Annotated in this window: 95 protein-coding genes and 1 tRNA gene (2 of these 96 cut by a window edge); 38 read left to right on the top strand and 58 right to left on the bottom strand. The window is 43.7% G+C overall.

Annotated features, from left to right (window positions below; translation table 11 throughout):
• Window positions 1-378 carry the start of a M16 family metallopeptidase gene (locus BLQ81_RS05420; RefSeq protein WP_092728933.1) on the bottom strand. 852 nt of this gene lie to the left of the window's left edge, so the window shows 378 of its 1,230 coding nt (coding positions 1-378); it begins with the start codon at window positions 376-378; its stop codon lies beyond the left edge, outside the window.
• Between the two features lie 133 nt (window positions 379-511).
• On the opposite strand from BLQ81_RS05420, the gene BLQ81_RS05415 reads away from it, so the two are divergent.
• On the top strand, window positions 512-1,801 hold the full coding sequence (locus tag BLQ81_RS05415) for an aminopeptidase P family protein (RefSeq protein WP_092728932.1): 1,290 nt from the start codon (window positions 512-514) through the stop codon (window positions 1,799-1,801).
• A gap of 203 nt (window positions 1,802-2,004) precedes the next feature.
• Here the strand turns inward: BLQ81_RS05415 and tsf are convergent, their stop codons facing one another.
• From tsf to BLQ81_RS05390, 5 genes are all read right to left on the bottom strand, one after another.
• A complete protein-coding gene (tsf, locus tag BLQ81_RS05410; RefSeq protein ID WP_092728931.1) occupies window positions 2,005-2,835 on the bottom strand; it encodes a translation elongation factor Ts in 831 nt (276 codons plus the stop codon).
• 117 nt (window positions 2,836-2,952) lie between these two features.
• The gene (gene rpsB, locus BLQ81_RS05405) at window positions 2,953-3,714 is read right to left on the bottom strand and encodes a 30S ribosomal protein S2 (protein WP_092728930.1); all 762 of its coding nucleotides are present in this window, start codon (window positions 3,712-3,714) and stop codon (window positions 2,953-2,955) included.
• A 38-nt stretch (window positions 3,715-3,752) separates the two neighbouring features.
• Window positions 3,753-4,139: a 30S ribosomal protein S9 gene (gene rpsI / locus BLQ81_RS05400; protein ID WP_092728929.1), complete on the bottom strand. Its 387-nt coding sequence runs from the start codon at window positions 4,137-4,139 to the stop codon at window positions 3,753-3,755.
• Between the two features lie 11 nt (window positions 4,140-4,150).
• Entirely contained in the window at window positions 4,151-4,594 is a 444-nt protein-coding gene (gene rplM / locus BLQ81_RS05395; protein ID WP_092728928.1) for a 50S ribosomal protein L13, read from the bottom strand.
• 175 nt (window positions 4,595-4,769) lie between these two features.
• Complete coding sequence (locus tag BLQ81_RS05390; protein ID WP_092728927.1) at window positions 4,770-5,480, bottom strand: RluA family pseudouridine synthase; 711 nt, start codon at window positions 5,478-5,480, stop codon at window positions 4,770-4,772.
• 523 nt (window positions 5,481-6,003) lie between these two features.
• Here BLQ81_RS05390 and BLQ81_RS05385 point away from each other — a divergent pair.
• Together BLQ81_RS05385 and BLQ81_RS05380 are read left to right on the top strand one after the other, a co-directional pair.
• The gene (locus BLQ81_RS05385; RefSeq protein WP_092728926.1) at window positions 6,004-6,807 is read left to right on the top strand and encodes a HipA family kinase; all 804 of its coding nucleotides are present in this window, start codon (window positions 6,004-6,006) and stop codon (window positions 6,805-6,807) included.
• Entirely contained in the window at window positions 6,785-7,168 is a 384-nt protein-coding gene (locus BLQ81_RS05380; protein WP_092728925.1) for a DUF3037 domain-containing protein, read from the top strand. The genes BLQ81_RS05385 and BLQ81_RS05380 overlap by 23 nt, the downstream gene beginning before the upstream one ends.
• On the opposite strand, the gene BLQ81_RS05375 is transcribed toward BLQ81_RS05380, so the two are convergent.
• The 3 genes from BLQ81_RS05375 to BLQ81_RS05365 form a co-directional block, all read right to left on the bottom strand.
• Window positions 7,165-8,256: a sensor histidine kinase gene (locus tag BLQ81_RS05375; protein WP_092728924.1), complete on the bottom strand. Its 1,092-nt coding sequence runs from the start codon at window positions 8,254-8,256 to the stop codon at window positions 7,165-7,167. The two genes, BLQ81_RS05380 and BLQ81_RS05375, sit on opposite strands and share 4 nt — an antisense overlap.
• Window position 8,257: 1 nt before the next feature.
• Complete coding sequence (locus BLQ81_RS05370) at window positions 8,258-8,947, bottom strand: response regulator transcription factor (RefSeq protein ID WP_092728923.1); 690 nt, start codon at window positions 8,945-8,947, stop codon at window positions 8,258-8,260.
• Window positions 8,948-9,099: 152 nt separating this feature from the next.
• Window positions 9,100-9,888, bottom strand: a complete 789-nt coding sequence (locus BLQ81_RS05365; protein WP_092728979.1) for a DUF3108 domain-containing protein — start codon at window positions 9,886-9,888, stop codon at window positions 9,100-9,102.
• 181 nt (window positions 9,889-10,069) lie between these two features.
• Between BLQ81_RS05365 and recA the strand changes: the two genes are divergently transcribed.
• Entirely contained in the window at window positions 10,070-11,098 is a 1,029-nt protein-coding gene (gene recA, locus BLQ81_RS05360) for a recombinase RecA (protein WP_092728922.1), read from the top strand.
• Between the two features lie 67 nt (window positions 11,099-11,165).
• Here the strand turns inward: recA and BLQ81_RS05355 are convergent, their stop codons facing one another.
• Window positions 11,166-12,413, bottom strand: a complete 1,248-nt coding sequence (locus BLQ81_RS05355; protein ID WP_092728921.1) for an ABC transporter permease — start codon at window positions 12,411-12,413, stop codon at window positions 11,166-11,168.
• A gap of 126 nt (window positions 12,414-12,539) precedes the next feature.
• On the opposite strand from BLQ81_RS05355, the gene queA reads away from it, so the two are divergent.
• The 5 genes from queA to BLQ81_RS05330 all read left to right on the top strand — a co-directional run bounded on the left by queA (window position 12,540) and on the right by BLQ81_RS05330 (window position 17,237).
• Window positions 12,540-13,589 carry a tRNA preQ1(34) S-adenosylmethionine ribosyltransferase-isomerase QueA gene (gene queA / locus BLQ81_RS05350; protein WP_092728920.1) on the top strand — a complete coding sequence of 350 codons (1,050 nt, stop codon included), beginning with the start codon at window positions 12,540-12,542 and terminating at the stop codon, window positions 13,587-13,589.
• A 189-nt stretch (window positions 13,590-13,778) separates the two neighbouring features.
• On the top strand, window positions 13,779-14,456 hold the full coding sequence (locus BLQ81_RS05345) for a 2-C-methyl-D-erythritol 4-phosphate cytidylyltransferase (protein ID WP_092728919.1): 678 nt from the start codon (window positions 13,779-13,781) through the stop codon (window positions 14,454-14,456).
• A 136-nt stretch (window positions 14,457-14,592) separates the two neighbouring features.
• Complete coding sequence (locus BLQ81_RS05340; RefSeq protein ID WP_092728918.1) at window positions 14,593-15,435, top strand: LiaF transmembrane domain-containing protein; 843 nt, start codon at window positions 14,593-14,595, stop codon at window positions 15,433-15,435.
• A gap of 33 nt (window positions 15,436-15,468) precedes the next feature.
• On the top strand, window positions 15,469-16,506 hold the full coding sequence (locus BLQ81_RS05335; RefSeq protein ID WP_245693180.1) for a sensor histidine kinase: 1,038 nt from the start codon (window positions 15,469-15,471) through the stop codon (window positions 16,504-16,506).
• Complete coding sequence (locus tag BLQ81_RS05330) at window positions 16,503-17,237, top strand: LytR/AlgR family response regulator transcription factor (protein WP_092728917.1); 735 nt, start codon at window positions 16,503-16,505, stop codon at window positions 17,235-17,237. The genes BLQ81_RS05335 and BLQ81_RS05330 overlap by 4 nt, the downstream gene beginning before the upstream one ends.
• 152 nt (window positions 17,238-17,389) lie before the next feature.
• Here the strand turns inward: BLQ81_RS05330 and BLQ81_RS05325 are convergent, their stop codons facing one another.
• Window positions 17,390-17,611 (bottom strand): DUF2795 domain-containing protein, encoded by a 222-nt coding sequence (locus BLQ81_RS05325; RefSeq protein WP_026952747.1) that lies wholly within the window; start codon window positions 17,609-17,611, stop codon window positions 17,390-17,392.
• 76 nt (window positions 17,612-17,687) lie between these two features.
• Window positions 17,688-18,938, bottom strand: coding sequence for a DUF349 domain-containing protein (locus BLQ81_RS05320; RefSeq protein ID WP_092728916.1), 1,251 nt, complete (start codon window positions 18,936-18,938; stop codon window positions 17,688-17,690).
• Between the two features lie 132 nt (window positions 18,939-19,070).
• Between BLQ81_RS05320 and ettA the strand changes: the two genes are divergently transcribed.
• Window positions 19,071-20,750, top strand: a complete 1,680-nt coding sequence (gene ettA, locus BLQ81_RS05315) for an energy-dependent translational throttle protein EttA (protein WP_092728915.1) — start codon at window positions 19,071-19,073, stop codon at window positions 20,748-20,750.
• 711 nt (window positions 20,751-21,461) lie between these two features.
• Here ettA and BLQ81_RS05310 read toward each other — a convergent pair.
• From BLQ81_RS05310 to mltG, 5 genes are all read right to left on the bottom strand, one after another.
• Window positions 21,462-21,546 (bottom strand) — tRNA-Ser (locus tag BLQ81_RS05310).
• 448 nt (window positions 21,547-21,994) lie between these two features.
• Window positions 21,995-23,818 carry a DUF885 domain-containing protein gene (locus BLQ81_RS05305; RefSeq protein WP_092728914.1) on the bottom strand — a complete coding sequence of 608 codons (1,824 nt, stop codon included), beginning with the start codon at window positions 23,816-23,818 and terminating at the stop codon, window positions 21,995-21,997.
• Window positions 23,819-23,885: 67 nt separating this feature from the next.
• Complete coding sequence (locus BLQ81_RS05300; RefSeq protein ID WP_092728913.1) at window positions 23,886-24,872, bottom strand: YihY/virulence factor BrkB family protein; 987 nt, start codon at window positions 24,870-24,872, stop codon at window positions 23,886-23,888.
• A gap of 11 nt (window positions 24,873-24,883) precedes the next feature.
• Window positions 24,884-25,291: an acyl-CoA thioesterase gene (locus tag BLQ81_RS05295; RefSeq protein ID WP_092728912.1), complete on the bottom strand. Its 408-nt coding sequence runs from the start codon at window positions 25,289-25,291 to the stop codon at window positions 24,884-24,886.
• A gap of 1 nt (window position 25,292) precedes the next feature.
• Window positions 25,293-26,336, bottom strand: coding sequence for an endolytic transglycosylase MltG (gene mltG, locus BLQ81_RS05290; protein WP_092728911.1), 1,044 nt, complete (start codon window positions 26,334-26,336; stop codon window positions 25,293-25,295).
• 247 nt (window positions 26,337-26,583) lie between these two features.
• On the opposite strand from mltG, the gene BLQ81_RS05285 reads away from it, so the two are divergent.
• The 5 genes from BLQ81_RS05285 to BLQ81_RS05265 all read left to right on the top strand — a co-directional run bounded on the left by BLQ81_RS05285 (window position 26,584) and on the right by BLQ81_RS05265 (window position 32,496).
• Window positions 26,584-27,696, top strand: a complete 1,113-nt coding sequence (locus BLQ81_RS05285) for a peroxiredoxin family protein (RefSeq protein ID WP_092728910.1) — start codon at window positions 26,584-26,586, stop codon at window positions 27,694-27,696.
• Window positions 27,697-28,099: 403 nt separating this feature from the next.
• Window positions 28,100-28,522, top strand: coding sequence for a (deoxy)nucleoside triphosphate pyrophosphohydrolase (locus tag BLQ81_RS05280; RefSeq protein WP_092728909.1), 423 nt, complete (start codon window positions 28,100-28,102; stop codon window positions 28,520-28,522).
• Window positions 28,522-29,151: an L-threonylcarbamoyladenylate synthase gene (locus BLQ81_RS05275; protein WP_092728908.1), complete on the top strand. Its 630-nt coding sequence runs from the start codon at window positions 28,522-28,524 to the stop codon at window positions 29,149-29,151. The genes BLQ81_RS05280 and BLQ81_RS05275 overlap by 1 nt, the downstream gene beginning before the upstream one ends.
• Window positions 29,152-29,254: 103 nt before the next feature.
• Window positions 29,255-29,878: a WbqC family protein gene (locus tag BLQ81_RS05270; protein ID WP_092728907.1), complete on the top strand. Its 624-nt coding sequence runs from the start codon at window positions 29,255-29,257 to the stop codon at window positions 29,876-29,878.
• Window positions 29,879-29,958: 80 nt separating this feature from the next.
• Window positions 29,959-32,496 carry an ATP-dependent Clp protease ATP-binding subunit gene (locus BLQ81_RS05265; protein WP_092728906.1) on the top strand — a complete coding sequence of 846 codons (2,538 nt, stop codon included), beginning with the start codon at window positions 29,959-29,961 and terminating at the stop codon, window positions 32,494-32,496.
• 165 nt (window positions 32,497-32,661) lie between these two features.
• Here the strand turns inward: BLQ81_RS05265 and BLQ81_RS05260 are convergent, their stop codons facing one another.
• The 4 genes from BLQ81_RS05260 to BLQ81_RS05245 all read right to left on the bottom strand — a co-directional run bounded on the left by BLQ81_RS05260 (window position 32,662) and on the right by BLQ81_RS05245 (window position 37,089).
• The gene (locus BLQ81_RS05260) at window positions 32,662-33,126 is read right to left on the bottom strand and encodes a hypothetical protein (protein WP_092728905.1); all 465 of its coding nucleotides are present in this window, start codon (window positions 33,124-33,126) and stop codon (window positions 32,662-32,664) included.
• A 172-nt stretch (window positions 33,127-33,298) separates the two neighbouring features.
• Window positions 33,299-34,699 carry an MBL fold metallo-hydrolase RNA specificity domain-containing protein gene (locus BLQ81_RS05255; protein ID WP_092728904.1) on the bottom strand — a complete coding sequence of 467 codons (1,401 nt, stop codon included), beginning with the start codon at window positions 34,697-34,699 and terminating at the stop codon, window positions 33,299-33,301.
• Between the two features lie 74 nt (window positions 34,700-34,773).
• Window positions 34,774-36,729 carry a PspC domain-containing protein gene (locus tag BLQ81_RS05250; protein ID WP_092728903.1) on the bottom strand — a complete coding sequence of 652 codons (1,956 nt, stop codon included), beginning with the start codon at window positions 36,727-36,729 and terminating at the stop codon, window positions 34,774-34,776.
• 30 nt (window positions 36,730-36,759) lie between these two features.
• Window positions 36,760-37,089, bottom strand: a complete 330-nt coding sequence (locus BLQ81_RS05245) for a PadR family transcriptional regulator (RefSeq protein WP_092728902.1) — start codon at window positions 37,087-37,089, stop codon at window positions 36,760-36,762.
• Between the two features lie 370 nt (window positions 37,090-37,459).
• Here BLQ81_RS05245 and BLQ81_RS05240 point away from each other — a divergent pair, with 370 nt between their 5' ends.
• Both BLQ81_RS05240 and porU2 read left to right on the top strand, forming a co-directional pair.
• Entirely contained in the window at window positions 37,460-38,578 is a 1,119-nt protein-coding gene (locus BLQ81_RS05240) for a putative type IX sorting system protein PorV2 (RefSeq protein ID WP_139183567.1), read from the top strand.
• Window positions 38,575-43,599 (top strand): putative type IX secretion system sortase PorU2, encoded by a 5,025-nt coding sequence (gene porU2, locus BLQ81_RS05235; RefSeq protein WP_092728901.1) that lies wholly within the window; start codon window positions 38,575-38,577, stop codon window positions 43,597-43,599. Before BLQ81_RS05240 ends, porU2 begins: the two co-directional genes overlap by 4 nt.
• Here the strand turns inward: porU2 and BLQ81_RS05230 are convergent.
• Window positions 43,596-44,291: a VTT domain-containing protein gene (locus BLQ81_RS05230; RefSeq protein WP_139183566.1), complete on the bottom strand. Its 696-nt coding sequence runs from the start codon at window positions 44,289-44,291 to the stop codon at window positions 43,596-43,598. The genes porU2 and BLQ81_RS05230 overlap by 4 nt on opposite strands.
• A 128-nt stretch (window positions 44,292-44,419) precedes the next feature.
• On the opposite strand from BLQ81_RS05230, the gene BLQ81_RS05225 reads away from it, so the two are divergent.
• A complete protein-coding gene (locus BLQ81_RS05225; protein ID WP_092728899.1) occupies window positions 44,420-45,565 on the top strand; it encodes a cystathionine gamma-synthase in 1,146 nt (381 codons plus the stop codon).
• Between the two features lies 1 nt (window position 45,566).
• On the opposite strand, the gene BLQ81_RS05220 is transcribed toward BLQ81_RS05225, so the two are convergent.
• From BLQ81_RS05220 to BLQ81_RS05205, 4 genes are read right to left on the bottom strand one after another with little or no spacing between them, the layout of a single operon-like run.
• The gene (locus BLQ81_RS05220) at window positions 45,567-46,400 is read right to left on the bottom strand and encodes a hypothetical protein (protein ID WP_092728898.1); all 834 of its coding nucleotides are present in this window, start codon (window positions 46,398-46,400) and stop codon (window positions 45,567-45,569) included.
• A 3-nt stretch (window positions 46,401-46,403) separates the two neighbouring features.
• Window positions 46,404-47,354, bottom strand: coding sequence for a Smr/MutS family protein (locus tag BLQ81_RS05215; protein WP_092728897.1), 951 nt, complete (start codon window positions 47,352-47,354; stop codon window positions 46,404-46,406).
• Entirely contained in the window at window positions 47,351-48,649 is a 1,299-nt protein-coding gene (locus BLQ81_RS05210; RefSeq protein WP_092728896.1) for a cryptochrome/photolyase family protein, read from the bottom strand. The genes BLQ81_RS05215 and BLQ81_RS05210 overlap by 4 nt, the downstream gene beginning before the upstream one ends.
• Before the next feature lie 42 nt (window positions 48,650-48,691).
• On the bottom strand, window positions 48,692-53,266 hold the full coding sequence (locus BLQ81_RS05205) for a translocation/assembly module TamB domain-containing protein (protein WP_245693179.1): 4,575 nt from the start codon (window positions 53,264-53,266) through the stop codon (window positions 48,692-48,694).
• A 29-nt stretch (window positions 53,267-53,295) separates the two neighbouring features.
• Here BLQ81_RS05205 and tsaD point away from each other — a divergent pair, with 29 nt between their 5' ends.
• The 5 genes from tsaD (at window position 53,296) to BLQ81_RS05180 (ending at window position 56,947) form a co-directional block, all read left to right on the top strand.
• Complete coding sequence (gene tsaD, locus BLQ81_RS05200) at window positions 53,296-54,309, top strand: tRNA (adenosine(37)-N6)-threonylcarbamoyltransferase complex transferase subunit TsaD (protein WP_092728895.1); 1,014 nt, start codon at window positions 53,296-53,298, stop codon at window positions 54,307-54,309.
• 1 nt (window position 54,310) lies between these two features.
• Complete coding sequence (gene smpB / locus BLQ81_RS05195) at window positions 54,311-54,778, top strand: SsrA-binding protein (RefSeq protein WP_092728894.1); 468 nt, start codon at window positions 54,311-54,313, stop codon at window positions 54,776-54,778.
• Complete coding sequence (locus BLQ81_RS05190) at window positions 54,741-55,535, top strand: SH3 domain-containing protein (protein ID WP_092728893.1); 795 nt, start codon at window positions 54,741-54,743, stop codon at window positions 55,533-55,535. The genes smpB and BLQ81_RS05190 overlap by 38 nt, the downstream gene beginning before the upstream one ends.
• A gap of 6 nt (window positions 55,536-55,541) precedes the next feature.
• Window positions 55,542-56,054: an HNH endonuclease gene (locus BLQ81_RS05185; RefSeq protein ID WP_092728892.1), complete on the top strand. Its 513-nt coding sequence runs from the start codon at window positions 55,542-55,544 to the stop codon at window positions 56,052-56,054.
• A gap of 497 nt (window positions 56,055-56,551) precedes the next feature.
• The gene (locus BLQ81_RS05180) at window positions 56,552-56,947 is read left to right on the top strand and encodes a hypothetical protein (protein ID WP_092728891.1); all 396 of its coding nucleotides are present in this window, start codon (window positions 56,552-56,554) and stop codon (window positions 56,945-56,947) included.
• 256 nt (window positions 56,948-57,203) lie between these two features.
• Here BLQ81_RS05180 and BLQ81_RS05175 read toward each other — a convergent pair whose 3' ends face one another.
• From BLQ81_RS05175 to BLQ81_RS05125, 11 genes are all read right to left on the bottom strand, one after another.
• On the bottom strand, window positions 57,204-58,682 hold the full coding sequence (locus tag BLQ81_RS05175; RefSeq protein WP_092728890.1) for a sodium:solute symporter: 1,479 nt from the start codon (window positions 58,680-58,682) through the stop codon (window positions 57,204-57,206).
• A 103-nt stretch (window positions 58,683-58,785) separates the two neighbouring features.
• Window positions 58,786-59,718 carry a dihydrodipicolinate synthase family protein gene (locus BLQ81_RS05170; protein WP_092728889.1) on the bottom strand — a complete coding sequence of 311 codons (933 nt, stop codon included), beginning with the start codon at window positions 59,716-59,718 and terminating at the stop codon, window positions 58,786-58,788.
• Window positions 59,719-59,741: 23 nt separating this feature from the next.
• Window positions 59,742-60,743, bottom strand: coding sequence for a sialidase family protein (locus BLQ81_RS05165; protein ID WP_092728888.1), 1,002 nt, complete (start codon window positions 60,741-60,743; stop codon window positions 59,742-59,744).
• An 85-nt stretch (window positions 60,744-60,828) separates the two neighbouring features.
• Window positions 60,829-61,185 (bottom strand): helix-turn-helix domain-containing protein, encoded by a 357-nt coding sequence (locus BLQ81_RS05160; protein ID WP_092728887.1) that lies wholly within the window; start codon window positions 61,183-61,185, stop codon window positions 60,829-60,831.
• A gap of 1 nt (window position 61,186) precedes the next feature.
• Window positions 61,187-61,450, bottom strand: coding sequence for a type II toxin-antitoxin system HigB family toxin (locus BLQ81_RS05155; RefSeq protein ID WP_317042020.1), 264 nt, complete (start codon window positions 61,448-61,450; stop codon window positions 61,187-61,189).
• Window positions 61,451-61,530: 80 nt separating this feature from the next.
• Window positions 61,531-62,721 (bottom strand): glucuronyl esterase domain-containing protein, encoded by a 1,191-nt coding sequence (locus BLQ81_RS05150; protein ID WP_092728885.1) that lies wholly within the window; start codon window positions 62,719-62,721, stop codon window positions 61,531-61,533.
• 67 nt (window positions 62,722-62,788) lie between these two features.
• On the bottom strand, window positions 62,789-64,240 hold the full coding sequence (locus BLQ81_RS05145; protein ID WP_092728884.1) for a PhoPQ-activated pathogenicity-related family protein: 1,452 nt from the start codon (window positions 64,238-64,240) through the stop codon (window positions 62,789-62,791).
• A gap of 93 nt (window positions 64,241-64,333) precedes the next feature.
• Window positions 64,334-67,837 carry a PAS domain S-box protein gene (locus BLQ81_RS05140; RefSeq protein ID WP_092728883.1) on the bottom strand — a complete coding sequence of 1,168 codons (3,504 nt, stop codon included), beginning with the start codon at window positions 67,835-67,837 and terminating at the stop codon, window positions 64,334-64,336.
• A 98-nt stretch (window positions 67,838-67,935) separates the two neighbouring features.
• Window positions 67,936-68,940, bottom strand: coding sequence for a Gfo/Idh/MocA family protein (locus tag BLQ81_RS05135; protein ID WP_092728882.1), 1,005 nt, complete (start codon window positions 68,938-68,940; stop codon window positions 67,936-67,938).
• A 457-nt stretch (window positions 68,941-69,397) separates the two neighbouring features.
• On the bottom strand, window positions 69,398-69,904 hold the full coding sequence (locus BLQ81_RS05130) for a heme-binding domain-containing protein (RefSeq protein ID WP_092728881.1): 507 nt from the start codon (window positions 69,902-69,904) through the stop codon (window positions 69,398-69,400).
• A gap of 99 nt (window positions 69,905-70,003) precedes the next feature.
• Window positions 70,004-71,044, bottom strand: a complete 1,041-nt coding sequence (locus BLQ81_RS05125; RefSeq protein WP_092728880.1) for a zinc-dependent alcohol dehydrogenase family protein — start codon at window positions 71,042-71,044, stop codon at window positions 70,004-70,006.
• 173 nt (window positions 71,045-71,217) lie between these two features.
• Between BLQ81_RS05125 and BLQ81_RS05120 the strand changes: the two genes are divergently transcribed.
• A complete protein-coding gene (locus BLQ81_RS05120; protein ID WP_139183565.1) occupies window positions 71,218-72,015 on the top strand; it encodes a carboxypeptidase-like regulatory domain-containing protein in 798 nt (265 codons plus the stop codon).
• 243 nt (window positions 72,016-72,258) lie between these two features.
• On the opposite strand, the gene BLQ81_RS05115 is transcribed toward BLQ81_RS05120, so the two are convergent.
• Window positions 72,259-73,725: a Gfo/Idh/MocA family protein gene (locus tag BLQ81_RS05115; protein WP_092728878.1), complete on the bottom strand. Its 1,467-nt coding sequence runs from the start codon at window positions 73,723-73,725 to the stop codon at window positions 72,259-72,261.
• Between the two features lie 349 nt (window positions 73,726-74,074).
• Between BLQ81_RS05115 and BLQ81_RS05110 the strand changes: the two genes are divergently transcribed.
• The 7 genes from BLQ81_RS05110 (at window position 74,075) to BLQ81_RS05085 (ending at window position 80,495) form a co-directional block, all read left to right on the top strand.
• Window positions 74,075-75,214 carry a Re/Si-specific NAD(P)(+) transhydrogenase subunit alpha gene (locus BLQ81_RS05110; RefSeq protein WP_092728877.1) on the top strand — a complete coding sequence of 380 codons (1,140 nt, stop codon included), beginning with the start codon at window positions 74,075-74,077 and terminating at the stop codon, window positions 75,212-75,214.
• Between the two features lies 1 nt (window position 75,215).
• Window positions 75,216-75,503: an NAD(P) transhydrogenase subunit alpha gene (locus BLQ81_RS05105; RefSeq protein ID WP_092728876.1), complete on the top strand. Its 288-nt coding sequence runs from the start codon at window positions 75,216-75,218 to the stop codon at window positions 75,501-75,503.
• Window positions 75,500-76,885: an NAD(P)(+) transhydrogenase (Re/Si-specific) subunit beta gene (locus BLQ81_RS05100; protein ID WP_092728875.1), complete on the top strand. Its 1,386-nt coding sequence runs from the start codon at window positions 75,500-75,502 to the stop codon at window positions 76,883-76,885. The genes BLQ81_RS05105 and BLQ81_RS05100 overlap by 4 nt, the downstream gene beginning before the upstream one ends.
• A gap of 493 nt (window positions 76,886-77,378) precedes the next feature.
• On the top strand, window positions 77,379-77,573 hold the full coding sequence (locus BLQ81_RS21930; RefSeq protein ID WP_139183564.1) for a hypothetical protein: 195 nt from the start codon (window positions 77,379-77,381) through the stop codon (window positions 77,571-77,573).
• An 88-nt stretch (window positions 77,574-77,661) separates the two neighbouring features.
• A complete protein-coding gene (locus tag BLQ81_RS05095; protein ID WP_092728874.1) occupies window positions 77,662-78,840 on the top strand; it encodes a DUF4221 family protein in 1,179 nt (392 codons plus the stop codon).
• Window positions 78,837-79,883 carry a hypothetical protein gene (locus BLQ81_RS05090; protein WP_092728873.1) on the top strand — a complete coding sequence of 349 codons (1,047 nt, stop codon included), beginning with the start codon at window positions 78,837-78,839 and terminating at the stop codon, window positions 79,881-79,883. The genes BLQ81_RS05095 and BLQ81_RS05090 overlap by 4 nt, the downstream gene beginning before the upstream one ends.
• Before the next feature lie 171 nt (window positions 79,884-80,054).
• Window positions 80,055-80,495 carry a hypothetical protein gene (locus tag BLQ81_RS05085; RefSeq protein WP_092728872.1) on the top strand — a complete coding sequence of 147 codons (441 nt, stop codon included), beginning with the start codon at window positions 80,055-80,057 and terminating at the stop codon, window positions 80,493-80,495.
• Window positions 80,496-80,629: 134 nt separating this feature from the next.
• Here the strand turns inward: BLQ81_RS05085 and BLQ81_RS05080 are convergent, their stop codons facing one another.
• Both BLQ81_RS05080 and BLQ81_RS05075 read right to left on the bottom strand, forming a co-directional pair.
• The gene (locus tag BLQ81_RS05080) at window positions 80,630-81,235 is read right to left on the bottom strand and encodes a ribonuclease HII (RefSeq protein ID WP_092728975.1); all 606 of its coding nucleotides are present in this window, start codon (window positions 81,233-81,235) and stop codon (window positions 80,630-80,632) included.
• A complete protein-coding gene (locus tag BLQ81_RS05075) occupies window positions 81,207-83,879 on the bottom strand; it encodes an MGH1-like glycoside hydrolase domain-containing protein (protein ID WP_092728871.1) in 2,673 nt (890 codons plus the stop codon). The genes BLQ81_RS05080 and BLQ81_RS05075 overlap by 29 nt, the downstream gene beginning before the upstream one ends.
• A gap of 339 nt (window positions 83,880-84,218) precedes the next feature.
• On the opposite strand from BLQ81_RS05075, the gene BLQ81_RS05070 reads away from it, so the two are divergent.
• On the top strand, window positions 84,219-84,587 hold the full coding sequence (locus BLQ81_RS05070; RefSeq protein ID WP_092728870.1) for a BlaI/MecI/CopY family transcriptional regulator: 369 nt from the start codon (window positions 84,219-84,221) through the stop codon (window positions 84,585-84,587).
• Entirely contained in the window at window positions 84,584-86,236 is a 1,653-nt protein-coding gene (locus tag BLQ81_RS05065; protein ID WP_092728869.1) for a M56 family metallopeptidase, read from the top strand. Before BLQ81_RS05070 ends, BLQ81_RS05065 begins: the two co-directional genes overlap by 4 nt.
• 7 nt (window positions 86,237-86,243) lie before the next feature.
• Here BLQ81_RS05065 and BLQ81_RS05060 read toward each other — a convergent pair whose 3' ends face one another.
• The 3 genes from BLQ81_RS05060 to BLQ81_RS05050 form a co-directional block, all read right to left on the bottom strand.
• Window positions 86,244-87,383: a glycosyltransferase family protein gene (locus BLQ81_RS05060; protein ID WP_092728868.1), complete on the bottom strand. Its 1,140-nt coding sequence runs from the start codon at window positions 87,381-87,383 to the stop codon at window positions 86,244-86,246.
• Between the two features lie 96 nt (window positions 87,384-87,479).
• Window positions 87,480-88,349: a UDP-2,3-diacylglucosamine diphosphatase gene (locus BLQ81_RS05055; protein ID WP_092728867.1), complete on the bottom strand. Its 870-nt coding sequence runs from the start codon at window positions 88,347-88,349 to the stop codon at window positions 87,480-87,482.
• 201 nt (window positions 88,350-88,550) lie between these two features.
• The gene (locus BLQ81_RS05050; RefSeq protein ID WP_092728866.1) at window positions 88,551-88,790 is read right to left on the bottom strand and encodes a hypothetical protein; all 240 of its coding nucleotides are present in this window, start codon (window positions 88,788-88,790) and stop codon (window positions 88,551-88,553) included.
• Window positions 88,791-88,991: 201 nt separating this feature from the next.
• On the opposite strand from BLQ81_RS05050, the gene BLQ81_RS05045 reads away from it, so the two are divergent.
• Both BLQ81_RS05045 and BLQ81_RS05040 read left to right on the top strand, forming a co-directional pair.
• On the top strand, window positions 88,992-91,466 hold the full coding sequence (locus BLQ81_RS05045) for a S9 family peptidase (RefSeq protein WP_092728865.1): 2,475 nt from the start codon (window positions 88,992-88,994) through the stop codon (window positions 91,464-91,466).
• A 537-nt stretch (window positions 91,467-92,003) separates the two neighbouring features.
• Window positions 92,004-93,050, top strand: a complete 1,047-nt coding sequence (locus BLQ81_RS05040) for a zinc-binding metallopeptidase family protein (protein ID WP_092728864.1) — start codon at window positions 92,004-92,006, stop codon at window positions 93,048-93,050.
• Window positions 93,051-93,111: 61 nt separating this feature from the next.
• Here BLQ81_RS05040 and BLQ81_RS05035 read toward each other — a convergent pair whose 3' ends face one another.
• The 7 genes from BLQ81_RS05035 to BLQ81_RS05005 all read right to left on the bottom strand — a co-directional run bounded on the left by BLQ81_RS05035 (window position 93,112) and on the right by BLQ81_RS05005 (window position 104,776).
• Complete coding sequence (locus BLQ81_RS05035; RefSeq protein WP_092728863.1) at window positions 93,112-94,641, bottom strand: glycosyltransferase family 39 protein; 1,530 nt, start codon at window positions 94,639-94,641, stop codon at window positions 93,112-93,114.
• 507 nt (window positions 94,642-95,148) lie between these two features.
• On the bottom strand, window positions 95,149-98,253 hold the full coding sequence (gene ccsA / locus BLQ81_RS05030; RefSeq protein WP_092728862.1) for a cytochrome c biogenesis protein: 3,105 nt from the start codon (window positions 98,251-98,253) through the stop codon (window positions 95,149-95,151).
• A gap of 23 nt (window positions 98,254-98,276) precedes the next feature.
• On the bottom strand, window positions 98,277-99,596 hold the full coding sequence (locus BLQ81_RS05025; RefSeq protein WP_092728861.1) for an alginate export family protein: 1,320 nt from the start codon (window positions 99,594-99,596) through the stop codon (window positions 98,277-98,279).
• A 12-nt stretch (window positions 99,597-99,608) separates the two neighbouring features.
• Window positions 99,609-101,102 (bottom strand): ammonia-forming cytochrome c nitrite reductase, encoded by a 1,494-nt coding sequence (gene nrfA, locus BLQ81_RS05020; protein WP_092728860.1) that lies wholly within the window; start codon window positions 101,100-101,102, stop codon window positions 99,609-99,611.
• Between the two features lies 1 nt (window position 101,103).
• The gene (gene nrfH, locus BLQ81_RS05015) at window positions 101,104-101,745 is read right to left on the bottom strand and encodes a cytochrome c nitrite reductase small subunit (RefSeq protein ID WP_092728974.1); all 642 of its coding nucleotides are present in this window, start codon (window positions 101,743-101,745) and stop codon (window positions 101,104-101,106) included.
• Between the two features lie 315 nt (window positions 101,746-102,060).
• Window positions 102,061-103,404: a sensor histidine kinase gene (locus BLQ81_RS05010; protein ID WP_092728859.1), complete on the bottom strand. Its 1,344-nt coding sequence runs from the start codon at window positions 103,402-103,404 to the stop codon at window positions 102,061-102,063.
• Window positions 103,394-104,776: a sigma-54-dependent transcriptional regulator gene (locus BLQ81_RS05005; protein ID WP_092728858.1), complete on the bottom strand. Its 1,383-nt coding sequence runs from the start codon at window positions 104,774-104,776 to the stop codon at window positions 103,394-103,396. Before BLQ81_RS05005 ends, BLQ81_RS05010 begins: the two co-directional genes overlap by 11 nt.
• Window positions 104,777-104,958: 182 nt before the next feature.
• Between BLQ81_RS05005 and BLQ81_RS05000 the strand changes: the two genes are divergently transcribed.
• Window positions 104,959-105,384: an FKBP-type peptidyl-prolyl cis-trans isomerase gene (locus tag BLQ81_RS05000; protein WP_092728973.1), complete on the top strand. Its 426-nt coding sequence runs from the start codon at window positions 104,959-104,961 to the stop codon at window positions 105,382-105,384.
• 184 nt (window positions 105,385-105,568) lie between these two features.
• On the opposite strand, the gene purB is transcribed toward BLQ81_RS05000, so the two are convergent.
• A complete protein-coding gene (purB, locus tag BLQ81_RS04995) occupies window positions 105,569-106,912 on the bottom strand; it encodes an adenylosuccinate lyase (RefSeq protein ID WP_092728857.1) in 1,344 nt (447 codons plus the stop codon).
• Window positions 106,913-107,135: 223 nt separating this feature from the next.
• Here purB and BLQ81_RS04990 point away from each other — a divergent pair, with 223 nt between their 5' ends.
• Window positions 107,136-108,239, top strand: a complete 1,104-nt coding sequence (locus tag BLQ81_RS04990; protein WP_092728856.1) for a ferredoxin--NADP reductase — start codon at window positions 107,136-107,138, stop codon at window positions 108,237-108,239.
• 13 nt (window positions 108,240-108,252) lie between these two features.
• Complete coding sequence (locus BLQ81_RS04985) at window positions 108,253-108,741, top strand: hypothetical protein (RefSeq protein ID WP_092728855.1); 489 nt, start codon at window positions 108,253-108,255, stop codon at window positions 108,739-108,741.
• 42 nt (window positions 108,742-108,783) lie between these two features.
• On the opposite strand, the gene BLQ81_RS04980 is transcribed toward BLQ81_RS04985, so the two are convergent.
• The 7 genes from BLQ81_RS04980 to BLQ81_RS04950 all read right to left on the bottom strand — a co-directional run.
• Entirely contained in the window at window positions 108,784-109,710 is a 927-nt protein-coding gene (locus BLQ81_RS04980) for a DUF4097 family beta strand repeat-containing protein (protein ID WP_092728854.1), read from the bottom strand.
• A 10-nt stretch (window positions 109,711-109,720) separates the two neighbouring features.
• On the bottom strand, window positions 109,721-110,548 hold the full coding sequence (locus BLQ81_RS04975) for a hypothetical protein (RefSeq protein ID WP_092728853.1): 828 nt from the start codon (window positions 110,546-110,548) through the stop codon (window positions 109,721-109,723).
• Window positions 110,549-110,604: 56 nt separating this feature from the next.
• Window positions 110,605-111,648, bottom strand: a complete 1,044-nt coding sequence (locus BLQ81_RS04970) for a porin family protein (RefSeq protein ID WP_092728972.1) — start codon at window positions 111,646-111,648, stop codon at window positions 110,605-110,607.
• A 125-nt stretch (window positions 111,649-111,773) separates the two neighbouring features.
• Window positions 111,774-112,586 carry a hypothetical protein gene (locus BLQ81_RS04965; protein WP_092728852.1) on the bottom strand — a complete coding sequence of 271 codons (813 nt, stop codon included), beginning with the start codon at window positions 112,584-112,586 and terminating at the stop codon, window positions 111,774-111,776.
• Window positions 112,579-113,148, bottom strand: coding sequence for an RNA polymerase sigma factor (locus tag BLQ81_RS04960; protein ID WP_092728851.1), 570 nt, complete (start codon window positions 113,146-113,148; stop codon window positions 112,579-112,581). Before BLQ81_RS04960 ends, BLQ81_RS04965 begins: the two co-directional genes overlap by 8 nt.
• A 147-nt stretch (window positions 113,149-113,295) precedes the next feature.
• Window positions 113,296-113,583 carry a hypothetical protein gene (locus tag BLQ81_RS04955; RefSeq protein WP_092728850.1) on the bottom strand — a complete coding sequence of 96 codons (288 nt, stop codon included), beginning with the start codon at window positions 113,581-113,583 and terminating at the stop codon, window positions 113,296-113,298.
• Between the two features lie 180 nt (window positions 113,584-113,763).
• A protein-coding gene (locus BLQ81_RS04950; protein ID WP_092728849.1) for a helix-hairpin-helix domain-containing protein crosses the window boundary here: on the bottom strand, window positions 113,764-115,343 show its 3' portion. 124 nt of this gene lie beyond the right edge of the window; the window shows 1,580 of its 1,704 coding nt (coding positions 125-1,704); the start codon falls outside the window, past its right edge; the stop codon is at window positions 113,764-113,766.

The following is a 115,343-nucleotide window of genomic DNA, read 5'->3' as shown; positions in this document are numbered from 1 at the left end:
TTCCAGGATCACCTGACGTTCTTTTTCGATTTGCTTGGCAGGGAAAGTACTGTTGAACGTAATGTCAAAAAGTAATTCAGCCGCCTTGTTGTAATGTTCTTTTAGAATTGAGGCGTAAAAGCAGACTTTTTCCTTAGTGGTATAGGCATTCAATTCTCCACCGAGTGATTCGAGACGGTTGATGATGTGGAATGTTTTACGCTTGTGGGTGCCCTTGAAGGCCATGTGTTCCCAGAAGTGCGCTAATCCCTCCAATTCCTTATCCTCATCTCTGCTTCCTATATTCAAGATAAAGCCACAGTGAACCACTCGTGTGTGTGTAACTTGCTGATGAACAATACGAATCCCGTTGGATAGTTCTTTGATATTTAACTGCATGCTGTTAATCTGTCTCCTCTTCGGAAAATACACATAAATGCTAAAACTGTAATGATGGGAATTTAATTCAGGAAAGGTGTGAATTGTTAACTTTAGGCTGAAAATAATTGATAGAAATATTCTCCACAGACTAATGAAATATTCTCCATTACCAAAAGATCTCTATATCCGTAACCGTGCAAAGTTCGCTGCAAAATTGGCAAAAAACTCAGTAGCAATTTTTAATTCCAACGACATCATGCCGACTAATGCTGACGGCACGATGAAATTTCGCCAAAACAATGACCTGTTTTATTTGTCTGGGATAGCTCAGGAGGAAACCATCTTATTGATTGCGCCTGATTGTCCAAATCCTGCAATGCGGGAAGTGCTTTTTCTGAGAGAAACGAATGAGTTGATTGCTGTCTGGGAAGGACATAAGTACACCAAAGAAGAGGCTGAAGCGGCGTCAGGAATTAAAAATATTCAATGGCTTTCGAATTTTGATCAGGTCTTGAATACAGTCGTTTCTCTTTCTGAGCGGATTTATCTGAATACCAATGAGCACCTTCGAGCGGGAGTCGTTGTAGAAACTCGGGATGCTCGATTTATCAAAGCTTGTAAGGAGAAGTTTCCGCTGCACGTCTTTGACCGGGCGGCACCGATCATGCATGAGCTTCGTGGGAAAAAGGAAAAAGGGGAAATTGATCAGCTCCAAATCGCCTGTGACATTACAGAGAAAGGTTTCAGAAGGATTCTTTCTTTCGTCAAACCGGGTGTGACCGAATATGAAATCGAGGCAGAATTTCTACATGAGTTTGTAAGAAACAGAAGTAAGGGTTTCGCCTACGAACCGATCATCGCTTCCGGTGCCTCTGCCTGTGTACTTCATTACATCGAAAACAGCAAAGCTTGTCTCGATGGAGAAATGCTTCTTATGGACGTAGGAGCGGAATATGGAAACTACAATGCTGACATGACTCGAACCATTCCTGTCAGCGGGCGATTTTCGACAAGGCAGCGAGCTGTTTACGATGCTGTATTACGTGTTCAGCGTGAGGCTTCAAATATTTTAAGACCAAGCACCAATATTCAGGATTATCATAAGGAAGTTGGCTTGATTATGCAGTCGGAATTAATCGGATTAGGCTTGATCGATCAAACTGATATTCAAAATCAGGATCCTGCTTTGCCAGCTTACAAAAAGTACTTTATGCATGGGACTTCCCATCATTTGGGTTTGGATGTGCATGACGTGGGAACAATGTATAATCCAATCACACCGGGAATGGTGTTTACCGTAGAACCTGGGATTTACATACCTGCAGAGGGAATCGGGATTCGATTGGAAAACAATATTGTGATCCAAGAAAACGGATTCTTGGACCTGATGCGCAATATCCCGATTGAGGCGGGAGAGATTGAGGAGTTGATGAATTCGTGAATATAAATACATTTAGACTTATTACCCTTCGACTCCGCTCAGGGTAACAGTCGTGTCAGACTGAGCGGGGTCGAAGTCCACTTCAAAAGTTGAATTAAAAAACCTTTTGTAAGTTTTGAAATGTAATTCTAAAAGACGTATTAAACAGAAAACCCTCTCAGATCGCTCCGAGAGGGTTTTTTATTCGAATGTAATCGGAAAAATTAACCGATTGAGATTCTCTTGAATGCATTTACAGTCATTCCTTTGCTTACACCATCAAGGTATTGAGCAATTGACTTGGAGCTGTCTTTCACAAACTGCTGGCTCAACAACGTGTTTTCTTTGTAGAACTTCTGCAATTTGCCCATCGCGATTTTTTCAAGCATTTCTTCTGGCTTGCCTTCCGCTCTAGCTTGCTCCTTACCGATTTCGATTTCACGCTCGATTGTAGAAGCATCTACACCGTCTTTGTCAACAGCAACAGGATTCATTGCAGCAATCTGCATTGCTACGTCCTTACCTGCTTCTTCTACGTCAGTTCCGGAGGTATTCACAAGTCCTACCAATACACCCAATTTACCATTGGAGTGAACGTAAGAAACTACAGTCTCAGCAGTAATGATTTCGAAATGAGAAATATCGATTTTCTCGCCGATTTTTCCGGTCATTTCGATAATCTTTTCTGCGATAGTGATATTTTCAAAAGGAAGAGCTAATGCAGCTTCTTTGGAAGTCGCGCCATTTGATACTGCGATATCAATCAATGTATTTGCAAAAGCTCCAAATTCTTCATTTTTAGCCACGAAGTCAGTCTCACAAGTCAAAGAAAGAAGCGTTCCTTTTGCACCGTTTTCAGTTACGCGGGTTGCTACAACACCTTCTTTGGTCTCACGGTCAGCTCTGGATGCAGATACTTTTTGACCTTTTTTTCTGAGGATGTCTACTGCTTTTTCGAAGTCGCCTTCAGCTTCAGTCAAAGCTTTTTTGCAGTCCATCATACCGGCACCGGTCATTTGTCTCAGTTTGTTTACGTCTTGTGCAGTGATTGCCATTGTTGTGATCTGTTTATTTTTTTAAACTGGATATTTTCGTTGTTCTGGATAAAACAAAAAATTGAACATCGACCTAGGCCGGATGTTCAATCTTTTACTTATAAAATCAATTGTGGATTATTCTTTTGTTTCAGCGTCCACAGCTCTTTTTGCTTCTTCCTCTTCAGTGACTTTAGCATCGTCTTTGTCTCTTTTGCGCTCAGACAGTCCTTCTTCGATTGCAGCACCAAATGCTTTTACCAATAAAGAGACTGACTTGAATGCATCGTCATTGGCTGGGATAGGGAATTCCACCTCGTTCGGGTTGGAGTTTGTATCAACCAATGCGAAAACAGGGATGCCAAGCTTTTGAGCTTCAGCGATAGCGATGTGTTCTCTTTTGATATCCACAACAAAGAGGGCTGCAGGAAGTCTGCTTAGATCAGCAATACCGCCCAACACGCTTTCCATTTTCTCTTTATCGCGACTTACCATAAGACGCTCTTTTTTTGCCAAGTTCTTGTAAGCATCTTCTTTCATCAATTTATCGAGGGAAGACATCTTTTTCAATGACTTGCGTATGGTAGCGAAGTTGGTCAACATACCACCTAACCATCTTTCGGTCACGTAAGGCATATTCAGACGCTGAGCTTCAGCTGCTACTAAGTCTTTGGCTTGTTTTTTCGTAGCGACAAACATGATTTTTTTGCCGGAACGAACGATTTGCTTCACCGCGTTGGATGCTTCTTCGAGGCAGGCGAGCGTTTTGTTGAGGTCGATAATGTGGATACCGTTCTTCTCCATAAAGATATATGGAGACATTCTTGGATCCCACTTTCTCGTCAAGTGTCCGAAATGGACACCAGCATCCAGTAAGTCTTTGTATTCGATTTTTGACATGAATGAAATAGTTTTCTATTGATTGAAGTAGATTCCGATTAACGCTTGGAGAACTGGAATTTCCTTCTTGCTTTTCTACGTCCTGGCTTCTTACGCTCGACCATTCTTGGATCACGGGTAAGAAACCCTTCTTTTTTCAATGCAGGTCTGTGTTCTGCATCGAATTCGCACAAAGCTCTGGAGATAGCCATACGGGCTGCTTCTGCCTGACCTTTGATTCCACCGCCGTCTACATTGATCTGAATATCGTAGTTACCGTCCACGCCCACTAGGGTCAATGGCTGCTTCACCACGATCTGATGCAGATCAAATGGGAAATAAACTTCCAATGCTTTGTTGTTGACGGTAATTTTGCCATTTCCTGGTCCCATATAAATACGGGCTACAGAGGTCTTTCTTCTACCGATTTTGTTGATCATTTCCATGATTTAGGAGATTAAAGTGTGATGGCTTTAGGCTGCTGTGCTGCATGCGGATGTTCCGCACCTTCATACACGTACAGATTACCGTACAATTTGCTTCCCAATCGGTTTTTAGGCAACATGCCTCTGACAGCTTTCTCAATCAAGATTGTCGAAGACTTCTGCTTCAACATTCTGGGGGTTGAGATTCGCTGCCCACCTGGGTAACCGGTATGACGCACGTAAACTTTTGCGTCCCACTTGTCACCTGTTAGCCTGACTTTGTCAGAGTTAATTACAATGACATTGTCACCGCAATCAACGTTAGGAGTGAAGCTAGGCTTCGTCTTTCCTCGCAAGATTTTTGCTACCTCACTCGCCAATCGTCCTAGAATCGCAGCTTGGGCATCCACTACCACCCACTGCTTTTCTACTGTGGAAGAATTGGCTGAGATGGTTTTATAGCTCAGAGTATCCACTGTGTAACTGTTTAATTTTTAGCTTGTTATTAATTTATCGACCCCAAAAAGGGACACAAAGATAGAAGTATTTTATTTTTGATGCAAACTATTTCCAATCCTAAGTCCTAATTTTCATGGGATTAGGAAAATTGACCCAAATGGAATTTGTTTTCTTGGAATTCAAATTGCTTTTTTAGGCGTTCTTTTCCAACTGATGTACCAAAACCTGAAAATCCTTCGGGTAAGGTGCCTCCACCTTTAATGGTAAATTGTCCAGTCCTTCAAACGTGATCGAATAGGCATGCAAAGAGACCCGCTGCATGATAGGTAACTCTTCGGTTTCTTTCTTCAAATTGAATCGGCGCTTAAGCGAGGAAAGATAGAGTGTATTTCCACCATAAAGCGTGTCGCCACAAATAGGTGATTTGAGATAAGCCAAGTGAACCCGGATCTGATGCAATCTACCCGTGATTGGTTTGCATTCCACAAGCGTGTGCTTGTAATAGGTTTTAAGGGTATTGAAAATCGTCTGTGCAGGTTTGCCTTCCTTACTTACTTTGGCGATTCCTTTGTTGTTGGATAGGAGATTTTTATCCACTAACTCGTTTTTGAAATCCTTGATTCCTTCCACTACCGCATGATAGACCTTTTCCACTTTCCTGTTTTCAAACTGCATAGCCAAGTGCCGATAAGCTACAGGGTTTTTGGCGATCACCAGACAGCCGGAAGTCTCCTTGTCCAGTCTATGGCATAGCTGAGGGTCAGAAGTGTACATCCTTGCTAAGTCGAGGATATTCTGAGCCTCGTGCCTATCGTCTAAGCTTGACAGGTAGGGGGGCTTGTTGATCACCAGGTAATCCTCGCTTTCAAACAGAATAACTTTTTGAAAATCTACTTTCTTCATCGATAAATCGCCTCAATTGAAGCGGCTGCAAAAGTAGGCATTTGACGAGTCGGAAAAAAATGGGGGCAGGAATTGACTTTACAGGTGAGGAAAATTTAGGATTTGCAAATGAGGAATGACTGTTATGGACCGCGTCATTGCTAGGGATCTTTTTGTTTGTTAAATCATTTTTCAGGTCTGTGATCCCGAAGCAATCTATTCAACACCATCATTGGCACTCAGAAAAATCTTCCAACCTCCGCCTAGCTTTAAGCACTTTTTTTAACCGCAAAGATTGCGCAAAGAACATAGAGCAATGGCAGAATCAATTGCTAAAAGAACTTCAGAGATTAAACAGGAAACAAGCCTTTCCAAGAGCGCAAAAAAAAAGCTAAAGCTTTTTTGGAGCACATCGGTCATTTCTGCTGAGTTTAAAAGAGAAATATCATAAGTCTTTCATTGGTAAAAACACAAGTAGATATTTCTAAGCTTTCAAGCCTTTTTGAAGTTTTCGGCTTTTCTTTGTTTCTATAAAAGTTTGAAAATGTCGAATACGAATTCCCTTTACTCCCCACGCCAAGTCAATGTCACACGCTATGTCATGCCGCTGCGAGAAGGCGGCTCATTGCCGGCATTGGCTGAAGCGGATGACGGATTCAATTATGTGCTCAAATTCAAAGGTGCCGGACAGCGGGAGAAAGCCCTGATCGCCGAGGTGATCGGAGGGGAGCTGGCAAGACGGGTTGGGTTCAAAGTGCCGGAGATAGTGTTTGCAAATTTGGATTCGGCATTTGGCAACTCAGAAGGAGACGAAGAAATCCAGGATTTGCTCAAAAGCAGTCAAGGCTTGAATCTAGCACTCCACTTTCTGTCCAAAGCTATGACATTTGATCCCGGAGCATCAAAAGTGGATGAATACCTCGCTTCCCAAATCGTCTGGTTTGATGCTTGGATTACCAACGTAGATCGCACCTTTCGCAATACCAATCTGCTGATCTGGAATCGGGAACTCTGGTTGATCGACCACGGAGCTTCTTTGGTTTTCCATCATTCTTGGGACAATTGGGAGAAGCATGCGCTGAGCCCATTTGCGATGGTCCAAGATCATGTGCTGCTTCCAAGAGCTTCTGAGCTGGATCGAGTAGATGCTGAAATGAAGTCCCTGATTACGCATGAAGTCATTGATCAGGTTTTGGAACTGGTGCCGGATGAGTGGATTCTGGCATCACGTGATACCGAGACGGCCCAAGAAGCCAGGGAAGTGTATGATTCCTTTTTGAAGATGAGACTGGCCCATTCCCACGTGTTTTTAATTCAAGCCAACGATGCAAGGAAAGCACTTATTTGAATATGCCATTGTCCGTATTGTACCTAAGGTGGAGCGGGAAGAATTTGTCAATGTAGGGGTGGTGGTCTGCTGCAAGCGGCAAAATTTCATCCGTTGTCAGATACGCTTGAATGAAGGCAAACTTCTGGCTTTGGATCCTGATGCTGATTTTGATTTATATCGTAGCTATTTGGATTCCTTTGAGAAAATCTGTGCAGGGGAAAAGGGTGGAAATCCGATTTCGCTTCAGGACGCTGCGTCTCGGTTTCGCTGGCTGACTTCCATCCGAAGTTCCATGCTGCAGACTTCCCGTCCGCATTCAGGATTTACCTTGGATTTGGAAGAATCCTTGGCAAGTCTAATGGAGGAGTATGTTTTTTAAGGAGTGAGTGATTTGGATTCGGCCAATTCCCTTTCCAAGGTTTTCTTGTCTTTAATCAAGGGTAGCGAAAAGCTAAACATTGAGCCTTTACCCACGGTCGAACTCACTGATATTTTGCTTTGGTGGCCTTCTAGAATATGCTTGACGATCGCCAATCCAAGACCTGTTCCGCCTTCTTTTTTGTTTCGGCTCTTCTCCACGCGATAGAATCGCTCAAAGATCCGCTTCAGGTCATCCGGAGGTATACCATGTCCATCATCTTTGATGTCCACCTGAATATTTGTTTTGCTGGCTTTGAGGGAGACTTTTACTTCTCCTCCGTCATGATTGTATTTGACGGCATTGTAGATCAGGTTTTGACAGACCCGGTAGATCTTTTGGTGATCGGCTTTGGTGATGTAGTTTTTTTCGTGATCGAAAGTGAAATCAATCTTAATTTTACGTTTGCTGGCTTTGTGCTCCAGTTCCTCGATGACTTCTTCGATGAGTAGTTTCAGATCAAATTCCGTGAAAATAAACTTGATCACCCCACTTTCCATCTGATTCAAGGTCAGCAGATCCTGGACCAGCACGTCAAGCGAATCCAGGCTTTTTGCGGCACGCTTCAAAAATTTCAACCGCACTTGCTTATCCTCAATTGCTCCATCAAGGAGTGTATGAATGTAGCCCTGCGCTGAAAAAATAGGTGTTTTCAGCTCATGGGAGATATCAGCAATAAATTCTTTTCGAAATTCAGCGGTTTTTTGCAGCGTTTCGATCTCTTTTTGCCTTGCCAAAGCGTACGAGTTGATCACGGAATTTATTTTCCGTAAGGGAGAAAGAGAAGATGATTTGATGGATTTATCACTGATCTCGAAGAGATCTTTTTTCTGGATTTTTTCTAACAGAGAGTAAATGTTCCCGATTTCACGAAAGACCAGAAATTCAAGTGTAATCGTAATTAATAAGTACGATACGGAAAAAGAAAGGCCCCAAGCAACCACCAAAATGGTCAGATTGGTGTCAGGCATCAAAGAGAGAAATGCAGCCACAAGGGCAGAAATGGCAAATGCCAAAATCAATGATATTCCCCTAGAATTTGTCAGCATTTTATCCCAAATCGAACTTGTATCCTACGCCTTTCACTGTAGAGATATAGTCTTCACCGATCTTTTCGCGGACTTTTCGGATGTGTACATCGACCGTGCGGGCCAATACAAACACATCGGAACCCCAGATATTGTGAAGCAATTCGTCTCTACTGAAAACCATATTAGGGTTTTTGGCAAGGAAATACAACAGTTCGAATTCCTTCTTGGGTAAAGTGATCGTTTTGCCTGACTTATCGATGGTATAGCTTCCCCGGTCAATAGTCAGGTCTTTGACTTTTATCTGAATTTGTTCTTGCTCTTTTTTTGATTCTCTTCTGAACAGTGCCGAGATTCTGCTCATCAATGCTCTTGGCTTGATAGGTTTGGTGATGTAGTCATCTGCACCAACATCAAATGCTGCCACCTCTGAGTATTCTTCCATTCTGGCAGTCAGGAATATGATGAAGGTATTTTTCAATTCCGGAATTTGGCGGATTTGAAGACAGGTTTCCACACCATCCTGATTGGGCATCATGATATCTAGCAAGATTACATCAGGCTGAAACTTTGTGGCGACCTTGACGCCTTTGATTCCATCTTCTGCCGTGGCTACTTCATACCCTTCTTTTTGAAGGTTATATTTTAAGATCTCTACGATGTCCGGTTCGTCATCTACAATGAGAACTTTAATCTTTTGCTTTTCGCTCATGGAGGAATTGCTTTTAATGTTCGTTTAAAATTAGTGAATAAATGAGGATTGGAACCAAACAAAAATTGGCAAATCACTTAGGATTCCTAAGAATTTCAAGGAATGATCAACTTTATTCCCGCAATGTTACCTGAATATTAATTGAATGTTAATTAATTATTCCTCAATCCTTTAGCTGAGGAGATGTCCATATTCAAGGAGCCTATAAAAAGGTTGGCTTTGATCTTAACAGGTATTTTGTTTTCATCCTTCGTGACCCATACTTTGACGGGATAATCCCCTCGAAAGAGTTTATTTGGGGGCATTTGTGGAGAAAAGATATAGGTTTCCTTCAAGCCGAGGCTGGTTTGAATCTGTTCGGTACCTTCGTATATTAATTTTAGGTTATATATTTCTTTATCAAAAAAACCCGTGATTAAAATCTGATGTCCTTTTTTCAAATTGGTGAGATCCATGGTTCTGAGAAGGTAAAACCCACTCACCAAATCCTGTACTTGTCCGGGTAAATTATACAATTTGGTTTCTTTCAGGGTGCGATTATCCCGATCATAGAGTTCCATTTTAGCCTTTTTATTTTGCTGATCAAAAAAGACCTTTTCATTTTTACGGTATTTTCCTTCCTCTATGAATCGATAGGAAAGTGAGGGAAGAAGTGTGCCAGTGTCTAAATGAGTACCCCAATTGTCATTTACACGACCGAATATGGTCGCAGCTCCTTTCGTTTTTCCGAAGGCATCTATTTTATAATGTGGGCGGGAATTCTCATTTACCACCCTTCTGTGGATCTGTAGTTTGGCTTCGGCTAAATTTAGCCAGCCATAAGTCACATCAAATTGCAATTCTTCTCCAAAAGTGAATGCAGTGTTTTTTTGGCCACTTTGACTAAAAGAGACGGTAATCGTTGCGAATAAAAGAAAGAGGATGTTGAGACAGGTTTTCATTAAATGTTTGACAATACCTGACAATTTTTGGTCGATTTGAAAGGTATTACGAAAAAAAGAATCATTCGACTGAATAAAAGTACGAATTTGGCTATCTGAAACAATAGCGTATTCCATTTTGGTTATGCCTTCGTCTTTCGTTAATTTCAACAACATTTGAATCTTTTACAATTTTGAACTTATGAGTAACAACGCAGAAAAACTGAAAGCTTTACAGCTTACAATCGATAAGCTAGAAAAGACATACGGAAAAGGCACCGTAATGAAGCTAAGTGATAACAAAGTTTTAGATATTCCTGCGATTTCTACAGGTTCCTTGGGTTTGGATATGGCCCTTGGAATTGGAGGAATTCCTCGTGGACGAGTTATCGAAATTTATGGACCGGAGTCTTCAGGTAAAACTACTTTAACTCTTCATTGCATAGCTGAGGCCCAAAAGGCAGGAGGTCTGGCGGCATTTATTGATGCCGAACATGCCTTTGACAAGAGCTATGCAGAGAAACTCGGGATCGATACCGAAAATTTGTTGATCTCTCAGCCGGATAATGGTGAGCAGGCACTTGAAATCGCCGAACACTTGATCCGATCCGGGGCCATCGACATTATTGTGATTGACTCTGTGGCAGCCTTGGTTCCAAAGGGTGAATTGGAAGGTGAGATGGGCGAAAGCAAAATGGGATTACAGGCGAGATTGATGTCTCAAGCCCTCAGGAAGCTTACCGGAGCGATTCACAAGACCGGATGTTCTTGCGTTTTTATCAATCAGCTTCGTGATAAAATCGGAGTGATGTTTGGTAGCCCCGAGACTACTACAGGTGGTAATGCGCTAAAATTCTACGCATCCGTCCGTCTGGATATCCGTCGTGTGGGTCAGATCAAAGATGGTCCTGACAATATTCTTGGAAACAGGACAAGAGTGAAAGTGGTAAAAAACAAAGTTGCGCCACCGTTTAAAGTAGTGGAATTTGACATCATGTATGGTCAGGGGATCTCTAAAGTGGGGGAGATTATTGACCTGGGTGTCGAGTTTGAAATCATTAAAAAGGCTGGTTCTTGGTTTTCTTATAATGGAGAAAAACTTGGACAGGGAAGAGATTCAGTAAAAAATCTGCTTTTGGATAATCCGGAGTTAATGGAAGAGCTGGAAGGAAAGATTAAGTCGGCTTCAGGCCTCCTTCCCACCGAACCAACCATTTCAATCGAAGAATAACTCAATCCAGATATCAATCAAAAAAGGAGGCAAGCGCCTCCTTTTTTGATTACAATTATCATATTTTTTAGGTTGTCCGGATAGCCTCGACGGGATCCATTCTTGCGGCAAGTGTAGCAGGTACAATTCCAGCTACCACACCGATAATGGACGAAACACCCAAACCCAGAATTACATTGTTAACCGACAAGATCAATTCCAGACTTCCAAGTGGGATAAAGCTTAATATGTAAACCAGAAGAATCCCGGCAATGCCTCCTATCAAACTCAAGCAAACCGCTTCAAATAAAAACTGAAAGAGGATGAAATAATTTTTTGCTCCCAGTGATTTTTGGATTCCAATGATATTGGTTCGCTCCCTTACGGAGACAAACATGATGTTGGCGATCCCAAATCCACCTACCAAAATAGAAAATCCACCTATAACCCACCCAGCTACTGATATTACGTCGAAAATAGATCCTATGGCATTTTGGATAAATTCTGTTTTGTTAAGCGAAAAATTATCCTCCTGACTGGGTTTAAGGCCGCGCTTGGCCCGGAGCAAACCTGTGATTTCATTTTCAAGTGCTACCAACCCAATGTCAGTTTCCAGTCCTTTGGCGGCAATGGTTGGCTCAAGTCCATTTCTGCCGGTGTAATACATTTTATTAAAAGCACCATAGGGAATCAGACAAGCCTGGTCTTTGGATGGGAGATCAAGAAAACCTTCCCCTTCCTCTTCAAAAATCCCGATTACAGTAAATTTCATTCCTTTGATTTTAACCTCCTTCCCTAAGGCCGGTTGGTTTGGATAAAGCGAATTGGCAATCTTTTTCCCTAAAATCGCCAGATTTCGGGATGCATTGATTTCGGACTCCGAAAAATACCTCCCTTCTTCCAATGCAACTTCAAAAACGTCTTGGTAAGTGTATTCAACGCCAGTTAATGACATGCCCTCAAAGGCATTACTTCCTGCCTGAATTGTAGCATTGGATGAAGCGGATATGGTTACTCCTTCAGCGTTTTTTAGTCTGGGGGCAATGAATTTATACTCAGCCAAGGTTGCAGGGGGTCTGCGAAAATATTTCCACCAAGGGTAATTTTGAGGTCCATTGGCAAATGGAAAGCGATCTACCCGGATCACATTTGTTCCTAAAAAGGCAAATGATGATTTTATTTTCCCCTCTAGGGAATCCACCAAAGTGAATACTGCAATAATTGCGAAAATACCCACTGTTACGCCCAATAGGGACAGAATAGTACGGGTAAGGTTGGATTTAAGGGCGGAGATGGCGAAGCGAAAACTTTCCCATGTGAGTTGGAAAAACAGCATGCTTTTAATAGTTGGTTAAAACAATTTGTCAAGTTAGCTGAAATTGGGCATTATTGTTATTAACTTTGCATTTTTTAAAGCAATTCACAGAGTCACAATATCGAGTAAGATTCCTAAAGCTCCAATATGAAATTATCAGACTTCAAATTTGACGTCCCCAAGAAACTAATTTCTCTTTATCCAACTGAAAACCGAGACGATTCACGTCTTATGGTGGTTCATCGGAAGACAGGCCAAATCGAACACAGAATTTTCAAGGACATTCTTGAATACTTTGAGGAAGGTGACGTATTCGTAACCAATGATACCAAAGTGTTCCCGGCCAGATTGTATGGGAATAAAGAAAAGACCGGTGCCAAAATTGAAGTATTCCTATTGAGAGAACTCAATCCGGAATTGAGACTTTGGGATGTATTGGTAGATCCTGCCAGAAAAATACGTGTTGGAAATAAGCTTTATTTCGGTGACAGTGACTTGGTGGCTGAAGTTATTGATAATACGACCTCAAGAGGCCGTACGATCCGATTCCTTTTTGACGGCAATCACGATGAATTCGAGAAAACGATCGACACACTGGGTGAGACTCCTCTTTTGAAAGATATCATCGAGCGAAAAATCGAGCCTGAAGACAGAGAAAGATATCAGACTGTCTTTGCAAAAAATGTTGGTGCCGTAGCTGCGCCTACTGCAGGACTTCATTTTACGCCGCAATTGCTGAAGAGACTGGAACTGAAAGGTGTTGAAGTGACACCAATCACGCTTCACGTGGGATTAGGCACTTTCCGTCAGGTGGACGTGGAAGACCTGACCAAGCACAAGATGGACTCCGAGAATTACAACATTCCAGCTAATACGGTAAAGTTGGTGAATGAAGCACTCGATGCTAAAAAGAGAGTAGTTGCAGTTGGAACGACTTCACTGAAAACCATCGAATCTTCTGTTACAGCCGGCGGAAGACTTAAAGAAAGCACCGGATGGACTGATAAGTTTATCATCCCTCCTTATGAATTCAAGATTGCTAATTCATTGATCACGAATTTCCACTTACCGGAATCCACTCTCCTCATGACAGCTTCTGCATTTGGAGGATATGATTTGGTGATGAAGGCTTACAGAGAAGCCATCAAGGAAAAATATCGTTTCTTCTCTTACGGAGACGCGATGTTGATTCTCTAAAAAATAAAAAGCTCCGAAAGGGGCTTTTTTTACGCTTTTATTATTTCCGGGGATCTGTTAAGAAAATGACAAAGATTCCAACAGGATATAAAATCAAAAAAAAATCTCTTTGGGTTTTGACCAGTTTTCAAAACTCAGGTTTGGTCATTACCTTCCAATTTCTTTTTGATTAATTTTAAAAACCCCCTGATGAATAGAGCAGCAGTTGTGGTGGCCGGAGGAAGAGGTAGCCGAATGGGTGGACCTGTTCCCAAGCAATATTTGCCTATAGGTGGGAAACCTGTACTGATGCATACGCTTGAAAAATTCTATGAGGCTGATCCCAGCACTTTTTTGATTTTGGTTTTACCGGAGAGTGATTTTTCCATTTGGAAAAATCTATGTGATAAATTCAAATTTTCACTTGTACATCATGTGATTGCGGGTGGGACTTCCCGATTCCAATCTGTTAAAAACGGGCTAAATGCACTTCCATTTGAGGATGGGTTGGTAGCTATTCACGATGGAGTTAGACCTTTTGTGAAAAATGAAGTGATCATTGAAAGCTTTTCGCGGGCAGAGAAATCCGGAAGTGCAATTGCAGTAGTGGATCTGAAGGATTCACTTCGAAAGGTATCGGGAAATGGAGCCAGTAAATTTCAGGAGCGACAATTGTTTCGTTTGGTTCAGACTCCGCAGACTTTTCAGATCGGTAAGATCAAAAAGGCTTTCGAGGTGGACGAGCTACCCAAATTTACTGATGATGCCACAGTGTATGAACATCAGGGATGGAAAGTAAGCCTGATTCAAGGCAATCCCGAAAACATCAAAATCACTACTCCTGAGGATTTGGAGTACGCGAATTTTTTGCTTTCCAGGGAAAAATAGGATCGGTGAAAACCCGAGCTGCAATTTTACCGACTAATTCTCCTACTTCACCGACTTTTTTTTAAGCTTTGCCTATTGCTTATTCCGGCTGAATACCGCTTGCTGTACTTTTGATCATCATTTTAACACAAAAGCCATGAACGAATTTAAGCCTAAAAACAATGACGGAAATATCGCTTTCGGATTCATTATCCTCGGAATAGGCATCATCCTTTTATTGAGAAAAGCAGGGGTTTTTATCCCGGGTTGGGTTACTACCTGGCCGATGATTTTAATAGCAATCGGCACTTTTGCAATAATCAAACATGAGTTTAAAAGCTTCTTTGGATTTGTATTGCTTTTCCTTGGAGCCTATTTTTTATTGAGGAATGAATTTGACTTTGACTTTGGGCTAAGCCAATACATTTGGCCTTTGGGATTGATAGCCTTGGGTATCTACTTGATTTTCCAAAAGCAACGGGAGAACAAAGTGCTGGAAAACGTCCGACGAGATTGGGAAAGTAAGCGACAGGCTAACACGGGATATTCGAAAACTTATGTTGAAGAAGCTAAGGTTGTTGGAGAAAATGAACCCTCTTCTTCTTTTGCTCAGGGAGCCAAATCAACTTCAGGATTTACCAGGACTACGGGTACGGCATTCTCCGATCGTTTGAATATTGATGCGATTTTCAGCGGAGTGAACAGGAAGTTGATGACCAAAAATTTTGAAGGAGGAAAAATTACCGCCGCATTTGGCGGGATAGATTTGGACTTGACCTCAGCAGATTTCAATGGAGTGATCACCATTCAGGTAGATATTATCTTTGGAGGTGTGAAAATGGTCGTACCGCCACACTGGGATATCCGTACTGAGATTACCAACATTGCCGCAGGTATTGAGGACAAGCGATATTTCAGAGAAGGTGGTGTAGATCCGAATAAAGTCGTGGTTCTGAAAGGCACGATTCTCTTCGGAGGTTTGGAAATCAAATCCTTTTAACGTTATTCAAATCCTCTAAAAACCACTACTACCTTGTTTTTTAACGCTTTTTCAAATCCTAAACTTGGAAAATGGATCATCCCCGGAACCGGAGTCATCTGGTTTTTGGGATGTTTTCTTTTATTGATGAATTATGAAATTGAAGGAGAACTGGCGTTTTATGATTCTTTTGTCTTTGCCCTGATTTTTTTGGGTGGGGTATTCGTACTTGATCGGGTATTCAGTCTTTTTGCACCGAAAGGAAAAAATATCTGGTTGCTTTTCACTGTTCCGATAATCCTAAGCTGGATAGGAGTGATGGTTCATGGGTATGTGCTTAAATGGTGGCTTAATGATACCCCCTATTTGGATTTTCTGACCAACAGTTTTTATCTGAGATGGGCAATTTTAGCTTTGGCGGATCAGTTGATTTCAGTTTTGGCTTTGGTGGTGTCGCAGCTGGAGCGACAGGACGAAATTCAAAAAAGAGAAGCTCAAATGCTTCAGTTGTCGAAAGACGCCGAATTAGCTCAGCTTCGTCAGCAGTTGCAACCCCACTTCTTATTCAATAGCCTCAATTCAATCAATGCCTTGGTTATTTCCCAACCGCAAAAGGCTCGGGAAATGGTCCTGCAGCTATCAGATTTTCTCAGAGGTACGATCCGAAAAGATTCTCAGCAATGGATCCCGCTGGAAGAGGAATTGAATTACCTGAAAATGTACCTTGACATCGAGCGGGTAAGGTTTGGACATAGACTTCAGGTTGATTTTGAGGTAGATAAGGAATTCTATCAAGTCAAACTCCCACAGCTGTTGATTCAGCCACTGGTAGAAAATGCAATCAAACACGGTTTGTATGGGGTGACAGGAGAGGTGAAAATTGAAGTGAAGGGAAAGAAGGAAGGAAGTTATTTTCTCATTGAGGTCATCAATCCTTTTGATATAGAATCTTCAGTGCCGGAAGGAACAGGCTTTGGATTGAGTTCAGTCGAGCGCAGACTGTTTCTTTTATTTGGACGAACCGACCTACTGGTATCAGGAGTAGCCGGGAATCTTTTCAAAGTCAGACTTAAAATCCCACAATACCAATGATACGGACCATAATCATCGATGACGAACCGCTTGCAGCAGGAATTGTGCAGGAGTTTTTGGCCGACTTTCCTCAGTTCGAAGTTCTGGGGGTTTGTCAGGATGGATTCCAGGGACTGAAGGCGATTCAGGAGCATAAGCCAGATCTTATTTTTCTGGATGTCCAAATGCCGAAAATCACCGGATTTGAAATGTTGGAATTACTCGACACGCCTCCGGCAGTGATTTTTACAACAGCATTTGATCAGTTTGCATTGAAAGCCTTTGATGCCAAAGCAATGGATTACTTGTTAAAGCCTTTTTCCCAAACCAGATTTAAGCAGGCAATTGAGCGATTTTTGAATAGCTGGGGAAAAGCTCAGGAAACTGAAAGAGTTGATTCAGGCCTGAGTCAGCTCGCCGAAAAAAGCAACCGATTGGTAGTGAGAGTTAAAAATGACATCAAAATCATTTCGATCCACGAAGTAAATTATTTTGAGGCAGAGGATGATTACGTGATCATCCACACGCCTGGAGGGAAGTATCTCAAAAAAATGACGATGAAAACGCTGGAGGAGAGTCTAGATCCGGCGAAATTCGCTCGCGTGCACCGATCCTACATCATCAATTTGAACGGAATCACCGGGATCGAACCCTATGAGCGGGATTCTTATTTGGTCAAATTGCGTGCTGGAGAACAGATTCCTGTCAGTAAGGCAGGGTATGCCCGGATTAGGAAAGTATTGGGGCTTTAAGTTTGGCAGCCCTCCAAGGGTTTAAATCCCTTGGAGGGTTGGGTATAAAAAAGTTCCCAGCTAGAAGTTCTGGTCTGTGGGGACACAGACCGGGGCGTTTCTTGGAGGGTTGGGTACAAAAAAAAAATCCCGCGACTGCGGGACTTCAGTTTTTAATATTCGTCTTCATTAAAGAAGAAATCATCCTTAGTCGGATAATCAGGCCAAATCTCTTCGATGGTCTCATAGGGCTCTCCGTCGTCTTCGAGCTCTTGGAGATTTTCCACTACTTCCAGTGGAGCGCCGGATCGGATAGCGTAGTCAATAAGCTCATCCTTGGTCGCTGGCCAGGGTGCGTCCTCCAGATAGGATGCTAATTCAAGTGTCCAGTACATAGTGTTTATTTTAAAAGGTATTCTTCAATTTTTTAAAGTTGCAAGATTAGTGAATTTTTGAATAAGTAGTGTCTACTTATATTTTGGGAGAAAGTTGCTTTAAAATGTAATTTTTTACATCTACTTTTCGCCTGAGTCCTGAAAGTTTTTTCCGTATCATCATTTCAAAGTCAGGAGTTTGTACTCGGAAGTTATCCGAATTGTTTTGCATCGTCTCGAGTTCGCTTTGATCCCGGTGAAGTAAGTCTTTGATTATCGATGACTTAATTTGGTTTTGCTCTAGAACAGGCAGCGAATCAAAGTCAGCATATTTGTTATGTGCCAGTTTTTCAAGGAATGATTTTTCGAAAATAATATCCATAAAAAACTGATAGGATCGCGCAGGTAAGTTGGCTTCTTTTGGTTTTCGCATAGGAAGTTTTTTCCAGTTTTCCTGAATTGCCTTTGCTCGGCTGGTAATCGCATAGCTACTCGGTTGGTGCGCCATCTTTTTCAATTCATCGACCATTTCATCGATTTTGCGCAGGACTTCCCTGGGATGCATCTCAGGACCTGGATTTAGACCGCGCTTATAGCGGGAAAATATCCGGTTGTTCAGTTTGGAAAACTCATCCCAAAGTGGTTGACGCTTCTCTGCAGGAACCTTTCCGGCTTCTTTCCATTCTTTTTGGATTCGTTTGCTGATTTCAAAAGCCATTTTGGCGTCAGGGAAATCATGTGCTTCCCTGGCCTGAATGACTAAAGCCTCATATATTTTGATGTTTTCCTCGGCCTGCAGTGCCATTCCTTCAAAGAAATGCCTTCTGTTTTCGAAAAAGGTCTGAATTGAGCCGTTGAACTCCTGCTCGATTTCTTCGTGAATTTCCTTTTCCACCGGCCCGGTTTTGATCCACCGCATTTTCAATTCTTTGAAAAATTCAGCGGTATTTTTCCAGTCCGTATCATTTTTCATCGCCTCAGCTTCGAGGATCAATGCCTTCTTTACCTCTAGATTTTTGGAGCGGTTGGATTTAATGATTTCATTCAAAAAAGCCTCTACCTCATTCAATTCTTCGATCAATGGAATGAAATCTCCCAAAGCGTCAGATTGGAAAAGTGAATCGCGCAAGTGAATCAATTTCATCAGGAAGGAACCCTTGTTTTGGTTTCCCTGAATGTCAGATTTTAGCTTGGCGACTTTTTCTTTGATTTGCTCAAAACGGGCCTCAAAATAGCTGATTGTAGAAGCCTCGTCTTCCTTCACCTCGCCAATTTCCCTATCCTCTTGCCCTAAAAAACCTTTTAAAAAGACTTTGTTGTCTTTGATATATCCAAACGGATGATCCATTTCATTACAATAGGTTATAGGTGGTCGTTTTCAACTTTCCGCAAATTAATTAATTCAAAAGCACTTATCCTAAGAAAGGGCTTTTTTTGCCATCTTTGCCGATCAAGTCAAGTTTTACGGAAAAATTAAAGCATGAGCTCAGAAAAAATCATCTTTTCCATGGCTGGGGTTTCAAAAATCTACCCACCTCAGAAAAAAGTCCTCAAAGATATTTACCTCTCGTTTTTTTATGGTGCCAAAATCGGAGTCCTCGGTTTGAACGGTTCCGGAAAATCGTCCCTGCTTCGGATCATTGCCGGGATGGACAAGGAATTCCTTGGTGAAGTGGTCTGGTCTCCTGGCTTTACCGTCGGCATGTTGGAACAGGAGCCTAAACTCGACCCGAGCAAAACGGTCAAAGAAGTCGTCGAAGAAGCGGTGGCCGATACTGTCAATTTGCTCAAGGAATTCGAAGAGATCAATGAGATATTCATGGACCCGGCACTCATGGATGATCCAGATGCGATGGACAAACTGATCACGCGTCAGGGCGAGGTTCAGGAGAAGCTTGATGCCGCCAATGCATGGGAACTGGACGTGATGCTGGACAAGGCCATGGATGCCTTAAGATTACCTCCAAGTGATGCAAACGTGGCGAATTTATCCGGTGGTGAAAAGCGACGGGTGGCACTCTGCAGACTATTGCTTCAGGAACCGGACGTCCTGCTGCTTGACGAACCGACTAACCACTTGGATGCGGAATCAGTGCATTGGTTGGAACAACATTTGCAGAATTACAAAGGGACCGTCATCGCCGTGACGCACGATAGATACTTCCTGGACAATGTGGCAGGCTGGATTTTGGAACTGGATCGGGGCGAGGGTATTCCCTGGAAAGGAAATTATTCTTCTTGGCTGGATCAAAAACAACAGCGATTGAAGCAGGAAGAAAAGACCGAGTCCAAGCGTCAAAAAACCTTAGAGCGAGAGTTGGAGTGGATCCGGATGTCACCCAAAGCCAGACAATCCAAAGGAAAAGCGCGACTTTCTGCCTATGACAAATTGGTCGGCGAGGAATCCAAAGAGCGGGAAGCCAAGTTGGAGCTTTTTATCCCGCCGGGACCAAGATTGGGAGCCAAAGTCATTGAAGTAAATAATGTGTCCAAAGCTTTTGGGGATAAGTTACTGTTCGAAAATCTGAGTTTCACCCTGCCACAAGGTGGAATTGTGGGAATTATCGGGCCGAACGGTGCGGGTAAGTCCACCCTGTTCAAATTGATCACCGGACAGGAAAAAGCCGATTCCGGAAACTTCGAAGTTGGGGAAACCGTGAAGCTTGCCTACGTCGATCAAGAACATGATTCTTTGGATCCTAACAAAACTGTGTATCAATTGATCTCGAATGGTAATGAGCTGATGAAGTTGGGCAACAAAGAAGTGAATGCAAGGGCTTATGTATCCAAATTCAACTTTGCAGGCTCGGATCAAGAGAAAAAGGTAGGAGTGCTATCCGGTGGTGAGCGAAACCGGGTTCACTTGGCGATCACACTCAAAGAAGGTGGAAACTTGTTGCTACTCGATGAACCGACCAACGACTTGGATGTGAATACACTTCGATCACTGGAGGAAGCCTTGGAGAATTTCGGTGGCTGTGCGGTGATTATTTCCCACGACAGATGGTTCTTGGACAGAATTTGTACACATATTTTGGCTTTTGAGGGAGATTCCCAAGTGGTCTGGTTTGAAGGTAACTTCTCCGATTACGAAGAAAACAAGAAGAAGCGATTGGGCGATGTGATGCCGAAGCGGATAAGGTATAAGAATTTGAAGTAACCTTTGAGGTCTTTTTGACCTTGAAGGTTGGTGCTAACAAAGTAGGTAGTGGCTGTTTGCAGTTTTTAGATTGTTAGCCTCACACTTCGACTTCGCTCAGTGAGACACGAGTCGAAGGTATTAATTCTTGAATTCTGAAAGAAAAAGTGAGAAAGCTGAATTTTCGACATTAAACAAACAGATATCTTGAGTTGTAATTTCTGAAATCGATTTTTCACTTGAGTTATAGTAGGTACTCTTTGGTCATATTAAAAACTCCGAGGTCTGTTTGGTCTCGGATTTTTTTTTAGAATTTCAGAAAATAATATTTTGATCAAGAAAGAATCTTTTAGGGGGAGGGGTAGAAAATTTCGTTGTTTTTAGTTTTGAATGTTTTGACACTCCTGTCAATAACCTGTGTATTCAAACAAATTTTTGGAAATAAAGTATTGATTTTAGTTATTAAAATTTCAAAGATCTTTTTAGACCGTTGACGGTAAAAGTTTTTTTTTGAGACTGAACTGAAAAAGTGTCAACATTTAATCGGAAGCAATTTACTAAGAGGCTTATTAGGAAATAATCATTTTTTATCGCTACTGAGGAAGATAGGTTACATCAAATACCAAAAGTGTCAATTCCAAAAATTACGCGAATTCGCTACTAATTTCGCTGTTAAATTCAAAAAATAAAACCCTAACTCTCAGTAATTTAGATAGTTAGGGCTTTGTCTTGCAGAGGAGGAGGGATTCGAACCCCCGGTACCTCACGGTACAACGGTTTTCAAGACCGCCGCGATCGACCACTCTGCCACTCCTCTGTGCTGTGTTCGCTCTTTTCGAGATCGCAAAAGTAAGGGGATTCTCTTTTTATCCAATCAACTCACCCACTTTTTCTTTTAAGTGTCTGATTTTTATGGGTTAAATTTTTTCGCTCCCCCTTTCAATTCTTTCCATTAAGCTTTTTTAGAATTCTAAACCAAGCATTCAATTTCGGCAGCGACGTATTAACCTTTAACTATTTAACTCTTAACAACTATTCGGTTTCGACTCTCCACCTCGGCAGACAAGCTAAACTTGACAACCTGCCTACTGTGACTGACCACTTTAAACGGCTTCGACTCTCCGCCGCGGCGGACAAGCTGCTCAGCCTGACAAAACTGCCAACTGCGACTGAAAACTACAATCCACTTACCTCTTACTCTTTACCACTTACAAGCCTCCCACTTCCTCACCTCCAAACTTCCAAACCTCTCAACCTCCCACTTCCTAACTTCCCTTCACCTCAGCAATCCACTCCTTCACCACTTTCTCCAAAATATCCAAAGGCAAGGCCCCTCCGCCCAAAACAACATCATGAAAGGCTTTTAAATCAAATTTGTCGCCCAACTCCGTCTCTGCATGTTTGCGCAGCTCCTGGATTTTCAGCATGCCGATCTTATAGCCCGTAGCCTGACCGGGGATTACCATATAGCGTCGCACCTCCGCCTGAATCGCTCCCGGAGCAATGGAGGAGTTTTCTGAGAAGTACTTGATCGCATCGGCCTCTGTCCAGCCTTTGGCGTGGAGACCGGTATCTGTCACAAGTCGAATCGCTCGCCAGATTTCATTGACCAAGCGTCCAAAGTCATAATAAGGGTTTTTGTATTGCCCCATTTCTTTTGCCAAAGCTTCAGAATACAAAGCCCAACCTTCTACATAGGCATTGAAACCCATCTGCGTGCGGAATTTGGGTACAGACTCCAATTCCTGTGCGATCGAAATCTGCATGTGATGCCCCGGGCTTCCTTCGTGATAGGCTACGCCTTCCATGGTAGACTTGGGCATAGCCTTCATGTCCGATAGGTGGACATAATAGGTACCCGGCCTGCTACCATCGGGCGTGCCTTGATTGTAATGTTGCGGTGCGCCATCTTGCTCACGAAAAGCTTCCACCCGTTTCACCACCAGGTCTGCTTTGGGTAAGATGCCAAAATACTGTGGTAATTTTTGTTTGATCTCATCCAGAAAAGCCGTGGACTCGTCCAGATAGGCCTGCCTGCCTTCGTCGGTATTGGGGAAGAAAAACTGTGGGTCACTGTTCACAAACTTGAAAAATTCCTTGAGATCTCCTTTGAACCCAACCTGATCTTTGATAGCAAGCATTTCCTGCTGAATTCGCTTCACTTCGCTCAGTCCGATCTGATGGATTTCCTCAGCAGTCAGATTGGTAGTCGTAGAGGACTTGAGTTTGTGGGCATAGAAGGCATTTCCCATTTCATGCCGACTCAGGCCCGTTGGTTTCTCCTCCAGATTGGGGAGTTCGGTTTTCAGCCAGTCAATCAATGCTTCATAGGCTGGTTTGAAGCTTTCCAGCAGGGCATTTTTGGTGTTTGTCCTGAATTCTTCTGCCTGTTCAGCGGTGATTTTCCCGTCTTTCTCCAGCTTATCGATTTTCCCCAAAGCATCTGTCCAAAGTGGGGCGTTATTTTTTCCAGCTGTAAATGGCTGTCCCTGAATCAATGCCTCTGACTGCTGGATGACATACTCATAGGCGAATTTCGGGGGTCTTATGCCGGATTCGGTCTGTAATTTTGCCCGTTCCAAAAGTTGGTTGAGGGCCCTACCGGATTCCTTGATTCGTGACACCAAAGCTTCCATATCTGAGGCTTCATCGACCTTATGAAAATTGATCAGCATGGTCGGAATCATCGTATGCACACCTCCCATCTGATTGAAAACGTAATTCATCCTCCGAAACTGCAGGTCGCCCTTTTCCATCTCGTACTGATATTTCCATAGATCGTAGGAGACTTTGGACTGAGGGCTGAGGAGGGTGTAGTCAAATTTCGACTCCATTTCCTTCACACTTTCTTCCATCCAAGCCAGCTTTCTGTCTTCTGCTTCTTCGCTCATGTCGTCGATTTCGCCGTAGCGGTCTTTTCTCCCCTGAGTGGTCAGTTGCAAAGGACTCATTTGAATGAGTTCTTCATATTCTGAGTCAAACCATGCGTTGATCTCAGAATCCGGGATGACTTTGGGTTCAGGTTTACTGCATCCCTGTAGAAGAGTCAAGGCAAATAAAATGCTGATGGGAAGGATGTTGCGATTCATAGTTTCTCGTTACCTGTTTTGTGATCAAAAGTATAAGATTCAGCCGGACAATAAATAAGTTTAAGCTTTAAGCCTGAGCATCAGTTGTTTTTTGGGCTTCCAGTTGCATTTTTCGTCGATTTTCTCGCTCGCGCTGTTTTTCCTCAGCCAAATCCAAACTCACATTGACCTCAAAACAAACCAACACAATCAGAGAGGTAATCCAAAGCCAAAGCATCAAGGCGATGAAGGTCCCGATAGATCCATAGAGTTTGTTGTAGCTGGCAAAATTGTTTAGGTAAAAAATAAACGCATAAAAGGCCACGGTAATCAGGAAACCGGAGAGCCGGGCTCCCACTGAGAAAAATTTCCACTTATCATGGACGGCAGGGGCGAGTCGAAAGATGAAGGCTGAAGTGATGTAAAAGACAAAAAGAAGGATTAAGAATTTAAACGTGTTGAAAAGAAAAATCATGAAATTGGTGTTGAAAACCTGCATTTCATCCAGTGCATTGATCAGCAGACTGCCAATGATCATGACCGTACTGGCAGTGAAAATGGTCAACACCAATGCAAACACGATGCTGACAGCGACGATTCTGGCTTTCAAAAAGCCACGGTTTTCCCGCGTTTTATAGACGGAATTGAAGGAAGCCATCATGGACATGACACCCTGCGTGGAAGCGAAAAGGGCGAAAAAGAAACCGAAGGATAGCAGGCTTTGCCTTGGCTTGGACACGATGTCCATGAGTGTGGTTTCGATGTTCTCATAAATTCCATCTGGCATGACTGTCTGCACAAATCCAAAGATATTCTCAGTGGTCACCACAGGGAAAAAATCCTGGAGATAGGGGATCATATTGAGTAAAAACAGCATCAATGGGAACAGTGCAATGGTGTAACTGAAAGCCATCGCCCCGGCCCGTTCGCTGATGTCATCTTTTTTGAGTTGCTGGATGAAGATCCTGACGACGTCGTAGAGATTTTTTTCGGGGCTGCCAAAGTGAATTTTCTTCAAATGCCTTGCCTTCAGTTGAAAGCGTAATCTCCATTTGAATAGTTTTTTGTTGACCACGATAGATTGTTTTACTCAAAAAATGGTTTCAATAAATCTAACAAATTCTTTGGAGGCCGGGTGGGTTGATGGCTGTCTTTTTTGAGAAAAGTCAAGGTTGTCCAACCTTCAGTGATTAATTCTTCCTCTTCATTGAACACTTGGTACTCAAATCTGATCCGAACACCGGGCATTTGTGGAATGGTTGTTTTGATCCTTAGGAGCTCGTCATACTTCCCCGGTTTCAGGTAGCGAAAGTGGCTTTCCAGCACCGGCATCATCACTCCGTTTTCTTCCATTTCCCGGTAGGAAAAGCTGGCCGACCGCATTGCTTCCACCCGGGCTACCTCAAAATACATGGCGTAGTTGCCGTAGTACACATACCCCATTTGGTCTGTTTCAGCGTATCGCACACGGAGTTGGGTTTCGGAATGGAACATACTAGAAGATTTTGGCTGCATTCAGCGCTGCCTGATAGCGGCGCGCATTAGCCATATGGTCGGTGTAATTGCTGGCAAAGGCATGGTATCCCGAGAAGTCTTCCTTGGCGCAGAAATACAGGAAATCATGACTTTCGGCATTCAAAACAGCATTCAGGGAGTTGATGTCCGGTAGATTGATTGGACCCGGAGGTAGTCCGGTATATTTGTAGGTATTATAAGGGCTGTCTATTTCCTTGTGGATGTTCAGAATACGCTTCAAAGTGAAGTCTCCAGTGGCATAGACCAAGGTGGGGTCTGCCTGAAGTGCCATTCCGATTTTCATGCGGTTGAGGTAAACACCGGCGATTTTTGGGCGCTCATCCGATTTTTGACTTTCTGCCTGCACAATAGAAGCCAGCGTACTTACTTCCTTTAAGGAAAGGCCCATTGCCTGTGCTTTTTGCTTTCGCTCTTCAGTCCAAAAGGTTTGATATTCCCTGTACATTCGGTCAAAGAGCGCCTCAGGACTGGTGTTCCACCAAAACTCATAGGTATTGGGGATAAACATGCTCATGATGGTTTCCTCTTCGAAATCGAACTTTCGGATGTACACCGAATCCTGAAGCATACCCAAAAACTGCTCCGGCGTCACCTCCAGATTTGCTGTGATTTTTTCCGCCAAGTCTTCCTTGGTACGTACATTATTAAAGGTCACCTTCACCGGAACCTGTGCGCCTGACCGCAGCATTTTGACCAAGGCCAGATTATTCATTTTTGGTTCGATCTTGTACAATCCGGGTTTGACGTCATCCTGATAGCCCAGCACTTTACTGACGAAAGCAAAGCTGATTGCGTCATTGATTACCCGATCGTCATAGAGTTGATTGGAAACCGTTTTGAAAACGGCGTTGCTGGGAATTTTCAGCATGTAGACACGATCCGAATCTACCATCGTATTTGGGCTGAAAAAAAGTTGGTAGAAATAAAACGTCAGGGAAATAACCAGTACAGAACTCGAGATGAGCAAGACCAGAAAGAGTTTTCTTTTTTTCTCAGTAATCATAGGGGACAAAAATAAGGAAAAATGATAGAGATATGCTCCCTGCGGTCGCGAAATAGGCTGTGCGAAATACGCTTCGCGAGATAAGCTCCCTGCGGTCGCGAAATACGCTTCGCGAAATATACCTCTCCTTCGTCGAGGTGAGATAGTGGGATTCGCAAGAGATTCATTGCGATTGTGAGAAATTAAGCGCGGACGCTCCGTTTTTTATTTATTTTAACTAACTTTAATTTCACTAAATTCTTCGGCTATGAGTAAAATCTCTATTCTGAGTTTGTTGTTGTCTCTTTTATTAGTCTCCTGCGCTTCTGAAAAGTCTCCTCAGGAAGTATTTGAGGGCGCCAAAGAGAAGGTGTTTTCGGCAAATCGACTTTCATTTAATCAATTGATGCTTTGGGAAAGTCCAGAATTGGGAGAGATTGACACTTTTTCGATGGATATCATACTTCGAAAAAATCTTGATGTTGATTTAGGCTTTGATTATTTGGGAAAAAGAGAAGGATCTGGCTATAACTATATTGAAGGGGTGCTCTCTAGCATAAGTCATAAAGACAGTGTAGTGACCTATTATCCTGAAAAAGAAATCCCAATGTTGATTCAAAGCAGTATGTATTTAACAAATAGTCCTATTAGATTATTGGAAAATGGCCCCTGGAGCTATTTGGGGGATACGGCAATCGGTGGCAAAACTTACAAGGAATATCTCTGGATAGAAATGGATACGACCATCACGGACAAAAAAGTGCTGCTCAAAAACCATATTTTCATCAATCCATCAAATGAATTGGTGGATCATTATTCCCGCAGATTATTTCATGATGGGAAGAAAAGTCAGTTTATTGAGGTGAAATATTCGGAGTATGATTTCGCTGATTTGGGAGAGAAATTGGCCTATGACGTGCCTTCTGGATATTTATCCAAACAGTGGGGGCAAAAGGAACCGGATGCCGCTCAAGTTTTAAAAAAAGGTGAAAAAGCACCTGATTTTGAATTGACAGATGAAAAAGGCGAGCGCGTGAAACTATCTGAATTTCGAGGAAAGAAAGTTCTGCTGGATTTCTCCATGATCCATTGCGGCTGGTGCAAAATCGCCATCGATCAATTCAATAAACCCGATTACCAGTTTGCGGAAAATATCATCCCGCTATACGTCAATCCGGTAGATTCAAAAGAAAAAATGGATAAGTACCGAGCCAAAGTCACTATTCCATTTCCTGTTCTAATCAATGCCGGGGAAGTTGGGAAAGCTTATGGCGTTACTGGCTATCCTACCTTTTATCTGATTGATGAAAATGGAAAAGTGGAGGATGTCGTTGTTGGTTTTTCGGACGAAAAGATTTTGGAATGGAAAAAAGGGGATTGAGATATGCTACGCGAAATAAGCTTCGCGAGGTAGGCTCCCTGCGGTTATGAAAAACAACCCTTTCTGTCGTGAGATATAAGTTTTTACACAATCTTGAAAAAGAATATGGCCCTCGCTTGATTTGAGGGTAGTTTTCATCGCTCATCGCTCATCGCTCATCTGACATCTGACACCCGACCCTTACCAAAATAAAATTCGCCTACCGGTGGAAAAGCGGACAATCCTATTTTTTAAATCTTTATTTCGTCCGCGTTAGCGGACTTATATCAACCGTATTTCCCTTTCATTTTGTATTTCTCTATCTCAGCTTCAGCTATATCTTTAACATACCTGCGCAGCTATCTTTATTTTAGCATCATTCTTAATTTTCTGTTTTTATACCTTGTACTTGGTACCTTGTACAATGAAAACCATCCCCGTCACCTGCGCCATTATCTTCCATCAGGGCAAAGTTCTCGTGGCACAGCGCTCCCTAAACATGGATTTGCCTGGCAAGTGGGAATTTCCCGGAGGAAAAATTGAAGAATCAGAAGACCCGAAAGTTTGCCTATCCAGAGAAATCAAAGAGGAATTGTCAATTGAAATTGAAATTTTTGAAACGCTTAAGCCTTCTGAGTTCACCTATCCTACCAAAACCATCCGGCTTATCCCTTTTGTGGCTACCTGGAAAAGTGGAGAAATCGATCTTTTGGAACACGAGCAAATTGTTTGGTTGGGAGAAAAAGAACTTTTTTACGTGGATTGGGCAGAAGCAGATGTGCCGATTGTGCACGATTTACAAGAGAAATGGGTTAAGCTTGTACCACAAATCAAAACTGCAACGTAATGGCAGCTGAATTTATCCGGCTATATGAGCAAAATCCTGATCCCAAGCGGGTGAGACAGGTGGTCGACGTACTTCGAAACGGAGGCATAATAATCTACCCTACCGATACGGTCTATGGAATGGGCTGCGATATTTCTAATCAGCGTGCCGTCGAACGAATCTGCAAAATCAAAGGCATCAACCCGAAGAAGCATAATTTTTCTTTCGTCTGTGCCGATCTCAGTAATATTTCCCAATATACCAGAGTGATCACCAAGCCGGTATTCAAAATGATGAAAAAGAGCCTTCCCGGACCTTTTACCTTTATTTTGGAGGCGAGTTCATTGGTGCCGAAGATCCTTCACAGCAATAAAAAAACAGTTGGTATCCGTGTCCCGGACCATTCGATTTCCCGGGCAATTGTGGAGGAATTGGGTCAGCCTATACTTTCCACCTCTATCCGTGATGAAGATGAAGTGATCGAATACAGTACTGATCCCGAGTTGATTTTTGAAAAATATCAGAATTTGGTGGATATCGTCATCGATGGAGGCTATGGTCAAAATGTGGCTTCCACCATCCTCGATTGTACCGGTGATGAGGTGGAAATCATCCGACAGGGACTTGGCCAATTGGAAGACCTTATGTGATGGGAGCTTGTTGAAATGGGATGGGGCCTAATTTTCAATGGCCAATTCTCAATTTTCAAAAAGGGCTTTTCATTTAACTTTTAACCATTAACTCAATTCTCCTTTGAACCGAATTGCTGCCGATCTTCACTTTCTCCCTTGCTTAGAATTTTTTGCCGCAGTTGCAGATGCAGAGGAAATTTTGCTTTTCCCAAAAGATCGCTACCAGAGGCAATCCTATCTTAATCGGACAAAAATTCGACTTGCAAACAAAGTGGAGACACTGAGTATTCCGATTCAGGGCCGCCGCCCGAGGCTGCCAATGGATCAAATCAAAATTGACCACACTCAAAATTGGCAAGCAGTACACCTGCGTGGACTCCAAAGTGGCTATGGCAAAGCACCTTTTTTTGAATTCTATTTCCCGTATTTCGAGGGGATCTTTGAATCCGCGGAGGAAAATCTATGGAATTTTAATTTGAGTCTGCTGACAATGTGTCTGAAACTCCTCCGATGGCCTGCCAGACTTACTGTGTTTGACGGAGAGCAAATTCCGTCAGATGTGAGGGACATAAGAGCTCAGATAATGCCTGGAAGGCCCTTTTTGGATAGAAGTTATTACTTCCCCAGCCCCTATACCCAGCTTTTTGGCTTAGACTTTGAGCCTAACCTCAGCGTTCTGGATTTGTTGTTTTGTGTAGGACCTGAGTCAGACCAAATCCTGAGGGATTCGATAAAAAAACATTGAACAATCGTTAAAAGGATTGTGTTTTTAAAACAAATTCGGTAACATACGTAAGGTTTATTATACAATCAGAAAGGATTTAAATGGAAGCGAAATTTTCAAATAGAGTCAAAGAGGTGATCTCACTTAGCCGGGAGGAAGCACTGCGGTTGGGACATGATTACATTGGCACAGAGCACCTCTTGCTTGGGATGATTCGAGAAGGAGAAGGTGTTGCTGTTTCCATTCTTAAAAAATCGGGCGTTCCTCTCGATGAGCTTCGCAATGCGATCGAACGGGCTGTCAAAGGTACCGCAAATCACAATGTGAAAAACATGGCCAACATTCCACTGACCCGTCAGTCGGAAAAGGTCCTGAAAATCACTTACCTAGAAGCAAAAATTTTCAAAAGCCAACTGATAGGAACTGAACATTTACTTCTTTCCATACTAAGAGATGAAGACAATATTGCCACTCAAATCCTTAATAAATTTGAAGTGAACTATGATTCTGTCAAAGATATGTTAGAGATGCAATCAGACGCGGGCACCGCTACGAGAGCTAAAGCAGAAGCTGAAGATGGGGATGACGATGGGTCCAAGCTCTTTGGGTCATCCGGTAGTGGATCAGGCAGTCAGGCAAAGCCCGGTGTTGAAAAATCCCGAACTCCTGTTTTGGACAATTTCGGTCGTGACCTGACCAAAATGGCTGAAGATGATAAATTGGATCCTATCATCGGCCGTGAAAAGGAAATTGAGCGAGTAGCTCAGATTCTTTCCAGAAGAAAGAAAAACAATCCGATACTGATCGGCGAGCCGGGTGTTGGAAAGACAGCCATCGCTGAAGGATTAGCGCTCAGAATAGTTCAGAAAAAAGTCTCTCGAGTTCTTTTCAATAAGCGTGTGGTGACTTTGGACTTGGCCTCCTTGGTGGCCGGGACAAAATATAGAGGGCAATTTGAGGAGCGGATGAAAGCCGTCATGAACGAGCTTGAAAAATCTCCAAGCGTGATCCTTTTCATTGACGAGCTACATACTATTGTGGGGGCAGGCGGAGCTTCTGGTTCGCTGGATGCATCCAACATGTTTAAACCTGCTTTGGCACGTGGAGAAATACAATGCATCGGCGCCACCACGTTGGATGAATACCGTCAGTACATTGAGAAAGACGGTGCCTTGGCCCGTCGATTCCAAATGGTGATGGTGGATGCGACTTCTCCCGAAGAGACCATTCAGATTCTTGAAAACATCAAGGATAAATACGAGGATCACCACAATGTAATCTATACTCCGGCAGCAATCGAAGCCTGCGTGAAGTTATCTGACCGCTACATCTCCGATAGATTCTTGCCTGACAAGGCGATCGATATCTTGGATGAGGCCGGTGCAAGAGTTCACATCAACAATATTCACGTACCGGAGGATATTCTGAAGCTGGAAGCAGATGTAGAAAACATTAAAATAGAAAAGAACCGGGTAGTCAAATCTCAGAAATACGAAGAAGCAGCCCAGTTGCGTGACAAGGAAAAGAAACTCCTGGAGCAATTGGAGATAGCGAAAAATCGCTGGGAAGATGAAAGTAAGTCCAAGCGTTTTGTTGTTGAGGAAGACAACGTAGCTGAAGTCATTGCCATGATGACCGGGATTCCTGCCAAGCGGATTGCACAGAATGAAGGAGCTAAATTGCTCAATATGAATGTGGAATTGGGAGGAAAGGTAATCGGTCAGGAAGAAGCGATCAAGAAATTGACTAAAGCGATTCAGCGCACACGAGTAGGTTTGAAAGATCCTAAAAAGCCAATCGGCTCTTTTATTTTCCTTGGTCCTACAGGAGTTGGAAAAACTGAACTGGCAAAAATGCTTGCTACCTATCTCTTCGACAAAGACGATGCACTGATTAGGATCGACATGTCGGAATATATGGAGAAATTCTCCGTGTCCCGATTGGTGGGAGCGCCTCCAGGCTATGTTGGCTATGAAGAAGGGGGGCAGTTGACTGAAAAAGTCAGAAGAAAGCCGTATTCAGTAGTATTGCTTGACGAAATCGAAAAAGCGCATCCGGATGTATTTAATATCCTCCTTCAGGTGCTGGATGATGGTATTCTGACCGACGGATTGGGAAGGAGAGTGGATTTCCGAAACACCATCATCATCATGACTTCGAATATTGGAGTTCGTGATTTGAAAGATTTTGGTGCCGGTATCGGTTTTGCAAGCAAAGCAAAACCTGAGGGCATTGATGATATCATGAAGTCGACGATTCAATCTGCGTTGAAGAAAGCATTCAGTCCTGAATTCTTAAACCGTCTGGATGATGTAGTGGTATTCAATTCCCTTACCAAAGAGCATATCTTCAAGATCATTGACATCAGCTTGGGTAAACTCTTCAGAAGAATTACCGATCTGGGATATAAGATTGAATTGACTGACAAAGCCAAGGACTTCCTGGCTGAGAAGGGCTATGATCAACAGTACGGTGCCCGTCCATTGAACCGGGCGATCCAAAAATACCTGGAAGATGCCATCGCAGAAGAGATTCTAAAAGGTGATCTTTCTGAAGGGGATGTGATTACCGCGGACTATTCCGGGGAAGGTTCCGAACTCACGATTTCGGTTAAGAAAAAAGAAAAAGCCGCCGAGTAATATTCAGCGGGAAAAATTAAATCAAAAAGCTCCGGATGTGAATTCCGGAGCTTTTTTTGTGTCCTTGTCAGGGATATTTTTTGGTTCTCCTGTAAATAGGATTGTGGCTTTGGCCCATTCCTTGAAAATTAATAGCGCGATCGGGCTTTAGCCAAATTCCATTTCTCAATACACCGCCTTGTAATTAACCTCCACATCCAAAAGTGTCCATTCGTTTTCCTTGACCGTCACAGGCTGCACATTTCCTTCCCCGTCGAAGATATTCGCAAAGTGGCCATTCTCTTCCACTATGAAAACTGAATACCTTCCCGGACTGAGTTGAATGGAATATTTTCCCTGCTTGTCGGATTCTACCTCGGTGATTGGTTTTGAAGCGATAGCAGTGAATAGACCATCTTCCATTTTTAAGTCAGAGAATTTAGTCAGTGGATAAATTCTTATTGTCCTTTTCACAGGTTTAGGAGTCGTTTTGGGAGCTGCTTTTCCACTTTCCGTAATCATGGGCATTTGATTCCCTTCTATCCAAGTGACTGTGCCGGTGATCCCCTGACCTTCAGGTTTTAAGGGTTTGCAGCTCAGAAACAGAAATCCGGCAGAAAGAAGCGAGGCTAAAAACAAAAATCTTTTCATTCCATTATCTATAAGTGTGAATATCCATAACCTTAGGAAGCTTTAAATTGTCAAGGGTTAAGATCGAAACGCAGGAATAAGACACCTTCCATCTTTCGTCTCCGGTCTACTTACTCCTTTCGCTTATAGAAAGCTAATTCCATCCCGGAAAACCTCATCACCTAGTGACTCCTTAAATTCCCTCGAACAGCACAAATGATTCCAAATATTGTGGGACTATGGTGTTCCAGTCTAATTCATCCTTTAATTTCTGGGCTAAAGTCTCAGCGCTAAGCTGCTCTCCATGCACAATAAATACCATTTTGGGTTTCTCACAAAATCCCTCAGCCCAATCCATTAATTCGGCTTGATCGGCATGAGCGGATAGCCCTTCAATAGGATAGATTTTCGCCTTGACGGGGACCTCATTTCCATAGATTCTGACAGTAGGCTCTCCATTGAGTAACCTTCTTCCGCGGGTTCCTTCCGCCTGATATCCTGCTATGATTACTCCGTTTTTTTCATGCGGCAAGTGATGAAAAAGATGGTGGAGTACACGTCCTCCTGTTGCCATTCCACTTGCTGATATAATGATAGCCCGACCCTTAAACTCGTTCAAAGACATGGACTGCTCCCGTTTTTGATAATAATGGAGTTGAGGATGCTTATACGCATGCTCATGTTCCTCCTCAATCATAGCTGAGAGGCGATGGTCGGTATGGAAATCCAAGTAAAGCTTGGTTGTATCGATGGCCATAGGACTATCCAGAAAAATCGGCACTTTGGGGATTTTACCCTTTTTCATCAATTGGTATAAGTGATACAGTATGAGTTGAGTCCTGCCGACGGCAAAGGCCGGAATAATCACCAAACCATCTCTGTCGAACGTGTCTCTGATTGCGCGGGCTAGCTCTTCCTCAGGCTTTGTAGGTGGGGCGTTTCGATCTCCATAGGTCGATTCCATCCAAACAATATCTCCTTTGGGAATACGTGTTGGAGGGAAAAGTAAGGGGTCATGATATCTTCCCAAGTCTCCGGAAAAGACCAGTTTTTTGGTTTGAGATTCACCCTTTAAGACCACCTTAACGATGGAAGCTCCGAGAATATGCCCTGCATGGAAGAAAGTCACATCGACTCCGGGGTGAATCGAAAAGGCCCGATCAAAAGGTTTGGGAGTAAGCATAGGAAAGACGGCTTCGGCATCTTCTATGGTGTATAGCGGCTGCGGGTCTTCATGGCGGGAATAGCCTTTCTTACGGGCAAACTCTGCCTCTTCTTCCTGTAGCTTACCTGAATCCAAAAGAAGAATTTTCGCCAATTCTTCACTGGCTTCCGTGCAATAAATTGGCCCTCTGAATCCCTGCTTCACCAATCGGGGCAGATAGCCAATGTGGTCCAGGTGAGCATGGGTCAATATGATACAATCCAACTCGTCCACCGGTGTGGGAAATTTGTCCCAGTTTCGATCTCTGAGTTCCTTACGTCCTTGAAAAAGCCCACAATCCACCATGAATTCAAAATCTCCCAAGTCGATAAGATATTTAGAACCGGTAACGGCTCCGGAGCCGCCCAAAAATCTTGCAGTAACGTCCATTTCTTTTTTGTTTAGAAGGTACAAAAAAAGAGGCACCTAATGGCGCCTCTCTCTTATTTATGCTTTCGATTAAGTTAATCTTTCATAAAGAATGCATCAGCAAATTTTGCCCGGGTTGCACTGTCAATTTTAGCCTTGCTCAGAGAGTCCAGTTGTATATTATCCTTTTCTTCCCTGTCCCAATCTTCGGTGCTATTGTCTTTTCTCCCGCAGGTAAGGCAAACCAGACCGGCTTCATTGAACACCCAAACTGTCGTGGATCTTACGTCTGAGGAGCGGTATCCATTGGTGTAAATGGTGTTTCTGAGAATGTCAAGAAGTGAACGTTCCATAATGAATGGACGCTCATATGGAATCTGAAGTGTCAGGTTTACCTTTTGGTCTCTGAACTGATCCAAACTGCTGATGTCAAATCCTTCGTCGAAAATCACCACAGAATCCATCACTGCATAGGAGTACTTAAAACCCTGTGCATTGGCCAAAGCCTCGGACTTGGTTCGGCCCCTTGAGAAATATTCCTCTTTAAGCGTGACCAAGGAATCTGCTTTGCCTTCGATTTTGAGGTTGACATGGTTAAAGGTTGGATCATCTTCCGCCTCATTCAGCTTGAGGATCAAGGTGCCGGGCGTGACAGAAAGTTGGCTTTCGGTTTTATACCAATTGTCTTCCTTAAACTGTGCTACAATTTTTGGAATCTGGAAAAGAGAAATTCCAACACAAAGCAGCCACAATCCCAATGCTACCAAACCAAATCTCGCTCCGATGAGATTCTTTTGCGCCAGCACACTTAGACCCAGCAGGAGAATGATGATACCCGGAATGATGATCAATCCCATGCTGGAGATGACCAGCCAGAGTGGAACCATATCTGTGAACAATTCCACCGGGAAATTTTCTATCAAGGCTCTGTAATCAGAGTCTGAGATCCCGAAGTATGCGGCCAATGCTGCGAGAGGAGCTATGGTCAAGGAAAGCCCAATGAAGAAAATGATCAAGCCAAAGATGATTCGAATGACCGTTCCGATAAAAGTCCCCAAAGGTCCCAAGGCTGATCCCAGAGCGTCTATTACTTTTCCTAAAACCCGGAAAGGTGCCATCAGAATTTTTCTGGCTTGGGACTCAGGCTGCGGCGGAACAGGATTGATGCTCTCCTTGATCGTGGAGTCAATGCTGTCCAGCGTGATTTCTCCACCTTTCATTTTGATCCGCTCTGTGATTGAACTTGCCACCGGTGTGATGATCCAGAGAATCAGGTAAATCAAAATCCCCGATCCTCCTGCAAAGGCCAATAACACAAATGCAAGTCTTACATAAAGAACCTCTACTCCAAAATAGGCTGCCAAACCACTGGACACTCCTCCCAAAACCTTATCGTCGGGGTTTCTGAAGAGCTTTTTGATTTTGCTGTCTTCCATCAGCTCATAAGAAACCGGTAGGATGACCCACAAGACGATGTAGGCGACTATGGCGAAAAAGCCAAAGCCCAGATTGAACCGGAAGTTGTCAAAAGGGAGGATGTCAAAAATGCCAAATTTCAAATTGAGGTTGCCGCTGAATAAAAGCAGAATAGCGATCAGCCTGATCCATAGGGGATCTACAGCCAAATAGTTGGCGATTCCCGCACACACGCCGCCGAGTATTTTCTTGTTTTCCAGTCGCTTGAGTTTTTTGTAGCCGCCGGGTTCGCTGCCTGGAGGGGTTACATACTTATAGAAGTCGTCCTCTCTATGGGAATTTTCTTCGACAGGCGCCTCCTTTTCCTCTTCCACTGCCGTGAAGTCAGCGATGGTACCCATCTTTTCAATGAGTTTGTCGACATTTTCAGCGGTGATGACCTGTTTGTTGTTTTTCAGATTGCTCAGGAAAATTTCCGCAATTCTGTTTTCGATGTCAGAGATGATTTCCTGATTGTCTTTATAGCTTGAAAAGTGCCTGTTGATTGCATCCAGGTACTTTCGCAAGGTGTCGTAGCCGTCTTCTTCGATGTGGAAAAGGATGCCGCTGATGTTGATGCTTATCGTCTTTTTCATTTTAATTCTGTTTTTAGGGTTGCTTCAGGATCAATTCTTAGCCATGATTTCAGTTGTAGAATTGACCAATGAAGTCCAGGTTTCCGAGAGGGTGAGCAGGAATTTTTTTCCTTCTTCGGTGATCAGGTAATATTTTCGAGGTGGCCCGGATTCGGATTCGACCCAGCGATAAGTGACAAGTTCGGCAGATTTCAGCCGATTGAGCAGGGGGTAGAGGGTTCCCTCGACCACGATCATCTGAGCTTGAGTCAGCTCTTCGATCAGATCTGAAGTATAGACCTCGCCCCGTGAGATGATGTGCAACACGCAAAACTCCAGGAGTCCTTTGCGCATTTGAATCTGTGTGTTGGCGACGTTCATGGTATGGTGATTAGGTATCCATTCGGAGAATATTTTTCCTTTCTATTTCCAGTATTCAAAGAAAAATGATACCAATCTTTTCCAAGCTACCTTGTATAACCTGATTCCTTGTTAAAACTATCAACCGGGGATACTGCACTTTCTAAAAAGGGCCTTCAAAATGGACTCAGTTGATATTTTATTTATTTGAAAAAGTTCTTGTGTTTTTTCGACACCTTAGTTTTCTAATATCCAAATCAAATAATATGTTCAGCAATGTGACATAAAAGTGTCCGATGGTGTACATTTCAGTGAAATTGATTGAATTAAAAACACCTAGGCTAGTTCGGGGTTTTTTAAATTGAATTATTTTGGGCTTGTGAAATTGAATATGGTGAAATTTTTATGCGCTACTTGTCTGTTTTGTTTTCAGGTCTTTTGGGCAGGAGAGGGTTTTTCTCAGAGCCTAACCCCAAAATATTCCAATGAATTTCTAAGCATCGGAGTTGGGGCAAGAGCCTTGGGAATGGGCGGGGCGCAAGTCGGGGCGGTTCGGGATGTGACTGCTGCGTATTGGAATCCTGCTGCACTTACCGGTATCCGGCACCAGTATGAATTTTCCCTGATGCACGCGGAATACTTTGCGGGAATAGCCCAATATGATTATTTGGGGTTTAGTACCCCGATAGGGAATCAAAACCAAGTAGCAGTTTCTTTGATCCGCTTTGGCGTGGATGATATCCCCGATACGCGATTTCTTTACGATGCCAATGGCGCACTTAATTACAACAATATCCAGTTTTTCAATGCTGCAGATTATGCCCTGCTTCTCAGTTTTGCAAGGGACATCTCGGATAAGATTAAATTGGGGGCAAATGCAAAGGTCGTTCACCGGAACGTGGGTAAGTTTGCACAGGCATGGGGTTTCGGGTTGGACCTGGGAGGACTTTACATCCAAAAACGCATGACCATCGGACTCATGGTCCGGGATATCACTACCACTTATAATGCCTGGACTCATAATGCGGAATTGGTTCGCGAGGTCTATGCACAAACCAATAATGAAGTGCCCTTAAATACAGTTGAAATCACTCTGCCCAAGGCAATCGCCAGTATCGCGTATGATTGGAAACTTGGTGAAAAATTCAATTTATTGACTGCCTTGGATCTGGAAACCACATTTGACGGGGCTCGAAATACCGTGATTTCATCTTCTGCATTCAGCATTGATCCAAAATTTGGTCTGGAATTGGGCTTCAAACAGCTGGTATTTGTCCGGGGTGGTGTCAGCAATTTTCAATACATCAAAGATTTTCAGGGAAATGAATCGTTAAACTTTTTGCCGGCAGCAGGCATAGGTGTCATTCTAAGTGAGCGGTTTCAGATTGATTATGCCCTTTCAGATTTGGGAGACGTTTCGGAGAGTCCTTATTCCCATATTTTCAGTGTTAAGGTGAGTTTGGAGAAGTTTTCTTCAGACTTCAGAAAATTTAAATCTTGGGAAAGATGAGACTCACAAAGACTTTGCTGACCAGTTTGATTTTGATTTTTGCTTTGACTTCTGTGAAAGCTCAGGAACCTGTATGGTATGACTTCTCCTTGACCTACTATAAGATTCCGACGGCTCAAGACGGAATTTATCGGATTTCAGCCAATTCACTTCAAGCTTCGGGACTCAATACCTCCAACTTGGATCCTCGGATGATCCGGGTTTTTCACCGGGGAAAAGAAGTAGCAATCCATGTGGAAGGAGAAAGTGACGGCAAACTGGATCCGCAAGACTTTATTGATTTTTATGGGATACGAAACGATGCCGAGCTGGACAAAAAACTCTATACCAAGTTTTCTACGATCCCAAATCCGTATTACAATACCTACACTGATACCACGGCATTTTTCCTCACTGTCACGCCTGGTACACCCGGAAAACGGATGAGTCAAAGACCAGTGCCTGCTTCAAACCTCCCTCTTGTTTCCGGTTTCGAAACAGAACAGCTCCAAGTCTTTTCGGATCAATATTCCTTGGGAAGAGCCTATACGCTAGGGTTTAGACTTTCGAGCTATGACATTGGCCAAGGATGGATGGGAGTCCAGATTACCAAAGGGGCAGCAAGGGATATGCCGTTTTCCGGCTTGGGGACCATTAGTAACTCAGGAACTGCCAAACTGGAAATCGGATTGGTAGGAAGGTCTGAAAACCCCCATCTGGTTACGATCAGTGCCGGTCCGCTCACAGGGACTCAGCGCACGTTGACCCAAGCCAGTTTTAATGGCTTTGAATACCCTCAGCTCAGTTTGGATTTGCAGATGAGCGATTTTAATGCAAATGGCTCTTTGATTGTGAAAGTCCTGCCTCAGGGGCCACAATCTGTGGATAATGTTTCGATTGCATACGCCAAAATTACTTTTAGGAAACCTATTCAAGCTGGAGACTTTGGACCCCGTCAAATGATCTTTCCTCCGGGAAGTCAGCGGGCAGTGATCAATCAGGTCCAAAATAATTATGTCGCTGTAGATGTGACTGATCTTCACAACCCCCAAAAAGTACAGGTATCCAAAGTCGGTACAGCCATGAGTTTCACCGCCGCAGTACCCGGGCAATCCAGTAAAATCTGGATTCAGCCTGAAGGAACTGTGATCGCTGTGGGGATCATGCAAAAAGTAAAATTTCGAAATTACCTGACCCAAGCCTCGAATTACATCATTGTAGGTCATAGGGAATTGGAAAAGGCAAGTTCAAAATATGCCAATCCATTAAAAATGTATGCCCAGCATCGTGCCTCTGCCTTAGGGGGTGGATTTGATACGCTTACTGTGAGAATGGAGGAACTCTATGATCAGTTTGGATACGGTGAAAAATCTCCGGTTGCCCTGTACGAATTTCTGAGAGCCTACTATCCTGTCCATAAGCCAACGCATATGTTGTTGGCTGCAAGATCGATCGCTGTTTTTTCCCAGGGCAGACTCAATAATCAGAACGTTTTTTACAGGAAATCTCCGGAGGCCTTTGCCTTCCAGGATTTGGTGCCTGTAGGAGGGTATCCCTTTTCTGACAATGTGTATGTCTTAGGCCTAGATGCCGAAAACCCTGAGGTTCCCGCAATGGCAGTAGGCAGGATCCCCGGCAAAAACGCGCAGCAACTCTCCGATTACCTGGACAAAGCAATCGAAAAAGATCAGGTGGGAGTGAGTGAGCCCTGGCAAAAAGAATTGATCCACCTCAGTGGAGGAGTCTCTGAATTTGAATTGGAGCGCTATTTCAGTTTTTTGAATGGTTTTAAAGCCTTGGCTGAGGGGCCATTTTTAGGTGGAAAGGTGACGACCTATCGTAAGCGGTCCAATTCAGTAGTGGAAGTGATCGATATCTCAGGGGATCTCAATGAAGGGCGATCCATGTTGACTTTCTTTGGCCATGGGGCACCGACGATCATTGATATTGAGATTGGATTTGCCTCTGACCCCACCTTAGGCTATGCCAACAAAGGGAAGTATCCTATTATGCTTTTCAATGGCTGTGACTATGGAAGTGCATATTCTACCGTGTATACACAAGGGGAAGATTGGATTATCACACCGAATAAAGGTGGGGCAATTGTTATGGCAAATACCTCAATCGGCGTGGACGTGTACTTGAGAAGGTATTCCGATTTGTTTTACTCATCAGCGTTTGCAGACAGCACCCTCATCTACCGAACCATCGGTGAAGTGAAAATGGAGGCAGAAAAGAACTTTGTTAACCTCTATGGCACCAACCCGCTCAACTACTCTCACATGGAGCAGATGGTTATGCTCGGAGATCCTGCAATACGGATTTTCCCTGCCAACAAAGCCGACTACGCCGTCAAAGTGGAGGAAGTAAGTTTAGGTACTTTTGACGATTCACCCCTTTCTGCAATTTCGGATAGCCTAAAGCTTTCTTTCCTGGTCAGAAATCTCGGAATTGTCAATCCGGATTCCCTGAATTTCAAAATTGACAGAAGACTTCCCGATGGGACGATGCTAAGCTTTGATCCGGTCAAAATCTCCTCGATCTACAGATCTGATACGGTCGTTTTTTCTATTCCAAACTTCCTCTTGGATGCAGCAGGGGAGAATCAGTTTACCATCGCGTTAAATACCGAGCGCACTGTCCCGGAGATGACTTTTGCCAATAATGTCATCACCTACACCGCATTCATTCCTTTGAGTGGCACAGTCAATTTGTTTCCGACCGATTTTGGGATTGTCAACCAAAAGGAGCTCAAGCTGATCACTCAGGCACCGGGAAAGCTGACGGAAAGCAGAACCCTGATCGTACAAATGGACACGACGATTAACTTCAATTCAGCTTTCAGAAAGGAAATCCGATCGACTACCTCGGGGCTTGTGGAGTGGCCTGTCAGCTTGTTGGCGGGAAATGATTCCAGCACCTACTATTGGAGATCCCGCTACCAAGATCCAAAAGTGGGAGAAACAGATGCTTGGACAAATTCCAGTTTTTCATTTATCCCGAATACAGGAAACGGTTGGACACAGCGCGTGGAAGATCAGCTCGGTCAAAGTCAGCTGGAAAATCTGGAGTTGGATCAGGCGAGGAAGTCATGGCAGTATGTCCAACAGAAATCAAGTATTGAAGTGTTCACGGTAGGCTCAGGTGTCGATTCGCTCAATTTTAGAAACACGCAATTTTATCTTGACAATATCCCGCAGATCATCGACAACGTCAACAATGCCAACAGCCGACTTTGTCCCAATGGATCGATCGGTTTAGTGGCGATCGATCAAAAAACCTTGCTTCCATACCTAGCGGTCCCTGTGCCGGGATTTGATATCCTTGATTCCAGAGCTTGCGGCAGGGTGCCTCAAATGATCCAAAGTATTCAAAATGCCTGGATTACAACTCCGGGGAATACCATCCTGCAGGATTATGTAAGAGGGGTGAAAGAGGGTGATTATGTCGTCATTTTCACGGTTGGGAGTGTCAATTTTGATGCTTGGCCTGATCGAGCCTATCAAAGTTTGAGAGCATTTGGGGCAAATGAGGCGACACTCAGAGCACTGAAAAGCGGTGATCCCTACATCCTCTATGGACGAAAAGGAATGCGGGCAGGCGAATCTATTGAGATCGTCGGCAACCCAAATTTCACCCAACCTGCCTCCAATCAGACCCTCAGCTTTACAACAGCCCTTGAAGGCTATTTCACCAATGGCGTGATCCTCTCTCCGAGAATTGGTCCAGCATCATCTTGGGAGCGATTTTTCCAAAATGTAAATGCCAGAAACTGGATCAATGAGGAGGAGTTTACCCGATTTGATATCCTTGGAGTAGCTGAAGATGGTCAGCAACGGGTCTTGGTGGAAAATACCCTGGATAAAGAAATCGATCTCTCTTTCATCAATCCGCTTAGCTACCCTTATCTGCGGCTGAGGTATTCGATGAAAGATGAGAAATCTACAAAGCCCGCCCAGCTGGACAAGTGGCAGGTCAATTTCGAAGGCGTGCCTGAGGGGGTTCTTTTGGAGAAAAATCCCGGAGATCGAATCCGATTAAGAGAAGGACAGAGCACCAAAATTGATTTTATTTTCAAGAATGTCTCCCTGTATAACTTTTCGGATTCAATTCAGGTGGATTGGAAAATGACGAATCTGACCACTAAAAAACTGGAAAGCATTTCCAAAAAATTCCCTGCCCTGAAAGCCGGAGAGCAGTTGGAGTTTACAGTGGAATTTAACAGTATCGGCAGAGCGGGAGAGACCGAATTGGAGGTTTTTGCCAATCCGAGAATTCAACGGGAGCAAACCTTCCGAAATAACATGATTGACCTGGGGGTGGCATTCGTAGTCGAAGGAGATAATTCCACCTCCCTTTTGGATGTGAATTTTGATGGGATTTATATCATGGATGGGGATTTAGTATCTCCAAATGTCATGGTCACAGCACTTCTTAAAAATGATCAGACTTTACTTTATAAAAGGGATACCTTGGGGATGGAAATATTCCTGAAGAGGAACTGTGAGGGTTGTCAGTTTGCCAAAGTCAATTTCTCCAATCCAAATCTTACTTGGTCACCTGCTTCGGCGAGCGAAAGTTTTAGAGTTTCATTTATTCCGGGGCCGCTTGAAGACGGACTTTATACCTTGAGGATCACCAATGAGGATTCTCCTCAACCCTATGAGATTACATTCGAGGTAGTCAATGAGTCTCAGATCACCAACTTCTATCCGTACCCAAATCCATTCAGCACTTCAGTCCGCTTTGTCTTTACCTTGACGGGTTCGGAGATTCCTGATGAGATCAAAATTCAAATTATGACCGTCACCGGCAAAGTCGTGAGAGAAATTCTCCAAAATGAATTGGGTCCTATCCGTATAGGCAACAACATCACCGAATATGCTTGGGACGGAAAAGATGAGTTTGGTGATCAGCTGGCCAATGGCGTGTACATTTATCGGGTTTTGATTCGAAAGAATGGGCAGTTTATGGAGCATCGACCGACAGCGGGAGATCGGGGATTCACCAAAGGCTACGGCAAGATGTATTTGCTTCGCTAGGCCTTGGAAGTTTTCCAACTGCGATAAAGTCCCCAAAAACTAACCAAAAACAAGAAAGCCAGAATTCCCAATTGGATGGGATCATTCATGGCTTTTTTTGCATCCATAAATGAACTTGCCAAAAGGCCGGTTCCAAAAGCGATCAGGGTCCGGGGAAGCATGCCTGGAATCCCGAAAAGCAGGACTTTTTTCAGATCGATTTTTAGCGAAGCAAAAAGGAAATTGGAAATCGCAAAAGGGATAACCGGACTGATTCGAATAAAAAATATCAGACTTTGCGGGCGTTCAATTCTGCTTTCAATCGCTTGTCTTATTTCAGGTTTCCGTTTGTAAAGCAGGCCAAGAAAATTAGTGTTCAGTACTTTTCCAAGCACATACCCGATCACATTAGCGAATAAGTAACCAAAGAATAATCCAGGAAAGCCAATCCAACCGAAAAAATAACCGCTTGCAAGGGCGGTGAGTGTGGTAGGTAAAAGGGCAAATCCAAGTAAAAGAGCGATCAATCCAGTGAAAAGGATGTGATGAATTACCAGATCAAGTGGAAAATTTCCGGCAAGGTCGGCATTTGACACTAAGACCAAACTTCCGATTGCCGGCATTACCATCACCCAAATCCACCCAAATGCTGCGCTTGGGTGATCCCTAAAGTACTCTCTTAAAGTTTTGAAAATACTGTCCTTTTTTGTCATCTTTGACGTGCTAATGAGGATTCTATTTAGGAATTCCCGGGCAAGTTTAGCACGCAAAATCGGATTTTCACCGAAAATCACCCGCTCCCCATAAATTCCCTACGTCAAGAATATAAACTCAAAGAATAATGAAATTTGGTACCAAAGCCATTCATGCCGGCGTAAGCCCTGACCCCTCTACAGGGGCTATCATGACTCCGATTTATCAGACATCGACTTATGTCCAAAAATCTCCCGGAGATCATCAGGGCTACGAGTACAGTCGTACACACAATCCTACCCGTACAGCGCTTCAAAATAGCTTAGCTGCTTTGGAAAACGGGAAGCATGGAATCTGTTTTTCCTCCGGTCTCGGGGCGATTGATTCGGTGGTGAAATTGTTCAATCCCGGAGATGAAATCATATCCACCAATGACCTTTACGGCGGGACTTACCGGCTTTTCACTAAAGTTTTCGAGCGGTATGGGATCAAGTTCCACTTCGTACCCATGTCCGACCCGTCCTCACTTTCTTCCTATGTGAATGAGAATACCAAAATGGTATGGGTGGAGACTCCTACCAATCCAATGATGAATATCATTGATTTGGAGGCTGTGGCTGCATTTTCCAAAAAACACAATTTGCTCTTGGCAGTAGACAATACTTTTGCCTCTCCATACCTTCAAAACCCGCTCGACTTCGGTGCAGACATTGTTATGCACTCCGTCACCAAGTATCTCGGAGGACATTCAGATGTGGTGATGGGTGCCTTGGTGGTGAATGATGATGAGCTTGCGTCCCGGTTGGTTTTTTTGCAAAATGCCTGCGGGGCGACTCCCGGACCGCAAGATTGCTTTTTGGTATTGCGAGGAATTAAGACCCTTCATCTGAGAATGGAGCGCCACTGCCAGAATGGAAAGACAATCGCGGCCTATCTTAAAAATCACCCAAAAGTGGAAAAAGTCTATTGGCCTGGATTTGAAGGTCACCCAAATCACCAAGTAGCCAAAAGACAAATGAGAGACTTTGGGGGGATGATTTCTTTTACCTTGAAGGGAAACCGGATCGAAGATGCCAAGACGGTGATGGAAAATCTTGAGTTATTTGCCCTTGCGGAGTCTTTGGGAGGGGTAGAATCGCTATGCGGGCATCCTGCCTCCATGACGCATGCTTCGATACCAAAGGAGGAAAGAGAAAAAGTCGGCTTGGTAGATTCACTGATCCGATTGAGTGTTGGCGTGGAGGATGCCGAAGATCTGAAAAATGACATTTTGCAGGCCTTGGCAAAGATTTAATTTATATCAATACTTTTTTGAGTAAGACAAAAGCCTGTTTTTCGATTTCGGAAGACAGGCTTTTCTTTTCTTCCTTTAGTTCTTTGATCCAATCCATGTACTTTTTGGATATACTGGTCTTCTCTGCAAGGAAACCTGAAAGTGTTTGAAATGCCAAATGGTTGGAATACCAAGGTTTGAGTTGGTCTTTGACTTGGGCGATTTCCTCATGGATTGAGGAGACAAAAATGGGGTTGAAGCCAAGTTGAATAAGCAGGTTTTCCAACATGATTATTTTGCGGAGGCTTTCAAACAAATCACGGAATCCCTGACTGCTGATGGGAGCTTTGAGTTCTCGGTGCAGGAATATCAGCTCGTCCTGAAAGAGCTGATTGATTGCGGTATTAATGGTAAGAGGTTTGATTCCTCGACTTATCTTTTGGGCGTTTTCTCTAAAATCATCCCAGGTTTTCAAGGTGCTGCCCACTACCAGATCGAAAGCTTCTTTTTGAATTTTCTTTTTTTGGATCAAAAGATAATCCCGGTAGCTATCAAATTGGAGACCAGATCTTTCTTCTTTTGACTTGAGGTTTCGCTCGACCAGTTTCAGATGATGGGTTTTGCGAAGAGACTTTTTCAGGGGTTTGAAACGCAGAAAAAGTTCATTGCTCAGGCTTTCATTTTCGAAGTGGATCTTTTCCATCAATTCGGTAAAGAGTTCCAGAAATTCGAGTTTGGTCTGCAACTCGATTGCTTTCTTGGAATTAATCTGCTTACCAAGGGCCAAAAAAAGGATTTTAGCTTCTTGGTGTTGCTGTTCAAAAATCAAAAAAACTGGAGAGGTTTTGACTTGCATGGATTAGAAAATTCGAACCAATGTGGCCCCGTAACCCCATTGGTCTTTCTGGGTGTCCTGAAAGTACTTAATATTTCCTAATTGACTGAGGCGCTTGTGAATTTCTTTTCTCAGCACCCCATTCCCCAAGCCATGAATGAAAGTGATCTCATCCATACCTGAGGCCAAGGCCTGATTGAGATTTTTCTCAAAGGCTTCAAGTTGGAGGCGCATTTTTTCAGAATTATTGAGCTTATCAGGATCCGAATGTAGCTCTTCGATGTGCAGGTCGATGGATCGGGCAGGTTTTAGGGCTTTGGTTTGTTCCGGTTTTGGCGTGATTTGGTTCAGTTCGGCATTCAGACTTCGGATGTCCAGTTCTTTGGTCGTCTGCTCCATAGCAAAGAGGTACACACTTTTTCCCAAGATCGGTGCTTTGCTCAGATGCTTGAAAAACTGCGTCGCCTTCATTTTGAGCTGTCGCTCAAAGGCCGGGATAGCTTTTTCCAATCTGTTTTGGATAGGGATGAAGCGGATCAAAAATGCCGGCCATTCGTTCATTTCCTTCATCAGGCGATCGTCAATTTTTTTGCTCTCCCCGGGATTTAACGTTCCGGCAAAAAGTGTCCGGTGATTGCTCCCATATACCTCCGAGCTGTGGGCAAGGTAGGGTTGATGGCTGTCATTGATGAGATAGAGACTCAGGTTTTGATCATTGATCGGGAGGAAAGCCAGGTAAAGTCCCTGATCCTTTGGTGCTGAGATCGAAAGGGGAGCCTCGGTTTCTTTGGTGACTCCTGCATTTTCACCGAAATAATTTTTTTCTGCCTCTGCTACAATGACTACTTCGGATTTCATGGCCGGAATGAGAAAGCCGTCCTCTATTTCTATTTCGAGTCTGCCACTTGAGGAGATTTTGCGTATGATTCCTTCTTCTGTTCCGTGCAGTAATCTTACTTTGTCTCCGATGTTCATGGATTGAGGGCTTGTTTGTAGGTGTCTATTGCTCTTACCCTTGCAAATTTATGATCTACAATGGGTTTTGGGTACTTATCTGTTCCTATTTCAGGAATCCATTTTTTGATATACTTCAGGTCCTTGTCAAATTTCTCTGTTTGGGAATCAGGATTGAATACCCGAAAGTAGGGCTGTGCATCTGTGCCGGTGCCTGCCGCCCATTGCCAGCCCCCATTGTTGGCAGAGAGATCGAAGTCCAGGAGCTTTTTGGCAAAATAGGCCTCACCCCACCTCCAGTCGATCAGCAGATGCTTGGTAAGAAACGAAGCCACCACCATGCGGACTCGATTATGCATGTAGCCTGTGGTATTGAGTTCACGCATCCCCGCATCTACTATGGGGAAGCCGGTCTTACCCTCACACCAAGCCTGAAATTCCATTTCATTGTTTCTCCAGGGAATGAGATCATAGGATGGCTTGAATGCCTGCTCTGTCACTTGCGGGTTATAAGCCAATATCATCATATAAAATTCCCTCCAGATCAATTCGTTGAGGTATGTTTCATTCAACCGAGCGGCAACCTGTGCCAATTTCCGTACAGAGATGGTTCCAAAACGGAGATGGACTCCAAGTCTTGTGGTGCCATTTTGTGCCGGAAAATTCCTGGTTTTATCGTAATGACTGATCAGATCCTCGTCCGTTACTTTTGGAGGGATACTGATGCCGGTTTTCTCAAATCCCATTTCCGCTAAAGAAATCATATCCAATGGAGCAATGGAGTAAAGGTTTTTCCAGTTGGGCGCATCCAGTGTCTGCACTTTGGTGCTTTTGTACTTCTCCTGCCAATTGCGGGAAAATGGCGTGAACACTTTGTAAAACGCTCCCGAACCATTCAGAATTTCCCCCGGCTCGAAGATTACCTGATCTTTGAAACTCAAAAAAGTGACTCCTTTTTCTTTCAGGAGGCTTTCCACTTTAGCATCTCTTTCCTTGGCGTAGGGCTCGTAATCCCGATTGGTATAAACGGACTGAATGTCAAACTCCTGCAAAAGCGCGAGGTAAATATCCTCCGGCTTGCCGTATTTAATCAGCAGGGAACAGCCTTTCTGCTCCAGTTTAGTTTTGATTTCCAAAAGTTGGGAATGGATAAATTCCACTCTTGCGTCTGCCTTGTCTTCCAGCCGATCCAGAATATTCCGATCAAAAATAAAGAGCGGCAGTACGGTTTTTTCTTGCTGAAGTGCGTAAAAAAGCCCGGTATTATCTTCCAATCGAAGGTCTCTGCGAAACCAAAACAAGGTTATTTTTTCCATAAATTCTTTTTTGAAGGAAAGAGAACTATCCCAAGAAATGTTTTAAAAATCTTCTTTTGAAGAGACAATCACTTTTTTTGGTGGGAGAGGAGGGTCTTTTCTCGGTGGAATATCTTCCAGATTCAAGGGCTTCCAATTTTCTTCATCCTGATATTCTTCCCTGAGAAAATCATCGGAATCGATGATATTTAGTTTCTCGGAATTCCTCCCGGTTAACTTTTTGAACAGCTCAGAGAATGAGTTGAAGGACACATTTTGAGTGATGGATGCACCGTAAGTAAGGACGTTTTGAGTTAGGGAAAGTGAAGTGAAGGTATTGTAATTATTTCGGTTGAAAATACGGAGTCGATATACCCCGTCCCCGGTGAGTAAGTATTCGGCCTGCCAGTCCCCGATGATGGAAGCGGCACTGGCATTCCCCTGATTATCTGTAAATCCGCCGTCTCGGGAGACTCTTAGCCTGCCATCCAAAAAGGTATAAGCGACACTTAATTGAAAATTTTCCAGGGTGTTTTGGTCTAGGGTAGCGAGATCAATATTGACTTCGAGATTTTTGTCCATTTGTCCCAAAAAGCTATTCAGTTGTGAGGAAAGCAGGTTTCCTAAACTTGAGGAAATGGTAGCTACTCCCGAAAACTGCCCCTCCGGAGAGAAATTCCGTGTCATGATGACTGAGAATACCTGCCGGTTCATCTCCTGTTCATCTGCTGCCACTCTACCCTGGAAGGCCGATATGGTAGTCTGCACGTCTCCGCTAGACGGGAACTGGCCGAAGTCAAACCCAAACTTGATATTTGGTGAAAGCAGTTCTCCCTGCAGGTCCATCAGGACTTTAAGCGGATAGCGTCGCCGCATCTGGCTGTTTTCAGATGCTGACGAAGAAGAAAGTAGGGGCTGGAGCGATATATTTTCCTCATACACAGCCTTGAGATTCATGACTCCCTGATACGGATCACCAAACCACGTAATCCTTCCTCCGGGCTGTATGGCGAATTCCCGTTTGACGACATTGTAAAGTGAGAAATTGTACTGCCCCTGTGTGATTTCATAATTACCCGTGAGGTTAAAATTACCCTGGGTATCGATGTTCATGGTCAGGATTCCACGTCCTCGGGCTTCCAGGCTTTCTTCGGTTTTCGGGTCAATGATGATTTGGGCAAAAGCATCCGGAGTGATATCCAAAATGAAGTTCATCCTCACATTTTCAATATCCAGCCTGTTGATAGCTGTTGCCAATTGATTGATCCGCACGGTGTCCTGAATGTTGATGATCTGGATAAACTCCTCCTGATATTGCGAATTGCTGCTGGTGAGTGGGATGTAGATTCGAGTATTAGGCTGAGTGGTAGCTCTGGCGGTGACATCCAGATTGGTAGTGCTGCCGCGAATGGACAAGGTTCCTGTGGCGAAGGCAGTTCCGTAAAAGACTTCGTTGTCTTTTGCGGTGGTATTTAATACCTGGAAATTGCTCAGTGTGGAGTTTATATCCAGAAAGATGTTATTAAATCCTGTATGGTTGATTCCACCGGTGAATGTTGCCCGATTCCCGTTCAAATCTTTAAAAATCAAATCTTTGAAGCTGACCTGCCTGGGTTGGAAAAGAATACTTCCGTCTAGGATATAGCTGGTATTGAGAAAGTTCACCCTAATTTTTCCCCGGTCGATTCTACCGCTTCCCAAAACCTCCGGGGAGTTAACCGTCCCTCTGATTTGAAGGTTTCCAGTGACCGTACCGTCCAGATTGGAAATGTAATTGGAAAGAAATGGTTCAAGAATCACCAAGTTTGCCTCTGTGAGGACAGCGTCAAGATCAAGATTTTGAAATTCCAGGCCAAGGATTCCATTGATGTCAATTTTCTTTTGACCGTTGATTTCATTTTCGAGATCAAGAATCAATTCATTGTCTTGAAGTTTTGCAGAAGCAAAGATGTTCCCAATCGGGAATCGGTTGATCTCGGCCTTATCGATTGACATTTCACCTTCGAGACGCGGTTGGTCTAGAAGATTTTTCAATTGAAAAGATCCGTTGGCTGAGCCCAGAAATTCCAGAGTAGTGATGGTATTCAGAATGTCTATTTCAACATTTTCGAAAAACAAGTCAAGAATTTCCCCAGGGTCTTGACTGATTCGACCCTCGACGCCTATAAACTGCCCATCTTTGAGGACACGAAGTTTTTTGAAATCAATATTTCCTTCGGAAATCAGGATTTGATTTTCCGGGTCAAAATTCCAGTCCCGATCCAAGACTTTAAGTAATGAGGGTTGGAAATGTATTTCCGTTCCCAAGGCAGAGAATTTAGTCTCAGCAGAAATTCTGGCCTTACTTTGCGTGGTTAATTGGTCCAGGCTGAACTGGACACCCAAGTTGTTTTGATCCCAAATCGCCTCTAGTCCCAAGTTTTCAAATCCAAGTGCGGTGCCAACTTTTTGTTCCTTGGAATACACGTAAAATGAGGCTAAGATATTAGCACTGTTGATTATTTTGGAAGTATTAAAGTCGATGTTTACCCCAAAAGCGGAGTTTCCCTGGTAGGAAAGGGTATCAATACTGGTGAAGAAGTTGAAAATGGTGTTTTCAGGGGTTTGATAGAAAGCCCCTTCGAGAATGGTGTTTTTGGAAATAGAAATATTAGGCTGAAAGAGCTGGATCAAAGGGTTTACATCATGAAGCCGCACGTTGAGATCCAAATTGTAGGTTTCTGAAAAATTCTCCTCCAAGCTGGCGATGGGTTGTTCTTCATTCAGGAGGATTGAGATATACTGCCGGCTGAGTATGTCCAAGTCACGGGACATCTGGTCCAGGTTAAATTGACCCGAGGCTGCCGCCACGAGGTAATCCGAGTTGATTGAAAGCGTTCGCGTGCCTCCTGCAAAAAGCGACTGAAAAAAGAAATCACCTACATCCAGAAAGCGTTCTTCGTAACCCACTTTGATGTCAGAAAACCTGCCAATCCCCTGAATATCGTCCAATTTGATACCCTTGGTGTCGATATCCAATTTGCCACTGATGAAAGTTGGTTTTTCCACCAAATTAATCTTATCTAAAAATGCGGTGTCAATCTGGACCAACATCCTCACCGAATCCACAGACTCATTCAGGTTAACATAACCTTTTGCCTGTCCTTTGAGGTTGGGGTCGTCAATAGCCAAATTTCCTCTAAACAAATTCAAACCATAAGTAGCATCCGTTCGAATGTTGGTGAAATTATAATTATTCAATCCAATCTGTGAAATACTGGCATTGAGGTCAATCAAGATGTTTTCCAATGAATTCCCTTTAAGGTTCACATTGCCGTCCAGACTTACCTTTTGGAGTAATTCTCGGTCTCCTGCCAAAATCCCCATGTCGAGGTTCTGGATTCTTACCCTGGAAACTATGGATGGTACCCCATTGACCAAATCGTAATTTACCCGCCCAGATATATTGCCGATGCTGGTTCGAAAATTTCCATTCGTAGTAAAGCGGGTGATAAGTCCTGCAAAATCCGCATCCAACCGGATCAGGTTGAATTTGTTGACTTCCTTTTCGAGTTGAGGCGTAAGATAGGGAGCGAGATCTCTTGCAGAAATGACAGAATTTTTGAGTGAAAGGTTGAGGTAAGTCTTATTGATATCCGGCAATCCGTCCAATTCCAGTGCTCCGAAAATGGCGGTTTTCTGTCCCAGTCGAATCAAAAATTCTTTGGATTTAATATCTGAAACAGGTCCGATTAACTCCCCGCTCAGGAATATTTCATCCTCAAACTCCGGTAAGGAAGGAGCGAAAATCCGGAGTTCGCTGAGCCTGATTTTGGTTTCATCCAATCGCGCATTCAGCTTGACTTGATGGAGGAAATCCGAAAACCCATCCGGACCAATGAGATCCATCCGAAGGTAATTTTTGATATGACTCCCTTCTGATTTCAGGCTTAGCTTGTCCAGTTCGAGGAATTTGGGTGCATAGGTCAAGTTGGTCTTTAACTCATGAATTCTTACTCCCGAGGTTTGTTCAATTCCACTTAAGAGTTTGATATCAATCCCGATTACTCCCTTTTTCATTCGGAAATTGTCTGCATTGGCAGTGATGTCCCTAACCCGGATCTTGGTGTAATCAAACCCGGAGCTGACAGGTTCTGCATTGAAATTGACCAATGAAAACTTCGCCTGCCTCAATTCGATAGAAGTAATCGAGAAGTTAACCGGAACTTTTGCGGTGGTGTCAACCGAACCAAATATAGATCCCAGTTCGGTGATCCAGCGATTGATATTCAAAGTCGAATCTCCCTGATGGGTGTAGAAATTCAATTCTGCACGTTCTAATCGAACCGCATCCACCACAAAATCCCCCGGAGGAATTAAGGAAAGAAGGGAGAAATCAGCGTAAGCCTTATCTGCGCCAAGCATCAGGCTGTCTTTGTGATCACGGATAGAAATATTTTCCATTTCCAAAGCATCCCACCAGGATATCCGGATTCGGCCGATTTCAGTTTGAAAATTGGAGTTTTTATTAAGGTAGGTGGTGACCTTGTCGATCAACCAATTTTGGACACTCGTGACTTGTAGTGCCAGTCCAATAAAAATCAGCAAAAGAGTAGTCGAAAAGACAAGCCAAAGGATTACCCGGAAAGCTTTGTGCAAAAAATCCGTAACTTTCGAGTTCTTTTCCAATGGGTAACAAGGATATTTCTATACTAGCAATTGAATCATCGTGCGATGAGACTTCAGCGTCCATTATAGTAAATGGCAAAGTACTCAATAATATTGTCGCAACGCAATCCGTACACGAAAAATACGGGGGAGTAGTTCCCGAGTTAGCCTCGAGAGCGCATCAGGAAAACCTTATTCCTGTGATTCAGGAGGCCATTTTATCTTCCGGTATTTCCAAAGAACAATTATCGGCAGTGGCATTTACCCGCGGCCCCGGATTGATGGGTTCGCTCTTGGTGGGCGTGAGTTTTGCCAAGGCATTTGCGACAGCTTTGAAGATTCCTTTGATTGATATCAACCACATGCAGGCGCATATTTTGGCGCATTTTATCGATGATCCCAAGCCCGATTTTCCGTTTATCTGCCTTACTGTGAGTGGAGGGCATACCCAGCTGGTATCGGTCAAAGATTACCTGAAAATGGAAGTCATCGGCGAGACGCAGGATGATGCCGTCGGTGAGGCTTTTGACAAGACGGCCAAACTCCTCGGATTGCCTTATCCAGGAGGTCCTTTGATCGATCGGTATGCGAAGGAGGGAAATCCCAAAGCGTTCAAATTTCCCGTGACCCGAATGCCGGGATTGAATTATTCTTTTTCAGGAATAAAAACTGCCGTGCTTTATTTTCTCAGAGATCAGCTCAAAGAGAATCCGAACTTTATTTCCGAAAACCTGCCGGACCTTTGCGCAAGCATCCAATACACCCTGATCGAAATGCTCCTGATCAAACTCAAGGAAGCGGCCAAGCTGTATGGAGTCAAAGAAATTGCGATTGCAGGTGGCGTATCCGCAAATTCAGGTTTGCGGGAAACCTTGGCAGAACTCGCCCGGAGAAAAGGCTGGAACCTCTACGTCCCAAAATTCGAATACTGTACGGACAACGCCGCCATGATTGCCATGGCAGCACACTACAAATACCTCAAAGGCGAATTCGTCGGACTCGACGTGACTCCTTTGACCAAAATGAAACTCTGATATGGCTAAGTCCAACCGCTTCGAAAAATTTGTCAACATTAAAAATAAGAAAGCAAACTTCCAGTTTGAGTTTATTGATACCTACGTGACCGGAATTATGCTGACAGGAACGGAGATTAAGTCGATCCGTGAAAGCAAAGTGTCCCTGACCGAAGCCTTTTGCATTTTTTTGGACGGGGAACTCTACATTCGTCAGATGCACATTTCACCTTACAGTATGGCCGCGAGTTACAATCATTTGGCGGTACGGGATCGAAAGCTCCTTTTGAAGAAAAAAGAATTGGAAAAGCTTGAAACTAAGTCGGCTGAAAAAGGGCTGGCAATCATTCCGGTTCGTATATTTATCAATGACCGTGGATTGGCAAAATTGGAAATTGCGCTGGCACGGGGAAAGAAAACTCATGATAAACGACAGGACCTGAAAGAAAAAGATGCAAAAAGAGAGCTCCAGCGAATGGCCTTTGATTGATGCATACGGGATATGTCGTCAGACCATCCTTCCACTTTACCGCCAACCCACTTTTGATTCCGCGCTGGTCACTCAGCTGCTTTTTGGGGAATGCTATCAGATCAATGGTCTGACCTCAGATCGTCAATGGTTTAGGGTGTATCACGAAGACACCGGTACGGGCGGATGGGTATGGGCCAAGCTGATCAAAGAAATTACAGGCGAAGAATATCAGAAATTCCTCAATCAGGACTTTCAGATCGTCACCAGTCCGATAGCCGCCATTGAATACCTCGGTACCAACCTGTACTTGCTTCCCGGTAGTCGGCTACATTTTAGCGAACTCGAACTTTTCAACTGGCAGGATCACATCGGATTTACCGGGAATTATCGGCCCCATGCGCTCAAAGCCAATCGCGAAGAATTGATCGAAATAGGACTTCGCTACCTCAATGCGCCCTTTCAGGCGGGGGGAAGAAGTATTTTTGGTTTGGATGAAGAGCTGGGATTTGCGCTGATTTTTGCGATAGCGGGCTATTCTTGGATTTCAGGAAAGACTCCGGGCAAAAGCGTAACTCCTGAAGAGGCTATTCCGGGTGATTTATTTGTTTTCAGAGACTTGGAGAAGAAAGAGTCCCATTTTGGCTTGTTTTTGGGAGCTGAAGAAATCCTCTGGATGGACAACAAAATGAAAGTTTCCGATCTGGATGAGTGGGAGGATTTTTTGAGAAACAATACGGGTGAACAGGTCGTTTTTGACGCAAGATCGATAGTGTGATAAGGTATGGAAAAGCGGGTATTGGTGCTGAACTTAGATCATTCACCGGTGGCAGTAGTGCCGGTACAGAAAGCCATTGTGCTTTGTCTTTTGGAGAAAGCCAATGTTCTCTCCACATATGAATTATTGAAAATCCGTACCGTGGATCGAAGCTTTGAATATCCTGCAGTGATTCGGCTGACTCATTACAAAAACATTCCATTTCGAGGAGTATTGCTCAATAGAAACAACCTATTCAAGCGTGATAATGGTGAATGTCAATATTGTGGTAGCAAAAGACATCTCACTATAGATCATATCATTCCCAAATCAAAAGGAGGCAAGACCAATTGGACCAACCTCATCACCGCCTGCAATCGCTGCAATGTGAACAAAGGGGACAAAACTCCCGAACAGGCAGGCTTGATCCTCAAATCAGAACCATTCAAGCCATCATTATCCTATTTTTTGGCCGAATATGCCGAACGGCAGGCGGAGGAGTGGTTGCCGTTTTTGTCCAGCCGGATCATGAATTCCTGATTTTCTTCGTTATCCGGTGTTCGGCGTTCGATATTTTGACTTAATACGAGAGTAACAATTACTATTGAATCAAAAACTCTCAGCAATGCTGAGAGAAAGTGAAGCTGATCTTATAAGCACTTTTTAAGGCAGTGAAGTGGTGGAGTATGCTCTAAACAGAAGCCTTTCTCCGACTATGGTGGCTGAATATAGAACACAACTTCCTGACAAGATGCTCCTTCAGCAGAAACTACATGAACTGTTTGGTAATGAATCTGGAGTGAATTAGTATAAATCTCAACAACTATGAGTTTTGAAAAAAAGTGGCTAGATTGATTCATGAAATGCCCATGGGAAAGGCTTCTCACACAGGGGAATGATTATCCAGGGCATTCCATCTGACCATTAAAAAACAAAATATAAACAGATGAAAACTACAATTAATGGAATTTGGTCTAGTTTAGGATTCAAAGCACCTAAGACTAATTGAAATCAAAGATCCCCCAATCTTTTCCACGATGAAACAAGTATTTATTCTGATCCTTTTAGGAGTATTCGTAGGTTGTACAGATACCTCCGATCAACCTCTTCCACTATCCTTGGAAGGAAAGTGGGTCGATCAGCTGACCAAAACCGATACCTTGGAGTTTTTGAGATTGGAGGATGGAAGTTCGCTTTTAAATCTGGCAAGAGGCAGAGAAATGAGAAACGGCAATAATTTGCCGAAAATAGGGTCAGGCTTATACACTTTTTCGCTGGGTGAAACCAGTATTTCACTGCAATATTCCTTGTCAAGCTTTTATAATCCAACAGAATACTACTTTAAGCAAAACCAGTTGGAATTGAAGGTTGGAAGATTTTTTGACTCGGAGAATTCTTCTGATATACTGACTTTTAGGAAGATAAGGCAGTGACAATTTAATACAGATCGCCCCTTCAGGGCTCGGATTAAGATGTTAATTTGGTCACCCCAAATTGTATTTGGTGCTGTCACAGTACGCGCCATCAGCGCTCTTATCCCGAAACCATTTGGTTCTTCTAAGTGCCAACGGCACGTTATGTAGCAGCCCAGAATTCAATTCTGGGTATATAAAATCCCGATGGATATCAGAGTGCTGAAGGCACGACCTGTATTGAAAATCCAATATAATTAACTGGCAAATGCCCAAATTATTTTCTGCCTATATCTTTTCTTTTCCCCACCCAAGTCAACCCAAACCCTACCAAAAATATCGTCAGCGTTCCCATCACGATGGTCATATTCGTATGAAGGGGATTGGCAAATGTTGCAGGAAGGCCATTTTGAATCAGAATCGTCGATAAACTCATCCAACCGATCACCAAAACACCCAAAATCACAGCGTAAACAGCTTGCGGGTTTTTAGCTTTAGACAATAATCCCAAGAGGAAAAGTCCTAAAATTCCTCCGCTGAAAATTGAAGAAAGTGCCCACCAGGCTTCCAATGCGCTGTTGACTCCATTGAATGCCAAGCCGACCACGATGCTCAGCAAACCCATGGTCAGGGACGCAAGCCGCAAAACTCGAAGTGAAAGCTTTTCCGAAGGATTGGGATGGATGTATTTGCTGAAATGATCAGATAGAATTACAGTCGCCGAACTGTTGATGCTCGTAGACACGGTACTCATTCCGGCTGCAAAAATCGAGGCAATGAGCAAACCTGTCACTCCCACCGGAAGTTGATTGACGATGAAATAGGGGAATACTTTATCTCCAGCAAGTCCGGCAGGAAGCAAGTCGGGCAAGGACTGATAGTAGGCGAATAGGGCAGTGCCGATAAAGAAGAAAATCAGGGAAACGGGCACATAAAGCAAGCTTCCCAGCCAAGTGGATTTCTTGGCTTCTGCCTCGGTTTTGGCGGTCAAGTAGCGCTGTACATAGCTTTGATCAATCCCGAAATTCTGCAGATTGATAAACAGGCTATAGACCAAAATCATCCAAAAAGTGGAAGTAGTGAAATCCAGCTTAAAACTCCCCAGGCTGAATTTATCTGCCTCTCCCGCAATCCGGAATACGGCTGACGGTCCCTCCGGAATGCCGAAGAAAATTACCCCTAAGCATGCCAAAGCGCCACCGATCAGGATGATTCCCTGCACAGCATCTGTCCAGATCACGGCTTCGATTCCTCCCCACATGGCATAGATCACCACGCTGACGCCGGTCACGATGATGATGCTTGGTATACTCCAGCCCAGCAGGGCATTCATAGGCAAAGCGAGTAGATACATGATGGCTCCCATGCGGGCAAGCTGGGTCAGAAGATAACAACAGGAGGCGTAGATTCTTGCCCAGGTGCCAAAGCGCTGCTCGAGGTAGAAATAGGCAGATTCACTTTTGAGTCGGCGATAGAGTGGGACGAAGTATTTCACTGCAATCCAAGCCGCCAAAGGAATGGAAAGGCTGAAAACAAACCCATTCCAATTACCGGAATAAGCATTTCCGGGCAAAGCCAAAAAGCTGATGCTACTCACAAAAGTGGCGAAGATCGACATTCCGATGGCCCAAGCCGGAAGTCGGCCTCCTCCTGTGGTGAAGTCGCTTGCTGTCCGCTTTCGGAAAGAAAAAGAAACGCCAAACCCGACAATTGCCAACATGTATATTAGGAATATGACGAGGTCTAGGATAGGCATTTTTTGAAGTTGGGAAGGTTGGAGGTATAAATTTAAAAGTGGTTTGTACCCCACAGATTGGCACGGATAAAATCACAGATTTTCACTGATTTATTCTCGGTTTTTATGAAATCAGGGATTCCTGAACCCGCTCTTTTACCTTGAGAAATTTTTCATGCAACTCCGCTTTTTCGGCTTCAGAATATGGAAAAAGGGGCGGAGCAAAATTTCCCTGACAAAGGCCCTCAAAAGCCATCGAAGCTTTCAATCCCTTGAGATAGCTCGACTGATAAGTTCCGTTTTGATACAGGTTTTTGCTCAGGAAGAGAATGGTTTCCTGAAGCTTTTTGACGGTATCGTATTCCTTGTTTTGGAATGCTTCATAAAGTGAGACATACAGTTTTGGGAAAAGATTTCCTCCCCCGGTCACTCCGCCATGACCGCCCATTTCCAAGGTTTCAGCCAATATTTCTTCCGGTCCCACAAAGATTTTGAACTCGGGCTGATTTTTAAACGCTTGGCAAAGTGCCCTGAAGTTTTCCGAATTTCCGGAGCTGTCCTTGATTCCGATGATATTGGGATGTGCGGAGAGCTTGACCGCCGTTTCTACCTTGATATTGATCTTGGTATGAGAAGGCATATCGTAGAGGAAAAGTGGCAGTTCCACTGAATCGGCCAATTTTTGATAGTAATAGATCAATTCTTCCTGTCCGATATTCATGTAAAATGGCGGAGCTGCAACCAAGGCTTTTGCGCCGGACTCCTGTGCGATGGATGCCAAATCCAAGCTTTCTACATACGAGCAATCCGTCACTCCTACCAAAACGGGAACTCGTCCCTTGACTTGCCGGCAGGTCAGTCGGATCAGATCGCTTTTCACGTCTGAACTCAATCCGGCAAATTCCCCGGTGGTTCCGAGGATAAATAGCCCATGAACACCTCCTGCGATCAGGTGCTCGATGAGTATTTCGGTATGGGCAATGTCCAGTGAAAAGTCGGGATTTAATGGGGTGATCATGGGAGGGAAAATCCCCCGAAATGATGCTGTTTGGTTCATAGGCTTAAGGTTTTCAAAAAAAATCAAAGGCTAAGGTGGATATATTTGATCTTTTCCCGATTGTAAGTGTAACTGATGTGAAGTGTACCGTCTTTGGCTTGAATGATTGCCGGATAGCTGAATTCTCCCCGCTCTTCATTCTCCAAAATCAGCAGTTCTTCCCAGCTAATACCATCATCGGAGCCTAAAAGGACTAATTTGTTTCGACCTTTTTTTAGTGGGTTGACCACGAGGAGATGGGAGCCATCAGCAAGTGTGACTCCATCGATACCCGAGTTGTTATTTTCCAGCTTGGTAGCCACCAGTGGAGTCCAGGTTTTGCCCTGATCAGAGGACCAAGATTCTGCCACTACGCCTTCCTGCGTTCGGCACAGGAGTTGGATTTTTCCGTCGGGATGAAAAAGAGCAGTCGGTTGTATGGCATTGAAAGGGCCCTTCAAGTCCACTTTTTCCCAACCCGTCAAGTCAGGATTGGATATTTCAACATGTGATGTCCAGACGTTGTTGGTTTCAAAGCTGCTTGGATGGAGCAGTTTTCCGTTGGAAAGTTCGACGGATTTGTTCCGCACCGGCCCGAGAAATCCCGGGGGGAGTTGGGTTTCCTTAGACCAGGTTTTTCCCTCATCCCCAGAAACCTTATAGTGTCCCCACCATTCCCTTGGATTGGGGCCTTCCTTGTAGAAAAGGACGATTTTCCCGTCGTTTTTACGGTGGAGAACCGGGTTCCAGGTAGGATTTCTGAACACCTCATTTTCTATCCCATCTGCAGCTAATGCCGGGATAGACCACTCCCCATTTTTCCTGTGAGAAGTGTAAATACTGACATCGGGATGGCGTTCATAAGTGCCTCCAAACCATGCCGCCATGACGCCATCGGGTGTTTCCAGTAGGGTAGAGGCATGGCATGAAGGAAATGGGGCAGTTTCGTAGATGAATCCTGAAAAGAGAATTTTTGGAGGGGATTCTTTTTTCTGAGAAAAAGAAAAGAGGCCCAAGAGGCTTAAAAAAGAAATATAAGACAGCATAGGTCAATTGGGTTGAGGTACAAACTGAGTTTTAACCTAACAAAAAAGCCGGACTTTTCCTTGAAACCGTCCGGCTGTGACCTGTTTAAGAAAGTAAAATGTCTGCTGGTATTTTTAACTCTTTGTGAAAAATTTTTGCCATTTCAAGCGTGAGTGGCTTTCGTTTATTCAAGATTGACGACACATAGCCTTTACTACCAATTTTACCCACAAAGTCTTGGTTTTTCAGCCCTAATTCTTCCATTTTAAGTTTGATCGCCTCTATGGGGTCAGGAGATGGAATGGGGTAAAATTGGTCTTCATAATTTTTAATCAAAACCAAAGCGACCTCAAGTTTCTTTCCTATCGTGGAATTTGGATCTACTTTTTTATCGAATTGATTATCAATCCAGTCAAGTAGATTTTCGTATTCCTCTTCTGTTTTTATTACCGATAGTTCCATTTTATTTTTTAAATATAACAGTGTCTACATCAATTTTATCATATTCTGAATGTGTGCCAAACCATTTGATTTGTACGGCCTTGTATTCAAACACCACTCTCACTACTAATCTGAATTTATTACCCATAATGTTAAAAACTACCCTATCATCTTTAATGATACTTGCGTTTCCGCAAATGGATTTTAATTCATTGAAAGAGTTTATTTCCAATTTCCGGAATTTCTCATACCAATCATAGAGTGCATTTGCGGCATTTGGATGCATTTTCGCGTAGACCAATAATGTTCTTCTAGTTATGATGTTAAACATACTATCTTTTCAAAAAGTTTACTAATAGAAAACATTTATTTTTCCACTTTCTCCATAAACTCCAAAAATAAGCTCCAATCCTCCCAAGTCAAGTCGTGCTTTCCTTCGCGAATGTGATATCCTACTGACTCCAGATGAACAGGTCCTTCTAAGTCTTCAAAACCTTGATCGAAAGCTGCCTTTTTTCCATAAATCTCCGCAGCAACCCGACTTCCCAACTGGAGACCCAAATATTCCCCTTTGGGATCGGCCCATTGGTCACCTTTGGCACTGGAATAATACACACTTCTTGGTGCAATCAAGCCCGGTAGGAGATGTTGATCAATTGGAAGGTCCTCTTCTTTTTCGTTGTATTGATTGAAATTATCGGCAAACCAGTGCGGAAATCGTCTGTTGATGGCACCGACAGTTTCTCCAAATTTCCGCTTTGAAAGAGCCGCACCCCCACAGCCTGATTCATTGGCGTAAGTAAATGCCCATCGGGGATCGTTGGCTGAAGCCCATAGCGCAGCTTTACCGGTTCGGGAGTGACCGACCAAAACGGATATTTTTGAATCTAATTTGCTATGCTTTTCAAAATAATCCATGGCCCGCATCGCTCCCCAGCCCCAGGCACCCAAGGCTTTCATACCATTGGCTTGACCGATTTGCTCAGGGTAAAGAGTGGAAATGACACCATCCTGAAAGGTTTCGGCGATATCCGGAGCGACTGTTTCAGCATGAAAGGAAGCCGTGGCAAAACCGCGTCGAATCAGTTCCTGTACCGGCCAAAAGGCCTCGTCCACCAATGTCCCATCCGCATATTTCGGGAGGTAATTGATCAATAGTATTACCGGAAAAGGGCCCTTCCCATCTTTTGGAAGGAAAAAATTAATCCGCATCGTATGACTTTTCCCGTTTCGTTTCACGGTGATATTGACTTCCTCCAGGTCCGCTATTTCGGGGTAAGGGTTTGCTGTTTCATTGACTTTTTCGAATGAAATTGCTTCAAAATCTGAGGGGATTTGACCATATACCTTATCCTGAAAGAGTCGAACTATCTCCGACCTCCGAATCTTTTCCCAGTCGGTGATGGATTGGATCAGCCTGCCTTTTTCGCTCACAAAAGGATCAGAAAGGATCAAGGCCGGAACCTTGTCTTCGTCGTAGTTTGCCAGGATTTGAGACATGCCATTGATTGGGGAAAGGAGTGGGAAAACGGAGAAAATCAGGAGTAGCTTCTTCATGGTCAGTTTTGTAAATGGTAAAGCGTAAGAGGTAGGCAGCACCTACCACTTACTTTTTTACTATTGGTTAATTCGAGGAAACCGAAGCGGATTTTTTTGGAGCAAAGGGCTCAAACGGATAATCCCGGGGTAATACCTCTATTCCGCTGGTTACTTTAAGCGGGCTAGTGCCTTCATAGGTAAGTTCCACAAAATAACCTCTAAATCCCTCCTCAGGAGTTTTCATCAACACATCCAGTTGTCCGTTTTCAGGTAAAGTAATTTCCTCAGCTACCCAGTTTGGGCCAAAGGCATCGATTCGGAAATCCCTTGAAAGCGGATTGTAGGCAGACCAAAGTTTTACTGATTTCGGTCGGTTTTGCGGATCGGTTTTTATTCTGATTTGATCACCATCGATTTTCCATTCGTAGCTTGGCCTGGGAGTTTTGTTCAGGACAGATTTATAAAAGGAAATGAGATTGGGCATCGCGTCGGAGTCTCCCACATCATGCCCGGAATTGGGGACGTACATCACATGCTTTTCACCCGGCAGTGCATCCCAGTAAAACTTCCAGCTGTCAGGCTGGAAAAATTCATCTCCGGCAGCATTGATCAGCAGTTTGGGCATAGTGTATTCCGGCAGAAAAGAATAGGGCTCCGTGATCTCCATCATTCTGTCAAACTCCGGTGTTCCCACCCAATTCATCACACCCTCACGGACGTAATCTCCCACAGCTGGAGCCCAAAATCCGTAATTCCTCCAGTGATGCTCAAACGACGGCACGAGGTTTAACAAGTCTATCACCACCGGGATGATGGCCACTACGCGATCATCGACTGCAGCTGTGATCCAGGTAGTCCAACCTCTTTTGGATGCGCCACCTACTACAAAGTGCTTCAGCTCCTTGCTGTATTTGTCTTTGACCAGGGCAGTCATGGCATCCATGGCCAGTTTGGCGGCTTTGGTCATGGGCAGGCGAGCCAGCCAGATCGCATCCTCATCTTTTGCACCCCCTTCGAGGAATTTTCTCCAACCATAAGAGATGATTTCGTCCTCGTATCGCTCTCCAAAAGTATCATTGGCGAAGGTGATCGGCTGAAATGGCACATTGTGAATCTGTGCGACAATCGAATTGGTTTGGGTGGATGCGGCTAAAATCAAGGGGTTTGGTTGATCAGGCATTTTGGAATTGGTGCTTCCGCCGCCGATCCATAGCATTCCTGTTTCGTGAGGGGTGTTTTTTGGGACAATGATCGACACCCAATGCCACCATTCAGTCATATCCACAAGATCGGAAGTCAGCCAGTGTTGGGAGTACATTTTCAATACGAAATAGTCCGCTTTCTCTCCCGGGGCGGAGTGTACAATTTCGTAGCGAAAAGTAGAATCCGGCGCATGGACGTAATCTTTGAGCAAAGTGGAAGATGGAGCCTCGACATCTACAGTAGTTTCGGCGGGTTTTTGACAGGAGAAAAATGTGAAGGTGCTAAAAAGCACAAGCCCCCAACTCAACACGGGGCGGAGAAATTGGTGATTCATAGGGAATTGGGTTTAAAATAAGGATGCTAAAAGCTAAAAAATAAATTGGGGAGTGCCAAATCAACTTCCTAAGCCAGCTTTAGATCTGATTTCTCATAGAGGAAAAGATATTTTAAATGTCGTTCCCACGTTTACTTCACTTTCAATTTCTATCTTTCCCCCCATACTTTCAATTTGATTTTTGGTGATAAACAGTCCAACTCCTCTGGAGTCGTGATGGTGATGAAATGTTTTATACATTCCAAACAATTTGTCGCCGTACTTTTTCAAGTCGATTCCAAGTCCATTATCTTCAAAATACAGCGTGACATGCTCGTCAAAGGATTTTGAATATATTTTCAAAAAACTTGCTCTTTCCTCACTTCGGTATTTAATGGCATTGGTGATCATATTGAGGACAATACTGTCAAAATATGCTTGCATGCCTTTCACCTGCAGGTTTGGATCCATGGTATTGATAATCTCAATATCAGCCTGCTTGATTTGTAGGTTAAGACTAGTGATGTTTTTCTTTACGATATCGTGAAGCCAGATTTTGGAATTTTCACTTGTCGCCAAATTAACGCGTACAACTTCTGTTAAATCTTCAACAGTCTTCTGTAGATTTTCAGTGCCTTCAATGATCAGGGCGATCAATTCATTGCTGGCAATTTCAGGATATTCAATCTTTATGAGTTCGAAAAGGCCGGAGATTCCACCACTGTGAGACCTGAGATTATGCGAGACAATGTGCGCAAAGTTTTTAAGCCTTTCATTTTGCTCTTTAGTGATTGCCAGAAGCGATTTAATTTCCTTCTCTACCTTTTTCAAAGCTGAAATGTCTGTCGCTACTCCCAGATAACCAATGATTTCACCTTCATCCGCAATCGCATTGACAGAAAGTAAAACAGGTAAAGTGTTGCCGTCTTTTCTCAGGTAGGTCCACTCTTTAGTCACGGGGAGCCCCATCCTGGCTTCAATTATAAAAGTCTCAAAACCCGTGATTTTATTTTGGTACTTTTCGGAAAGATGCTGGCTTTCTCTTTCTGATTCCTCCAATAGGTGTATAAGCTGGGGAGAATGCAGCCCCACCAATTCATTTGACTTGTAGCCAAGCATTCGTTCTGCGCCGGAATTAAATTGGGTAATCATGCCCTGAGTATCTGTGGCGATAATGGCTACTTGCTGACTGGCATCCAAAAGCGCCTGTAAGTTGCTGATGGCTTCCCGGAGTTTTCGTTCGGCATTTTTCTCTTTGCTGACATCTCTTACAAAGGACCAGATTAATTTTTGTCCTTTGGAATCTTCAATCACTACGCCCTGTAAAGCTACCGGGTAGCGAGACCCGTCTTTGCGGATATATTCTTTTTCGAATTGGTCATAACTTCCTTTTTCTTGCATTTCCCTAACCGCCTCTGCTTCCTCGGACTCAAAGGATCTTGGGGTGACATCCCAATAACTGAGTGCCAGAAATTCCTCCTTGGTGTACCCGGTTGGCTCAACGAGTTTGTCGTTTACATCCAAAAACCTTCCTGTAGTAAAATCATTCAGCGCGATCCCTATTGGGGATAAATCAAAGAGTGCTTCCAGAAGATTTTTGTTGTGCAGGAGCTCATCCTCAGCTTTTTTTCTTTTGGTAATGTTTCGGCCGATTCCAACCAGCCCTGATATTTTTCCGGCCTGATCGTACAAAGGAATTTTTGAGGTGAGTAAGCAGATTTCTTCTCCGTCGGGTCCATTAATGATTCCTTCTTGGTTTAAAATACTTTCTCCATCGACTAAAACCTTTTGTTCGACCTCATGTGTGTTCTTGGTTATTTCATTGGGATAGAAATCATAATCTGTTTTGCCAATTAACTCATCCTCGCCCGCCACACCGCAGTAATTGCAGTCAGCCTTGTTGGCCATCAATTTCCTTCCTTGCAGGTCTTTGACATAAATCGAATCAGGGGTGCTGTCAATTATGGTTCGAAGTAGGGCTCGTTCTTCTAATAGCCTGAATTCAATAGATTTTCTTTCAGTAATTTCCTGAAGGGTGCCGTACATTTTTAAAGCTCTTCCTGATGGAGACCAATCAAAAATTTTCCCCCTTACATTTACCCAAACCCAATCACCGGTTTTAGGAACAAGTCTCATTTCAAGCTCAAAAAAGTTTGATTCTTTCTTAAAACACTTTTCAATAAGATTTTGGGCCTGTTCAAGATCTTCATGGTGCGCATTGGAAAGCCATTTTTCGAAAGTGACTGGTTCTAATTCTTCTAAGGTATAGCCCAGCATTTCGGCAAACCGATGATTAATTAGCACTTCATTGGTTTCAATGTTCCATTCAAATGTGCCGGCTTTTGTCCCATCTATAACTGCCCGATAACGGTTGCGGGTGTCGACAATATCCTGAACAGGCATCCCCTCCGGCACTACAAAAATTACTTTTCCCCTTTCATCGAATATGGGTTTTAAGCTGAAGAGAATAGTGATTGGGGTTTTGTCTGCTATCCAAACAACAACTTCATATGCAACAGATTCTCCAGAAAGCGCTTTTTGAAAATTTAGTTTTAGCTCTTTTTGGGTTTCTTCCGAAATCTGCCACCAATAGCAATTCCAATAAGGTTTACCTATCACGTCCTCATGCGTGATACCTGCCATATTGATGGCCGTATCATTGGCTTCCAGCAAAATGCCATCAGTATCCAAAAAGCCGATAAATGAAAATGTGGAGTTGAATATTCCTTTGAATTTCAACTCACTTTCCTTAATCTGTGTAATATCCTGAAAACTGCCTACAACCTTTTTTCCAATCTTTCTACCTGTACTTCTTACCCATTTTTGCTTGCCTTTTGCAGAAATCAACAGGCATTCAATATCAAATGCTTTGTTCTCAGAGATGCATTTTTCGAGGGCATTTGTGATGATTGATCTATAATCCGGGTGATAAAACTCAATCGCATTGACTTGATTATGGTCAAATCCTTTGGGGACTTCATGAATTAGGTAAACCATTTCACTCCAGGTAGTTTTGCCTGACGCGATTTCCAATTCCCATGTTCCTAACTGATTCGCTTTCTGAGTAGCCTGAAGCAACTCGATATTTTTCCGAAGGGTTTCATTTGTTTTCTTCAGTTCTATTTGACTGCGCCGGAGTTCAAAAAGTTTTAAGGTCTGGTTTGCCAACTTTTTAAGTTGTTGAATCTGATCGGGCTGGAGGTTTTTTGGAGTGTCATCGATTACACATAAACTCCCTAAGGGCAGTCCATTGGGTGAAACTAGGGGCACCCCTGCATAGAATACCACATTTGGATCTCCTGTAGTCAGTGGATTGTCCCGGAAATGATTGTCTTTTCGGGCATCCTGTACGATGAATACCTGATCAGGGTGATTGATTGCATGGGCGCAAAACGAATAGTCTCTTGGAGTTTCTCGGGTTTCAAGTCCATGGTGTGATAGAAACCATTGTTTATCTTCTGTGACCAGACTGATTAACGAAATTTTGGTGCCACAAATCTGTGCCGCCATGGAAGTGATAAAATCAAAATCATCTTCCTCTGCTATTCCTATTAGCTGGTAGGTTTCCAATTCCTTAAGTCTTTCAAGCTCAAGATTTGGGATCGGTGGCTTCTTCATTTTTATTTTTTGCAAAAAGAAGAATAAAAGCAATCCTTGAAATAAAGAAAGCCATTAATCAACTGGATTTATAGATAACTTCTTGTGTTTATAATTTTTTACCCCACCCTATTTTTTACTATTTCTCCCATCGCCCAATTTGTCCGGGCACCGGAAATTCCATTGCTTGGGCATGTTCCTTTTCCAAGGAGCTCGTCCACGATGCTATGGATTAAGGGCTGCTGGATATGTTTGGGGAGCGGAAGGTCGTGGAATTGTGTTTCCTGACCATCTTGGATCAGCTTGAATTCTCCTTTTCCGAAGGTAGGAAAGTGGATCTGCCCCATGTTTCCATCGATGATGATTTCATCCTTTCTCGCAGAATGGGAGGAAGTAAAACACCAATTGCCAGTACCGAGTACCCCGTTTTCGAAAGCAAAACTACCGGCCACCATATCTTCAGCTTCGTAAGCTTTGGCCTGATTGGCCGAAAAGCCGGAAGCATGTGTGATTTTCCCGAAAAAGAAATCCAACAAATCGAGCTGATGGGAGGCAAGGTCGAAGAAATAACCCCCTCCGGCGATTTCGGGATTGACACGCCAGTTATCTGCCAGTTTGGTGATCAGGTCAGCTTCCACTTCCTGTTTGAGATTGATGTGGACTGTGCGGATTTCTCCTATGGCCCCTGCATCAAGGAGTTCTTTGATCCGAACAAAGTGGGGAAGGGCACGGCGGTAGTAGGCCACAAAAAGCGGCACACAGGCTTTCTCACAGACATCGATCATTTCCAGACATTCAGCATGTGTTCTTGCCATTGGTTTTTCTACATAGACAGGTTTACCGACGGAAGCGGCAAGGCGGCTGAGTTCAAGGTGAACATTGGGAGGCGTGGCGATGTAGATGGCGTTTACCTCGGGATCATTAACGAGTGCTACTGCGGAAGTGTACCATTTGGGTACTCCATGTCGACTTGCGTAGTCTTTGACTTTGGCTTCGTCCCGGCGCATGACAGCCACGAGTTTACTGTTTGGGATGAGATTCATGGCTGGTGCGGACTTGACCTCGCAGACATTACCCACACCCAGGATACCCCAACGAACTTCCGAATCGGTGAATTTTTGCATTGCGGAAAGTAGGAAATGATTTTAGGTTTTGAAAATAGTTGGTGCTTTCAGTGTTTCTGTGAAAAAAATCACCGCGAAGTTCGCAAAGGCACGCAATGGATTTTTACCACAGAGTGCTCAGAGAAAAAGAGATTGGGGTTCAGTCCTTGAATTGATCATCTGAACTTTTCGGCTCGACTGGCCTTTTTCAAGGTCACGGAGGGGAAAAGCTAAAGCTTTTTGAATTTTTGCCCCAAAGTTCGCAAAGGCACGCAAAGACTAAGTGGTTCAAGACTTCAGTCTTGGACCGACAATTATGCAGTCTTCAGACTGCTTTGTGACCGGAGTATACCCAAGATCTGAAAGCCTTCAATCTCTCTTTTTTTCTCTGTGGTAAAAAACTTTTCGTTCTAGGCGCCCTGAGGTGACACACAAAAAAGCCCGAATTTGCATCCGGGCTAATTATTCGATAGTTGTACTAGTTGGCAGGTGTTGGTCTTGGTTTCATCTTTAGACTGTCAGCAGGATAGGTAGCCGCGAGAATAGCCATTTGGTCTTTGGCCCAATCAACGAGTATTTTTCGTTCCTCATCAGTCAATTTTGCCTCTGGGTGAAGTCCTAGATAGGTGTAGGACGGGAGCGGCATCTCTTTTTCTTCCACCATTTCCACGACCTCTTCAAACTTATGGTTTTGGACGGCGAGGGGGAGTTTGGTGAAGGTGGATAGATTCCATTTTCGCTTGCCTTCATTGACGTGATCTGCTAAAAAATATTTAACAGGTTGAATATTGGAATACCAAGGATAGCGCGTCAGATTAGTATGGCAATCGTTGCAGGCCCCTTTGAGGATCATGGATACGTTGTCTGGGACATTGTAACTTTTAGTGATGTCAAATTCGGTGTCGTTGCTTTCGTTTTTTTCAACTGGAATAAATTGGATGAGAATAAGTAGGGCCACAAGTCCAAGGGTGATTTTTTTGAGCATGGCTGGGTTTGGTTTATGGGATTTAGACCTTTTGATTTTTATTTGGTTTAATTTGACTTTCAGAAACTTTCATAATTAGAATACTGGGTTTTTGATTTTCTAAAACCGGTCAATCATAACCATGCCATTTTCCTGAAAGGTGTCCATTGCTATCAGTGATTCCACTGCTTGTTCCAAACTGATTCTTCTGCCAATGAGTTTTTCTGGGGCGATTTTTCCCTCCAAGATCAACTGCATCATTTCGGGGTAAGCGTGGGCCTGCATGCCATGACTTCCCAGGATTTCCAGTTCCTTGGCAATCACCAAATGCATTGGAATCGGAGGATTTGATTCATTTCCCGCCATCAGACCTATTTGGATGTGCTTGCCTCTTTTTCGTAATGAAGCTATGGAATTGTAGCAGGTGATTTTACTTCCCAGAGCGTCCACAGATACCTGAGCACCTCCTTTGGTTAATTCTATAATAGTAGAAGGAATGTCCTCGGAAGTTTTTCCATTAATCAGGAAACTTGCTCCGGCGGCTTTGGCAAGGGCCAACTTTTCCTCTGAAATATCCACTGCAATCACGGTTGCACCCAATGCTGACGCAATCATAATCGCCGAAAGTCCCACGCCTCCGCAACCGTGAACTGCCACCCATTGCCCTCCGCTGACTTTGCCCTGAGAGACAATCCCTCGGAATGAAGTCGCAAACCTACAGCCCAAGCTCGCTGCCGTTTCGAAACTCATTTCATCGGGGAGCCTGACCAGATTGGTTTCGGCTCGGTGGACAGCCACATACTCGGCAAATGATCCCCAATGGGTAAATCCGGGCTGAAACTGATCCTCGCAAATCTGCTGATTTCCCGAATGGCAAGTCGGGCAAATGCCACAAGCACAGACGAAAGGGACAGTGACACGATCTCCAACTTTCCAGTTTTTGACTGCTTTTCCCACTTCCCGTATTACTCCGGAAAACTCATGCCCCGGTACATGCGGCAGTCGAATATCCGAATCGTGTCCCATCCAGCCATGCCAGTCACTTCTGCAAAGTCCGGTTGCTTTGACTTCAATCACAACTCCATCCTGCGGGGAAGTCGGGTCAGGGAAGGTTTGAATCGATGGGGGCTGCTGAAATGACTCTATTATGAGAGCTTGCATGGTGGATTGGTATCTGGAGTTTAAGAAAATTTCAGAATCAAAGTAAAGCGATTTTTTGAATCGGTAAGATTACTAAGACTAAGGTTTGGGTTTGAATTTCTGAGTTAATTTTTAGTTCTTTAATATATTATCTGTATATCCGCATTCCTACCAGTAGCCAAATAAATTAAGTTTTGAAGTTCCAAAAAACGAGCCGTGGACAGTTGACTGTCGTCTGTGGACGATTATCCGCAACTTCTAAAGCATATTTCTTAATTACTGGCAGGATTGCGGATAATCAAAATATATTAAATGTTAGAATTGAGATGAATCGATTGCTGGTTTTATGGTTTTTTGTTTTTCTTTTGATAGGAAGTGCTTGTAATACCTACGAACTTCCTTCAGTGGGTGCTGAGGTAGGTTCCATCTCCGGAACTTTAAATTTGTATGACGAGGGTACTACGATAATGGGGTTTTCCGGTGGAGTCAAAATCTCTTTGGAGGGTACCGACCCTTTGATTTATACTTTTTCGGATGAGTTTGGAAGATTTGAGTTTAAAAGAGTCCCTTTTGGAAGTTATGTAGTCATCTATGAAAAAGAGGGCTATGGAACCTTTAGGTATCTCGGAGAAGAAGATGATGGGAAGTTTGAGCACCGTTCCGAGGTTGTCAATTTCAAAATCCCCCATTTTGAGCTTGGAGAGAAATCCACAACCCAAATAAGGGATGTTTCTTATGAAAAGATTGCTGGTGGTTATCAGTTTATTGTCACTACTGATCCGGGAGCCAGTCAAAGCGGCGCTCGATATATCACTTTTTTTACCTCTCCAAATCCAGAAGTGGACAAAGAAAATTTTGAAATAATTTTCACTCATTGGGACTACTCCAATCCACAATCCCTTTTTATTTCTGATGGCGCTTTTGAGAATATGTTGGACCAAGTTAGTGGTAAAGGTTACATGCGGGTCTATGGGGATTCCTATCCTAGCTAACCATTACTTTGAAAATGGTAAACATGTTCGTCCCAATCTAAATCCAGAATCCTCGGAAGTGATTTTGTTGGAAAGAAAATAAAAAAAACCGTGAGTCATTCCACCCACGGTCTTCTTTAATTTTATATTACTCAAAACTGACTTGTTTTCGTGTCACACTGAGCACCTTCCTGTCCGGTAGGCAGGAAGTCGAAGTGTCACCCTGACAGGACTGCCAACTGTTCACTGCGACTGCCTACTGAATTAAACTTCAAATCCAGGTCGATAGGTTCTTCCGACAAACTGATTTGCTTCTTCCAAGTTGGTGATGCGCATGTTCTCACCGTCCCATAGGAGCTTTTTACGCCCGAAGAATTCTTGTTGTCCTTTGCCATTGTCTCTTCTGAGCATATAGCTTCGGATGGCAAGATTTCCCATCAAAACAGTCTCTGTCATTGGGCCAGCGTAGTCGAAGGATGAAGTCAGACCTTTGTGTTCCGCCGAACCAAAGCCAGCTTTGCAGGCGTCTACCCATTTGCGCTGATGTCCGTATTCCGGCTCAGTACCTTCGATTCGGTCCGGACCAAAATCCTGAGTACCATCGTAAAGGTACAGCTTGGGCATTAAAGGGGAGCTGTCATTGATGTTATGGGAAATGATTCCCTTTTCACCGATCATCAAAACACCATTGGCGGAATTGGCTCCTCCGATGTCGTGATCTGCAGGGATGATATCCGGATGTGAAGGACGTAGGCCTCCATCGCTCCAAGTCATTTCCAGAGGAACCGGATTTTTGGCAGTAGGGGCATAGTGGAGGGTGATAAAAGAAGATGCAGGGCATCCCTCCGGATTGTAATCTGCGGTCCACATGCCGGAATAAACTGATCCGACAGAGCATTCCGCGTCCTTTGGATAGTGAAGCCCAAGTGTGCGGAATGGAATATCCATCAAGTGGCACCCGACATCACCTAGAGCTCCTGTGCCGTAATCCCACCAGCCTCTCCAGCTAAAAGGGTGCATTCCAGGCGTGTAGGGCTTAAAGCTTGCAGGGCCGAGCCAAAGATCCCAGTCCAGATCAGCAGGTTTTTTACTTGAGTCAGGAGCCGGCAAAGGCCCTCCCTGAGGCCAAACAGGTCGGTTGGTCCAGACTTGGACTTTGGATACATTCCCGATTTTACCCGAGTCAATCCAGCCTTTGACCATGTCAAGAAGCGGATTGGAGGCGCCTTGGTTCCCCATTTGGGTGACGACTTTTTTGTCTCGTGCCATTTCGGTCAGTATTCGGGCTTCTCGGATATTGTGAGTCATGGGCTTTTGCACATAGACATGCTTGCCGCGTTCCATGCAGAATTTAGCAGCAGGACCGTGCACGTGATCCGGAGTGGAGATGGTGACAGCATCGATTTCCTTCATTTCTTCAAGCATTTTGCGGTAATCCGCATAGAGCTTGGCATTTGGGAATTTTGTTACGGAATCTTTCGCCGTTCCGGAAAAGTCCACATCGCAGAGGGCGACTACGCGCTCTCGGCCATTCACGGATGCAAGCAAGATGTCGCTTCTGCCTTTTCCCCCCGCACCGATGGCAGCGATGTTTAGCTGGTCTGATGGGGCGGTGAATCCTGCCCCGCCCAACACATGCCGGGGTACGATGAAAAACGAGGAGGCAATTGCCGCATTTTTGATAAAGTCCCTGCGGGTCTGTCCTGAGGATGATTGATCGGTTTTTTTCATGGGCTGTTGTTAATTCAGATTTAATAGTAAGACAAAATAAGAATTATTGCATCCCGTGGGAAGCGGTTTTTTAAAAGGATTGAATTAATGGGATCGGCGGTACTGGATTCAAAAATAATTATTCTGTCAAAGTCAGGACCTCCAAAATTAAACTGATTAATAAAGTCACTATGTCAAATTAATATTTGTAAAAGAGCAGGAAAATTTCAAAAAACCGCAATGAAATATCGATTGCGTAAAAAAATCTTCAATTTTTAAAAAGCAGGATAGACAAATAGTTGTTAGGGATTTACTTTCGGGAATATTTTGAAGTATATTATTTCCCCATACCCTGTTTAAACTTCTAAAGATGAAGATTGGAGTAATCAAAGAAACGAAGGAATTTGAGAAAAGAGTGGCCCTCAGTCCTGATGTTGTCAAGCTGCTCAGAAAAAAGGAATTTGAGGTGATCATTGAGTCGGGAGCTGGAGAAGGTTCTTATTTTTCCGATCAGGACTACCGGGATGCAGGAGCGGAAGTTTCTGATCTTCCGGGAGTTTTCTCCTCGGACGTGATTCTCAAAGTCAATATTCCTTCCCTTGAGGAAATCGCTCAAATGAAGCAAGGCTCTGCCTGTATTTCCTACATGTATGCGTATCAGCATCCGGAGATTATCGAAGCCCTGAATAAAAAGTCCATTTCATCTTTTTCCATGGATGCTGTGCCCAGGATCTCCCGTGCCCAAAAGATGGACGCCCTTTCCTCCCAAGCCAACCTTGCCGGATATAAATCGGTGATTTTGGGGGCCAATTATCTGGGAAAAATCTTCCCCTTGATGATGACTGCTTCCGGTACGATTACGCCAGCCAAAGTCCTGATTTTCGGTGCCGGCGTAGCAGGATTGCAAGCAGTGGCTACTGCCAAAAGGCTTGGAGCTATAGTCGAAGTGTCTGACGTAAGACCAGAGACCAAAGAGCAGGTGGAATCTCTCGGAGGGCGATTTTTGACTGTGGAAGGTGCTGAGGCTGTTAAAATCGAGGGTGGATATGCCAAGGAGGTTTCTGCAGAATTCTTGGAAAAGCAGCAGAAGCTCATTCAGGATAAAATCAAAGATGCCGATTTGGTGATCACCACGGCTTTGGTGATGGGTAGGAAGTCCCCGATTTTGGTTACAGAAGAAATGGTAAAAAGCATGAAAACCGGTTCTGTAATCGTGGATATGGCCGTAGAATCCGGGGGCAATTGTGCTATCTCCGAAAAAGACAAAACTGTCGTTAAGTACGGTGTTACCTTGGTTGGGGAGTCAAATCTGCCTTCCCTTTTGCCTGTCAATGCCAGTCAGCTCTATGCGACGAATATCAGTACCCTGTTTTTGCATCTTTTCAATTCTTTTGGGCTTATTCCAAATTTGGAGGAAGAGATCACCAAGGGAGTATTGATTACACATGAAGGTCAACTCGTACATGAGTTCACTAAAAATATTTTGAATTCACACCCAAAAAACTCTTGATATGAGCCTGGAGTCCTTAATTATTCTCATTTATGTATTGGTCCTGGCCAGTTATCTGGGTTTTGAGCTGATCACCAAAGTGCCACCCACTTTACACACGCCGCTGATGTCCGGATCCAATGCGATTTCGGGTATTACCATTGTCGGTGCCCTCATTGCTACAAGCGAACTGGGATATAGTACCCTCAGCAAATGGTTGGGGATGATGGCCTTGATTCTCGCCACGATCAATGTGGTCGGAGGATATGCGGTGACAGATCGAATGCTCAAAATGTTTAAGAAGAAATGACGATAGCTATACAACTCGCTTACTTGCTTGCCTCGATCTTGTTTATCATGGGGATCAAGCTATTGGGTAAAACCAAAGATGCCAGAAAAGGCAATATGCTTTCTGCCATAGGGATGCTGGTAGCAATTGTAGCTACCTTGATTACCCTTGATATTCTTTCCTTTGTGGAGATTTTCAGCTGCATGCTGATAGGCGGAGCTATTGGACTTTACTATGCCAAGAAAGTTGAAATGACCCAAATCCCGGAAATGGTTGCCCTTTTTAACGGATTTGGTGGTCTGGCTTCCTTGGGTGTTGCACTTTCGGATCATTTTCTGAAAACAGCAGTCCTAGCAGTCGAAATCGACCCGGTCAATTCCATAAGTATCATCGCCAGTGTATTGATAGGAGGGGTGACTTTTACAGGTTCGATGGTGGCATGGCTTAAGCTTAACGGTAAAGTGTCGGGTCAACCGATCACTTTCAAAGGACAGCATGTCCTCAACCTAGCCCTTTTGATTTCATTTTTGGTGATTTCAGTATTCACTTTTCTCTACCAAAGTGACCCTATGTATATCACCATCCTTGTCGTGGTAGCCTTGCTTGTGGGGATCTTAATCGTGGTTCCAATCGGTGGAGCGGATATGCCGGTGGTGATTTCTCTCCTAAATTCCTACTCAGGGATGGCCGCCTGTGCTACAGGTTTTATCCTAAACAATAATGTGTTGATCGTTGCGGGATCGCTGGTTGGAGCTTCGGGACTTATTCTTACACAGATCATGTGCAAGGCGATGAACAGATCTTTGACCAATGTGCTTTTGGGAGGATTCGGTCAAACTGTGGCTTCTGGAGCTCAGGATGGGCCGTCGATAGTGATTAAGGAAATCGGAGTAGAAGAGACGGCCATGCTGTTTGATTCCGTTTCTTCTGTAATCGTAGTTCCAGGCTATGGAATGGCCGTAGCACAGGCTCAGCATGTGATCCGTGAGTTGATGGAGCAATGCGAAAAACGGGGAATTGACTTCAAATTTGCAATCCACCCCGTTGCAGGACGAATGCCGGGCCACATGAATGTACTGCTTGCTGAGGCAAATATCAGCTACGACAAACTGATCGAAATGGAAGCGATCAACGATGAATTTCCCAATACCGATCTGGTGCTGATTGTCGGTGCAAATGATGTGGTCAATCCGGCTGCCCGCACCAATCCTCAAAGCCCGATCTATGGGATGCCGATCCTGAATGCCGACAAAGCCAAAACCGTTATTGTCAGTAAACGAAGTATGGGCAAAGGCTACGCAGGCGTGGAAAATGAGCTCTTCGGCTATCCTAACTGTCTGATGCTCTTCGGCGATGCGAAGCAGACAATTACTAAGGTGGTGAGTGAAATGAAGGAGATGTGATTGGTTGGGTTTTGTTTCTCACAGATAACACGGATAATCACAGATAAATAGATTTTAATTTTAACAGACCAAGATCTGTTTTCAACTGTCCGCCGCAGGCTGGTCTGGGAATCCTGTTAACCCAATAGTTTAGGAGGTTTTCTTTCTCACTTTTCACACAGTTTGTTATTCAAAAAAAGTCTTCCTTTCGGTTATGAGAGGAAGATTTTTTTGTTTTTGTGGGATGTGATTTAAACTGTAAGATTTATTACTGAAATCCGCCAATGTTTTGAATTTTCGTTGGGTTTTGTCTTTTGGAAAAACAGGAGACTTTCAAATCTTAAATTCTTAAAAATTCCCGTGATTAAGGTAACTAAATTTATAGGATTTAAAAATTATTCTAATTGAAGATCAATCACTTACTATTTAAGTTGGAAAAAGATTTTGAATCTATTTTTTTTTTTTTTTTTAGTTTTCAGACGATAACGTATTATTAACCATTAATTATTCTTTTATGAGAAAATTTCTTTTGGCGGCGTTTGTATTCTCCATGGGTCTTTCATTCGATATGGGTGGAAGCCAAAAAGTTGAGGCTGGCCCATTTGGAAATCAAGGCCATTGGGTGCCACTAGCAGGTGGGGGTCAAATTTGTGCCACTCATTGGTGGCTCAATAAATGTATGGTAGGGGATCAGGAAACTGATACATAATCGAATTTATGGAGTCGTTATACTTCAGTTTAACGACTCCATTACTTTTGAATAGTTAAGTCATCCAATTTGTTAAAGTTAGATTTGAATGAATTTGAGAAGAATCCATTTTGTTTTTTTTGTCTTTACCTGCTGTATTCTTTCAGCTTGCCAATTTGAAAAGTCCGAAAAAGCTCAGCTATGTCAATTCGACTCGTCAGTTGCTTCATTTGAGCGATCTGAAAACCTTGAAATCATTCCTCCTGATGATTTTGGAGGTACGATTCGCAGCAGTTTCATTTTTCAAGATACGCTTATATATATCTTGGCGGATAAGCCAAGGTTTGATATCAAAATTGTAGATCTCAGAAACCGTCAATTTGTTGGCGAGGTACCTCTGGATCCCAATTTCTTTGATAGTCCGGCTGGAGTTCAAGTAATATCCAAAGACAGCATCTTTGTTAGTGATTTTAATTTCCCTACCATTCGATTGATAAACAGTCAAGGTGAGGTTTTGAATACCTATAACCTATACGAAGAAGACCTTTGGGAAATGCCCAAGGAGGGATTTGCCAATTTCGGCCTGTATGGAGGATTTGGACTTGGTTTTCAATATATCCCAGAACGAAATAGTTTCTTGGTGCCGCTAAGGCAAATGGATCAGTGGTATTTTGTCAAGGAAAAAAAGAATTTCCCTGCTATCGGAGAATATAGTCTGGAAACTCAAGACTTTGTTCGTGTTTTTGGAAAGTACGAGGGATTGTATGCCTCAGAAGAAAATTTCTTATTTCCCTTTTACCTCAGTCATCCCATCCTGGAGCGAGTCGATAACCGGATTATCCTGTCCTTTTCCATGGATCCCAATCTATACATTTATTCACTGGATGGAGAATTCATCGAAAAGAAATGCGGCAGCATTGCGGAATTTGAATTGGGAGAACCGCTACGGTATGACATGAATGACTACGACAGTGATGGAATTATGAATTTCAATAAAGGCAATTCTTATTTCGGTGATTTTTTCTATGTCAAAGGAGCAGAACAATTTGTGAGGGTGTATTGGAAATGCGAGAAAGGTAAAGAAGGGGAATGCAAATCGAAGCAAGCTTTTGCGCTGATTTTTGACCGTGATGTTAATTTAGTAGAGGTAAGGAAGACCAAAGAAATTTTTGAAGGAGATGCGTTTTCCTATCAGGTACCGTATCAAAATGGCTTTTTATCCAAGCTTGCTACAAGAGAAAGTGATGATCAGTTTATTCTCAACTTATATTACCGGTTAGACAAATGATGCGGTATTCAAGGACTTTACTTTACATTTTTGCTGCCCAATTTCTGGGAATTGCTGCCATGGCCAACTCAGACTCGCTGAGCAAAGAGGTCAAGCCTACTTTGGAGAATCTATACTATGGAAATGTCAATGAAGTGGTCACCAAAATGCTATGGATTGGAGATCAATCAGCAATTGGCTTGAGATATAATGAAAAAATTCCAAAGGATTTGGTATTACTCAACCGCAACAAATTGATTGTAGATAGTCTGAGCTTTAATGAGATGTTTTTGGAAGGATATGATAAGCAATCCGGCAGATTTAACTCCATTGATGGATTGGTTCAGACTAGTGACAATAGATTTTTAGTAATTCATGGTCATGGCACCACAATCCTAGAAATAAATCAAGAGAAACTTGACGTCCGTATTAAACAATTGGAGAAAAGAAAACCTGCTATCGATGACAAGTATTTGAAGGGGTATAGCTTGGTTCAATTGGAAAAATATACGATAGGCTATCGAGTTGAATCCAATAAGTACCTCAGCTCTGCAGATTTCTGGGTCTATGATTGGGAGAACAAAAAACACGTGAGCTATTTAGATTCACAACATCCCGAAGCATCCAAAAATTGGTATTGGAAATTAAAGGGTACTCCAGAGGCTTATAGTACTGCTTCAATTTATAGATATAACATCATCCAGACCCGGGACGGATTTATTTTCAATCTGCCTCTTAAAAATCGGTTCTTGAAATTTTCCAAGGCCACTGGGGCAATTCAAGGCTATACCTTTCCAGAATTAGAAAAGAAGAACCAAGCCTGGTTTGCCTTTTACGACTGGAATTTGGATAGGGTATTTCCAGTTTTAGATACGGGAAAAGAGTATCGGATTTTTTCGTTAAATAAGGAATTTAAGAACTTTCACCTTCTAGCCTCATCTGAAGAACAGCCTTTTGGTGTGATGGATGGGAAAGTTTATTTGAGAGAGATTGAGTTTAAGGAGAAAAATAAAACATGGTTTTGTAATCACTACTTAGTAGATCTGTATCCGAAATTGAAATAGAAACGACCTGAAAGTATTTAGTTGCATTTGGTTTACAAAAGGGAGCCCGCTCGAATGCTCAGTGCCTGAAAGTCATAATCTTGGGCTAAGTTTGAATCCAGTCGATCTAGTTGAATTTCCGTTTTTAAGGCTGATTTTCAAACTGGCAAAATAATTGCAAATCAACCTAGCATGAATCTATCACTCATCACTTCCCTTTTCCTAAGTCTGTTGCTTTACTGGAATCAGATTCAATACAGTCAACTCATCGGAAGCTGGCAGCTGGTGCATTTTGACGGAATGGAGAAAATCGTGAAATCTCCCCAGTACCAAAATGCGAATCCCATGGAAAAAGCCAGTATGGATGCCCGCATCAATTACCGCCTTGAAAATACTGTCTATAAGTTTGAAGAAGGGGATACCCTGAAGTTTACGGATTTCGAAAACCAGACTGTGGTGCAGAAGGAAGTAAAAATTGAACTTGTGGAAGGTAATATGTTGCTGATTCATGAGGAAAAAGGAGACCGTCTTGCCAAGATTGTTGAATTTTCCGGGGACAGAATGGTTCTCCAGCCGATAAGTAAAAGTTCCGCCACTGGCAGATTGATTTTCGAACGGATCAAGAAGAAGTAGGTAGGTTTCAGTGATCAGTTTTCAGGGAGAGTGCCTTCGAAAGAGATTTCAAGTTCATCACAAAATCAATCAAAAAAGAAATTAATCACCCTTAAAATAAACCGAAAGCCGCTGAAGTTTCTTTAGCGGCTTTTTTATTTCAGTGCCAATTCCAATTGCCTCGGCAACAGCTGAAAACTCTTTCGGTGCCAGATCGTGCTGCCATATTTTTCGATTCCTTCCCGATGCGCTTTGGTCGGATAGCCGGCATTTCGTTCCCATGCAAAATGAGGATGCTCCAAGGCTAATTTCTCCATCAGCTCATCCCGATAAACTTTAGCCAGAATCGAAGCCGCTGCGATGCTTGCGAATCTTCCATCTCCTTTGATCACACAGGTAAAAGGGAAAGTCAGGTCAGATTTCCATCGGTTGCCATCGATCAACAGGTGTTCGGGCTTTATTTCCAGTTTTACCACAGCGCGTTTCATTGCCAAAAAAGAAGCATTGAGAATATTGATTTGGTCGATTTCTTCCACACTTGCTTCTGCAATTGCCCAAGCCATAGACTTACTTTTGATTTCCCCGATGAGGTCTTCCCGCTGAGTTTTCCCCAGCTTTTTGGAGTCGTTGATCCAGGGGTTGTGGTAGGAAAAAGGAAGAATGACGGCCGCCGCAACAACCGGCCCCGCCAGGCAACCGCGTCCTACCTCGTCGCATCCAGCTTCGATTCGATTAGCTTCTAAATAGGGGAGTATTGACATCGTGATGCACTTCGCTGAATTTGTAATACTTGTGAATCATCTCCGCAATCAAGGCTGTCCAACCCGTCTGATGGGAAGCTCCAAGGCCTTTACCCGAATCTCCATGGAAATACTCGTAAAAAAGGATGTAGTCCTTAAAGTGCGGGTCTTCCTGAAATTTCTTGTTCTTTCCATAGACCGGTCGATGACCGTTTTTGTCCTTCATGAAAATCCGCATACAGCGAAGCGAAAGCTCCTTTGCGATGATGTCCATCGTCAGGAAATTACCCGATCCGGTCGGGTATTCAATAGAGAAGTCGCCCCCGTAGTAGAAGTCAAACTTCTTCAGGGATTCGATGATCAGGAAGTTGATCGGAAACCAAATCGGGCCACGCCAGTTGGAATTGCCGCCAAACATTCTGGTGTCAGACTCGCCCGGAGTGTATTTGATGGAAAGCGTGTCCCCGTTGATTTTCATCCCGTAGGGATTCTTCTCATAATATTTTGAAAGCGATCGAATTCCGTAGTCACTTAAGAATTCGTCGGAATCCAGCATTTTGTGGAGGACACTTTTCATTCGATGTCCTCTCAGCAGGGAGAAAAGCCGTCGTTTGTCATATCCGGGCTGAATCCAGCTGGACACCAAGGCGGCCAATTTTGGCTTTTCACTGAGGAAAAAGTCCAGACGCTTTTTAAATTCAGGAAGGTCGTCAAACAATTCCTCTCTGATGGGTTCTACTGCAAAAAGAGGTATGAGGCCCACAATTGACCTTACCTTCAGTTTTTTCGGTTCTTTTCCCTTAAGGTGAAAAACATCATAGAAGAAGCTGTCCTCATCATCCCACAGGGAAATGTGCTCCTGTGAAATGTTATTCATCGCACCTGCGATGTAGAGAAAATGTTCAAGAAACTTAGTGGCAGTGAATTGGTAGACTTTGTTGAACTCGCAGAGATCCAATGAAATTCTCAAAAGGTTCAATGAAAACATGGCCATCCAGGAAGTGCCATCTGCCTGTTCAAGTTTTCCCTGATAATGGCTGGCATGACTCCGGTCAAACAGGGAAATATTATCCAGTCCAAGGAATCCTCCTTCAAAGATGTTTTTGCCATCACTATCCTTCTGATTGACCCACCAAGTGAAGTTGAGCATCAGTTTGTGCATTGCCCGCTCCAGAAACTCCTGATCGCCCTTACCCCCGTTGAGTTTCTTGTCGATCTGATAGACCCGCTGAATAGCATAGGCGTGCACAGGAGGATTCACATCCGAGAAGTTCCATTCGTAAGCAGGTATCTGCCCATTGGGATGCATATACCATTCATTGAGCAGGAGTTGGAGTTGATCCTTTGCAAATTCGGGATCTATCCGCGCAATAGGAATGCAGTGAAAAGCCAAATCCCATGCCGCATACCAGGGGTATTCCCACTTATCCGGCATGGAGATGATGTCGTAATTTTGCAGGTGACGCCAGTTGTTATTTCTTCCTTTTTTTCGCTGTTCCGGAGGAGTATATCTTCCTGCATCACCCTCCAACCAGCGATTGACGTCGTAGTAATAAAACTGCTTGGACCACATCAGCCCGGCAAATGCTTGCCTTTGAATGGATTTTAGGTCAGCGTCTGTGACTCGGTCTTGAATTGTGTCGTAGAATTCGTCCGCTTCTTTTTTGCGTAGCTCGACACTTTCTTTACTGGATTCGAGTGGTTTTTCCTCAATCTGATGCTGCATACGCATTTTGATCGACTTGCTACCACCTGCGGGAATCTCCAGTTCAAAAATAGCCGCGGCTTTTGTCCCCATGTTTTGAGGATTCAAGCCTCTCCGATCTCCCGAAACAATGAAATCATTGATTCCATCTTTGCAAAAAATTTGGTCTTTTGGGATACCGTACAATTTTTCACGGTTGGTTTCATTATTGCAGAAAACAAGGTCGGTATTACTGCAAAACGTGAAAATGTAATTTCCCGACTTTGGATTGAATGCTTTGATCGAATGGTCATCCAGCTTGCTGATAGTTGGCATGAATGGTTCATGTCCGGTAAACCAGGTTTTGCGAAACCACACCGTTGGCATCACTATTAGCTTTGCGTCCTCAGGACCTCTGTTGTGTACGGTGACAATGGAGAAGATGTCTTCCGCGTCATTTTTCGCGTACTCTATGAAAATATCAAAGTAGCGATCTTCGTCAAAAACTCCGGTATCGATCAGTTCGTACTCATCCTGAAGCTTACCCGCTTTTCTGTTTTCGTCAATGAGCTTTTGATAAGGATATTCAGCCTGAGGATACTTGTACAGCATCTTCATATAGCTATGTGTCGGGGTGGAATCCAAGTAATAGTAGATTTCCTTGACATCCTCGCCGTGGTTCCCCTGATTTCCGGTCAGACCAAAAAGGCGCTCTTTGATAAAAGGATCCTTGCCGTTCCAAAATCCCCAAGCCAAGCAGAGCTTTTGCTTGTGATCCGAAATTCCGGCGATCCCTTCCTCACCCCAGCGGTAGGCTTTGCTTCTGGCATCGTCATGGGTTACATTTTCCCATGCTGCCCCATCCGGGCTGTAATCTTCGCGAACAGTCCCCCATTGCCTCTCAGTGAGGTATGGGCCCCACTTTTTCCAATGCTTCTTCCGTTCCTTATCTTCCTGTAATCGTATATGTTCAGCTGACATGCACTATGTTCTCCTTTGAGCAAGTTTCGAAATTATCAATTTCTGAGTATTAAAATCCAAAATGGAGCGATCTGTTTACGAACTGCTTTCTAATTTTTTTTCAGTTGTCGAGGGGTATTAGTTGGGAAGTGAAGTTGGCATTGGTTGCTTTTTCCAAAATAAGCCTTCAGAAATCGATTTCCAAACCTGCTTTTTGCCAAACGCATTTTTTACAAGAGGCATGCAGTCAGTTGATTTTGAATTTTTTACCGTTTGAATTAAAATGAAATAAATTTTGATCTACTCTTGTAGAGTTGATTTATTGCTCTACATTTGTAGAGAACGTTGCTAATTCTGAACATGAAACTTACTCCTACCGAAGAAGAACTGATGAATCACCTGTGGAAGCTCAAACGTGCTTTTATGAAAGATCTGCTGGAATCTTATTCTGAACCCAAGCCTGCAACTACCACGATTTCCACCCTTCTGACCCGGATGCAGGAGAAGAACTTTGTCGGATACGATACGGCAGGCAAACTCCGGGAATATTATCCCTTAGTGAGTAAGGAAAACTACTTTTCCAAGCATCTCAACGGATTGATCAAGAACTTTTTCAATGACTCTCCGGCTCAATTCGCCTCATTTTTTACAAAAAAAACCGAGCTGACTCAGGAGGAACTCCTTCAACTCAAAGAAATTATAGATGACCAATTAAACAGCAAAAAATGATAAGCTATCTCATTAAGTCTGCAATTTGCCTGGTTATTTTGCTGTTGGTTCACCGCCTGCTTTTGCAGCGGGAGGCGATTTATCAGTTCAACCGATTTTTCCTTTTGGCTGCGGTGATGGGATCTTTTTTGATTCCTTTGATCGAGTTGGAAGTAGCTGCTGAAGTACCAATTGTTTTTTCTGAGGATGCACTTCAGGAAGTGGAATTTTCTCCTGATTTTAAATTGCATACTGATCTTGCTTTGGCCTCCGATTTTGTCCCGGAAACTGAGTTGGCGGCAAAGTCTTTTGATTGGAATTTGCTTTTTTGGTCGCTTTATGGATTGATCACCTTGGTTTTTATGATTCGATTCATTCGAAATATCAAGTTGCTGCTGGACAAAATCAACCAAAACATCCATGTTCAATTTCGGGGAGAAACTCTGGTTTTGCTCAGTGAAAAGAGCCTTCCCTTTTCTTTTCTGAGTTACATTTTTGTTTCCAGAGACTATTTCGAGTCTGATCAACTCAGTGATGCAATTTTTGCACATGAGCAAGCCCACGTTCGAGGTCGACATACTTGGGACAACTTGTTGATTGAGTCCTTACTGGTACCATTTTGGTTTCATCCCGGCCTATACCTTGCACGACAAGCCATTAAGCTGAATCATGAATTCATCGCCGACGAAGCCGCACTTCTGGTCACTCCATTGGATCAATACAAAACTTTCCTGCTTGCCATGATGAGTCCAAGACAAAGTACAGGATTGGCCAGCAGTCTTAATTTTTCCCTCACCAAAAAACGATTTGAAATGATGAAACGAAGTTCAGCAAATTCGGCCAAATGGGTCAAAATCCTTTTTATCCTGCCAGTTTTTGCAGTTTTGGTTTACTTTTTTAGTGAAAAGGTAACAGCGCAAGCGGAAGAAGGTGGAAACTTCGAATCCGGAGAAGTCCAGGCTAACCAAAAAGATATTGAAATCGGGATTCTCCTTAGAGCAGATAACAAAATTGAAGTGGATGGGCAAATCATTGTGATCCAAGAATTGGCTGAGTTGGTCAAATCAAAAAATCCCGAGAATACACTTGTACGGTTTTCTGCTGCGACTGATGTGGATATGGGCTTTTTGTCAGATGTTCAGAAGGTTTTGAGGGAAAATGACCTTAGAAGGGTGATTTATGAGGATGTTAAAGTTCAAAAAGTAAATCAGGTTGATACTGTCTACACAATTCTCTACGGTCGTCCTCTCTATACGCCAGCTGGATTTGAAAATAACTATGGGGAAAATTCAAGTTTCGGAAAGAAACCAATAGGTGGAACGATAACTATTGGCAGTGTAAGTCCTAAAAGCACAAAGGCTACAAGTTCAATTACAGAGCCTGTTGATTCATACATCCCGAGCAGTACAAGCTATCAAAAGCAAGCCACGGAATTCCAACTTAAAATCACTAAGTCCGGTATTTTTACCCAACCTACAAATGAGGAAATTGAAGAGCTCAGGACACAATTCTTAGCTTTGGATCAGACCTACTTTAACCTTTCCATGGAAGATCGAAGAAAAGTACAGCGGGCGAGTTTTCCTTACGCCAAAATTGAAAAAGACGGTCGGATTACCTATAAAAAGTTTGAACTCCTGACTCCGGAAGAACGGAATGCACTGGGTTGCTAAGCCTGGATCAGCCCAGTGCAGGAATTGATTCCTTAGGGAAAATTGATTGGCCTTCCTGCTCTTGAGCAAAAGCTTCTAAAGTCAATTCCCGGAATACCATTGGCCAGAAATCAACCCAATTTTTGTACAGTAAGGATGCTTCGGCATCCTTTTTTTGTAGGCTCTCCAGCTTGGCGAAATCAAAGTTTTCCGAAGGGATTCCCACACCCGAAGCTTCCGCATCCAAGGCATTGCAGGCCTGTTCGTACTGCCCTGCCACGGGAATCATCATCACAGGCTTTCCTAGATATTTGGCCTCACATACCGATTCAAATCCTGCGGTACACACCAATCCTTTGCAATTGGCCATGTCCTGAAGGAAGTTTTTGTCATGAACTCGATGAAAGCTCAGATTTGAAAGTGGAAACTCGGTTTCGGCAGCTTCTTTTTTATCCCAATAAGCTTTGATCTGAAGGTGAGGATTTGCTTCCGCAAAATATATAACCTCTTCTGCATACCCTGGATTGACCATGTACGCCAAATAAAAATCTCCTTGTTTTGAATCCAGAAGCTTCACTTCAGGCCTAAGTAGCGGCGGAACGACCCTCAGGTTTTGTTTTGCATAGCGGATTTGGGGCAGAAAGCTAAGTGCTAAGCGTTCATCCGCACCCAAACTTGTCAATGCAGTGTTGAGTCGAAAAAGAAATTTGTCAAACGGTCTGTTCGGAGCAAATTGGAAGCTTGGATGATCGATCAAGTATTGATGTCCTATTACCCAAAACTTAGCTTTTGGACGGTAAATAAAATTGTAAAGTCCACCCAACAGGTCGTAAAAATTCAGAATAACATCCGGGTTTTTGGCTTCAACAATTTGGTCGGTCGCTCTTAGACTTTTTTGAAAAGTCTTCAGCTTCAGACTGTTTTTCAGAATGGTTTTTCGGATCGAAACTTTCTTTTGATTCTCGTCAGTTTCGAAGTTTGGGCTATCTATCAAATAGATCGGAGCGCTGATTTCCCGCTCAAAAAACTCCGGTACTGCCCTTCGTTTGCTTTTTCCCAAAATCACTCCAACCAGTCTGTGACCATTCGTTTCCAATAGTTTGCCAAATGCAATCGCCTGGGTCATGTGACCTCTGCCTTCTCCCTGAACGATAAAAAGGAAATTCATATGATTATAATTTGATTTTCAGTGGCCATATGGAATCTTCGCATGACAGATAATCATTCCTCTGTGTGACAATCTAGGGTCATGCTCGATTTCATTTTATAGACGGTAAGAAGGTGGATTGTCGTCTTCTTTGAATGATTCGAAGGAAACTTTGCGCAACGGAATCACAGGTCGCTCTTCCTCAAAAAAACCAAGGCTAGTTTGTGCCTCAATCTGAATGCTTTTGAAATCAATTTCATTGTAATAGATCAGTTGCCAATTGCCTTCGTGATCTTCGGCCAAGGCGCTCATCGTTTCCACCCAATCGCCTGAATTCATGTATTCGATGCCATCGATAATTCGATTTTCCGCTTGGTGAATGTGACCGCAAATAATACCGTCACAGCCTTTTACTCGCGCCATTTTTGCCAGTTCGCTCTCGTATTGATCCACGTAGGATACGGCAGATTTTACTTTTCCTTTGATGTACTGAGAAAGTGAGAAGTAGGGCAGTCCGCTCTTTCTCCGGTAGTGATTCACTACCCGATTGAGCCAAAGTAAAAAAGTATAGCCGATGTCGCCTACATAGGCAATCCACCGCAGATTGGTCGTCACACTGTCAAAAACATCTCCATGCGTGATGAAGTATTTTTTCCCAAAAGACTCGTAGATCATGTCAGTTTGGATGCGGAGTTTTCCGATTTGTAAGGGCAGGATTTGCTCCAGAAAGTCGTCATGATTTCCTCGAAGATAGAATACATTTGTACTGTGATTTTCGATCATTTTTAGGATCCGGTTAAAAAATCGGGTGTGCTTTCTTTTCCAGCTTCCGGATTTTTTGAGTTGCCAACCGTCGATGATGTCGCCGTTGAGGATGAGGTTCTTGCAACGGTACTGTTTCAGAAATCGGGCAATTTCCTTGGCTTTGGAGCCTTTGGTACCTAAGTGAACGTCAGAGATGACGATGGTTTTGAAATCAGTCTTCACACTATTGGTTTTGATCGAAAGCTACCGCAGTGATATGAATCCATAATGTTTAGGTTGTTAACAAATTGCTATGAATTCGAAATTTCATTCTGCAAAAATGAAGATAGCATTAAGAGAAGGTGAAAAATGGGGATGGAAGTAAGGATGTTAGGAAGTATGGATATTTGAGACTGAGCGGAAAAGCAGTTGAAAATAAAATAATTAGATTATTTCCTTCTCAAAAAAATCAGATGGACTCAAAATTTCTTGCGTAAGTCCTCTTGATTCCAATTTCGAACGAAGTTCATCAAGATATTCCAATACTTTTTCTTTATCCCCTCGACCGAGTGCCTGCTTAATTTGACTTTCAATTAATTCGGAAAATTCTTTTTTAAAATCAGCAGAAGCATCCTCCCATGCCTTTGCCAAATCAGCATTAACTTCAATACTTATCTTTTCCATATATATTTTTTTTAAGCAATTTAACGAAAAAGGAGGAGTTATGATTCTTTGAAAAACTTGAAGTTTGAACCCCCTCCTAGAACAAACCCAGGTCGAAGGTCACCGGACATCGGACACCGAGACATTGAAATCTTTTACTCAAGCGGTTAAAAAACTTGGAGTTGACTTTTTAGTTTCGAGACTGAAACTAAAATCACCACGATGAGAAAAATTTTACTGTTGTGTGGGCTCATTCTGATTAATCTATCAGTTCTGGCTCAGGAGACCGTTTACAAGGGAAATTATGAGCTTGCTGCCCGCTTCTCGCCCGAAAAAATGAGAAAAATGCTCTTTTCTACCAGTGTGGATCCCCATTGGATGAAGAAGTCTGATCGCTTTTGGTATGAATATGAGACTTCAGACGGCAAAAACTGGTACGTAGTAGATCCAGTCAGAAAGACTAAAACCCAACTTTTTGACAAGGACAAACTGGCCGCTGAAATCACCAAAGCGGTCAAAGACCCTTTTGACGGGCAGCATCTCAAGCTCGACGACATGAAACTTTTGGAAGATGAAAACACCATCCGGTTCAAAGTGAAAAGCACGCAGGATGTATTGAAAAAGGACTGGGCTGAGATCAAAGCCAAAAACAAGAACTCGAAAGACTCACTGGAAAAAAAGGTTCACACCTTCCTGTACAACATCAGCACGCAGCTGCTTTCTGAAATAGAAACTGAAAAAGACCCAAAGCGTCTGGCCTGGGCAAATATTGCTCCGGACTCCTCCAAGGTGGTTTTTGTGAAGGAATACAACCTTTATTGGATGGATAAAGCCAACTTTCTGAAGGCTGTAAAGGATGAAAAAGACTCCACCATTGTCGAAAATCAACTCACTGCTGACGGCGAGGAGGATTATGAATACGGTTTTGGTGACCGGGGCGACGACAACGAAGAAGTCGAGAAGAAAAAGAAAGACCGCAAGCGCGCCGGAATCCTTTGGAGTACTGACAGCAAGCAGTTTATCCTCACCCGAACCGATCAGCGCAAAGTCAAAAACCTCTGGGTGATTCACAATACACGAGACCCACGTCCGACACTGGAAACATACAAGTACGCGATGCCGGGTGAGAAAGAGCAGCCACAAACTGAGCTTTTGCACTTCTCATTCGATTCCAACAAACTGAGCAAATTACCAATCGCCACGTTCAAAGACCAAACCGTAAGCCTTTGGTCCAAAACACCTCCTGCCAATACACGGGATGATGATTTCCGGCCCACACTTTGGCTGGGAAATTTGAATGAATTCTACTTTGCAATCACTTCCCGTGATTTGAAAAAAGTAGATGTAATTCGATGGAATATTGCCTCCAATCAAAAGGAGTTGGTCATCGAGGAGCGAAGCAATACCTACATCGACTTTGAAAAGCTTGAAATCGCCGGAAATGACCTGATCTGGTGGTCAGAGCGTGACGGTTGGGGGCATTTTTACCTTTATGGCAAAGACGGTTCGCTTAAGCGTCAATTAACCTCCGGCCCTTACCACACCGCAGGTGCCGCAAGATTGGATGAGAAATCACGCAGACTATTCTTCACTGCCAACGGCCGTGAAAAAGGCGAAGATCCTTACTATGAGCACATGTACAGCGTGAGTTTGGATGGCGGGGCAGTGACCTTGCTCAATAAGGGTGATTTCAACCACGACATCAGCATCAATGATAATGCGACTTTTTTCGTGAATAATTATTCCAGAGTAAATACCGCTCCGGTTTCCGTCTTGATGGATCGTAGTGGAGCTAAAATCATGGATTTGGAAACTGCCGATCTCAGCCAACTTTTTGCCGCAGGCTACAAGTTTCCCGAGCCGTTTAAATTTAAGGCAGACGATGGAGTCACCGACTTGTATGGCGTGATGTACAAGCCATTCGATTTTGACTCCACGAGAAAGTACCCGATCATCCAATATGTATATCCAGGACCTCAGACAGAAGCAGTCAATAAGGCTTTTGGAAGAGGATTGGACAGAACAGATCGTTTGGCACAGTTTGGATTTGTGGTCGTGACATTGGGTAATCGCGGAGGACATCCTGCCCGCTCGAAGTGGTATCACAATTACGGCTATGGATCATTGAGAGATTATGGTTTGGCGGATAAGAAAGCGGCGGTGGAGCAATTGGCAGACCGTCACCCGTTTATTGACCGAAACAAAGTCGGAATTCACGGGCACTCGGGAGGTGGATTTATGTCCACGGCAGCGATGCTGGTCTATCCGGATGTGTTTAAGGTTGCAGTTTCCTCAGCGGGAAATCATGAAAACAATATCTACAACCGCTGGTGGTCTGAGAAGCATCATGGTGTGCAGGAGCGGATCCTTCCAAGTGGCGACACAACTTTTGTCTACCAGATTGAGAAAAATCCGGATTTGGCCAAAAACCTAAAAGGACATCTGATGCTCAGCACCGGTGATGTCGACAACAATGTGCATCCTGCCGGTACCATCCGCATGGCCAATGCCCTGATTAAAGCCGGAAAGCGATTTGAGTTGGTGATGCTTCCGGGCCAAAGACATGGCTATGGAGATATGACTGAATACTTCTTCTGGAAAATGGGAGACTATTTCGTGCAGCATTTACTTGGTGACAATACCCCTCCTCCGGTCGATATGATCGAGATGCAGCGGGATAAACCTAAGGATAAGTGATCAATAGGCAGTAAGCGGTAGGCAACTTTCGATAACCTTTGAGTGCGCTGTGGCGTACTCGAAGGTTTTTTTTGCTGCAATTTTTTTTTCACCACAAAGTTCTCAGAGAAAAAGAGTTTCAAGAATTAACCTTTATAATGGTCTTTTTAACTTTTTGACGCATTTATTTTTTTTCAAGGTCACAGAGAAAGCTAAAGCTTTTTGAATTTTGCCCCAAAGCCCAGTATGGGCGACCGATAAATATCCAGGGGTTAAAACCCCTGGATAGTAGAATTCCATTCACCCCCGCCCTGGCGCACAATTATTATTAGGAATAGGAATGCAGATGCCAGCGCAATACGATAATTTTTTTTTGCCACGAACGCTAAGTAGCGCAAAGGTTTTACACCAAAAGTTCATAGGAAACAAGGAAATAAAATATCTCTGCTTTTTCCGCGCCTATGCGGTGAATTTCTAGACCGGGAATATGAAATCAGATTTACCTATCCTTTGGCATGTTTAGCAAGTACCTTTGAATCCAAATCATGCATCAATGCAATGAAAATTTTTGAATGCGATCACTGTCGCCTTGCCCTATTTTTTGAAAATCAACGCTGTGAAAAGTGCGGATATCTGACTGGATATTCACCGGACGATCAGGATATGTTGTCATTCGATCCATCTGTATTGACCTTGGTTTCGGATAAAGACGGAAAGGAATTCCGCTATTGTGCAAACAGGGAATTTGGAGTTTGCAACTGGTTGATACCGATCGAAAAGAACGGGAAGTTTTGCCCTGCCTGCCAATTGAACCGGATCATTCCAAACCTTTCCGATAATGAAAATTTCCAAAAATGGAAAAAATTGGAAGGGGCCAAACATCGCCTGATCTACCAATTGGAGCGATTGAACTTGTCATATGTCAGCAAGCTGAAAGACCTCAATCAAGGAGTTTGCTTTGATTTTTTATCCCGAAATCCAACACATAACCGGATGACCGGACATTCGAGCGGAGTCATTACTATTTTGCTGGAGGAGGCTGACACAGTTCATCTGGAAAAGATGAAGACGCAACTGTTGGAACCGTACCGAACGCTTATCGGGCACTTTAGGCATGAAGTGGGACATTATTTTTGGGATAGGCTGGTGGCGACGGCCCCTGTTATTCTGGAGGAATTCAGAGGGATTTTTGGAGATGAGCGTGCGGATTATGGCCAAGCCTTGCTTCGGTATTACCAGTCCAAATACAATATGGATTGGAAGGGGAATTACATCAGTCAATATGCGGGCTCGCATCCTTGGGAAGATTGGGCGGAAACCTGGGCGCATTACCTGCATATCATGGATATGGCTGAGACCTCTTTTTCTTTTGGGCTCTCTGTAAATCCCAATTTGAATGAGCAATCCCTTGTTGGGAAAATTGATTTTGATCCCTATCAAAACCATGATTTTGGCCAGATCTTCAAGGCTTGGTTTCCCATTTCCTTTGCCATCAACAGCCTTAATCGCTCCATGGGGATTCCGGATGCTTATCCCTTTGTCATCAATGGAGAAGTGATGAAGAAAATGAAGTTCATTCACCGATTGCTTTTTGGGATGAGGTAGGTTATCCTTATTGCAAGTATACTTAGGATCATAATTGCACTTTTTGAATTTTTGGGTAATACTATTCCCGACCTTCCCAAACCTTCTTTTCCTCCGCCACTTCGTCTTTCAAAATCGTATTGATATCGGCTTTTGCACCGCGGAGAAAATGGACTGTAGTGCCCTTTTCCCTTGCTAATGGATAGGTGATTTTACCGATTTCCTGATATTCCTCGAAGAAGTTCAGCTCCCGATCCGTGATTTTTTCGTCTTTTTCCCAAACCAGAATCAGGTTGTCCACCTTCTCCTTCAGGTCAAACCAATACAGGTAGTCGGCATTCATAGTCAAGGCCCGGAGTCCAGGAATTTTCGAGTAGTAATTGATCGCTCCGGCCTGACCATAATTGGAGCAAATGATCATCGTACGGCCGGTTGTGGGCATCATCTGATAGGCTGAATCGACCAATGCCGCCAATTGGCTCCAGCCTACCATATCCGCAAAATCCTGTGGAATTGGATACTCCTTACCATCTTCCCAGCGGTTGAGGCCGAGCAATTCATAAGGAGGAAGATCCTCCAAAATCTGCTGTGGTGAATAATATGGATGAATCAAAGTAAGAGCGGGCAGAAATAAAGCAGGTGGAAGGATCAACAGTACAGGTTTCAGCTTTCTTTTCCAGTCTTTTACAAAAAACTCCGAAAGCCAAACCGACCCAAACCCAAGTAGGATTGGAAAAAGCCCAATGGCATAATATGCCTTGGCTTGGAAGTAGGTGAAGACCAAAAGTGTAAACAGAAAGCTCCAAAAAACGAAGCGATAATCCTTGTACTGCCTCGAAAATCCCAATGCAATCAGGCCTGTCAGCCAGATGAAAATTCCAGGATAAAAGAACAGCAGTTGTTCCATTAGAAAACCCAACCGACTGTTGTTCACCAATTGGTATTTGCTCAGCAGGTTCATGTGAGTCAGAACCGGAAAGTTATTTTGCCACTGCCAGACTAGGTTTGGCGTGACGAGTACAAGTGCAAGAAGGAGTGCAAAATAGAGATGCTTCGATTTGAAAATGCTTCTGTTTGAAGTAATTGCTAATGCCGGAAACAGCCCCAAGGCAAGGAAAAGGATGTTGTATTTGTTGAGAAATCCAATTGCAAAGCTTAGGGCAAGAAAGTAAAGCCACTTTGACTGCCCTGTTTGGAAAAAGCAAACCAGCGTGTAAAAAACTAAGCTCCAACAAAGTACATCGAGGGAATTGGGTTGGAACAAAATATTCATTCGGATCAAAGCCGAACAAAGCAAAGCGATGGCAGACAGACTTTGGGCATACAAGTTTCCTCCTAGCCTTTTCACCAAATCCCATACCACCCAAATCGTCAGTGCCCCAATCAATGCGGGGAAGAAGCGAACCCAAAATTCCCCATTTCCTAGCCATCTGATCAAAACAGAAATCCATGATGTCACCGGAGGCACAGATAAATATCCCCAAGCCAAATGATCCGCCTGATCCAGATGCAAGAATTCATCCCGCTGCAAGTCAAAGTCCGGGTGCACGACGGCGTATTGAATGGCGAATTTGAAAAGGATGAAAAAGAGGAGGAGGTAACCGGGTTTCATGATCGAAAATAATCGAATTATTAAAATTCTTCGTTACAAAAGCTAAGCTTGACCCGAGTGAATAATCACCCGGCGATACTCTTTTTTCAGAATGGTATAATTCACCGAACCATCAAATCTGTAGATTGGCATGCGGCTCTGGGTGAAAATACAGATACTTTTATATGTATGTACGGAACTTTGCCAGTAGCTTTTGAATAGACTTAAAATTACCTAAAAACACCAAAAGTTAGACTTCATCGGACATCGGACACCCGACATCCGGCCCAAATGAGTTATTAAATTTGCTTACTGGCAGAATAGCGTATAATCATATACTTTTATTAGGCTGGTATATAGTCACTTCTCAAACCAAAAAAAGTTCGACAACTCCTATAAACGCTGTGCACATCTATCGATGGATTCAGGTGCCTTGGATTGGTTCCTTTTTTTGTTGTCCATGGGTTTCATCCTTGGCTCTTCCACGGCGGATCTGGTCTTGAGAGGGTTGAGCCTGTCGGCCGCATATTAAATCATTAGATCTTGCTTTTCCTGAAAAGTGAGTTTTCGGTAGCGAAAAACAGCTATTACTGAAATCACCAATAGGATTCCTGTCAAAACAAATACCCATTGAGGTACGGGAACGGGATCTCCTTTGGCATAGGAATGAAGACCAGACAGGTAATAATTCACTCCAAAAGAGGTCATAATGATGGACGAAAACCCCCAAAGACTGGACAAACTGAAGGTGATAGCTGAGCGGGTCCCAGGTATTAACCTTAGGTGTAAAATGATGGCGTAAACTAAAATAGAGATAAGTGCCCAAGTTTCCTTTGGATCCCAAGCCCAGTACCTTCCCCAGCTTTCATTAGCCCATACTCCACCCAAAAATGTACCTACTGTCAATAAATAGAGACCGATTGTAATTGACAATTCATTGACTGCGATGAGTTCTTTTTGGGCCTTCCACCAATTGGAAGTTGGATTGGCAGGTTTGAAGATCAGCAGGAACAGACTGAGTAATCCAATGATGGCAGAAAGCCCCAAAGGAGCATATCCGCTTACTATGATGGCCACATGAATTTTGAGCCAGTAAGAATTCAAGACTGGCATCAGGTTGGTGATTTCCGGATTGAGCCAGTCCAGGAAGCTTACGAAAAGCAAGGTGCCCGAAAACAGAAGCGATAAGGGAACGGTCAGTTTGGACTTTCCGGAGAATGCCAATCCTGACAGGAGTACTCCCCAAGCTACGAAAACAAGCATTTCAAAACCGTCGCTCCAAGGTGGATGTTTGGCGATAAACCAACGCATTCCTAAATGGATCGTGAAGACAAGCCAGCCTATCCATGCTAGGACAGTCCCAGATTTCCAGATGATTTGGAGGGCTTTTCCTTGGTAGAAAAGAAATAGAATTCCAGTGAAAAGCATGATTACTCCCAGAAGCCAAAAGACTCCAAACAGCCTATTTCCCAGATTGATCTGAGTGTAGAGCAATTCAGTATCGATGAGGATTTGGTCGGGGTAAACTTCTGAACCGGCTTTTCGCTGATACAAGTCTATGTATCCCAATGCTTCATCTGCTTCGGACCAATCCCCTGTACTGAGGGCGGATTTGAGAGAATTGAGATACATCCCACCGATGTTTTTTACAAAAATCGCATCCTCCTCCTCAAATCCCTGGGTAAATTGCTGGCTTGTGAACCAGGTATTGTTCCCGTCGAGTCGGTTAGGATAAAGTTTTAAAAAATCTCCTGTTAGCAGACCATAGAATATATTAAATCGCTCATCGACTTTGAGCAGTTCATTGTGGCCTTCGGTACGTTGTGAAGGTTTGAGTTTATTGGCTTCCTCTACTTGATTGCTGAGTTTATAGTCACCATCCTCAGTCACAAAATCCAAAAAGCTCAGGTGTGATGAGGAAGGTTTTCCAAGGTATTGAAAGATTTCAGCAGATTTTTTCTGATCGATTTTAATCAGAGGAAGCTTGCTCCACCCTTCAGGATCAAGCTGTGCAGCGAGTAAAAATTGCTCCGGATTGAGTTGGGTCTTCCCAGTTGGAAGGACAAGTTCGATGCGGGACTTTCCGTAGATTTTGCGGACGATCTCATGAGATAGAGTATTGAGTGGCTTCATCCTTCCATCCAGATCCTGGACGATTAAGCGCCCGTATGCAGCGGCTTTTTCCTCAGGAACTACCCATACCCCTCCTGTGGAGTCCTGTGCGGCCACAGGGAGTGAAGCAAAAGCAAAAATTCCGATTAGAATTCCCACCTTATTCAATTTTCCCAGTTTGAGAAGGATCAGGCTAAATCTACTCCCTTTTATAAAGAGTGCCCAAAACATCGCTATTGTCAAAAGGGAGTAGCCAAAGTATGTAATGTAAGTTCCAGGTCGATCCTGATTGATGGAAAGCACGGTTCCACCTTCATCCGAATCATAGGAGGACTGATAGAAACGATAGCCTTTGTGATCCAAGACATTGTTCATATAGATTCGAAATGGCCATTCTTCTCCTTTATCCTGTACCATTACCTCACTGGCATAGCTGGAAGGACTGCTTGAGCCTGGATACCGCTCCAACTGAAAATCATTCAGGTAAATCGAAAAGGGGAGTTGCTGAGCCTTTGGGCCATAAGTAAATCGGAATGATTTTTCTCCATAAGTAAAATTCACCCAGTCCGGGTTTCGGTTAACTTTCAGGAAATACCCTGTTTTGAGGACTTTCTGGTCTGGACCAAGCACTGAAATTTTTACCCCGTCGAGGTAATCTTTGGCTATTTTTTCATTGGGCTCTGGCACCAAAATTTGCCTGACATTTTCTCTGATGGAGCGGATGACCAAGGCACCGGTTTCCCATTGGTATAGGGTACGAAGTTTCAGTGTGCCCAGACTGTCTGCTTCCATGGTTCCCATTTGCTGCGTACTCATCTCCATCAGCTGGAGCGGTAATTTACTCAGGAGTTGCCAATCAGGCTGGCCTGGGATCAATTGAATCTGAGCTTTCGGATTGGCAGCAGTACTGAGCAGAAGTTCTCCAACTTGGAGGTTTTGTCCTTTTTTGAGCGTGAAATCCTGACGGTTTCCTTTGTCCAAAACTGATATTTCAAGAAGCGTTTCCTCTCCGGCGGCAAATTCCTGCCTTGCACCTTTGATGTATTCCTCGGCTTTGAGCTCGAATTTTATTCCGTCCAGAGTCATCGGATAGCTTTTGACCTCGAATATTTTGGGAATAAATTCCTGATTGCTGAGAATCAACTGATCTGAATCGTCTGCGAGTTGCAGGTAATTTTCGGCACTATAGAAGGTGTTTTGAGACTGTCCTTCGCGGATATGCATTACCCCTTCCCGGCTGAAAAACCGAGTGACTCCAGCCCCGATTACAATGATGATAAAAGCTATGTGAAACAGTCCTACGGCCAGTTTTTCTTTGGAGAGCAAACGGTATTTTCCTATGTGAAAAATAAAATTCAGCGCTAGCCAAGCCATCATCAGCTCAAACCACCAAGCTTCATAGACCAATTCTCTGGCTACCAGTGTTCCATTATCGTTTTCTATAAAAGTAGCCACTCCCATAGAAATTGCGAGTGTGAGTAATAAGCCAAGGCTGATTTTAGTGGAAAAAAGAAACTTCATAGTTTGTTTTTGGTATTAGATGCTTATTGAAGCACTCCGATGAATTTTGCCTTGCTGGTAGGTCTGAAGACAAACATTAAGTAGGCCCAGTTTTGCTGATTTTCCAAATTAACTGGTTGGATTGCCTCCAGCGTTTCTGTGAAGAAGAATTGGCTATAACCGCCCTGAAGGGAGACTGATTCGTTTAGAATCCATCCAAAGGTGAAATCCAGTTCAGATCCCAATTTATTTTCACTCAGTGCTCTAAATTCCCGATCTACAGCTTGGGAGTAAGTGTAAAAAAGATGGAAATCAGTCTGAACCCAGAATTTGGGGTTGAATTCATACCGGCTTCGAAGGTAATAATTTTTAAGCCCTACGCTGTTTTCCCAGGCGTTTGCGACATAAAACCAATCCATATATCCGTTGAAAAGGTGGTTGGTTCCATATTGCAGCGCATAGGAGGTGTTTTTTTCCTGACCTCTGGCATCGCTGCCGCTGATGAATTCAAACCCCACAGTGGCCCTCAATTTTTTTCCGGTTTCTACTTGATTGATCAACAGTCTGCTGAATTGGGCCGAAGTGTTGAATGCTGAGACTGTTTTTCCGGTAATATCCTCTCCAAATTGGTAATAGAAGTAGCCACTCAGGGTGGATTTACCAAGATTTGTTCGGAGTGTTGGGATTCCTAAAGTTTGACGGAAGCGTGTACCTTGTGCCACTACTGTCCCTGTGGAATTTTTAGTTGACCACTGTCTTCCTTCATTCCAAAATAACAGGGAGTAATCTACTTTACCCAAGACATTTTCATATCGAATCAGCTGTGCAGCACGATACTGGTTAGGAATGGTGTAGAGGTTTCCGCTCAGTTTTTGACCGTCTTGATTGAAGCCTCCCCCAAAGTGAAACTTAGCTTTTTCTTTTTCATATTTCATCAACGCAAAATCATGGGATCGAGCCTGAAGGGCCCAGTCAAGATTACCAAGAAAGCGGGCATTATCGTAATTGAGTTCCTGTCGTCCTAATTTCAATTTCCAGTTTTCTCCGAATGAAGTTTCTGCATACGCTTCGTGAACAGAAAGAAAATCGTCCGAAATTTTAGTCTGCCCCGTATTCCCCCAAGTACGGATATCCTGGATGCTCATGTGAAAGTTGAACCGATCCACTTTGTATTCGGCTTGGATTCTGGCTCGATGGGCAATGAAACCTGCCGGATCCAAGTTTTCAGCAATCGGCATATTGTATCCTTTTCTGAATTCGCTGCGGACGATAAGTTGGCCATCCACCGTAAATTGGGCAGAGCTGTGCAGTGGAACCAGCAACATTAGGGTTGCCAGTCCGAATAAGATTTTTGAAAGATTCATAAGGTGGGTAGATTATCTGCTGCTCACAATTTTCGCGGGCTTTTGGGCTTCTCTAGCTTTTCCTTCCTTGAGCCATTGCGGAATTACTTGATCCATAAAGGTGACCTTGGCCGCTTTTTCTTTTGGAATATCCAACCCGATGTAAGCCTGAAGGGCTTCTTTACTGGTAAAATCCGGCATGGGTACAGGTTGATTATAACCCAAAGTGGCCAGTAAGCGAGTGAGTTCAATTCTGGCTTCCTGAATTATTGCGGTAGCAGAGGAGACGATGCGGCTGGTCTCTAAAGGTGCGTGAAAAGCCGCCCCGTGAGAGGCTACGGAATAGTCCCATCTCCATTGAGCATGACGAATTTTCTGTTGAATTCCTTTCATCTGTACTTCAGTTGCTCCGAGTTCTAAGGCTTTAGCTGCTTCGATATGTGCCATGGCAATCTGTCTTTGTACCGCATTGGTACCCTCCTTGATTTTTCGTTGCCTGTCATAGACATCAGTGATCAGGTCCTGAACTTTTTCCCTGTGGCAGACAAAGCAGGAGTTTTCAATATTTGCCAAAGGAGAGCCGATTTGGTGATTGGTGAATTTTTGTCCTCCCTCAGTCTGAAAGGGCATATGACAATCGGCACAACTGACCCCCCGCTTGGCGTGAACTCCCATTTGGTAGATTTCATAGTCCGGATGTTGTGCTTTGACCATTGGAGTTTTGCTCAAGGCATGAGTAAAATCAGAAAATTCGATTTTGTCGTAGTAGGCTTCTACATTTTCTACTTCCATACCGTTTTTCCAAGGAAAAGTGAGGTAAGCGGCTTTTTCCTGACCAGGACGCGTCTTGTCAAAATAGTATTCAACATGGCATTGGGCACATACCAAGGAACGCATTTCTTGATGCGAGGCTTTATTGATGTCTTTTCCCATTGCTTCAAAAGCCTCAATCAAGGCCGGGCGGGTGATGGTCAGTTGCATCGTCTCGGGATTGTGACAATCTGCACATCCAATTGGATTGATGGCTTGAGTGCCCATATCCGAGAATTTCTGGCTGTAATATTCCGTCACTCCCATTTCACTCATGAGTCGGGGCACGTCTGTACTCTTACAAGTCCAGCAAGTAGAAGGCTGAGGTCCCTCCCCGGGCACCATTGGAGAGCCTACCCGTAGGGTTTTGTGGATATCTTCGATTGCCCATGCGTGACCTTTGGGTGCATTGTAATCTTTGGAAAATCCATACCCAGCCCAAAGGATTACCAGATCAGGTTCAGAAGCTAATACATCCTTGTGACCCGATGTTCCAAACATGCTTTTAAAGGTAGTGTCCTGAGTTTTTCTGTAAGACTGGTACTGTCGGGGGTAGTTGAGTCCCCAAATGGAATCGCGGGGCTCGATTCCTTCCAGTTTGACTTTTGGCTGATAGCTGTATTTGGCCTCGGACCTACGTTCGAAGATATTGGCTGCCAAGATTGCCAGTAGAAAAACAATGACAGCCGTGCTGATAAAAAGGATCCAATTTTTCATATTATCTGGGGGTGGATTTGACAGTATTCATGGATTCTTTCAACCATTTTGGGATGATTGAGAGATCCTCTGGAGTATATTCTTTAATGGGTTCTATTTGTGAGCCAACGGCCGAAAGGCTTCTGACCCTGCCATGAGGCACATCGCGGTGGCATTCCCAACAGGTACGGTCAGTGCGGTTAGCGGTATGATCAGCCACAAAAGCTTCCAGTTTTGCATCAGTTACCTGATCTTGATGACATCGGATGCAGTTGTTCTGAATGACTTCGATAGAGGGAGTTCTGGCCTGTATGACTTCAGGTTCACCACGCATGGTGAATACTGAGGCATGGTAAAGTCCGTCTTTAGCTTTGAAAAAATACTTATTGGCTATGTTGTTATGCGGGACATGGCAATCATTGCAATGGGCTACTTCCCGATGGGAGCTGTGAGTCCAAGTGATGTATTGAGGAGCCATGATATGGCAGTTTACGCAGGCTTGGGGATCGTCAGAGAGATAGGAGGTAGCATTACTGAGCCTTAGCAGAAAAAATCCCAAACCGAAAATTGAAGCGACTAAGAAGATGGCAGCAGGTCTCCATTTTCTCGGTGGGATCAGACTTTTTTCGAATAAGAAGCGCTTAAATTTAGCCGGTAAAGACACAGTAGAAAAATTTTTGTTGACCAAAGCTACGAATTGAAAATCTTTCAATTCATGATCAAAATCAGGTTTAAAAAAAAAAGATTTTTTTATCCCTTTTTATTCGGGATTGGAATTATGGGATTCTCAGTAATTCTGCCTGTATGCTAAAAATGAACTTGAAAAGTAGCGGATAATCGTCAGAAGACGACTAACCTCACTTGTCCTCTGTGGCGGAGTCCTCAGCTTTTTTTATCAGACTCCAATCTCATTCAGGTCTTTTTTATTCCACTTAGCCGGAAACCAACTTTAAAAACTTCCTGCGACTACCCTCTGATTTTACCCGTTAAAAATCAATTTAAAAGTCGTCCCTTCTCCCAAGATAGAGCGAACTTGGATGTTGCCTTTATGACGGCGCATGATCTGCTTGGAGAGACTGAGACCGATGCCCGAACCTTTCTTTTTGGTGGTGAAAAAAGGGATGAAGATTTTGCCCAAAGCTTCTTCTTCGATGCCTTTTCCCGTGTCGCTGACCTCCAAAATGATCTTTCCTGCTTCATCAATAAAGGCACTTAGCTTGATCACTTTTTCCTCGGAATCTTCCACCGCCTGAATGGCATTTTGCAGCAGGTTGATCATCACCTGCTCAATCTGCATCTGATCGCCAAATAGGATCAACTCCTTCGGATTCAGATCCTTTATGAATTTTATTCCCTTCGAGTCCAGCTGATTTTGCAGCAATACTTCCAGCTGGTCAAACAATCTGGAGATTCCGATACTGCCGAATTTTGGTGTGGGAATTTGTGCCAAACTACGAAAATCCGACACAAAGCTGATCAGCCCTTCGCTTCGCTTTTCGATCGTGGTGATGCCCAGGAGACAGTCTTCCATATCGGTTGGATTAAGGGGTTCATTGTGATCCATTTTGTGTTCGATTTCTCCTTTCAGTGTACGCGCCAAGGAAGAAATCGGCGCAATGGAATTCATAATCTCATGCGTAAGCACCTTCACAAGGTTTTGCCAAGCTTCCATCTCTTTCTCTTCAAGTTCAGATTGGATGTTTTGAAGGGAAACCAATTTGAAGCGCTCGCCACGCATCAGCAATTCGATAACGTAGACTGATAGCTGCATAATCCCGTCAGGATGGGAGATTTTGATCAGCTCGGAACCTCCGGTGCGGAGGTTTTTGATAGCGAGATGAAGTTCCTTATTGATGCTTTCGATCTCACCGACGTTTTTGAGGTCGTCCACATTCAGTATTCGCTTGGCTGCGACGTTGAGGATCTGGATTTCCCCATTTTCCCCAAACGTGATCAAGCCAATACTCAGGTGCTTGAATACCGACCGAAAGTACTGGTAATTCGCTTCTTTTTCTGCCTGATCCTCTTTCAGTTTCGCCAAAATGGCATTGAACTCGATGTGCAGGTCATCTGTCTCCGTCCCATCAAATTTCACAGGATAGAGCTGGGAATACTTATCCTGCTTGATGTTATCGAGGAAAAGACGGACTTTTTTGAAGGAACTTTCGGAATAGCGAACGAGGAAAATAATCTGAAAAACCACCAAAATCAGGAATAGGGAAATCATAAAGACTCCCCAATAGTCGATCATGGCGTACGCAAGCAAAAACAACGAAGCTGCGACCAAGGCGATCCGGCCCAGCAACCCAACTCTATAATCCATATTTTTCTAATCTTCTATAAAGCGAAGCTCGGGTAAGTCCGAGTTCTTTTGCCGCTTTGGAGATGTTTCCGCCGTTTTTGTCGATTGCCCGTTGGATGGTGCTGCGCTCCATGTCGTCCAGATTGAGCGTCACTGCTGTTGGGGCTTTTTCGGAGGAGGGCTTTGCCGAAAGGAAAAAGAAATCCCGTGAATCCAGCTCAACTCCTTCGGCCATGATGATAGCCCGTTCGATGGCATGTTGCAATTCGCGGATATTACCCGGCCACTGATACCGTTGCAAAAGTTCCATGGCAGCGGGCTTGAAACCGGTGAAATTCTTTCGGTATTTCTGGGAGTAGCTTTTGAGGAAGTGATTGGCCAAAGTCGGGATGTCGTCCTGTCGTTCGCGAAGCGGTGGAAGGAAAATCTCCACCGTGTTGATCCGATAGAGCAAATCCTGACGAAACGTGTTTTCCATTACCATCTCATGCACGTGCATGTTAGTGGCACAGATTAGACGGATATCGACAGGAATGGCTTTGTTGGTACCAATGCGCGTCACTTCTCTTCGCTGAAGTACAGTGAGGAGTTTGGACTGAAGTGGCATGGAAAGGTTTCCGATTTCATCGAGGAAAAGGGTGCCCTTGTCAGCGATCTCAAATCTGCCGGCTCGGTCGTCCTTTGCGTCAGTAAATGCGCCCCGTTTGTGACCGAAAAGTTCCGATTCAAAAAGTGTCTCGGTGATCGCTCCCATATCTACGCCGACGAAAATCTCGTCTTTGCGGAGCGAACGGTCATGAATCGCCCGGGCAATGAGTTCTTTTCCGGTTCCGTTTTCTCCCAAAATCAGCACATTGGCATCCGTCTGAGCGACTTTGTCAATGATTGAAAAAATATTCTTCATCGAGGCACTTGCACCGATGATGTCGGCGTAAGGCTTCTTGAGGTCGGTTTGAAGTTGTTTTTGCTTTTTTTGAAGCTTATCTACTTCATCATAGCTTTCCTTGAGTTTGATGGCTGAAGATAGGGTAGCAATTAATTTTTCATTTTGCCAAGGCTTCAGGATAAAGTCGGTTGCTCCTTCTTTGAGCGCCTGCACAGCCATTTCCACGTCTCCAAATGCAGTGATCAAAATCACAACAGCCTTTGGATCAATCTCTTTGATCTGTTTTAGCCAGTAAAAACCTTCCTTGCCCGAAGTGGTGTCTTCCCGGAAGTTCATATCCAAAAGGATGACATCGTAGCTGTTGTTATTGATCAAAAAGGGAATTCTTCGGGGATCTTTTTCGATCATTACCTCTTTGGCGTGCTTTTTCAGAAGCATTTTTGCTGCAAAAAGCAAGTCTTCGTTGTCGTCAATGATTAGAATCTTTCCTAAGTTTTGGGCTTCCATGATTGATTGTTTGGTTCTTTTAGGGGGAAAATGGTGCCAAGTACAAATTAGGCGAATAGAGGGCTTTTTTTCTTAAAAAATGTCCGAAAATGTACAGAAATATACTGTTTTCGGACAGAAGTGTTCGATTGGGCAGACAATTTGATTTTCATTATCTTTGTCAATCACAAAAACAAAATAATATGCAAGCTAAAAAAGGGGATGCCGTGACCGTCCACTACACCGGAAGACTGGAGGATGGAAGTGTTTTTGATTCATCGGTTTCCCGTCAACCGCTTGGCTTCACGCTGGGCGATGGAAACATGATTAGGGGTTTTGACGCTGCCGTGTATGGCATGGTCATAGGCGATAAGAAAACTGTAACGATCCCTGCGCCTGAGGCCTATGGTGTGCGTCGTGAAGATATGATGATAGATGTGCCGCTAAGCCAAGTTCCGCCGAATATTCAGCCTGAAATCGGTCTTCAGTTGACACTACAGGGTGGTGGTGGACAGCCGATGCAGGTGACTGTGGTGGATATGACAGAAGAGAAAATCGTCCTCGATGCCAATCACGACCTGGCTGGCAAGGATTTGATTTTTGACATTGAGTTGGTGATGATTAACTGATTAATAAAATCCGCGGAGATCTGCGACTTTTTCCGCGTCAATCTGCGGGAAATTTATAAAAACTATCTAAAAAAAACCGATAGAGAACCTTCTATCGGTTTTTTTGTAAAAGTATGTGGATTATTTCCCGCTGATAAACGCAGATTGGAACGCTGATTATCGCAGATTTTTTTCCTGTTAAATCTCAGATTCCGGTATAATTAAAAGGCGTAATAGCCTTCAATTCTTCTTTGATTTCATCCGAAATCGACAAACCATCCACAAATTCTGAGATCGATGCCTGAGTGATTTTGGAATTGGTGCGGGTCAGGTCGCGAAGTGCTTCGTAAGGTTTTGGAAAGCCTTCCCTGCGCAGAATGGTCTGAATCGCCTCTGCTACCACAGCCCAGTTTTCCTCCAGGTCTGCGTTAATTGCGGCACGGTTCAATTCGAGTTTACCCAATCCTTTCTGCAGGGACTCAAAGGAAATCAGCATGTGGGCCAAAGGGACTCCAATCACACGAAGCACAGTGCTGTCAGTTAAGTCGCGCTGTAATCTGGAGATAGGGAGTTTGGCTGCTAAATGCTCAAATAGGGCATTGGCAATACCCAGGTTTCCTTCTGCATTTTCGAAGTCGATTGGATTTACCTTGTGTGGCATGGCGGAAGAGCCCACCTCTCCGGCCTTGATTTTTTGCTTGAAATAATTCATCGCCACATATTGCCAAATGTCTTTGGAAAGGTCAAGCAGAATGGTGTTGATCCGCTTCAAACCGTCAAAAGTAGCCGCAATATTATCGTAATGCTCGATCTGTGTCGTTGGATAGCTGCGTTCCAGTCCGAGGTAATTTTCCACGAAGTGAAAAGCAAATTCATTCCAATCCATATCAGGATAAGCCACCTGATGCGCGTTCATATTCCCTGTTGCACCGCCGAATTTGGCAGAATAGGGAACTTGCTCGAGGAGTTCGATCTGCTTTTTCAAGCGGACGACAAAGACGTTGATTTCTTTGCCCAACCGGGTAGGAGAGGCTGGTTGGCCGTGCGTTTTGGCGAGCATGGGGATTACGCTCCATTCTTCGGCGAGATCTGTCAATCTTTCGATAATCTCTTCCAAAAATGGCATAATCACCTCTTGAAGGCCATTTTTTAGCATTAGGGGAGTTGCTGTATTGTTAATGTCCTGAGAAGTCAAGCCAAAGTGAATGAACTCCTTGAATTCTTCAAGACCCAGCTGATCGAACTTTTCCTTTAAAAAGTATTCAACCGCCTTCACGTCATGATTGGTCGTGCGTTCGGTAATCTTAATCCATTCGGCATCTTCGAGGCTGAACTGTTTAACGATTGCGCGAAGTTTCGGAAATAAGCCGTGATCAAAATCTGCAAGTTGAGGCAAGGGAAGCTGACAGAGGGCAATGTAATATTCGACTTCGACATGCACCCGGTACTTAATCAGGGCAAATTCAGAGAAAAAGGCTCGAAGTGGTTCGGTTTTGCCAGCGTAGCGACCATCTACCGAGGATACGGCTGTCAGGGCAGATAATTCCATTTTTTTAGAGTTTGCTTCGAATAGATGATTCAGGTCCGATTTTCGGAGGTCGCAATTTAGGTTTTTAGTGCCAAAATCAGGTCGGAGAAAAGATTATTATCACTCAGAGCCAAACTTACTTTTCCGATTTGGGGTTTTGATGGGGAATTTCTCAGGGAAGTGCGCAATAAAACCGACTTGGGGCTTAATTTTGCAGCCAAATTAACGATCAGATCAATTCCAGATGTTCAATTTATTTAAGAAAAAGAAAGAAGAGCCAAAGGCAAATGCCTATTTGCCATTGAAAGTGCGGGAGGTAGTAAGGGAAACAGAAGATACGGTCTCCCTATATTTTGAGCAACCGGAGCCTATATTGGATTATAAGCCGGGTCAGTTTCTGACTTTGGTGATGGAGTTCAACGGGAAAGAGGAGCGCAGATCGTATAGTCTCTGCACCTCACCATTTGTAGACCCTTTTCCCGGGATCTCCGTGAAACGGGTAGCCGGCGGACTTTTTTCCAATTTCCTCAATGAAAAGATCTTCCCTGGCAAGACGATTAATGTCCTTAAGCCACTTGGGCATTTCACTACGGATTTTCACTCCAAAAACAGAAGACATTTCTTCCTGATCGTCGGAGGCAGTGGGATTACCCCGATCATGGGAATTCTAAAAACAGCCTTGGTCAATGAGCCGAATTCCATCATCACGCTGATCTACTGCAGTCGGAATGAGGAGCAGATTATTTTCAAAAATCAGCTGGGGTTACTCGAAAAGGCCAATCCGGACCGATTGAAAGTAATTCACAATCTCAGTAAGCCCTCCGAAAGTTGGACAGGACTGAGCGGAAGACTTTCTTCCGAATTGCTACGGGAGCTTTTCCTGAGAGCTGAATACGAGCAACGTTATGAGGAGGTATATTTCATGTGCGGTCCTGACGGGATCATGGACATCGCTCAGGATGTGCTGAATGAGTTGGAAATAGACAAAGAGAGAATTCACCGGGAAAGTTTCTTTTCTGCTGCAGCTCATCAGGCACATGAGGAAGCACTCAAAGGCATCAATGTCGGGGTTCTTTCAAGAGACGTGACGATTGTGCTGGAAGGGGATGAGCATCTGGTTACTGTCAATCCGGGTAAAACGGTGTTGGAATCAGGACTGAGTGCAGGTCTGAATATGCCTTACAGCTGTCAAAGTGGGCTTTGTACAGCTTGCCGAGGAAAGCTATTGAGCGGGCAAGTGAAGATGGATGAGGATGCGGGCTTGAGCGAAAAGGAAATCGCTGCAGGTTATGTGCTATGCTGTGTGTCAAGACCTTTGACAGATGACATCAAAATCACCATCGAATAAATAAAACGCAATTTTGGATAACCAGGAAATAGGAATCATCTACAGAAAAGCAGAGCAGCTTACCTTATTTATTTTATTGGCATCACTGCCGCTTTTTGCTTTTGTTTACCTGTATTATAATTCAGGAAATCTTTCCTGGAACTTGCCTCAGTTGCCGGGTTTTGTAAACGGACTGTGGATTGGTTTGAGCATTGGACTATTGATCATTCAATATGTGATTTTCCATAAAAAATTAAAGCTTGGGATTTTGCAGGATGAATTAATTGAAAAAGTAAAAATCTACTGCAAGGCTACTAAACAGCGCTATTTGTTTCTCTTCGTGGTTTCCATAGTGGCCTCTTTAGGATTGCTTTTTTATAAAAACCCGGTGTATGTCATAATATTTGCCGTTACGCTTGTATTCTTTTCCCTTGGCAAACCAAGTCCTGACCGGATGGCCCGCCTGATGAAACTGAAAAAAGAAGACCGGGAACTTGTCAGAGAAGCTTCCCGGCCTCGATGAATTTGAAATTCAAGATTTGAAATTGGAATCAATCTCAAATTTTCAATTTACAATGGTGATGTTTCCGGAGGTGATATTTCCCCTAACCCATGATCCTGAACCGTTGTCAAGTTCAAGCGTTTTGCCGGTGTTGACTCCGCCGACTTTCAGATTTCCCGAGGAGGCTTTGAGTGAGAAGTTAAAGTCCTTGAGGTTGGAAGGAGTCTGAATGTTGAAATTTCCTGAGCTACCACTTAAGCGTGTATTTTCACCCAATCCAGCATTGGTTGCCTTGATATTTCCTGAGGTAAATTTGATAGTCCCAAGTTTGCCTATATCGTTGAGCTTGGCATTACCGGAGGTTAAACCTATGTTGATTTCACCGCCTACTTGATTTGCTTCCAGCGAACCGCTGGTGGATTCATAAGCCAAGTCTCCCTTGATTCCATTGAAATTGGCATTTCCGGAGGTGATTCCGGCAGTAACATTTCCATCTACATTACTCACATTTAAATTACCTGAGGTTGCTCTGATGGAAAGATTTCCCTGAAGGTTTTTGGCAGTGAGGTTTCCCGAAGAAACTCTCAGTGAAGTGTTTTCATTTTTGACATTCTCCACGCTGATGTTACCAGAGCTACCCTTTAAGTCAAGTGCAATTGCCTGTGGTCCGGAGATTTTGATATATCCCTTATTTTTGGAGTTCCAGTTGTAGTTGCTTTGTTTTTTGGTATGCGTGATTTTTAATACATCGCCCACAGTTACAAAGATGATGTCTTGGTTACTGTCATTCGATTCCAAATAAGCTTCAACATTGACTTGAGATCCGGAACCGCCTACATAGGAGACAGTAAGCCAACCGCTATCTACCTCAATTTTATTGATACCGGGATAGGATTTTTTGGTGTCTACGATGACGTTTTGGGCAAAAGTGGCTGTAGTGACCAACAGCAGGACTAATGCCAGGGAGAGTTTGGTGAAATTATTTTTCATGATTTATGGATTAGTTTACGTCGAAGATTATTCCAAAGCTCATCGCCTTGAGTTCAGGTCCTTTTCCGGTTTGGAAGAGGTTATTGAGGTCTTTATTGAAAAACAGGGTAAAGTCACCGACACCGATTTCGGATCTTAGACCGTACCTGAAGTTTTCAAAATACATGTTGGACTTTTCGTATTGCTTATTCTTTTCTCCATCGGCATCTTCATAGACGAATTTTCCTCTGCCACCAAGTCTCATACCGGCATATCCACCTACACCGAACCTGAAATTCCCGTCATTTGTGAGGACAGATGGCATCAAGGTCATATTGACAAAAGACGCGGATATTTTGGATTTGGTGCCTGTGCCGATCGGAAGTCCTGTGTCATCGCGGAAATCCCGGAATTCCAGTCCTTCAGGAGTTTTATGTGCGATAATGTCCCGATCTTCAAATTTGAAGTTGTGCCAGCTCACTCCCAGGGAGGATTTCAAATGGAAGTTTTTGCTGGGCTTCCAGGTTCCTGTGGAATTCAACCCCACATACCAGCTTCCCCAAGGCTTCACCGCAGGTGCACCTTGATTGGATGGCCAGATGTTGATGCCGACTTCAGATTCCAGGAAATTGTATGAAAATTTGGAAGACTTTGGGGGGCTTTGATAATTGGAATAGTCAATGTTCTCGATGTCCCATTCATAGGTTTTGGTCCCGTCGGAGAACTTGGTGACTTGCCAGGATTTACCAAATAGTGTGTAGACTTTGGTCTTTTCGCCCTGCATGGCTGTTTTTTCCTGTGCGAAAATTGGGAGCGTAAGAAATAGCAGTGAAAGGGTGGTAATGTATCGTGAATTCATTGTGGGGCTGGTTTAGAATCAGGTGAAAAAGGGGAGATTTCTCTCCCCAAGAAGTTTTAGAATACAATTCCGAAGGTAATTGGATTCAGCGAAGGGCCTTTTCCAGCTTGGAAAAGCTCATTGAGATCGTATGTGGTGAAGAAATTAACTCTTCCGATTCCCAGCTCGCCGCGGATACCATAGCGTAGGTTTTCCAGATAAAGGCCTGTGGCTTCTTTGTCTTTACGGCGGCCTGATCCATTTATTTCTTCATATACAAACTTGGATTGTCCTCCTAGCCTGTATCCGACGTAAGGCCCTGCAGCGATTCGCATTCCTTTATGTCCTTTGTCGTTCATTTTTCCAAAATCCAATTCCAGCATAGTCATGGCAGTGAGGTAAGAGGAGGAAAGTTTGCTTTTGAATCCATTTACATCAGTTCGCTGAAGAAAATCAATGGCTTCCTCTCCTCGCACTGCCTGGAAATCCCGGTTTTCAAATTTGAAGTTGTAGAATTGAAATCCGATTCCGAAGTCCCAATGGAACCCCTTAGAGATTCGCTGTGTGGCCATCCAGTTAAGTCCTACCATCCAGCTTCCCCAGCCTTTGACGGCATATGGTTTATCAGAAGTGGGGAAAGAACCATTTTCCAGCACATTATTTACGCCCAAATCCAAATTGAAATAGGATCTGAATGGAGGGTCTGAGTGTTTTTTGGTTCCGGTTTCCACCTTCACACGGGTATTGTCGCCTGATTCATCCACATAAACCCGCATTCCTCCAACTTTGACTTCGGTACTTCCTCCATTTTCATGGACTTTGACGACTTCTTTTACAGATCCGTCACGCTTCTTGATCTCAACGATGGTGAGTTCTCCTGTTTCCTTATTTTCTTCCAGATCCAGCTCGCTGATGATCTGATTGATGTTCATGAGTTTTAGTTTTTCAAAGTCTTCTTTGGACTCGACGATGATCACTACTTTTCCGGATTTTCCGAATTCGACTACGACGCTGTCCTTCTGAATTCCGGATTCGGTGAGGACGGGATAATCTTTCAGGCTGGATGCAAAAGCGACCTGAACCAGTGCCATAAGGCAAAACAAAAGCAGGTATTTTTTCATGTGATTTATATTGTTTTTAATGGCCACATGGAATCTCGCATGTGTAATTGTTGTCTCCATTGGAGAGATTTTTGCCATGCTCGATTTCATATTAAATTCAATTAAAAGAGGTGAGTTGGTTTAGTTTACCTTTTTTCCTCCGCTTGATTTTTTCTCGATGTCAGCGAAGCAAAGAGGTTGTCTTTTTTGTCTTGGAGGCTGATTAATCCTTCATCAACTTTGCCCAGTAATTCTTCCACCTGGCCTACGGTCTTGCCAAGTTCGGTAATCAGATTTTTTTCCTGAGGCTCGCCTTTTTTGATTCCGTTGGAGTAAATGCTCACCCGATAGAGTGGTTCTTCATCTGCCGGAGCGGTAGTTTGAGCGACCATTTTTTCGATTTCAGGAGTTTTCAATTTGGGTAAGTCTACCTGGATCTCCTCGGTCTTGAGCTCAGGGATAGCTACCGAAATTGGTTTGGAAACAGGCTCAGATTCAAGCTGAGCAATCAGATTTTTTGGAGCCTGAGTCAAAGCCGGAGAAGTAGTTGGTTTAGTTTTCTGAGTGGTACTTGGCTTTGTTTCAGGGTTGGTTTGAGCGGTTTCAGTTTTGAAGTCAGGATTTTCTGTCGTCTTGTCTAGCTCTACTGATTCAATGATTTCACTTGAATTCAAAGGAACTTCAATGCTTGTTTCGGTTTGATTTTCCTGTGGCAGTTCGGTCTTTTCTGCCACAAAGGTTTCCGGTGAGACTTTGCCGTCTGTGGGCCAAAACGAGTATCCGGCCACGAGTAAGACAGTGACCGATGCAGCGATCGCCCACCAAATCCCGAATGTGGGTTTGGATTCTTTGGGAAGCTGGCTTTCGAGCCTTTCCCAGGCGAGTGCACTTGGTTTTTCCCGATGTCCGTCCAGCTTTTCCCTGAAATGCTGATCGAATTGTTCGTTTGTCTTAGCCATGGTTAGTCTTTGTTTTGGGTTGCAGACTGGCAATTTTTTCTTTGAGCGCTGTTCGGGCTCGGTTGAGCTGAGATTTGGATGTGCTTTCGGTGATTCCGAGCATATCCGCAATTTCCTGATGGGCGAAGCCTTCGATCGCATACAGGTTGAACACCGTACGATATCCGACTGGCAGACTTTGAACCAATTCCATCAATTCCGCTGCCTCAAGTTGAGTCAGTTCGTAGTGTTGGTTGCTGTATTCCAATTCTGGTTCCAGATTGACTTCCATCATCAGATGACGGTTGCTTCTCAAGGTCATGAGTGCTTGAGTGACTACGATTCGTTTCATCCATCCTTCAAAACTCCCCTTTGACTGAAACTGTGGCAGCTTTTCGAAGATTTTCATAAAACTCTCAATCATCACATCCTCGGCATGTTCGCGATCTTTGAGGTATCGCATGCAGATGGCCAGAAATTTCCCTGAATAGGAATCATACAAGTGACGCTGGGCTGACCGATCCCCCTTGAGACATCCCTTAATAAGTCCTTCTTCAGTAGAAAAATTGGGTCTGTTAAACATTCCGGTTGGCTTTCGAATAGGTAGATGCAAGGGGGTAAAAAATGGTTGCGTTCAGTTGTGAAAAAAAGTTAACTATTTTCAAGCATAAAATAAAAAGCCTGATAACCAAGTGGTTTCAGGCTCCATTAATAGCTACATTCTTTTTTTTCAAAGTGAAAAAATAAAAAAGAGCAGGGCCACACCTAAGATGAGAATCATCATTTGTGACCTTTCTTTGTTCTCTTTGGATAGTTTTCGCTTTTTCAGGACCAAAATCGCCAAACCCAAGCCGGCAAACTGTAAGAGTAAGCTTACACCATTGAGAGGTCCCATGGGTGCTTGAACATAATTCCAGTTGGAATTCAGGATAGAAAGTGCGCCCAACACAATTCCCGTGATTCCGAAAAGGAAGGAACGTTGCAAGAGGACAGGCTCGGGGAGGTCAGACCATTTCATTTTTAAAGTATCAAGTATTTAGATTTTAGTATCAAGACAACGAGAAGCAAAAGCCGAGAGGCAAGAAGTAAGAGGACCGATGGCGGGTGTCGGATGACTGATGTAGTCCCGTTCGTGTACAGCTAACCAATAACTAATAACCAATTACCTTTTAGCCGTTTGCAAACTACTGAACACTGCCTATTTCAAACCAGCCTTACGGCCCGCAAAGTACGTAGCAATTTCTTCCCCGCTGAGGGCATTGAGCGTCATTTCTTTGGTAAGGCCTCCTTTTCTTCCAATCAAAACCCCATATTTCATATCCGCATAGCCGTCCATTTCATGGGCATCGGGGTTGATGGCCAGTTTTACCCCCTGATCCATGGCGTAGCGTACCCATCTCCAGTCGAGATCAAGTCTCCAGGGATTTGCGTTGATTTCAATCACCACCTGATGAGCTGCGCAGGCATCGATGATCGCTCGGTGGTCAATGGGGTAGCCTTCTCTTCGCAGCAAAAGTCTGCCGGTCGGATGGCCAAGTATCGTAGTGTAGGGATTGGATATTGCTCTTAGCAATCGCTCTGTGGCTCTTTTTACATCCATATTCAAAATGGAATGGATAGAAGCCACCACAAAATCGAAGCTGGCCAATACATCCACAGGGTAGTCCAAACTGCCGTCTCCCAAAATGTCACTTTCGATCCCTTTGAAAATTTTAAACGGGGCCAATTCTTTGTTTAACTCATCTATTTCGGCCTGTTGCTTTATTACCTTTTCGATGTCCAATCCTCCTGCGTAGCTCGCTGTCCGGCTATGGTCGGAGATTCCGAGGTATTCAAAGCCCAAAGACTTGCAGTACTCGGCCATTTGCCGAAGGCTATGCTTACCATCACTGTAGGTGGAGTGGTTGTGAAGGATTCCTTTTAGGTCAGCATCCTGAAGCAGCTCGGGAAGCTTGTTTTCTTTTGCCAGTTCGATTTCTCCAAAACCTTCCCGCATTTCTGTTGGGATAAACTGAAGACCGTTTTTGGCAAAAAATTCTTCTTCACTGCTGAAGTCATTCTTTTTCAGTTTTTCGGATACAGTTTCAGTGCCATCGACCAAACCGGTCAAATGATGGGTGGAAGCAGAAAGCGCCATCTTTTTCCACAAAAAATCAGTAGCTGTACACAGATGAACCGTCACCTTGAGATCAAGATCTTTTAATTTTCCCCTCCAGGTTTTGGGGCCTGATTCGGCTGGTACCCATTCAATTTCATAAAAAGATTTCAGTCCGGATTTAACGGTTCCAAGCTGATCAGATCCAATCAGAATTTCCGCTTTGGAGATGATCTCCAGTTTTCTTGCAAAATCCCCAACTACCGCCAACTGCACTTTCGGAAGCATGTTTTTCAGTGCTGATTCCAGTTTGGCAATCGCCTCTTCGATATCGGCATAGAGCCATTTTCCCGAATTGGAGGCTTTGAACTCCAGGTTTTGGATGATGGTATCCTGCGTTTTTTCTCCAAACCCTTTGATTAGCGCCACTTTTCCGCTTTGGCAGGCTTCCATGAGTTCGTGAGTGGAAGTGATGCCCAACTCTTCCCAGAGGGTCTTGACTTTCTTTGGCCCCAATCCTTTGATTTGAAGGATTTCAAGAATTCCTGTTGGAGTTTTTTCTAAAAGTGAATCTAAAGCCGGAAAAGTTTCTGACACTTTCAGCTGCTGGATCGCTTCGATGATGCTTTTTCCGATTCCGTTAATTTGAGCAAGTGCAGCATCGCTGAGGCTCATAATATCCT

This window comes from Algoriphagus alkaliphilus (assembly GCF_900103735.1).
GTDB lineage: Bacteria > Bacteroidota > Bacteroidia > Cytophagales > Cyclobacteriaceae > Algoriphagus > Algoriphagus alkaliphilus.
Note: the sequence above shows the minus strand (reverse complement) of the source record. Positions and strands in the feature narration are given on the sequence as shown.

Excerpts from the sequence above, each read along its gene's own strand:
- BLQ81_RS05170 (WP_092728889.1), bottom strand. The coding sequence starts at position 59,718 with ATGAACCAAACAGCATCATTTCGGGGGATTTTCCCTCCCATGATCACC.
- BLQ81_RS05340 (WP_092728918.1), top strand. The coding sequence starts at position 14,593 with ATGAACGAATTTAAGCCTAAAAACAATGACGGAAATATCGCTTTCGGA.
- BLQ81_RS05065 (WP_092728869.1), top strand. The coding sequence starts at position 84,584 with ATGATAAGCTATCTCATTAAGTCTGCAATTTGCCTGGTTATTTTGCTG.
- ccsA (WP_092728862.1), bottom strand. The coding sequence starts at position 98,253 with ATGAAGTTTCTTTTTTCCACTAAAATCAGCCTTGGCTTATTACTCACA.
- BLQ81_RS04980 (WP_092728854.1), bottom strand. The coding sequence starts at position 109,710 with ATGAAAAATAATTTCACCAAACTCTCCCTGGCATTAGTCCTGCTGTTG.
- BLQ81_RS05105 (WP_092728876.1), top strand. The coding sequence starts at position 75,216 with ATGAGCCTGGAGTCCTTAATTATTCTCATTTATGTATTGGTCCTGGCC.
- BLQ81_RS05225 (WP_092728899.1), top strand. The coding sequence starts at position 44,420 with ATGAAATTTGGTACCAAAGCCATTCATGCCGGCGTAAGCCCTGACCCC.
- BLQ81_RS05110 (WP_092728877.1), top strand. The coding sequence starts at position 74,075 with ATGAAGATTGGAGTAATCAAAGAAACGAAGGAATTTGAGAAAAGAGTG.
- mltG (WP_092728911.1), bottom strand. The coding sequence starts at position 26,336 with ATGATTACTGAGAAAAAAAGAAAACTCTTTCTGGTCTTGCTCATCTCG.
- smpB (WP_092728894.1), top strand. The coding sequence starts at position 54,311 with ATGGCTAAGTCCAACCGCTTCGAAAAATTTGTCAACATTAAAAATAAG.
- BLQ81_RS04975 (WP_092728853.1), bottom strand. The coding sequence starts at position 110,548 with ATGAATTCACGATACATTACCACCCTTTCACTGCTATTTCTTACGCTC.
- BLQ81_RS05180 (WP_092728891.1), top strand. The coding sequence starts at position 56,552 with ATGAAACAAGTATTTATTCTGATCCTTTTAGGAGTATTCGTAGGTTGT.
- BLQ81_RS05230 (WP_139183566.1), bottom strand. The coding sequence starts at position 44,291 with ATGACAAAAAAGGACAGTATTTTCAAAACTTTAAGAGAGTACTTTAGG.
- BLQ81_RS05040 (WP_092728864.1), top strand. The coding sequence starts at position 92,004 with ATGAAAATTTTTGAATGCGATCACTGTCGCCTTGCCCTATTTTTTGAA.
- porU2 (WP_092728901.1), top strand. The coding sequence starts at position 38,575 with ATGAGACTCACAAAGACTTTGCTGACCAGTTTGATTTTGATTTTTGCT.
- BLQ81_RS05160 (WP_092728887.1), bottom strand. The coding sequence starts at position 61,185 with ATGGAACTATCGGTAATAAAAACAGAAGAGGAATACGAAAATCTACTT.
- tsaD (WP_092728895.1), top strand. The coding sequence starts at position 53,296 with ATGGGTAACAAGGATATTTCTATACTAGCAATTGAATCATCGTGCGAT.
- BLQ81_RS21930 (WP_139183564.1), top strand. The coding sequence starts at position 77,379 with ATGAGAAAATTTCTTTTGGCGGCGTTTGTATTCTCCATGGGTCTTTCA.
- BLQ81_RS04960 (WP_092728851.1), bottom strand. The coding sequence starts at position 113,148 with ATGTTTAACAGACCCAATTTTTCTACTGAAGAAGGACTTATTAAGGGA.
- rpsI (WP_092728929.1), bottom strand. The coding sequence starts at position 4,139 with ATGGAAATGATCAACAAAATCGGTAGAAGAAAGACCTCTGTAGCCCGT.
- BLQ81_RS05255 (WP_092728904.1), bottom strand. The coding sequence starts at position 34,699 with ATGGACGTTACTGCAAGATTTTTGGGCGGCTCCGGAGCCGTTACCGGT.
- purB (WP_092728857.1), bottom strand. The coding sequence starts at position 106,912 with ATGGAATTATCTGCCCTGACAGCCGTATCCTCGGTAGATGGTCGCTAC.
- BLQ81_RS05275 (WP_092728908.1), top strand. The coding sequence starts at position 28,522 with ATGGCAGCTGAATTTATCCGGCTATATGAGCAAAATCCTGATCCCAAG.
- BLQ81_RS05265 (WP_092728906.1), top strand. The coding sequence starts at position 29,959 with ATGGAAGCGAAATTTTCAAATAGAGTCAAAGAGGTGATCTCACTTAGC.
- BLQ81_RS05130 (WP_092728881.1), bottom strand. The coding sequence starts at position 69,904 with ATGCTCAAAAAAATCACCCTTGGACTTGTGGCCCTACTTATTCTCATC.
- BLQ81_RS05145 (WP_092728884.1), bottom strand. The coding sequence starts at position 64,240 with ATGAATCACCAATTTCTCCGCCCCGTGTTGAGTTGGGGGCTTGTGCTT.
- BLQ81_RS05045 (WP_092728865.1), top strand. The coding sequence starts at position 88,992 with ATGAGAAAAATTTTACTGTTGTGTGGGCTCATTCTGATTAATCTATCA.
- BLQ81_RS05325 (WP_026952747.1), bottom strand. The coding sequence starts at position 17,611 with ATGTACTGGACACTTGAATTAGCATCCTATCTGGAGGACGCACCCTGG.
- nrfA (WP_092728860.1), bottom strand. The coding sequence starts at position 101,102 with ATGAAAAATTGGATCCTTTTTATCAGCACGGCTGTCATTGTTTTTCTA.
- BLQ81_RS05185 (WP_092728892.1), top strand. The coding sequence starts at position 55,542 with ATGGAAAAGCGGGTATTGGTGCTGAACTTAGATCATTCACCGGTGGCA.
- BLQ81_RS04970 (WP_092728972.1), bottom strand. The coding sequence starts at position 111,648 with ATGAAAAAATACCTGCTTTTGTTTTGCCTTATGGCACTGGTTCAGGTC.
- BLQ81_RS05370 (WP_092728923.1), bottom strand. The coding sequence starts at position 8,947 with ATGAGCGAAAAGCAAAAGATTAAAGTTCTCATTGTAGATGACGAACCG.
- BLQ81_RS05380 (WP_092728925.1), top strand. The coding sequence starts at position 6,785 with ATGCAAGGAAAGCACTTATTTGAATATGCCATTGTCCGTATTGTACCT.
- BLQ81_RS05385 (WP_092728926.1), top strand. The coding sequence starts at position 6,004 with ATGTCGAATACGAATTCCCTTTACTCCCCACGCCAAGTCAATGTCACA.
- BLQ81_RS05150 (WP_092728885.1), bottom strand. The coding sequence starts at position 62,721 with ATGAAGAAGCTACTCCTGATTTTCTCCGTTTTCCCACTCCTTTCCCCA.
- BLQ81_RS05095 (WP_092728874.1), top strand. The coding sequence starts at position 77,662 with ATGAATTTGAGAAGAATCCATTTTGTTTTTTTTGTCTTTACCTGCTGT.
- BLQ81_RS05115 (WP_092728878.1), bottom strand. The coding sequence starts at position 73,725 with ATGAAAAAAACCGATCAATCATCCTCAGGACAGACCCGCAGGGACTTT.
- BLQ81_RS05190 (WP_092728893.1), top strand. The coding sequence starts at position 54,741 with ATGCAAAAAGAGAGCTCCAGCGAATGGCCTTTGATTGATGCATACGGG.
- BLQ81_RS05070 (WP_092728870.1), top strand. The coding sequence starts at position 84,219 with ATGAAACTTACTCCTACCGAAGAAGAACTGATGAATCACCTGTGGAAG.
- BLQ81_RS05220 (WP_092728898.1), bottom strand. The coding sequence starts at position 46,400 with ATGCAAGTCAAAACCTCTCCAGTTTTTTTGATTTTTGAACAGCAACAC.
- BLQ81_RS05245 (WP_092728902.1), bottom strand. The coding sequence starts at position 37,089 with ATGAACGTCGCCAACACACAGATTCAAATGCGCAAAGGACTCCTGGAG.
- BLQ81_RS05035 (WP_092728863.1), bottom strand. The coding sequence starts at position 94,641 with ATGAAACCCGGTTACCTCCTCCTCTTTTTCATCCTTTTCAAATTCGCC.
- BLQ81_RS05090 (WP_092728873.1), top strand. The coding sequence starts at position 78,837 with ATGATGCGGTATTCAAGGACTTTACTTTACATTTTTGCTGCCCAATTT.
- BLQ81_RS05140 (WP_092728883.1), bottom strand. The coding sequence starts at position 67,837 with ATGAAGAAGCCACCGATCCCAAATCTTGAGCTTGAAAGACTTAAGGAA.
- BLQ81_RS05165 (WP_092728888.1), bottom strand. The coding sequence starts at position 60,743 with ATGCTGTCTTATATTTCTTTTTTAAGCCTCTTGGGCCTCTTTTCTTTT.
- BLQ81_RS05060 (WP_092728868.1), bottom strand. The coding sequence starts at position 87,383 with ATGAATTTCCTTTTTATCGTTCAGGGAGAAGGCAGAGGTCACATGACC.
- BLQ81_RS05215 (WP_092728897.1), bottom strand. The coding sequence starts at position 47,354 with ATGAACATCGGAGACAAAGTAAGATTACTGCACGGAACAGAAGAAGGA.
- BLQ81_RS05010 (WP_092728859.1), bottom strand. The coding sequence starts at position 103,404 with ATGGATTATAGAGTTGGGTTGCTGGGCCGGATCGCCTTGGTCGCAGCT.
- tsf (WP_092728931.1), bottom strand. The coding sequence starts at position 2,835 with ATGGCAATCACTGCACAAGACGTAAACAAACTGAGACAAATGACCGGT.
- BLQ81_RS05365 (WP_092728979.1), bottom strand. The coding sequence starts at position 9,888 with ATGAAAACCTGTCTCAACATCCTCTTTCTTTTATTCGCAACGATTACC.
- BLQ81_RS05005 (WP_092728858.1), bottom strand. The coding sequence starts at position 104,776 with ATGGAAGCCCAAAACTTAGGAAAGATTCTAATCATTGACGACAACGAA.
- BLQ81_RS05390 (WP_092728927.1), bottom strand. The coding sequence starts at position 5,480 with ATGAAGAAAGTAGATTTTCAAAAAGTTATTCTGTTTGAAAGCGAGGAT.
- BLQ81_RS05000 (WP_092728973.1), top strand. The coding sequence starts at position 104,959 with ATGCAAGCTAAAAAAGGGGATGCCGTGACCGTCCACTACACCGGAAGA.
- recA (WP_092728922.1), top strand. The coding sequence starts at position 10,070 with ATGAGTAACAACGCAGAAAAACTGAAAGCTTTACAGCTTACAATCGAT.
- BLQ81_RS05355 (WP_092728921.1), bottom strand. The coding sequence starts at position 12,413 with ATGCTGTTTTTCCAACTCACATGGGAAAGTTTTCGCTTCGCCATCTCC.
- BLQ81_RS05375 (WP_092728924.1), bottom strand. The coding sequence starts at position 8,256 with ATGCTGACAAATTCTAGGGGAATATCATTGATTTTGGCATTTGCCATT.
- BLQ81_RS05050 (WP_092728866.1), bottom strand. The coding sequence starts at position 88,790 with ATGGAAAAGATAAGTATTGAAGTTAATGCTGATTTGGCAAAGGCATGG.
- BLQ81_RS05025 (WP_092728861.1), bottom strand. The coding sequence starts at position 99,596 with ATGAATCTTTCAAAAATCTTATTCGGACTGGCAACCCTAATGTTGCTG.
- BLQ81_RS05260 (WP_092728905.1), bottom strand. The coding sequence starts at position 33,126 with ATGAAAAGATTTTTGTTTTTAGCCTCGCTTCTTTCTGCCGGATTTCTG.
- BLQ81_RS05155 (WP_317042020.1), bottom strand. The coding sequence starts at position 61,450 with ATGCATCCAAATGCCGCAAATGCACTCTATGATTGGTATGAGAAATTC.
- BLQ81_RS05320 (WP_092728916.1), bottom strand. The coding sequence starts at position 18,938 with ATGGATCATCCGTTTGGATATATCAAAGACAACAAAGTCTTTTTAAAA.
- BLQ81_RS05305 (WP_092728914.1), bottom strand. The coding sequence starts at position 23,818 with ATGAATCGCAACATCCTTCCCATCAGCATTTTATTTGCCTTGACTCTT.
- BLQ81_RS05250 (WP_092728903.1), bottom strand. The coding sequence starts at position 36,729 with ATGAAAAAGACGATAAGCATCAACATCAGCGGCATCCTTTTCCACATC.
- BLQ81_RS05240 (WP_139183567.1), top strand. The coding sequence starts at position 37,460 with ATGGTGAAATTTTTATGCGCTACTTGTCTGTTTTGTTTTCAGGTCTTT.
- ettA (WP_092728915.1), top strand. The coding sequence starts at position 19,071 with ATGAGCTCAGAAAAAATCATCTTTTCCATGGCTGGGGTTTCAAAAATC.
- BLQ81_RS04955 (WP_092728850.1), bottom strand. The coding sequence starts at position 113,583 with ATGAAATGGTCTGACCTCCCCGAGCCTGTCCTCTTGCAACGTTCCTTC.
- BLQ81_RS05210 (WP_092728896.1), bottom strand. The coding sequence starts at position 48,649 with ATGGAAAAAATAACCTTGTTTTGGTTTCGCAGAGACCTTCGATTGGAA.
- BLQ81_RS05295 (WP_092728912.1), bottom strand. The coding sequence starts at position 25,291 with ATGTTCCATTCCGAAACCCAACTCCGTGTGCGATACGCTGAAACAGAC.
- BLQ81_RS05085 (WP_092728872.1), top strand. The coding sequence starts at position 80,055 with ATGAATCTATCACTCATCACTTCCCTTTTCCTAAGTCTGTTGCTTTAC.
- BLQ81_RS05415 (WP_092728932.1), top strand. The coding sequence starts at position 512 with ATGAAATATTCTCCATTACCAAAAGATCTCTATATCCGTAACCGTGCA.
- queA (WP_092728920.1), top strand. The coding sequence starts at position 12,540 with ATGAAATTATCAGACTTCAAATTTGACGTCCCCAAGAAACTAATTTCT.
- BLQ81_RS05135 (WP_092728882.1), bottom strand. The coding sequence starts at position 68,940 with ATGCAAAAATTCACCGATTCGGAAGTTCGTTGGGGTATCCTGGGTGTG.
- BLQ81_RS05125 (WP_092728880.1), bottom strand. The coding sequence starts at position 71,044 with ATGCAAGCTCTCATAATAGAGTCATTTCAGCAGCCCCCATCGATTCAA.
- BLQ81_RS05330 (WP_092728917.1), top strand. The coding sequence starts at position 16,503 with ATGATACGGACCATAATCATCGATGACGAACCGCTTGCAGCAGGAATT.
- BLQ81_RS05345 (WP_092728919.1), top strand. The coding sequence starts at position 13,779 with ATGAATAGAGCAGCAGTTGTGGTGGCCGGAGGAAGAGGTAGCCGAATG.
- BLQ81_RS04990 (WP_092728856.1), top strand. The coding sequence starts at position 107,136 with ATGTTCAATTTATTTAAGAAAAAGAAAGAAGAGCCAAAGGCAAATGCC.
- BLQ81_RS05285 (WP_092728910.1), top strand. The coding sequence starts at position 26,584 with ATGAGTAAAATCTCTATTCTGAGTTTGTTGTTGTCTCTTTTATTAGTC.
- BLQ81_RS05175 (WP_092728890.1), bottom strand. The coding sequence starts at position 58,682 with ATGCCTATCCTAGACCTCGTCATATTCCTAATATACATGTTGGCAATT.
- BLQ81_RS05080 (WP_092728975.1), bottom strand. The coding sequence starts at position 81,235 with ATGTCAATACTCCCCTATTTAGAAGCTAATCGAATCGAAGCTGGATGC.
- BLQ81_RS05280 (WP_092728909.1), top strand. The coding sequence starts at position 28,100 with ATGAAAACCATCCCCGTCACCTGCGCCATTATCTTCCATCAGGGCAAA.
- BLQ81_RS05075 (WP_092728871.1), bottom strand. The coding sequence starts at position 83,879 with ATGTCAGCTGAACATATACGATTACAGGAAGATAAGGAACGGAAGAAG.
- BLQ81_RS04965 (WP_092728852.1), bottom strand. The coding sequence starts at position 112,586 with ATGGCTAAGACAAACGAACAATTCGATCAGCATTTCAGGGAAAAGCTG.
- rpsB (WP_092728930.1), bottom strand. The coding sequence starts at position 3,714 with ATGTCAAAAATCGAATACAAAGACTTACTGGATGCTGGTGTCCATTTC.
- BLQ81_RS05100 (WP_092728875.1), top strand. The coding sequence starts at position 75,500 with ATGACGATAGCTATACAACTCGCTTACTTGCTTGCCTCGATCTTGTTT.